Consider the following 115,343-nt stretch of genomic DNA (forward strand, 5'->3'; position numbering starts at 1 on the left):
TTGACGTTATACAGTTCCCATTTCGAATCTTTGAAACCCAGAGAACTGCTTAGCTGCCAAGGTACACCATGGAATGATGCCGCTACCCAGCCATCTTTATAAATCGCACGGTGACCACCTGTTTCAAAATATTGAACATGGCGATTAGATTCCGCCTCAGGATGATTAAACGTGTACATCATACTGGTGCCAGCCATCGGCTTTTGTTTCACACCGTTAACAGAGGTTGGCGCTGGTATGTTTGCGGCTTGCAAAATAGTAGGCGTAATATCCACCACGTGGTGGAACTGACTTTGAATAGTACCCGTATTTTTAATCTTAGCAGGCCATGAAACCACGAGGCCGTTACGTGTTCCACCAAAGTGAGAAGGTACACGCTTCATCCATTGGAAAGGAGTGGTACCCGCCCATGCCCAGCCCACTGGATAATGGTTTTCATGCAATTCGCTACCCAGTTCGTCAATAACTTTCAACTGATCTTCTACGGTATCGGGCACACCGTTTTGCGTCATCATGTTATTGGTAGTACCGGTGACTGAACCCTCTGGACTCGCACCATTATCACCAGCGATATACATGATCATGGTGTTGTCGCTGTCTGGCATAGATTCGATTTTATCCAGCAAACGGCCAACTTCGTAGTCAGTATAAGCAAGGAAGGCGGCGAATACTTCCATATGACGGGCGTATAGTTTCTTCTGATCGGCACTTAGGCTATCCCAAGCTTCTATCTCTTTTGGTCTTGGCGTTAACTTAGTGTTTTTCGGAATGATTCCCATGGCTTTTTGGCGAGCAAATACCTCTTCGCGGTATTTATCCCACCCCATGTCAAACTTGCCTTTGAATTTCTCAATCCACTCTTTAGGCGCGTGAAGTGGCGCGTGTACTGCACCTGGTGAAAAATAGGTGAAATAAGGCTTATCTGGGTTAATCGATTTTTGCTGGTCAATCCAAGCGATGCTCTGGTCTACGAGGTCTTCGTTGAGCTGATAACCGTCCTTCGGTTTTTTAGTCATCTCAACTGGAGTAACATCGTTAAAGAGTTGCGGCTCCCACTGACTGGTTTCACCACCTTGGAAACCATAGAAATGTTGGAAACCTAGTCCTGTTGGCCACTGCTCAAATGGGCCAGCTGACGAAGTTTCCCAGTCAGGGGTATTGTGCCATTTACCAAAAGCACTGGTGCTGTAACCATTGTCTTTCAACACTTCTGCAATACTTGCAACCGACTTAGGCCAAATGGAGTTATAGCCCGGGAAGCCCGTTGACAACTCGGAGATAGTACCAAAACCCACTTGATGGTGGTTACGTCCAGTTAGCAATGCTGCGCGAGTCGGCGAGCTGATACCTGTCGTGTGGAAGTTATTATAAGTCACACCGCGCGCTGCCAATTTGTCGATGTTCGGTGTTGGAATCAAACCACCAAAGGTACCCGCTTGACCAAAACCTAAATCGTCAAGCAAGATAACAACAACGTTTGGCGCCCCTTCTGGAGCTTTAACAGGTTGTGGGTAGTCAGACTTTGATTGATCGAAGGTCGTGCCAATTTTTCCATTAAATTGAGCTTCTGATTGGATTGGCAGTATCGTGCGATCAATTTTCTGTGCTGGTGCTGCATAACTCGCTGAAGCTATCAGTAAGCTAGTCACAGCAACTATCGGTTTTACCTTTGTTTTCATATCGTATCCTTATGAACTGGGACGTCAGAAACTGAGACGTCGTTGAAGAGCAGCCTGATGATTTACCACCTTGCTATAAAACTTTTTAAGACCCGAACACAGATAATTCAGCCCAGGTTCGCCATTGGCAGCTTTGGTAAAACGATTTTTAGGACATTCACCAAAGCACAAAGATAGAAAGAAACATTGACGACAATCGCTCGGAAGATTGGCGGTTTTTGAACGCCCAAACCCTTTTTGCTTATCCGAAAACACTAAGTCTCCGATGTGAGTATCAGCAATGTTACCAAGGCGATATTGCGGATAGACAAAGTGGTCACACGAATAGATATCGCCGTTATGCTCTATAGCCACCGCTTTGCCGCAAAACTCCGCCGACACACATTTTTGCACGCCAAACCCAAACAATTGCGAAATCACGTTCTCAAACTGGTCGATAAACACTTGGCCAAAATCTTGGTTAAACCATTCATCCCAAATCGTGGTTAAAAACTCCCCCCATTGAACTGAACCAACCGACCAATCGGTTAAACCAGCAGGAAGTATGTGAGAAGAACGACTGTTTGTTTCACCCAATTGGATTAACTGCTCACCACGCCAAGTTTGAGGGGCGGTTTTAGTAAAGTCAGAGGGTTCAACACATGGAATGAACTGAATCACGTTCGCCGCAACTTCATCACGTAGAAAGCGGTATACCTCAAGTGGGTGCGCACCATTGTCTTGATTGACGACACAAAGAGCATTAAATGGAATTTGATGGCGCTTTAGTCTCTCAATCGCAGCCATAACTTTGCCAAACGAGGATTTCCCCGCTCGATTAACGCGGTGTTTATCATGCAGAGCCTTCGGCCCATCAATGGAAATGCCTACCAAAAAGTTATGTTTTTTGAGAAATTCGCACCATTCGTCGTTGAGTAAAATGCCATTGGTTTGCAGGTCATTGAGTATGGTTTGATTTGGCTTTTTAAAGCGAGCTTGGTAGGAAACGACTTTTTGATAAAACTCAAGTCCAATAAGAGTCGGTTCTCCACCTTGCCAAGTAAAGACCACTTCTTCACCAGTGTGCGCTTCAACATACTGCTGAATGTAACGTGCTAAAACCTCTTCACTCATATTGGCGTGAACACTTTGTTCGAGCAGAGTTTGTTTGTGCAAGTAAAAGCAATAGCTACAATCAAGATTACAGCGCGAAGCCGCTGGCTTAGATACCGCATGAAAGCGATACATATCATGAGTCAATTTGGGAAGTTGCAATTTTGGAGATTCGACATCAAGTAGATTGAACGTTGTCATATCTGTCTCATACCTTGTTGCTATAAACGAATGCGGAGTATAGAGTATGCAATCTAAGCATGTTAGTAATACAAGGTGTGACAAAATGGAAAGCAACATCAATTTGAATCTACTTAATGTGCTAATTTTATTAAAGAAAAATAAAACCATGCGCTTAGTAGCAAAAATTTTGGGGAAATCAGAGAGTGCGGTCAGCAAAGATCTGTCAAAGCTGAGAAAAGAATTTAATGATGTTCTTTTTGTGAAAACTCAAAATGGTTTTGAACCGTCTCATTATCTCAACGAAATCTACTCCGACCTTGAATCATCTTATTTACAATTGATTAATGTAGTGAGTAAGCCGCTTGAGTTTTCCCCCTACGATTACGATAAGCTCATCACCATTGCTATCACCGATGCAGAATACGATTTGTTACTTGATGAGTTGTATCCAAAGCTTGTCGAGTGTTTTCCTCAAGCTAAATTCAATTTTGTCACTTGGAATAGCCGTAGCTTACAGCAAATGTTAGACGGCAATATTCTGTGTGGCGTTCATCTGTGGAACGAACAGATATCACAAGATATTTATCAAAAAGCCTTAAAAGTCGATCATATTGTTGCTGCGATGCACCAAGATTACGGAGTCAATGATTGGGAAACGTTGAAACACATTCCATTTGTGTTTGTCGATGCACCTGGTTGGAATGAATTTAACTACCGTTTTGAGCAAATACTCCCCGCCGAGCATCGTGGTGAACTGCAGTATAAAATTCGCGTTGATAAAATGAAGTTTGCGCTGCAAGTAGCGACGCATTCAAAGATAGCCTTACAGTCTCCAACCCGCTATTTGGGAAAAGAATTTTCCATTATTTCTTATCCAGATGATGCCCAATTTGAAATCGCCTACACGTTTTATTGCGCACAAACCGAAAGATCGAATCCGCTCATTAAATTGATTTTCAAAATGATTAAGGAGTGCTATCAACACACTGAGATAAAATGATTTCGTCGTACGATAGAAGAAACATTTGGGTGAATGATTTAGCCAAATGGCTTTGAGTTAATGAAAACTCAACCAAAGTACCCGAACAACCGTCGGGAGAGCTTTTTAAGCATTGATACTTGTAAGGGGCTTCTCAATTGATTTAAGAGATGATGGTTAACTTCGTTCGTGTGACATTGAAATACACCAGATTCACAATCTGCCCCCACATGAAAACCTTGTGATGCGGCATAATCCAAAAGCATCGTTTTGCCAAACCACTGGTTTTCAATCGTTGAAGAAGGTTCCCACGTAACAACGATGAAAGGATCATTTTCAATCAACAAATATAAGAACAGATTGAGCAAGTATGAGATTGTAAGCTGTTTTAAGAATGGTTCACTTCTAGGATCGATTCCGCTATGAAGCTGCGTCTCAAATGGAAGTAATTCTTTTGCAAAGATATAGCAGTCTTCGCGAGTCATTTTAAAGAGCCTCAATACAGAATCGGCTTTTCTGTATTTTTCCGCGTTTTCATCAATCGAGATAAACTCTTGATAAACTTCTGAAGAAGTGAGTTTGTAACAGGCGCTAGCATTAGCTTCCAACAGCAATGTGGGCGTCGATTTGCCAGCAACAAGCAAATGCTCATCGGTAAACATGGGAAATATCTTTCTTATTAGTTCATGATTAAACACTTCCCCATCGAACAAATGAGAAAACCTTACATTACTGATAGTAAGCCTTCGCTCAATAAGCATGCGAATATCATTTTCCATATAACCACCTTAATTAAGCAAGGCTAGAGAACGCGAATTCATTGTATTTGCTGGATGACATTTTCAATTACCCTGAAAAATGCAAATAGGCTGCTTATTCTGCACCCTTACCACCAATTTCTTCGTGGGCTGGTAAGCCAAGTAATCACTTCTGGCGTATATTCCTTTTGTAACCAGTCACCAAAATATAATTCGGTAACCGTGCAGGAGGGATCGTCTGATTGAGTGATATAGCCCAGAGTATCTATCACCTCATTTTGGGAAAGAGGACTCTCTATAAACCAGCAATCTTCACTAAATCTAATTGCCTTTGAACCATACATTACCCCTTCGAGGAAAGCTTTAGCTTCCAAGTTTGATAGCTTTCCATAACCAATTGAATATACAGACATAGCTGAACCTATAAGTGTCACCGTCCCAATCATTGAACAATAAATCAGCAAGTCAGTAGAAAAAACCGGTTGGTGACTATTTGGGAAATATCTGACATGGCTATAGAATTAATTGTGAAGTCAGCCCCAAACCATGGCGGCGCATAGATAGTTTTTTACGATTCTATTCTCATCAACCCTACCGTCGTCCTCCAACCCATCTGAAGTTTTGTGATGAAAACCCACAGAGTCATTTAACCTACTTATATCCAGCCAATGAGTATGATGTAGAGTTACCAAGGAAAAGTTTCCGAAGAGAGATGCTGCGTTTTGTATTCAACCCAAAAGCAGTGATTACGACTACTACGGGAAACGTGCCTTAGTTCGTATTTGGGCAGACCTTTGTAAGAAGGCAGGCATCGCTCACCGCAACCAGTATCAACTGCGCCATACCTACGCAAGCTGGGCTATCACCCACGCGAATGTAAACGTTAGCTACCTAGCCCAACAAATGGGTCACTCTGATATCACGATGGTGGCTAAGGTTTATGGGAAATGGTTGAAAGAATCGAATAAGAAAGAATCGGATAGGGTTTGGGAAGGGCTACAAAAAGCTAAGTGATTTGGTAACTTAATTTTGGGCGGAATTTAAGATAGCCATGTTTGAGCCCCCCTAAGTGATTGATGTAGGGTTCAGAATTCGAATTCTTATGCTAGTGTTTAGGATTACAACTTTTGGAAGTACTTGCGATCCTCAGTTAGGATGTGCTGGCTAATCATTTCATACATGATGAAATGAAGAAGTTCACTGTCTCTAACATGACCACTAATAAAACGGTCTGACAATTTTCTGGCTCTCTCTAACAACCTTGCATGGAGTGTAATGTGATCGCTGCAATCTACATATCCTGCATTTTGAAATATCACTTCTTCGTCCTTAAAGTGCTGTTCAATCTCAATTATCAAGGAATCAACTAACTTAGCTATCTCTGAGATCTCTTTATTGTCTAAAATAGACTGCAATATAATGTTCGAATGTTCTAACAGAGATCTGTGCTGCATATCAATCAAACTGTTGCCCGATTCGTAGGCGGGTCGCCATACCAACTGGACAATGTTTCTTTTGGAGGTATCTGATTGAGTTGGAGTACTATCTACTTGAACACGATTTCTACCCTCAGATTTCGCGCGATACAATGCCTGATCTGCACGATTCAACCATGAATCCCAAGAGTCAGAAGGTTGGCAAATAGTCAGCCCAATACTAACAGTAAGCTTGAGGTTATAGGGAAACTTATGCTTTTCCACAGCGACACGGATCCGCTCAGCTAAAGGTGTAGCATTAATATATCCGCTGTTTGGTAACAATATAACAAACTCCTCTCCGCCCCAGCGAGCCAGTATATCTGTTGTTCGTATACAGGATTGAACGACAGAGCAGAATTCCTTAAGCACCAAATCTCCAACCACATGCCCATATTGGTCATTCACTTGTTTAAAATGGTCCAAATCTAAGACGATAAGAGATGCAGGTTGACCATACCGTTTTAACCTTGCGATCTCCTGCGGCACATCTTCTTCTAATCGAAATCTATTCCAAACACCTGTTAATTGGTCTGTCCTTGCCATCTGCATAATATGTTCATCAGCACGTTCCTTCGACATCAGAACAAAGCCATTCGACATGAGAATCAAAGACAAAAATGCAGCAATAAAAGTCATTATCTGCATAGGTGTTTGACTGAACATCTCAGAAACAGCATTTGGATTAATTGCAACGTTGACTATACGTATCAATAGCACGCCTATTGTAAGCATAAGGCCAGCAGTTAACAGGTATTTACCACGGCCAACAATTGCTTCTTTACAGCGCAATAAAATAGTAAGAGCCAAAAAACAATGGCAGCTAAAAATCAAGCCACTAATGATAATTCGTGCATTAAGATCATCCATTAGAAAGTAAAAAACAATGACTAGAGCAACAGTCGGCCCAACCAATAGAACTTTGGAAAGTCGCCGATGCAAAAATTCTCCGATTGCCGCACAAAATGAAGAATAACTAGCAGAAAGAACCCCATTCGCCATGAGCACATAAATAAACGGCGATAGATGTCCCCTCAAGAAAAGCAAAATATAAGCCAAAGTGTGTAGCGCCAAACCTATCGCCCAAAACAATAGTTCTTTCTGTTCTTTTACCCTAGTAACTGAGGCTACAGCTAATGTCAACGTACCCGCGGTTGCAATAATTATTAAGAAAATAGTAGGAATATGAACAATCATCAAAGCACCACAAATACCATCTATGTTGAGTTCTATGTATTTAACAATCGAAGTAAAAACCTATCAATTCAATCGTACTAACAGAGCTTAAACACATAACATAACTAAATAATTTAAATAGGATATATCATGTGATTGAATAATAAAGCAAATGCTAATAATCGATTTATTCACATTTTTATCAACAAAGTATTACATTTAGATGCAAACCAGTGTTGCTACTTACATAGGACATTCTTGGGGCTTTTTGAAACGTTCAGAGGAAGGAGAATGTTAATTTGGGGCTAAACTGGGGCTTTTTTGGGGCTAAATGGGGCTATTTCTTCCATTTTTTGATTTCTAGACACAAACAAAAAGCGCCCCAACCGGAGCGCTTCAGAATCAATATTTGATTATTCCCAATCAAGGATAACTTTACCGGAAGCCCCGCTACGCATAGCGTCGAAGCCTTTTTGGAAATCATCAACCTTGTAGTGGTGAGTGATGATTGGTGACAAATCTAGACCAGATTGGATCAGGCTTGCCATCTTGTACCAAGTTTCGAACATTTCACGGCCATAGATACCTTTGATCACCAAGCCTTTGAAAATCACTTTGGTCCAGTCAATCGCCATATCTGATGGTGGAATACCTAGCAGAGCAATGCGGCCACCGTGGTTCATGGTGTTTAGCATTGAGCTGAATGCACTTGGTACACCAGACATTTCAAGACCTACGTCGAAACCTTCAGTCATGCCCAGTTCAGCCATGACATCTTCTAACTTCTGTTCAGCAACGTTGACTGCGCGAGTCACACCCATCTTACGAGCAAGATCTAAGCGGTATTCGTTTACGTCAGTAATCACCACGTGGCGTGCGCCTACGTGTTTTGCTACTGCCGCAGCCATGATACCGATTGGGCCGGCACCTGTGATCAGAACATCTTCACCGACTAGGTCAAAAGACAATGCTGTGTGCACTGCATTACCAAACGGGTCGAAGATCGATGCTAAATCATCAGAAATACCATCTGGAATCTTAAATGCGTTAAACGCTGGGATCGCAAGATATTCAGAGAAAGAACCCGTACGGTTTACACCCACACCAATGGTGTTACGACATAAGTGAGTACGGCCGCCACGACAGTTACGACAGTGACCACAAGTAATGTGGCCTTCGCCTGATACGCGATCTCCAATTTCAAAGCCACGCACTTCCTGACCAATGGCAACAACTTCACCCACGTATTCGTGACCGACAACCATTGGTACTGGAATGGTTTTTTGCGACCACTCGTCCCAATTGTAGATATGGACATCCGTACCACAAATTGCAGTTTTCTTAATTTTGATCAGAATATCGTTGTGGCCGACCGCAGGTTTTTCCACCTCGGTCATCCAAATGCCTTCTTCAGGCTTAAGCTTAGCTAGTGCTTTAATTTTCATAATGCTCACCAAATGATTCCTCCGAAATTGGAGGAAACAATAATCCTTAGATGATGTTCATCTCTTTACCGACTTCGATAAACGCGTCGATAGCTTTGTCTAGTTGCTCACGAGTATGTGCTGCTGACATCTGTGTACGAATACGCGCTTGGCCTTTTGGTACAACAGGGAACGAGAAACCAACAACATAAATGCCTTTTGCCAGAGAACGCTCAGCAAACTCTGCCGCAACTTTCGCATCACCAAGCATAATTGGAATGATTGCGTGATCAGCACCAGCCATAGTGAAGCCTGCTTCCGTCATACGAGCGCGGAAGTGTGCTGCGTTGTCCCATAGGCGATCACGAAGTTCACCGCTTTCTGCAAGTAGGTCAAGAACACGTAGCGATGCAGAAACGATTGCAGGCGCAACAGAGTTCGAGAATAGGTACGGACGAGAGCGTTGACGTAACCAGTCAATCACTTCTTTCTTACCAGAAGTGTAACCGCCTGAAGCACCGCCCATTGCTTTGCCTAACGTACCTGTGATGATATCGATACGGTCGATAACATTGTGGTATTCATGCGTACCACGGCCGTTTTCGCCCATAAAGCCGACTGCGTGAGAGTCATCAACCATCACCAATGCATTGTATTGATCTGCAAGGTCACAAATCGCTGGCAAGTTAGCGACTACGCCATCCATTGAGAACACACCGTCTGTAACGATCAGTTTATGACGCGCACCTGCTTTATCAGCTTCGATAAGCTGCTCTTCAAGCTCTTGCATGTTGTTGTTCGAGTAACGGAAACGCATCGCTTTACATAGACGAACACCGTCAATGATAGAAGCGTGGTTCAGGGCGTCAGAAATGATCGCATCTTCTTTATCAAGCAGAGTTTCGAACAGACCTGCGTTTGCATCGAAACATGAGGTGTAAAGAATCGTGTCTTCTTTACCTAGGAATGTAGATAGTTTCTCTTCCAAAGCTTTGTGCGAATCTTGAGTACCACAGATAAAGCGCACTGAAGCCATACCAAAACCGTGAGAGTCCATACCCTCTTTCGCAGCTTCAATCAGCGCAGGGTGGTTAGCAAGACCAAGGTAGTTGTTCGCGCAGAAGTTTAAAACATCTTCGCCACTAGAAATGTGTACAGAAGCGCTCTGCTGAGAGGTAATAATACGTTCTGATTTATAGAGACCTTCAGCTTTTACTTCATCAAGCTGGTCACGAATTTGCTGGTAAAAAGCAGTCGACATTGCATTTTCCTTCTTCGTTTTTCGGAGCGTAAATATGTAGGCTATTTACACTGTAAAAATCACTGCCAGTAGCGACAAAATGTGCACGTTTTCCCAAACGTTACTCGCTACAATTTATCCCCTAAGTGTAATCCACTCGTTGAAAAGCGATTATCCTACTTTGCGGAAAAGCATTCGTGAAAATGAGGCACAAATAGAAGCTATTAAACCCACGTTGACGGATACCCAATAAAAAAGCGCCCCGAAGGGCGCTCCAACTGACGTTGTTGTATTTTTTAGAAGAAGCCTAATGGATTGATATCGTAGCTCACTAATAGGTTCTTCGTGTTTTGGTAATGGTTAAGCATCATTTTATGTGTCTCACGACCAATGCCTGATTTTTTATAACCACCGAACGCTGCGTGCGCAGGATAAGCGTGGTAACAGTTAATCCATACACGACCCGCTTCAATGTTACGTCCCATACGGTATGCAAGGTTGGAATCACGAGTCCACACACCAGCACCTAGGCCATATTCGGTGTCGTTTGCGATAGCTAACGCTTCAGCTTCATCTTTGAAGGTTGTGATTGCGATAACTGGCCCGAAGATCTCTTCTTGGAAGACTCGCATTTTGTTGTTGCCCGCCAGCATGGTTGGCTGAATGTAGTAACCGTTGCTGATATCGCCATTCTGGTTTGCCACATCGCCACCGAAAACAACTTGGGCTCCTTCCTGACGACCAATTTCCAAATAGCTTAAGATCTTGTCGAACTGCTCTTGTGAAGCTTGCGCGCCCACTTGTGTATCTGTGTCTAACGGGTCGCCCTGCTTAATAGTTTTGGCACGCTCAGAAAGTTTCGCCACGAAACGGTCATAGATAGATTCATGAACCAGAACGCGGGAAGGACAAGTACACACTTCGCCTTGGTTAAAGAAGCCCAATAACGTCCCTTCAACACATTTTTCTAAATACGCATCTTCATGATCGAAAATATCAGCAAAGTAGATGTTTGGTGACTTACCACCAAGCTCAACGGTAGACGGAATCAAGTTGTCTGCCGCACATTTCAGAATATGGTTACCCACTTCTGTTGAACCAGTAAATGCCAACTTAGCAATTCGGTTGCTGGTTGCCAAAGCCTGACCCGCTTCATTACCAAAACCATTCACCACGTTGACAACACCCGCTGGAATCAAGTCTCCAATGGTTTCCATTAGCACTAAGATTGACGTAGGCGTTTGTTCTGCGGGTTTGAGAACCACACAACACCCTGCCGCCATTGCCGGTGCAATCTTCCAAGCTGCCATCAGCATTGGGAAGTTCCAAGGAATGATTTGCCCCACCACGCCAATTGGTTCAGGGAAATGGTAAGCGGCGGTATTTGCATCAAGTTCAGCTGCACTGCCCTCTTGAGCACGAATACAGCCAGCAAAATAACGGAAATGATCAACCATCAAAGGGATATCAGCCGCTAAGGTTTCACGAATCGGTTTTCCGTTCTCCCACGATTCAACATAAGCCAGTTTTTCGATGTTCTCTTCGATACGATCTGCGATTTTCAGCAATATATTGGAACGCTCGGTCACGCTGGTTTTTGCCCACGTTGCACGGATGTTGTGTGCAGCATCCAATGCAAGGCTGATATCCTCTTCACTGGAGCGCGGAACCTGACAAAATTCTTTGCCGTTAACCGGTGAGGTGTTTGCAAAATACACTTCACGAACCGGTTTTACCCATTCGCCGCCGATAAAGTTATCATATTGATTTTTAAAATTAAAAATCGCGTTTTCAGTTCCTGGTTGCGCATAAATCATAGTTCAGTCCTTGTTACTTTACTTTCACGTTATTGTTAGGGTGTGCAGTGTTGATGTTGACACTTGCTGATAGTGTTAACGCAAATCACAAGCCAAACTTGTCGGCCTTGTTGTTAATAAGTTGTAAAGCTATGATTGACAAAATGATCGCAAGTATTAAGTGGCGACGGAAACGCGGTTTGGGTACTGCCACCCATTGTTCCAGTGTCCCGAAATGACACACTGCTACTGTCACAACATGGAACAGTTATGCAAATTCAAACAGTTAAAGATTGGTTATCAACATCTTGGCATCGAAGTGAAGAAGCAGGGCTAACTCAAAGAAGCCGTCCTGAGCACATTCGTTTGCCGAGTTATGAACTCAAAGAACGCAAATGGTTAGCCACATCATTAATTTCCGCGGTAGAAAAACATGCTGTCCCACTTTTCAATCAGATGTGTGGGCACAGCGACAGTCATTTAGTGTTAACCGATAAAGAAGGGGTGATTCTCTCTACGTGGGGGCATCCTAGATTCAAAGAGCGCCTAACTGAAATTGCGCTGGAATCCGGTGCGTGCTGGCAGGAGAAACTCAAAGGGACAAATGCGATAGGCACAGCGATTGTCGAAGCTCGCCCAGTAACGGTTGTCGGCAATCAGCACTACATTCGGCAGCACCATTTTATCAGTTGTTCTTCTTGTCCTATTTTCACTCATCAAGGTGAACTGCTTGGGATCCTCGACATCACCAGCGAACAACAAAAACACGATTTATCAATACAGGTTCTAGTACAGAATATGGTTCAGCTGATTGAAAACCATCTACTGTGCGAAATCCCTCAAGGCTCGACTCGAATAGACCTTGCTTGCGAACGTTCACTGCTAAACAGTGGCTGGCAGGGTATTGTTATTGCAGATGAAGGTGGAAAAATTCTGGCACACAACCACATTGCCGCTCAGCTATTAGCGCAAAGCTCTGTGGTTGGTCACTCGATTGATGAAGTGTTTAACCAGCGACCAAAACCGTTTGTGTTTGAGAAACATCCGTTAACCCGCACACCTAGACAGTCTCACTACTCTTATACCGCTTCCTGCGAACTGCATTTTGGTGACACCACCATAGAGCAAGCATGGCAGCAGGCCAACAAGCTGATTGATAAAGACATTACCTTGATGATCCTGGGTGAAACTGGCGTAGGTAAAGGCGAATTTGTAAAAGCGCTCCACCAGCGAAATTCACGAAAAACCAAAGCGCTGGTAAGTGTAAACTGTGGGGCTTTACCAAAAGACCTGATTGAATCTGAACTGTTTGGCTATGTCGCTGGTGCCTTTACTGGCGCAAACAGCAAAGGCTACCAAGGAAAAATTCGACAAGCCGATAAAGGCATTCTGTTTTTGGATGAAATTGCAGACATGCCATTAGAAGCGCAGTCTCGTTTGTTGCATGTGATACAGGATAAAGTCGTTATTCCTGTCGGTTCAAACCAAAGTTATCCGGTCGACATTCAGATCATTGCTGCCACCCATAAAGACTTAGAGAAAGCGGTTGAGGAAGGGACTTTCCGCCAAGATCTCTATTACCGTCTCAATGGTTTGATTTTGCATTTACCCGCATTACGCGAGCGACAAGACAAAGCGGCACTGATTGAAAACATTCATAAAACCTATCGTATCGGTGCTCAGTCTTTATCACCCCATCTGATGGAACTTCTCACCAGCTACCATTGGCCGGGCAATATTCGTGAGTTAGACAACATGATGAAAGTGGCTTGTCTACTGGCCAGTGACGAACCTGAATTGGGGCTGGAACATGTTCCGGGGCATATCAGCAAATCTTTGCTCAATCGCGTTGTTGATACCGAATCTGATGATGATGCCGTAGATCTAAAAACCGCTGTCGAAGATAAGTTGCTAAAAGCGTATCAGGCGAATCAGGGCAACATCAGCCAAACATCTAAGATGCTTGGCATCAGTCGTAACACCCTTTATCGCAAGCTAAAAGCCATCGGCATTTTGAAATAGGTAGCGTCAGACATTGTTGTTCCCGATTAAGCTATGCCAGATAATCCGCCACGTTAACTTGGTCTATCTGCTCTGGCAGTAAAAACTGTTTGGCGTATTCCATGTAAATACCTGAGTTAAGGAACAAAGCAAACAGATCGGCATCGATGTGATTGTCTTTGACCATACAATGCATAATATTGAGCGACTCAGACAAGGTCTTAGCTTTTTTGTATGGTCGATCTGAACTAGTCAGTGCTTCAAAGATATCCGCAATCGCCATCGCCTTGCCTGCCAGCGGGATTTCTCTTTGATCAATACCTTGCGGATACCCTTTACCGTCCAGTTTTTCATGGTGACTACCAGCAATGAGCGGAATGTTTTTCATTGTGCTTGGGAACGGCAGTGATTCCAGCATCATCATAGTTTCGATGATATGGTCATTGATAATGAAACGTTCTTCATCGTTTAACGTTCCACGCTGGATGCAGAGGTTATAAAGCTCACTCTGATCGTTTTTGTATTGTTTAGGCTGCAACTGGAAGCGCACATCACGAATTTTGCTCGATTCCCAAGGAATACGATGTGACGGCTTATCCGCCAAAAGTGATTCGGTAACGGGTAGATCATTGGCATCATCACGGTAACGTTTCGCTTCTTCCTGCCCTAATCCCAACCTTGAATCCAAGGTACGTTGCCAAGTTTTACCCGCGATTGCGTGAATGCGCTGTTGATGCTCTTCACTGAGAAACTCATTACCCTCATTCATTTGTGCAATAAACGTGAAATCTTCATCCAACTGACGCCATTTCTCATCTACTTGTGCTTGCTGCTCTATGGGTAAGGAGCCAAATGCCGACTGATAAGCGTCAATTTGAGCGTCTCTTTTCAACACTTCAAAACGGGTTCTGATTTCATGAATGCGATTATAGATGGTTTCCAATTTGGTTGATTTATCGACCACATACTCAGGAGTTGTCACTTTTCCGCAGTCATGCAGCCATGAGGCAATGTGCAACGCTTCCTGTTCATCCGCTGTGAGCGAAAAATCGTTAAATGGCTGCAAATCCGATTCAGCCGCAGCCGTGACTAAACGTTCTGTCAGTACAGGTACACGCTGACAATGGTTCCCCGTATAGGGAGACTTAGTATCGATAGCGCCCGCAATGACACGAATAAAAGCTTCCAAAAGCTCTTTTTGCTCTCTCAAGTGTTTTTTCGTTTCAATAGCGAGTGATGTATAGCCAGTTAATACCAAGGTCAATGGAAGTGTTTCGTCCAATATCGATTGCTTTTGTTCGTTCAGATAAGCAAGGTTTACGCAACCAATGCATTTTTCATCTCGGTTATACAGCGGCACCAATATCCACCAAACCTCTTCTGGTAGACGAAGTTTTTTCGCAAACTCAGGAGTGTTTTCATAAATTAGATACTCATCGCCATTGACTTGCGAGTAGATATCACAAATCTTCTCGCTACTGTCTAAATAGGCAAGAGAGACATCATTTTTGTCTTTGGTTTTTCCATCCCAATAGATATGTGCCTCTAAACGATCTTCCTTTGGATTCCAAATGGACAAAAATGCACTCTGGGCTTGAGTGACCTTTACCAAGCCTTCACTAATGACCGATTGGATTTTTACTGAGTCTTTTTGTTTTGAAATGGTTCTGGTCAGTTCAAAGAAGTTGCGGATGGTAATATTCATCCCCTTTAACGCTTTACTAAGATTTACAATCTCTTTGATTCGACTAGGTTTGTAATTAGGACCATCAAATTTAAAATGACTGATGTCTTGAGCATTTTGGGTTGCCAAACGAATAGGACGGCTAATAAATTGCGCCATAATATACACAATAGGCAATACAAGCAGCGCTAGAATGAACGCGGTTGCTATCGCATGATGTCGTATGGCAGCGGCTTTATCTAACAGTTCTGATTCTTTTATCGCAAATAGTAAGTAGAAGTCCTTATCGCCAATGTTCGCAACAGGAAACACCTCGCCAAACCACTTCTCACCATCAATCATTTCTGTTTTTAAGCCTTGCGCGACATTACTTTCATCGAGAATAAACGATCGGATATTTGGAAAAGGTAACTGGTCAATAGTCTCCAATTCACTTAATGACAGACGGTGGCTGCTACCTTCACTGAAGGCGTAGATATAGCGTTGATTTTTCTCAAACAGCAATCTTGTCGAAGGGTGGCTTTCCGCACTGCCTGCCAGCACATTTGAAACGCTGGACAGCAGTATCTCAGCCGCAATCACGGTTCCAGTTTCGGATCGTTTTTGCACCGTTACGCCAATTTGCTGTTGAACTTTAAAGAACTTTGGCCTCGCCAAGCTCATCTCATTGCTTTTCGCTGCTTGGTACCACGTTTCTTTTCGAGCATCTAAGTCGTTATTGGAGATAATCTGCGAACCAATGACTTTACCGTCAACACTAAAAAAGAACAGTGTCGCATAACCTTTTTCGTAAGAAGACATCACACCAAACAACTCCGCATTTTTAGGCACTGGAATGTCTGTCATCCAACTCGACTGGGTATTTTTAAACGCAGCTAATACATCCCCATTGCTATACCCTATGAAATAAGCATTCACACCAGGCTGGGTATGCAATAGCTTTTGCAAAATAGTGAGATAAGGGATTCTGTCATATTCACGAGTCTGATCATTTAATTCGGTAAGCTCTAAGGTACTGATGGCATCCATTGCAGGCTGAAATACTTTTTCGAAATCGCCTTTAGTTGTGGTGGCTATCTGTTCAAACAGGGTTTGGTTAGCTTCAAAAATAATGTTGTCGATACTTTTGGAAGAGGCCCAGATTTGCAGTAGACACGAGCCCGCTACCACAGTTACAAACATCACAGACAAATGGATGTGTAGTGGCATTACAAATCTCGAATACCACCGTTTTTCAGTTTTCTTCATTCCAGCTTTCCCTAGCACAACATTTTGTAAAGATAGATGATTTCTACTTCTCATAAGTTGGAATTAGCCGAACAGATCCTTTGGTTCTTATGGTACAGTTCGCATCACGACTGCACTTGTACGATCATTGAACGCCTAAACATCATGCTAAACCCCAAGCTTATTACCTTACTTCCTGATTTAGCGACATTTATCTTAATTGTAAATGAAGGCAGTTTTACCGCTGCTGCTCACAAGTTAGGCGTTACTCCGTCCGCGTTAAGTAAACTTATTACTCGTTTAGAGCAAGCTTTGTCTGTAAAGCTGTTCGAACGCACCACAAGGAAGCTGCTCATTACTCAGGCAGGTCAGAAAATTTATGACCAGTGTCTGGTGATGATGAATGCCGCGCAGCAGGCAGTAGAACTTTCAAGCTCTGATCATACCGAGGCAGCAGGCACTCTCACCATTGCCGCACCAGAGGCGTTCCTGAATTCCGTGTTGCAACCATTGGTGGTTCCGTTTTTAAAACAATATCCAGAGATCAAACTCAGACTTCGTGCCGCAGATGGCGAAATAGATCTGTTCAAACACAATGTCGATGTCGCCTTTAAACTGACCGATAAGCCGGATGAAAACTTGGTGCTCAAAGAACTGGCGAAAACCAACTTGGTGTTGTGTGCCAGCCCTGATTACCTCAAGCAGAGAGGCGTACCCAAACATCCTACGGATCTTTCCCAGCACGATTGCCTCTACCTTGCAGAGACAGAACATGACCATGTCTGGAGTTTTCTTAAAGATGACGAGTTTCACACAGTAGCTGTCACAGGACGTTTCGCGGTTAACCAATCACAAATCCGTTTAAACGGTGCGAAAAACGGTTTGGGTATCGGAATATTCCATGATTTCGTCGTCCAAGATGCGATTGCCAACGGCGAAGTGGTGCAACTGCTACAAGAGTGGACGATTAAGAGTAACTATCATGGCGCGATTGCTATGCAGTATGCGCAAACCAAGTACATGCCAGCTCGATTGAGAGTCTTTATTGATTACGCGCTGGAGCATTTGCGTCCAAAGCTCAACCGCTGACACGCTAAGAGGACATCATGTTAAAACGAATTCATCACGCTGCGATTATTTGCTCTGACTATCCCCGCTCAAAAGCCTTCTATGTGGATGTTCTCGGGCTGGAAGTCATTGCTGAGAATTACCGGGAAGCGCGCGACTCTTACAAGCTAGATTTAGCATTGCCAGATGGTTCACAAATCGAGTTGTTCTCATTTCCTGACGCGCCGAAAAGACCAAGCTATCCAGAAGCACAAGGCTTACGTCATCTTGCCTTCTGTGTGGATGATGTCTCAGCCGCCAAGAAGAAGCTTGAACAGCAAGGCGTAGAAGTTGAACCGATAAGAGTGGATGAGTTTACGGGCAAACAGTATACCTTCTTCGCAGATCCTGACGGCATGCCATTGGAACTGTACCAGAGCGAATAACAGCCTCAGTAATAAGTGTTTAAAAAGGCGTTAAGTGTGACCACTCAACGCCTTTTTTATAAGACTCGTTTTGTATCTAAACAAGTTAAGCCGCTTTTACTGAAGGTTTTGACTCTTCTTTCTGAGCAATTAACTTCTGGTGCAAGGCACAAATGGCGCTGTTGTAGTCACTGTCTTCGACCACGAATTGCACGTTAACATTACGCATTGAAGAATACGCTGCCATAGGTGTCACGTCTGCTTTATCCAACGCCTGCATACCTAAACTCAATGCGGTATTGGTATTGATTGATGCGCCAATTGCAGAGATCAGGGCCACCATTTTTCCTGAAATAGATGCGTTCGGATAACGTTTTTCAGCTTTATAAAGCACCTCATTGAGGTTCTCAGAACTGCCGCTGAGGAAATAGGTCATTGAGTTGGCGTTCATCTCTTTTCCAACTAGGTGCACTTTAGCTTCCGCGATGACTTCCATCAGTTCATAACTTACGTTGTCCACATTACCGACCATGCTTTGATCAAACATATGCAGGGCAAACACTTTATTTCGACCCGCAATGATCTCAACCTTGTTATCTTCAGGCTGATGATGGTTAGAAATCAGTGTGCCACCATGTGCCGGTTCGAAAGTATTTTTCACTCGCAGTTCAATACCTTGTTTACGAAGACCCGCAGCAGCGTTCGGGTGAATCGCTTCCATTCCCAAGTTAGCTAATTGGTCTGCAACATCGAAGTTGGTTAACCCCATCGGGCGCACTTTATCTGGGCCAACGACACGAGGGTCTGCCGAACTTAAGTGATACTCTTTATGAATGATCGCTTGATCCGCATTAGTCAGCGCTGCAATACGGCTAAAGGTCATTTCGCTGTAACCGCGATCATAAGTTTTCATTAAGCCTTCGTCACAGTAGGCATAACCAGTCACAATCGGTAGCTCGGTTTGCACATCGATATCTTCAAACGCTTTCTGAATAACCTCATCAAGCGAACCCTGAGCACCGTTGCTCCAGCCAGACAAATCCACAAAACGCGCATTAACGCCTAATGTTTTGAGCTTTAACGCCGTGTTATAGGCACTGTGCGCCTCACCAATTGAGGAAAGAAACTCTCTTACTTGTGGCAAATAATGACGCAAAGAAAACTGACCATACTGGCAGGTTTCCAAAATATTGCTAATGCAGTTTACTGCTTCTGAAATTCGAGAGCGAATGAACTTATCTGCGCGCAATCGACTCATAGGATCGGCGAACAAGTTCTCGTTTATCATCAACATACGTTGCTCAAGTTCGTATATTGCCTCACGCCAAGCGTCATCTCGTTTGGCGATCATTTTGTAGATACCTGACTTACCTGTGCGTTTGCACTCAAGCAGCGCGTCAGTCATCCCTGAATAAGCCGATACAACAAATACTCGACCGTATGGATTGCTCGGTTTTAGCAGAATATTATCAAGAACTGCGTCAAACGCAGACATAGAAGTACCACCGATTTTCTCTACGGTGTAATACATGATGTCTCCTCTTCTCGTTGGGTTAAAAGTCACTTCTTATTTTTTTCGAATTATCTCCTTCCTCCATTGAGGAAGGAGAAGAGGCGCGCTGATTTATTCAACAATCGGGTAAACACCGTCTTTGTCGTGGGTTTCCGCACCGGTTAGCGGTGGATTAAACACACACGCCATCACCATATCTGCACCGTCATAAGCACGTAAGAAGTGCTCATCATGCTTATCGAGAATGTATAAGGTACCTGGCTTGATCGGATAAGTTTCACCACCGACCACTTCTATTTCACCTTCACCCGACATGCAGTACACAGACTCAAGGTGATTCTTGTAATGAATATGCGTTTCAGTGCCTTTGTAAATGTTGGTGATGTGAAACGAAAAGCCCATTTGGTCATCTTTCAGCAGCATGCGTACACTTTCCCAAGTTTCAGCTACAACTCGACGTTCACTCTGACGACATTCATCTAGTGTTCTTACAATCATGACTTTTCCTTATGACGCTTTTTTAATGTATTGAGATGCGATGTTTTCAACTGCTTGGGTGAAAATAGTTAAGCCTTGCTCAAGCTCAGACTCACTGATAGTCAGAGGACAAAAGAATTTCACCACTTCGTCATCAGGACCTGCAGTCTCAATCACCATGCCTAAGCGGAAACATTCGCGAGCAATTTTGTCCGATATTTCTCCACTCTGGCACTCAATACCCTGCATCAGACCGCGCCCTTTCAAGCGGGTAAACAGTGTTGGATACATACGTAGCGCTTTCTGGATGGCTTGCGTTACCTGCTCAGCTCGTTGCTGAATGTGCAGTGAAAACTCATCATCTGCCCAATAAGTTTCAAATGCTTTTGCAGCAGTGACAAACGCATGGTTATTACCACGGAATGTGCCGTTGTGCTCGCCTGGTTTCCATTGGTCTAGTTCTGGTTTAAACAGCACAACCGCCATAGGTAAACCGTAACCACCGATAGATTTCGATAAAGTAACAATATCTGGCTGAATGCCCGAAGGCTCAAAACTAAAGAACGTACCTGTACGACCACAACCTGCCTGAATGTCATCCACGATCAACAGCACATCGTGTGCTTTACAAATCTTCGCCAAACGTTGTAACCACTCATTTGACGCAGCGTTCAAGCCACCTTCACCCTGAACCGTTTCAACCAGAACAGCAGCAGGTTTGTCTAAGCCAGAAGAGTTGTCACATAACATGGTTTCGAACAAGGCCAAGCCATCAATATCCGCATAACCTTCATACGGTAGACGAGTTACACCCGACAGCCCCATGCCAGCGCCGCCACGATGATGCTGGTTACCTGTTGCGGCAAGCGCACCATAAGAACAGCCGTGGAAACCATTGGTGAAAGCCACAATATTGCTACGACCTGTTACTTTACGCGCAAGCTTCATTGCCGCTTCAACGGCGTTGGTACCCGTAGGTCCTGTGAACTGCACTTTGTAGTTCAGTGAGCGAGGCTCAAAAATGTAAGTTTGTAATGCACTTAAGAATTCTGCTTTAGCTTCAGAGTGCATGTCTAGTCCATGAGTAATGCCATCGCGGTCGATATATTCAAGCAGTGCAAGCTTAAAAATGGCATTGTTGTGCCCATAGTTCAGTGAACCGGCACCCGCTAAGAAATCAAGATAAGCGTCACCATCTTTGGTGTAGAGCCAACTGCCTTTGGCAGTGGAGAAAACAACGGGGAAATTTTTTGCGTAAGATTGAACGTTTGATTCTTTTTTCTTAAAGATATCCATAACGTAGAGTTTTAACCTTCTTTATTGATTTTTGAATGAACAACAGCCTTAGCTTTTAGCTACTGCTGCTTTAGAGGAATTCGATACAGATATTCCGTATCGTGTTTACCTTCAAAATGACGGGTTTCATCGAGAAAAGTGGATACTTCGCCGCGCTCTCCATGCGCTCTGTCTAATTTCTTAAACAGGCTCCAAGACCCGAGGTTGTCTTTAGTGATTGTGGTTTCCAACACTTGGATGTCTTGCAGATCATCTCTGGTCAGAATCTCTTTCAGCATATGGAAAGCCAGACCTTTACCTCGCGCACTTTCATGCACAGCGACTTGCCAAATGAATAACTCATTAGGATTATCCGGCTTGCGATAGGCTGAAACGAAACCAACGATCTCACCGTCACACTCAGCGACAACACAGGTGCTTTGAAAGTGCGTTGATTGCAGAAAGTTGCAATAGGCGGAGTTTTCATCGAGCGGTGCGCACTGCGCAATAAGCTCATGTATCTTCGCGCCATCACTTACAGTGGGGATACGAAAAACCCAATCTTCCTCAAGATTTTGCATAATTTCTGGGTATGCGACCCAAGGTGCTGCTGTAATCATTGTTCGCCACATAATCATTTAGAGCTCTAAACAAATTCCATTTATAAACTAACAAGACTAAAGATTATTTCAACCCTAAATATTAAGAGGTGATACAAATAAACCTATAAATCACTGTTTTTATAGTACTTACTTGGTTTAATTAAATTTATAAGACACAAGAATAATAATTAGCACTCTAACTATAATTAAACTTATATTGATTTAATGAAATGCCATTTTAATATCAAGATTATCACTAGCAAATTGACTAAACTTTTGCATTATGCATTTGCATTTTGCGAATAAAATTAACAAAACGTTCATAAATCGCAATTTTTGGTCAATTATTAACCAAAAATCATGCTAAACAAGTTGGCATGCAATATGCTTTATATTAGATGACCCTTATTAAGCCGAGGGTCACCTAGCCAACTGACGTTGTTAGTGAATACATTTGTTCACATGTTATATCAGCCAATCGTATTACTTACGGTTGGCTCTTTTTTTACCTGTCTCGTACTGCAATCTGGCAACAGCCTCATTCTTTCGCCAACTTAAACAATCGCGCCTACGTTCAGACTTCTCTTTTTTCTTAAATATCAGTGAGCTGTTGTTTGACTTTGTCTAGATCTGCGTCAAAACTCTATTCAGAGTAAATTGAATGGCTGAGAGAGTTATGTCTAACGAAACCCCATTGTGGATACCCAGTGAAGATCGAATTCAAACGTCGAATCTTCAGCAGTTTATTCAACACATCAATATGCAAGGTGAAGCCGTTGAAACCTATCAACAGCTCCATCAATGGTCAGTGGCAGACAAAAAAAAGTTCTGGCTGGAGATTTGGCAATTCTGTGATGTGATTGGATTCTGTGGAAATTGTATCTATGGTGAAGGCATTGCTCGTTGGCAAAAATTCCTTCCTGCTCGCGATACGATTTGGTTTCCTCAAGCCCAGCTCAACTACGCCGAGAACTTACTGTCCTATGCCTTCCAAAAACCAGAAGGCGTTGCTATCTGGTTTAAAAATGAAAACGGACAAAGTAAAAAACTGACATGGCAACAGCTCAGTGACCAAGTATCGATTGTGCAGCAATGGCTAACACAGAATGGGGTAACAAAAGGTGATGTGGTTGCGGCTTGCTTACCGCATATGCCTGAAACCGTTGTGGCGATGCTGGCAACCACCAGCTTAGGAGCGATATGGGCATCAACTTCCCCTTCAGACAATATTGACGACATCATTGCTCGCTTTGAACAGATTCAACCAAAGATTTTGTTCTGCTGTAACGGCTATAGTTTTAACGGCACCAACCATGTGATGGAAGAAAGCAATTCTAAAATCGTTCAATCAATTGAAAGTATTGAAAACACCTGCCAGATAGAATATTTGCAGCAACGTGAGTACAGCGTGAATTTCAATGATACGTTTTCCGACTGGCAATCCCTGCTTTCTAGCTACCTTCCTCGGGGGTTAACTTACGAACGAATTGGTTTTAATGACCCGTTGTTCGTACTATTTTCCGAAAGAGATAACGCGCCACCAAGATGTACTGCTCATAGTGTCGGCGGAACCATCCTTAACCACTTAAAAGAACATCAGCTTCAATGTGATATACAGCCCGATGATCGCATTCTGGTCAACACTGAATGCGACTCGATGATGTGGAACTGGCATACCTCTGCACTGGCAAGCGGAGCGACCTTAGTCATCTATGATGGTTGTCCGCTTTATCCTCAAGCAGGGGCTTTATGGGAGTTTATTCAGGAGGCTGAAGTTACTCTACTCGCAACCCCAGCAAGCTACTTACAGTCTCTTGAGAAAAAAGAGTTTTCTCCCGGCAATTTTTACGCTTTAACGTCTCTTAAAACACTCTGCTCAACAGGGAAAATGCTCGAAGAAGAACAATTTTCTTATATTTACGATCAAATAAAACCCGACTTACACCTGTCTGTCATGTCCGGAGATACTGATATCCTAGGCAACTTTGTGATAGGCAACCCTATCTCTCCGGTATACAGCGGAGAGTGCCAAGGTGCGGCTTTAGGATTGGAAATTGATGTTGTTGACCCAAACGGCGAATCTGTATCTCTTATCGAAGGCGAATTGATTTGCAGAAATAGTTTTCCAAATCAGCCTATCGGGTTCTGGCATGATGATGGCGAGCAGTATCACCTGGCTTTTTGGAACAGTGAGGACGGTGCCTGGCATCAGGGGCAGCAAGCAGAAGTGACCAGTAATGGTGGTATGCGATGTTACGGCCTTAAGTCTTAACGCCGCAACACTACAAACTCTATTTTCCCAAATACTATTTCGGAAGCACAACCAAAAACGTATTGCGACTGTCCGCGCGAGGAAGCAGTTCAACGCTTCCGCCGTGCAATTTGGCGACATCTCGGGTAATCGACATACCAAGACCAGCCCCATCACCTTTTTCTGTATTAGCTCGATAGAAGTTATCGAACATTTTTTCCCGCGTTTCATTAGAGATATTTTTACCCGTATCACTAACGTAGACGTTCACTGACTCTTGTTCCTCTTCCAACCGGATGTTGATCAAAGATCCATCGCCCGAATAACGCATTGCATTATCAAGCAGGTTTGTTAGCAACATCCTCAGCAGTGCTTCATCACCCAATATCTCAATATCGTTACCTTCGAACGAAATTTCTTGTTGATGCTTAAGAGCGAGTGGTACGCGCTCTGCAATTACTGACTGGCAAAGCTTAGGCAGATCAACAACCAAGAATTTCATTTCATGAATACTTTCCACTCTCGCCAGTGTCAAAAGCTGCTGGATCATGCGATCAGTTCTATCGATACCTTGAAGAATATTGTTCAAATCTGATTTCAGTTGTTGCTCGTTTTGGCTCATCAACGCGTTTTCTGCGTTCAGCCGCAGTATGGTCAGCGGTGTTTTCAGTTCATGGGCAGCCATACGAGTAAAACGCTTTTCCCTTTGCCATGCTTGCTCCAATTCGCTCAACAAAGTATTAAGAGCGGCAACTAAAGGGGACAATTCATGCGTCGGGTTTGCGACGTATATGCTGTCTAGCTTATTCGCACTGCGTTGAGCAATCGCCCGCTTAAGTTCAGTGATTGGCTTAAAATGTTTATCAATCAAAAGCACCATCATCAGCGCTAAACACGGAATCAAAACAAATTGCGGTAACGCAGCTGATAGAGCCAATTCATACATCATCTCATCACGAATAGACTCTTTTTCAGCAACAAAGATGTATTCATGCTTAACATTCATCGCTTTAGGCAATGGAAGCTGGAAAAATCGCCAAGATTCGTTCTCAATATCCATATAACCAAACCCTGCGTATTTAGGGTCATGGTTGAGGTTATCTATTTCCGGAATCGAGCTCCAAATGAGCTCATCGGCGATATAAAACTGAACTAAAATATGTTGCTCGTAAGGATGGCCAAATGGAGTTGGGTTATCATCACCTTTAGCTTGTCGCTCAATGCGTTTCATCCAGTTATCAAATAACTCACGCGTATGGCCTGACTGCATAGGCTGTTCGGAAATCGGCATACTCAGAAGCAACATCTTGGCTGACTGACCAAGGCGCGCATCGTATACCTCTTCAATTTCATGTTTTGAATAAGAGAAGCTGAAATACAAACAAATCAAAATTAAAACGGATGAAAGTGCGATCACTGATATCGTCAATCGCTTTTTAATAGAAAAAGTTGCTTCTACTTTATTTTTCAATGATGTACCCCACGCCACGGATATTCTTAATCAGGTTATTTGGAACTTTTTTACGCAAGTTGTGAATATGCACTTCGATAGCATTATCACTGGCTCCTTCATCCCAACCGTGCAACGACTGTTGTAGCTGGTCTTTACTGAGCACTCTCCCCGCATGAGTCATTAATGCGGTAAGCAATTTAAATTCATTATTGGTTAACTTTAGTCTGTTTCCCTCATAATCAACGGCTTGTTCCGCTAAAGAGAGAGAAAGTTGTCCAACAACGATGCGTTCATCACAATACCCTGATTGACGACGAATGAGCACCCGCAGCCGAGCCATCAACTCTTCAAGGGCAAATGGCTTCACTAAGTAATCGTCGGCTCCACCATCTAAGCCTTTTACTCTGTCCTCAATATCATCACGCGCAGTAAGAATTAACACAGGTAAGGTATAGCCAGCTCGACGTAGGTTTCGCAACACGACCAACCCATCAATATCTGGCAGGGTAAGATCCAAAATAACGGCAGCGAATTGCTCCGTTTTCATCGCGACTTCAACACCGCCGCCTCTGTCTACCCAATCTACGGTATATCCATGACGACTAAGCGAAGTCACCATGGATTGCCCGAGTAATGCGTCATCTTCAACTAAAAGTAACCGCATGGTTATTGAAGTTCTCCTAATAATTTTGCTATTTCTTGCTGACGCCCCTGATCGGCTAAAGGACGATCAGCACGAGGCGGCGCTTTCTGTGCTTTGGTTAGATACGGGATGGCTTCTTTTTTGCGTCCATCTTGCGCTAAAAAGTCCGCGTAAAAATAATTTGGATCGATGCCATCTGGGTTGATTTCCAATGCTTTACGGAGCATTTTTTCAGCCATTTCATCATCACCGAATCCGATTGGCCACCCCGGTACTTTGTAGTATAGCGAACCTAAGCTGGTAAACGCTGAACCATTTAACGTTTCTGGCGCTTTATCAATAACTTGTTCTAAAAGCGCTTTGGCTTCTTTCACTAACGAAAGTGCGCCTAAACCACCGTCAGCACCCGCAAGTGATGACTTGTTGATTGCCAGCCACAATTTTAACTCTTGGCGGTTTGGGTCTTGTTTCAATGCTTCTTCGTTGCGCTTGATTAAGTTTTCCAAACAGTAAACCTGATTATCCGAATCTTTGGACTCATACTGACAGACTGCCCATTTTTTTTGAATCGTGATTAACGGATCGGCTCCCGCAGCAAAGGCTGATGTTGCAGCGCCAAAACAAATAGTAGCAGCTAAAGTTGATAATAAATATTTCATAATTCGTCCCTCAGTTACTTGCTATGGACTTGGTTAATAAAGTGATGAATGGTGTCTTGTTGTTTGCGGATCGACTTAGACACAACGCCAGGAAGGATCTGATTAATACGAGCAAACAGTTTTTCCGGCCAGCCAATCCAACGCGCAGCTTGCTCTTTTTCCAATATATCTACCACATGCTTCGCAACCACTGTCGGTGAATCGCTTTTATTACCAAGCTGTTGATTCATTTGATTCACCAAGTTGTCATTTAAATCCGTGTCCGTTGCGCGTGGCGCGAGATAAAGCGCGCGAATGCCTGAACCATCTAACTCTCTGTCTAACGCTTCACTAAAACGCTGCAAACCCGATTTTGCCGCACAATAGGTGGTGTAACCGGGAAAACCAATTGAGCCAAACGTTGACCCAACATTCAGAATAATCCCCGGACAGCTAATCCAAGAGAGCGCAGATTGACTCAACAACATCGGAACCAACAAGTTCAAACGCATCTCTAACTCGATCGATGAGCTACTTCTTTGAGCAAGAAAGCTGAACTGATTACTACCAGCATTGTTGATCAGCACATCAATACGTTGCCCTTTCTGCGACAGGTTCAAACACGTTTGTTTCACCTTTTCGAGGCCCTCATCTGTAGACAGGTCCGCAGCCACAACTTCGTGATGATGAGGAAACTCTAAGCTATTTTTCAGCGCTTCAAGCTTATTTCCGTTGCGAGCAACTAAAAGCAGCTTTGCCCCTTTTGCTTCGAGTGCTTTCGCAACCTCTTTGCCAATTCCGCCAGAAGCGCCAGTCAGTAATACACGTTTGTCTTGCAGTTCCATAAGTGTTCCTTAAGCCGCATTTTTCATTGCTGTTGGCGTCAACTCTTGCAGCATTTGGCCGTATAGCTGGAAAACCATGTTGGCTGAATCAATAATGGCCGCTTGATCTTTCTCATCGGTAATTTGATTCATCAAACCCTCAAACAATTGGATATGATCTTGGTCGAGAACGCTATGTGAGGTTAGATAGCTCATTGCGGTATCGGGTAGATTTAATGTCTGTTTGACCAGAGCTGCGACTTGCCCACCAACACCCACACTAGTACCTTCTAGTACCCATACCATGCCAAAGAAAGCGATGGGATTGCCGCGATCGATTTGGTGGTACAAATACGCCACCATCAGTTCAATGGCAGTGCCTACACGACCATTGCCTGAGTTTGCTCGTACAGCTTCAGCATTCGCGCCACAGGCTTCGATGTCATTTAGAATCCATTCGTGGTGACCTTTTTCTTCTTCGATGTATTCACCTATAGCTTGACGTAACCACTCGTATTTCTCCGGCAAGCGGCCACCACAAGCCATTAGCAATGGTACGGTGTGCTTTACGTGGTGGAAAGCCTGAGTAAGAAAGTTTACATACGTATCCAGCTCAATTTCACCACGAGCACAAGCCGCGAAAATCGGTGCTTGTAGCATCTGCTGTTGAGCGTCTTGGGTTTCTTTCTTCAGAATTTCAAAAAATGCAGTCATGGTTGTTGCTCCGTAATTCTTCTGTTCAAAAATAATTGGCGACTTTCATTCATTCGTTAATTGGCGTAATTATCCGTCCGTCGTTTTGCTCCGTTTTACTCAACATCCACTGTTCAAATTTGGAGCGAATCGGGCGGCCGTTACTGGTATAAAACCCTGCCAGCGAACTCAGTCCTTGAGCGGTAATTAAAGTACGGATCCGAGCGTAGTCAGGAAGACGTTGATTAAGCTGTTTCAGCGCCGCTGTAACCTCTTCAACATTTGAGTTTGCTGTAATGGCACTCAGTGACTTCTCGCCATCACCAACCAATACCATTCCGTGTAGCGCCCTAAATGCTTGAGCTTCAGATTCCACCCACTCTGGTGAGATATTGCGACCGAATGCAGTAATGATTTGGTTCTTTTTACGACCGTTAATCACCAAAAATCCATCTTCATCAAGGTGACCTAAATCGCCCGTGGCATACCAACCCTGTTCGAAGGGTTGGTCGATATAACCCAATGCAACACAGCCTGAAACGTAGATTTCGCCGTCATTGGAAACTTTCACATCAATATGCGGCAGTGGTTTTCCACTGGTGCCAGCTTTATAGGCGGATGGGGTATTTAGACTGACAACCGATGCATTTTCAGAAAGACCATATCCTTCAAAAGCAGGAATACCTAAGCTATGAGCCATTTCTAATAGCTGTGGTGAGACGCGAGCCCCTCCTACCGCAACGAACTCTAAGTTTCGCGCTAAGATTGGCATCGCTTTTACCACTTCAATCAAAGCCATCAGCAGAGCCGGAGTTAACACTAAGCTGTTCGGCAGATACTTTGCCAACGCCAATGCAAATTGAGATGGATCGAAATTGCTTGAACCATTCAGCCCCACTTCTGCGCCGTTCAACACCACCGAGGTTGCCCCAAGAATAATTGGAACATAGATACCCGTGATATTTTCTAGCAGCGTGGATAAAGGCAAAAGAACCAGATGCTTTTCACATTTCGCTTCGGTAGCAATCGTATCAGCCAGTGAACGGCTAACCTTTGATAATTGATTCTGACTCAAACACACCCCTTTCGGATGGCCAGTAGAACCCGAGGTAAACGTGATTTTTCCGGTATGTGGTAGAAGTTGCTTTTCAGACTCTACAATTCGTTTCCAGACACTTAAATTCTCAACTTCACCCACCATTTTTGCATCCAGCGAATTTACGTCAGCACTGGCGTTCTGAATCCAAGCATCCCAATTTCCAAGTAACAAATCCGCGCCAGACTCAGTCACAATATGTTCGACTTGTTCTGGGGTAAAAAACAACGGGACGGGTACATTAGGAATATCAGCATATAGCGCAGCAAGATCGGCAATGACCCAGTCAAGGCTGTTTTCGGCACGTAACGCTATACATTTTGGTGAATGCTCAACCAAATACTCAGCCACACCACGCACTCTGATGAGTAGGTTTTGATAAGAAATCTCTTCATTGCCACCAATAAATGCGATTTTGTTTGGTGTTTCAATGGAGTGTCGGATGAGAGACTCAATAATCATGTTCACAGTGCACCTCCACGCGCACGACACACTTTTTCAGCGAACAGAGCCTCTAGATGCGCGAGACCATGCTTCAGGTTGCCAGCGACAATACGCGGTTGATGTTGATAGTAGTTACCCCATGTGTACGTAGCATCGGGAATTCTTGATGGGTCAGCTTCAGCCAAAACTGTGCTTTCCAAACCGAGTCGGGACATCATGGCGTACAGCGGATCTGTGGCAGTAAAAATGCACCATTCATAGCCACTCTCCACCAACTTTTTAGTCATGAGCAGAAAATGAAGCGTAGAAAAGCCTTTCGAAAATGAAGCAAGTTGTCCAAACTCAATAAGATTGCTGCGCTCTATGCGATTGTTAGCCGTGTTTTCTACAGATAAAGGCTGGTGAAACACATGGTTTAAAAGCTTATCTGCTGGTTCATCTAGATACTGTTCAAGAAACAGTGGTTCGTCACTGGCAACTCGGAAACCGCATAAAGAGCGAATTTCCTCGCCTTCCATCAAAGCCATAAACGTAGGCATAAAAGAATTTAAATGTGCATCAAATGCTAAGGAATAACGCTGCGCAATGTAGTGTTCAATATCACTACGTTGCGGATGAAAGCGGTCGATAATCTCAAGCTTAAATGGGTGAGATGGAAAGAAATCTGCCATACAAGAAGCCCTCTCTGCTAGCTATAGGGAGAGCTTAAATAAGTAAACTTAAGGAAAGCTTAAGGAAAATTAAGAATAGGACTTTTTTATCCCACCCTTTGGGGGCGCGAGTTTCTAAGTACAGATGTTGTTGACTTAGAAATGAGTAAAGACAGCATATAGCACAGACAAAAATGCCGCTGTCAAAGCGGCATTTTTTATTGGGTTGATAATCTCACTGATTATTCTTCGTCTGCTTTAGGCGCAACTTTCTTCTTAGGAATGAATACATCGTCACCCACAGCCACGTTTTGGTAGAAGCTCTTGTCGCGTTTGGCTGGTTTTTTAGCTACCTTCTTCGCTTGCGACTTCACATTCTTGTTTGCTTGAGCGTTCGCTTTACGCACTGGTTGTCTTGGTTTAAGTCCCTTAAATTTGCCTTTTAACCCTTCCAACTCATCAAATTGAATGTCTTGTTGCAAGAATGCTTCTACTCGTTTGAAGCTATCCCAGTCTTTAGGACCAACAAAAGAGATAGCATCCCCTTTGTGCCCTGCTCGACCAGTACGTCCCACACGGTGAACGTATTCTTCGGTGTGCTTCGGCATATCAAAGTTGATAACGTGGGTCACGTTAGCAATATCCAGACCTCGGGACGCTACATCCGTCGTCACTAGAATCTTAAATACCGCACGCTCAAACTGGCTCATAATGGTGTTACGCTGCGCTTGGTTCAGGCTTCCGCTTAACGCCACAGCTTTCAGTTTTTGCTCATTCAACTTATCGGTTAAACGTTCAGTATCCGCACGTGTTGCCGTAAAGATAATCACCTGACGATATTCCGCATCGTTCAGCACTCGATCCAGTAACGCTTCTTTGTGGTCAAGGTGATCGCACAGGTAGAAACGTTGGCGAATGTCTTTGTGTTGCTCGTTTGAGACACCCACTGAAATACGACGCGGGTCATTTAACATCTCAGATGCGATATCGTTAACTTCTGCGTGATCCAAAGTGGCAGAAAACATCAGCGTTTGGCGACGACGATGCTTCGCAGCTTTATGGATGTGACGAAGTTGAGGAGCGAAACCCAAATCCAACATGCGGTCTGCTTCATCAAGAATCAGAGTATCCACGCCATCTAAAAATAACGAACGGTGCTCAAGATGATCCGCAAGACGGCCAGGAGTCGCAACGATAAAACGCGGGTAACGGTTCAGAGCTTTCACTTGGTCGTTGAAGTTTTCACCACCAGTAATAAGCGTACCTGTGTAGCTCAAACCGCCCAACATAACGCGCAGTTCACCATACACTTGCTTCGCCAATTCACGCGTTGGCAACAGAATGACTGCACGTGGATCTTTTGCTGAAAAAGCCTTTGTTTTTAAAGCTTTATGCAGAGTAGGAAGTAAAAAGGCTAGTGTTTTACCGGAACCAGTTTTAGAAGATGCCAAGACATCTTTTCCTGCAATAGCAACAGGAATCGCGATCTTCTGGATTTCGGTCGCTTGTTTGAAATCGTAGTGTGCTAAGTTTTTCAATAAGCGATTATCTAAGCCTAAATCTTTAAACTGCAAAGGATTCTCCAAATCAGTGGGGGTAGCCAAACCAATGTGGCTAAATGGTCAAAATGAAAGCGCAGTATAATACCGCGAATAGTGCGCTAATAGATAGAGATCACAGAAAATATTCTCTTCATAACACTTAAATAGTATATGCACTACAGTCAAAATTGGTGCTAAAGTAATTCTTAGCAGTAAGAATTCACACAATCATTTGATTCATTGACATTATTTTGGGTTATTTTGACTTTTTCTAATTAGGCTAAGCGTAAAATAGTGTCTACACTATAACTCGTCACTATATGGAAAAGAATGTATAGGACGTTTTGATATTTACATAAAATCAAGGAGTTCATATGAACAAGATGTTAATCGCAGCAGCAGCGTCATCTGTACTATTACTAGCAGGTTGTGCATCAGGTCCAGACGAAGCAACAACAGCAAAATTGGATGAGCTAAACAGCCAAGTTAGCCAACTAAATGACGAAGTTGCAGCACTTAAGAGTGAGCACGCAATGCTAAGCTCAAAAGCAGCTTCAGCATCGGATTCAGCAATGTCTGCTCAAGAAGAAGCTGCTCGCGCAAATGAGCGTATCGACAACATCGCTCAGTCTTATACTAAATAAGATTTCAACCCAACTGCATACAGCTTGAGTTTCTTAAGCCTCCAATTCCTTCTGTGGGATTTGGAGGCTTACTTTTTCCGTCATTGCTAGCCGCAGACATGAATGATTGACTAGCAACTCTCGGCAAAACTTCAATGGACTACCCGCCTTCCTCTACCGCAATTGATATTTCTGTGCCAACTCGCGTTTCTGCTCGTATTGCTCAATGAGGGCTTGTTGTGATTTGCCTTTATTTGCGTAAAACAACCCTCCTCTTTCTTTCAGGTAATCAAAGTCACTTCTCAGCACATCAAGCACCAGCGATATGCGTTGTAACGTTAATTCAGTACAGGATTGACCGTCGATATCATCCTCAATATCCAGCACATGAGAACGAAAAGATTCGAGCTGGAACAAATGCCTGAGTTCATCATCACAGGCTAACGCTCTCCGCCAGGTTTCAATAAGACTTTCAAAGTGATTAATCACCATAACTTCTGCATGTTGTGCTTTAAGCCACTCGATTTTTTGCTGATAAACCTCCACAGCAATTTGTTTCAATGTCCGGTACAACTCTAGTTGCTCAGTCAAAGAGTGATCTTTTTTTAGCAACCAGCCAAAAAATAAGCGGGTTTCGAAGCGTTCCACCATATGAAACAAAGGATCGGCTATTCCATTGCTGTTGAAGTCAGTTTTGGGGTTAAACGAATACATATAACCAAAATCAAACAACCAAAGTTGCTGATGTTGATCCACCAGCAAGTTGCCACTACAAAGATCCCACTCCATCAAACCGTGTTCTTCACACGCTAATAACGTGGTGAACAACTGTTGAATCAAATCTGGCGTGACTTCACTAATGTGTTCGCCTTCAATCCACGGCGACAAAATAATTCCCAGACGGTAGTTGGCGTAGATCGTGGGCACTATATGGGTAAGTCGTGGGGCTGTATCTGATTGCTGCTTGAGTTTTTGTAGGTCATTACGCCGCTGAACTTCATTGAGAAAAGAGTATTGACCATCTAAGTTAGCCACTTTTGCCACTTGGCGACGCTTTTTCAGATTGTAATCTTTACCGTCAATTCTTAGGTGAAAGACTTCTGCGGTTAGCCCTGAGCGAATCACGCTGACAACCAGAGGTGAATCTTCCGTGATATCAGCAAGAATGGAAGGTTCCACAGGGCAGTGCTGTTCACTACCCACCACCAAGTTTTCTCCGCTCTCATCAAACACTTTTTGCTGTTGTTGTCTCAGGTTCATTGTCTTCTCTTCCCGCTATTGGCTCTGTTATTACTTTGTTGTTATCTGCTCACAACACACTCAACTGGTGGAAAAAGCATCATACCTTGAGCAATAACAAAGGGAGGATAAACAAAGAAGGAAGAGAAAACGAAGAGGCTGAGAAGCTTCGCTTTCCTTGTAGGGCAAGCTTGAGATATGAACAAAAAACTTAAGAACACCGACTATTTACATGTAAGCCAAATCAAGGCTTTGAAAGGCGTTCAAGCATCGTTATATTAACTCCATTGCATTATTACCTGTTCACCTAAAGAACCCAGAGATACCGTATGAAAGTGATCATTCTTCATGGGCTGTACATGCACGGAATTGCGATGTTGCCACTCAGCCAACGTCTTGAAAAACTGGGCTATGATACCGAAGTGGTGAGTTATAACTCGGTTGCTATTGATGAACGCAAGGTGTTTTCAGCGATTGATAAAGCGATCGATCACAAGCAAACCAATATTCTGGTTGGACACAGTTTGGGAGGCGTGGTGATTAAGCGCTACCTTGCTTCACGTAAACCGGATGTAGATACCATTTCACATGTTGTTGCGTTGGGTTCTCCGATTAACGGCGCTTCGATTGTTGGCAAAATTCAACAAATGGGCTTGGGGGTATTGCTGGGAAATTCTGCGAAATTCGGACTGCAAAAGCACGAAGATAAGTGGGCGTTTCCACAAAAGCTGGGCAGCTTAGCGGGTACTGTTCCTCTAGGCGTACGCTCTATTTTGATGGGGAAAGACACACATTCCGATGGCACAGTTACGGTAGATGAAACCAAAATCGTGGGAATGACAGCGCACCACCTCATGCGGAACACTCACACCAGTTTGATTTATAGCTCGAAAGTGGCAGAACAAATTGATCACTTCATTCGTCACGATACGTTCGCACAAAAAAAGCCCGAATAAAAGCGGAATGATTAGGCAAGTTTACTTTTATTCGGGAAAAGTGCAGGTTTGGAACGAAATCGATTTAAACGGTAAAAGCCCCTATGTACTGTTTTAAATGTTCTGTTTGAGCTTGTACCGCATGGTAAGTCTTAGTGGTGTCACTTGCGATATTCTCTATATCTAGCGAAGACTGACTGATCGCTTGAACACTGCTGTTCACATTTACCGATAGCAACTGCTGATCTTGTGAAAGCCTCGCGATCTGGCTGTCCATATTGGCAATTTCTTCAGCAGCACTGACGATGGCATGGTACGACTCACCCGCTTCCGTCACTTGCTGTAAGCTCACACCGATTTGCTCTTGGCATTGACTCATCAGCTGTTGCGCATTAGTAGCTTGAGACTGCAAATTGCCAATAATGCCGCCAATTTGATCGATAGAACTTTGAGTTTGCTGTGCCAGTTCTCGCACCTGATCAGCCACCACCGCAAATCCTCGGCCACTCTCTCCCGCACGAGCCGCTTCAATGGCTGCGTTCAAAGCAAGTAGGTTGGTTTGTTTGGTGATATTACTGATCACATCGGAAATCACACTGATATCAAAGCTACCACGATAAAGCCCTTCAATGACTTCTCCTGTTTGACCAATCAATTGCGACATATTTTCAGTGCGCGAGATTGAATTTACGATGCTCTGCTCTCCAATTTGCGCTTGCTGCTTCGTCATTCCACTCTTTTCTGATGCTTGCTGTGTGACTTGGTCGATAAATTGTGTGTTCTCAGTGAGTTCTTGAGAGGCACCAACAATCTGATCAATCTCGATTTTCTGAGCATCAACACTTTGTTGGGTATGCGCTACTTTCGCCGCCAGCTCTTCTGAGACTAAATCCAGTGAATGAACGCTCTCTTTCACCGTGATAATTAGATTGAGCAGATTCTGTTGCATACTGTTAAATGCCGTTGCAGCTTCGCCAAACTCATCAGAGTGAAAATCATTCTTTGCCAACGTCGCTTGCAATTGACCTTGACCAACCACCGACATGTGCGCTTTTAAACGGTTCAATGGGTTCAAAACTCGTTTCGCTGTGTAGTAGCTAAATGCCACCAGCAAGATAACTACAACACTTGCGGCGATAACCGACCACTGGAGAGCATCATCGATGTCTGCTTGTTTGTTTTGTTTGATCAAGTTCGCTTCTTGTTCTAAATCGTTTTGTAGCTGAGTTAAGCGATCGACGATGGTATTAAACGGCGCAAGCATTGGACCTAACATCTCACGTCTTGCGTCATCAATATGCCCTTGATCAATCAAGCTGATGTAATGTTGTTGCATCGCTCTGTATTCATCAATGCGGCGCTCGAAATCGTACACTGCGGCCTGAATATCACTGGTATCAGCCAGCTCTTTCATGTGCTTAAAAGAATCATCCACTTTCTTATCATTGAGCGCGATGGTTTGAACAATCTTGCTATGTTGTTGTTCATCCGACGTCAAACCGTAGTCCAAAGCAAAACGACGATATGTCACTGTGTAATAACGGAGATCCGAAACTGTCGTCATAAGACTGACATTGCGGTCTACAACGTTACCGAACTGAGACTGCACTCGGGTCAAAGTGAGTAAGAGATATAGGGACAACGCGACAATAGCTGCAACGGCTATGAACGCATTTCCCCGAACTAAATTTGTAATTGAAAATGAACGCATAATAATGCCCTAACGACCTAACGACCTAACGAAGGACAAAATTTAACAGAGATTAGATGTAATGGATGATCGATTAATCCTATTATTTTAATAGATACAACCTATAAAAAAGCCCAAGAGAACACTCCCTCGGGCTTAACATGAACGGCATGTTTTAAGCTGCAATGCCAAAACCGTAAGCATCAAGCGCTAAGATTTCCAGATCGATAGCACGGTGAAGAACCTGACCAATTTCATCGTCATAGCTGGTACCCAGAATACAAGGCAGAGGCAGATAATGATCCGGCGTCGGGTGATTAAACCTTGCGTGTGGCGCTTGGTTTAAGTAATCCAGTAATGCACTAATGTTGCCAGCAGCCAGATGCTCACCCACCCACTCAGTAAACTGATTCACTTTCTCTACCCTTTTCGGAACTGGGACTGGCGCAAATATTTCACGCAAGTTATGGCTGATACCACCAGAACCAACAAACAGCACGCCTTCTTCACGAAGTGGACGTAACCAACGACCAATTTCATAGTGATAAATCGCATCCATAGAACTATTGATCGACACCTGAATAATCGGCACATTTTTCTGTGGATACATATAGAGCATAGGTACCCAGGCGCCATGATCCAACCCTTGATTTGAATCCAGTTGAGCGCTTAGTCCTGCATCTTGCAGTAATTTAGCCGCTTTTTGTGCCAATACTGGCGCACCTTTCACAGAGTAGTCGATATCGTAAAGTGGCTTAGGAAATCCATAAAAATCATGGATTGTGCCCAAACTGTGTCCGCTGGTAATAGAAACTGGGCCACGACGGTCATAATGCGCTGAAAAAATCACTATCGCTTTAGGCTCTGGAAATTTGTCGCTGAGCTGTTTAAAGAATTCGGTTGTTTGCGAATGTTCGAGCGCCATCATTGGAGAACCATGGGATAAAAACAATGCTGGCATACGTTGAGTGGTGGTCATTTTACTTCTCCTGATTCGGCGGCTTTCACTTTAAATCTAAGTTTGGCTTAAATCTCAGCTCGCCTTGACTATGTCAGCAAATATACCTATCAACTCAGGCGTGATAAAATAGCGCCGTGTTGCTTAATTATAAACGTGGCATTTCTAATACAGGCAGAAGTTAATATGGACAAGATTGTTGCTATGAGAGCATTCACGACCGTGGTGTCTGAAGGGAGTTTTGTCAAAGCGGCCGATAAGCTGGAACTGTCACCACAACTGGTCAGCAAATACGTCGCGCAACTTGAAGACGATTTAAAGATCAGGTTGCTCAACCGGACCACGCGACGAGTGAATTTGACCGAAGCTGGTCAAACATATTTTGACCGTTGTCATCAAGTATTGTTGGATATTGATGATATGGAAAGTGCGATTTCTAATTTGCATACCCAAGTTTCAGGCACGTTGAGGATAAGCGCGCCGATGTCTTTTGGGGTTTACCATTTGTCTGCTCCAATCGCTGAGTTCCAGGCTCAGTTCCCAGAGATCAAAGTTGAGCTGTTTTTAACTGACAGGAAAGTCGACATTCTCGAAGAAGGGGTTGATATCGCCCTGCGTATCGGTCATCTCAAAGACTCAGCGCTTGTGGCGAAAAAAATAACGCCGATCAACCTCTTCGTTTGCGCCGCGCCAAGCTATTGGGATAAACATGGCAGACCATCAAACTTTGATGAGTTATGTCAGCTCAACTATCTGCGTTTTTCGTACTCTGATCCAAGAAGTCTTTTTACTCACTGGCCGAAACACTTATCAGTGCACGACTTCCATAGTGATTTCGCCAGCAACAACGGTGATGTCATTGTCAAAACAGCAGTATTGGGGCGTGGCTATGCCATTCAACCTACTTTTCTGACTGGCTCTGCGATTGCGTCTGGAGAGCTGGAGATTCTCGACAACTTCCCGATTGAACCTCTCGGGCTCTATGCGCTATACAGTCACAGAGAATTCCTTGCATCCAAAGTTCGCCACTTTATCGACTTTCTATCTGGCTTCTACGGTGATAAGCCGTATTGGGACAACTACGAATAGACGCACCCAAAGCAACGCAAGATTACTCAGCAGGGCTCATCATCAAGGCTTTGCCATTTAATAAACTGTCCGCCACTTTTTTACGGGCAGCCTTAACTAAATTCGCCAGAGTTTGTCGCGAGACCCCCATCTCCGCAGCCGCATGTTGCTGCTGCATTCCTTGGAAATCCACCAGCCGAATTGCTTCAAACTCATCAGATTCAAGAAACACTTTTTCCAAACTGGCCATCGGTACACCATTGGGTTTAAAGCAGCTTTGTGCCGGAGAACCACAAATCTGACGAGGAATTTTAGGACGTGCCATATTGGCTCCTTCTTTTTATCTTGTTCTTTTTAGTCTTAAGTTTGTGCAGTCACTATTTCGCGACAGTAACCTGCTTTTCTATTTTCGCTGAACTTGGTTTCGCCGAATGTTGAAAACCGGACACCAGCCTATCCTGAAGGGTATCTAGCATAGGATTATCACTCTGCTTTGGGTACAAAAAGTAATAGCTGTGACCAGAAAGTACTGTTTGTTCAAATGGCCGAATTAATCGATGCATAGCAAGATCTTGCTCTGCAAGCGTAATGTCTCCGACAGCAATGCCAAACCCTTGCTGAGCGGCGTTCATAGTTTGGTCAAGTGTAGAGAAGTGCTGATTACTCTTGCTAAACAGCTCTCTCCTGTCCATATGGTTTAACCATAACTTCCAGTCACTTTGTTCCGTGTTCGCATGCAGCCAAGTCAGTCGCGATAAATCATCAAACGATAACGGTTTCCCCAAATCATCCAACAGTTCTGGACGACAGATAGGGGTCAAACACTCTTCAAATAATTGATGGCTCACCACCGAAGGAAGCTTGGGAGCTTTGCTGTACATAATCACTGCATCAAACAAATTAAAGTTCGGTTCAAGATGATGTTTGATGGTTGAGGTCAGCTCCACATCAATATCAGGGTGCGCATCCTGAAATGCCATTAATCTTGGAAGTAACCAAGATGTCACGCAGCTTGGTGCATTGAGCTTAATGGTTGAAGGTGTCGAAGAAACCTCTTCAATCGCCGAGCGTAGACGGTTGAGTACATCTTCAGCATGAGGAACAAACTTCAACCCTTGCTGCGTGAGTGACAACCCCCTTGCATGACGGAAAAACAATTTCACACCCAATAACTCTTCCAGTGAAAGGATTTGCCGACTGATCGCGCCCTGAGTCAGGTTCAAAGCATGCGCAGCCTTAGTAAAGTTCAAATGTTCTGCTGTGGCGAGAAATGCCTGCAATGTTTTTGTTGATGGAAGATGCACTCCACACCCCAAGCTATGATTTTTTATCATGGCTAGTATGTGTTTATTTCGATTCTTTTTACAAATTCTTTTTGATTGAATAATCAAAACAAAAAGCGAATTGCAAATAAAAACAAATTAAATGCAATTTAACGAATAAAAAATCACTTAGTGCGACTAACTAGCACTAGCGAGAGGTCATCCATGTCTTCACTAGCCGCTTCATTGGTACCAGAGGTCATAAAAAAATTAATACCTTATCAGTCGGCAAGACGTATCGGTGGTTCAGGTCGAGTATGGTTAAACGCCAACGAGCTTGAGTTTCCAATCCATTTCGATAATCAGGAACAAGGCTACAACCGTTACCCTGATTTTCTGCCTCATGATGTCGCATCGGCTTATCAAAAATACGCGGAGGTTGATGCGCCAGTGCTTGCGGTGCGTGGAGCAGACGAAGCCATTGATCTGCTGATTCGAACATTCTGTCAACCGGGCAAAGATAAGATCGTGGTTTGTCCGCCAACTTACGCCATGTATGAGTTCTGTGCAGATGCACTTGCGATGGAAACCATCAAAGTTCCATTGATTGGTGATGCTTTCGACTTGGACAGCCAAGGTGTTATTCAGGCAGCGAAAGAGGCGAATTTGGTGTTTTTGTGTTCGCCGAATAACCCAACGGGCAATCTCATCTCTCAAGCAGAGATCAGCAAAGTACTTGAAGGTACAAAAGACGATGCCATCGTCGTCGTTGATGAAGCCTATATCGAATTTGAAATGGAACACAATGCCGCAAGTCTGATTGCTCAATATCCAAACTTAGTAGTAATTCGCACTTTATCGAAAGCCTTTGGTTTAGCGGCAATACGTTGCGGTTTTATTATCGCCGACCAAAGTGTGATGGATTTCGTTGCAAAGCTTATCCCACCTTACCCAATGCCAGATTCTAGTGCGACGGTGGTATTAGCCGCTCTGTCTGAAACGGGTTTGAAACAGGTGGAAGCGAACACTCAAACGCTTATTCGTACCCGTGAATGGTTTATGGGTGAGTTAAACAACTTACCTTGTATTGCTCACGTTTACCCGTCATCAACCAATTTCGTGTTAGTGCGTACACATTCAGGTGAAGACTTGTTTGCGTATCTTCTAAAGCACGGTATTGTGACTCGCAATCAAAGTCACGACCCTGCACTTAGAAACTGCGTACGAATCACTATCGGTAGCCAATCGAGCATGGAAGAAGTGATCAGTGTGCTCCGCAGTTACCCAACGCAATCGTAGATAATTGATAAAAGGAATTAACCAATGAAAAAATTAGCTTTAGGTTTAGCTTGTTGTGCAGCACTGTTTGGTTCAGCAGCATTTGCAAAAGAAGTGCGCCTTGCTTCTGACTTCACTTACCCACCGTTCAACTACAAGAATGCCGATGGCACACCTGTTGGCTTCGATATTGAAATTGCGGACGCGTTATGTGCACAAGCAAAACTTGAGTGTACTTGGGTTTCACAAAGCTGGGATGCGCTTATCCCTAGCCTGCTTGCTCGTAAATCAGACGTGATTATGGCGTCCATGCGCATCACAGATGACCGTAAGAAAAAGGTTCTGTTCACCAACAAGTACTACCAAACACCCGCTCGTTTTGTGGCAGCGAAAAATGCTGATTTCACCATTGATCAAGCTGGTATGAAAGACAAAGTGATTGGTGTTCAGCAAGGTACGATTCATGACCGCTACGTAACAGACAAGTTCGGCGCAGTGGCTGAGATCAAACGCTATACAGGTCAGGACGAAGTTTACATCGACATGCAAAACGGTCGATTAGATGCAACATTTGGTAACGCAGACCAACTGTCTCTCGCTTTCCTAGATAAAGCGGAAGGAAAGAGCTTCGAATTCAAAGGACAAGCGGTAACCGATAAAGCCTACATCGGTGAAGGTACTGCACTTGCGCTACGTAAGCAGGACCAAAAACTAGCAGAGAAATTTAACCAAGCTATCGTCGAAATTCGCCAAAACGGTACTTACGATAAGATCGCAGCGAAATACTTCAGCTTCGATATCTATGGTGAAAATCTGTAATTCAATCTCATCATCTTTAGACACGATTTATTGAGATCAAAGCCGGCAATCAAGCCGGCTTTGTTTTGCATGCAGCTTTGTTTGAGATGCGACTATGGCTTTTGGATATGTTTGCTATACAAATTCGCCAACGGCTGAGCAGAAAAACCGTGAGCGAAAATACTCATCAATACGGTTAAGGTCACAACAGCAAACAACTGTTCATAACCTCTAATAGACCCAAATTCATGGGCAACCAGAAGAGCATACAAAATTGAAGCAATGCCTCTTGGGCCAAACCAAGCAATAAAGCTCATGGTTTTTAAATCGAGTTTGCTTCCCAGTAAACATAGAATCACAGGCAGCATCCGCAACACGGTCAAACTCAGTAAAGCGTAAACAATCACGGGTGCTGAAATGTAGTCCCAAGTCACCGGAACAAAAGCGAAACCAAAGATAAAAAAGCTAATTAGCACCAAAAGTTCGCCTTCGCTCTCGGCAAAATCTTCAATATGCTCGCGAACGCCTTGATTGGTATTCCCAGCATATAAGCCAGCAAAAAACGCAGCTATAAAGCCATTGCCAGAAACGACCTCGGCACTGTAATAAGAGAGAATGGCTAAGGCGATTGGCACCAAGTTGCGATAGGTTTCCACCATCCACCCTTTCTGCAAACACTTCATCTGCGCTTTCGCACCCAAGTATCCAATCGCCGCGCCAGCCAAGCCACCAAACACAATCTGTTTGGCAACGTAAATCATCCAGTTCCCTTGAGGTTCATGGTGAATGCCAGCGCTTATCGCGGCAACCACTGTAATCAAGACAGGGAAAACAATACCGTCATTTAAACCACTTTCGACATTGATGGTGGAGCGTACCGTTTTGGGAACGACGGGATCGGAAACGACCGATTTTCCCAGTGCTGCATCGGTCGGTGTGAGAATCAAAGCCAGCAGTAATAAATCCAAAAATGGCATTTCAGGGAAAATCATTTTCCCTGCTATGGTTCCCGCCACCACGGTCATTGGCAGACCGATAAAAAGCAGTCTCGCCGGAATTTTCCACGACTGCTTTAAAAGAGGGAGATCCAACAATGCCGCGTCACTAAACAACACCAAGACCAAAGCGATTTCGACTAGCACTGTAACCATATTGGCGTCGATATTGAGCTGAGCAAAATTCAGCCCGAGCGGAGAGAACAGCAATCCTAGACCGGTAAATACCATTGGTCCAGAAATATCATAACGAGCCAGAAAATTTGATATGTAACCGTAGCTAAGGATCACTAAAGCGATTACAAGGATAATAATGTGTTCTTCCACAAGCTTATGCCTTTTGGGAGTGATATCCGTTCGGATGATTGCTGATTGAGTTCAAGAATAACGTAACCCTATAAGAATAGACGATAATTTTAGCTCTCCCTGACCATTTTTATTCGAATTACCGCATCAATCTTATTCACGAGATCAATAAATTTTGTGTGATTTAAGTCACAACTATTTACTTAGCATGCTAACTAAACTATATTACTTAGCACGCTAAGTAAATAAGAGTTAATCATGGTACATGACATTGTAAGCCTCAAAGAATTGTCTCTCGCTGAGCAGTTAGCCCGCGTATCACGCCTTTGGAAAATGGTTGCTGATCGCGAATTAGCACCACTTGGTCTTACGCACCCTCGTTGGACAGCGCTATGGAAATTGAGACGTCTGGGTGACAACGTAAGTCAAAAGTGTCTTGCTGAATCGCTTGAAATTGAATTGCCATCATTAATGCGCACCTTAAATCAACTAGAAGAGCAATCTCTCATCACTCGCTACAGCTGTAAAAGTGATAAACGTGCTCGAATCGTACGATTAACCGATGACGGAAAATCTCTGCTCAAACAGATGGAAGAAAAGATCGTCGACGTTCGTAGCCAACTACTGATTAACATCAGCGATGAAGAGATAAAAATGCTTTCATCGATACTCGACAGAGTGTCACATAGCGCGCTTGACGCACTTAGTAAAAAGTCAGAAACCTTATAAAAAAAGAGAAGTTTTAAATCATGACCCCAGATCAAAAATTCGCTCGCTGGATAAAATATTCCTGCTTCGGGTTTGTCTTTGTATTCGCCTATTTTCTCGTTGCGGATCTAGCGATGCCTTTGACACCTCAAGCAATGGCGACCCGCGTTGTTACAAAAATTGCTCCTCAAGTTAGTGGCAAAATTGCCAATGTTTATGTCGAAAACAACCAAGCTGTACACAAAGGCGATGTGCTGTTTGATATCGATCCAACCTCTTACCAATTAGCGGTTGAACAGGCAGAACTAAATCTAAAACAAGTGATGCAAAATAACGAACAACTCGATGCCTCCATCACAGCTGCACAAGCAGACGTGAAAGCCAGCGTTATCGTTGCTGAGCAAAAACGCCGTGAAGCAAACCGTCTTAACACTCTTTTCCTTCGCAACGGTACTTCACAAAAATTAAAAGATGATGCACAAAGTGCAGCGATAGCCGCTCAAGCTAATGTTTCAGCAGCACAAGCTCGACTAAAACAACTACAAGTTAGCCGTGGAGACATGGACAACAACAACGTGAATATTCGCGTTGCACAAAACCAGCTAGATAAAGCAAAACTGAACCTTTCTTATACTCGCGTTGTGGCTGAACACGATGGTGTTGTCGCCAACTTGCAGTTAGAAAATGGTACTTACGCAAACGCTGGCAGCCCCCTCGTAGCGTTAGTGGCAGATGAAGTGGACGTTATTGCCGATTTTCGTGAAAAAAGTCTGCGCCACTTTTCGTCAAGCAGCCGTGCATTAATCGCTTTTGATAGTAAGCCGGGACAGGTATTTGAAGCCCAACTCAGTACGCTGGATGCCGGTGTGAGTGCGGGACAGTTCGCCGCTGATGGTAGCCTAGCGACACCGACCACATCCAACCGTTGGGTTCGCGATGCACAACGCATGCGTGTCCACCTTGCAATTGATAGCCAGTTGGTCGATCACCTTCCTTCCGGCGCACGCGCAACAGTACAGTTAATACCTGAAAACTCACTATTCTCGTGGCTGGCAAAAGCGCAGATTCGCTTCCTTAGTGCTCTTCACTACATCTATTAATTAGGGGGTAGCATGAGATTATGGGATCACCCACTGTCTGCGAATGATCTCAGACAGTGTCTGCGTATTGCCACTGGAGCAACCCTTGGCTTCACCATCAGTAAACTGTTCGGTTGGGACAATGGCGTGTTCTTCACGGTTACACCAATGCTTCTGCTTGGTATGGTTCCGGTTATGAATGCTCACGCAGCTCGTCAGTTGGTTGCAGCCGCCGTGGTATGTGGATTAGAAATAGGCATTCTTGGCGGGCTATTTGGTGGTCATCCGGGCATGATGACACTGATCGCTTTTAGTCTGTTTTTGGTCAAGTTTGCCTGTATGTCAAAAGGCAGTTTATTTCTGTTTGGTGCAAACAGCATCATCAGTTTGAGTATCATGCTGCACTTTGCCAGTTACCCGACAACAGACATCAACAACCTCGTTTTTACTAACCTGCTGGCAAGTGTCATCTCCGTCGTCATCGCCTATTTAATGACATTCTTCATTCCAGATGTTGAACCGAGAGAGCCACTGCCAAAACCACTAGAAGCAAAGAAAGACCACCGCATGCGCCATGAAGCTATCATGGGAGCAACCATAGCGACGCTGTCTTTTATTGTATTTCAGGTATTTAACCTAAGTGACTCCTTGTCCGCTCAAGCCACGACCGTTTTGCTACTTTTCCCTATGAACTGGAATGGCGCAATGGGTTATGCCCGCAAACGTGCGATGGGGACATTGATGGGTGTCACCTTTGGATTACTTGGTCAAATCCTGCTGTATGACTGGTCAGATTTACTGTTATTTGTTGTGCCGATTCTTTGGATTGGTGCAATGATCTTCAGCTATATGCACGTGAAAGAGTCGAGCGGCTCGGGAGCCGGATTTGGTGGCTTGACGACGCTTGGCATCTTGTTCGGGCAATATCTGACTCCGGGCGGCGACTTGGTTTACAGTGCCCTCTACCGTGTTAGCAGCATTTTGTTTGCAATTGTCGTAACACTGCTGGTGACCTACTTTGTTCATCGCCTGCTCAACCGTTTTGAGTCGACACGATTCAGCCACGAGATGGCTTAGTGACATTCTTAAAAGCTGATACTGCTTGAATGATATTGATTGAAGAAAATTGTATCTGAGAGCAGTTATGCGGATGGTTGAGTTGTGCTAAGGTGCGCAAAAACAAATCCAAAGGATAAATCATCAGCCATGTCTCTACTCGCTCATAGCTTTACTGATAGTGGAGTTCTATACACTCCGCACACATTCTCTGTTCCACTTGATTACCAGCATCCTGATCAGCAAACCATTCAAGTGTTTGCTCGCTCAGTCACATCCGCGCGTGGTGATGATCAACACAAACCGTGGCTTGTTTATTTTCAGGGCGGCCCAGGCTTTCCTTCTCCGAGGGCGACGGCCACCAACGGCTGGATGAAACGAGCATTACAGCAATTTCGCATTCTTCTTCTGGATCAACGCGGTACAGGAAATAGCAGTGTCATCAACCATCAAACACTAGCTGGAATGACAGCTACACAACAAGCTCAGTACCTCAGCCATTTCCGAGCAGATAATATTGTTCGTGATGCAGAATATATTCGTAAACAATGGAATATAGATAAGTGGGCGATACTGGGGCAGAGCTTCGGCGGCTTTTGCTCATTAACCTATCTCTCACTTTTTCCAGACAGTTTACTGCGCTCATACATTACCGGTGGTGTGCCGTCGATTTCGCGCCATGCTGACGATGTTTATCGCGCGACTTATCAACGCACTCTGGACAAAAACGCGGCGTTCTTTACTCAATTTCCTACGGCGCAAGCGCTTTGCCAACGTATTGCCGATCACTTGTTAACCCATGAAATTCTACTGCCAACTGGTCAACGCTTTACCGTTGAGCAATTCCAGCAAATCGGCATCAACTTTGGTGTTAGTGACAGCTTCATTCCCACCTACTTCACATTGGAAAATGCCTTTATCACAGTAGAAGGAAAAGAGACGCTACGTTACGAATTTCTGCAAGCAATGATGATGGAGCAAAATTTCCAGACCAACCCTATTTATGCGATTTTGCATGAGTCTATTTACTGTCAGGGCTTTGCCTCTCTTTGGTCTGCTCATCGAGTCAGACAAGAGTTCCCTCAGTTCAACTATCAAACTGGGCAACCTTTCCTCTTTACTGGCGAAATGGTTTTTCCTTGGATGTTTGACAGCTACACCAACTTGAAGCCACTGAAACAAGCTGCTCAGTTACTGGCAGAAAAAGAAGATTGGTCGAACCTATACGATGCATCCGTGCTTGCTAACAACTCAGTGCCCGTGAGCTGCGCTGTGTATGCGGATGATATGTTTGTTGAGATGGATATTAGCCGCGAAACACTCAAGCTCATTCCAAACAGCAAAGCGTGGATCACCAATCAATATGAACACAATGGCCTGCGTGCGGATGGTGAGCATATATTGGATACATTAATAAAAATGGGTGAACATACTGCTGCCAACCTAAACCTCGCGCTTCTTTAGTCTCTATGCCGTCAAGCGGACTTCGGTTCGCTTGACTCTTTACCTGCCCATCCTCTAAAAATTGAATTTGACTCAAGCAGTTAAACAAAATATCTCGTCCGATTTAATAACCAAATAACAAGCTAACGGCCAGATTAATAACGCGGTACAACACAACGTATTGCATGAAACTCACAAAAAATGCATTTTATGCTTATAAAACACACAAAGTTGTTTCAAAACTCTAAATTAATGTTAATTTTTGGTAATTTGAACCACCAACACAGTGATCCTAGTCACACTCGCAAATTTCATACCCCTTTTTGATTTTTGATTTCACGTTTCGGCTGATACCCTGCCGCCCTCTTCGAAATGAATGTCGAAGTGCATAACTATAAGGAGTGTTCACCATGGATACCAAGAAGCCGTTATCCCTAACCAGCCGAGTGATCATCGGTATGGTTGCTGGTATTTTAACCGGATTCATTATTCGAGCCTTGTTTGAAGGCAATACATTCGTCGACGCCTACATCGTCAACGGACTGTTTGAAGTTGGTGGAAAAATCTTTATCGCCAGCTTAAAAATGCTTGTCGTTCCACTAGTGTTTGTATCACTGGTCTGTGGCACAAGCTCTCTAAAAGACATCACCACACTTGGTCGCATGGGTGGTAAAACGCTCGCGTTTTACATCATCACTACCGCAGTTGCGATTACACTTGCCCTGTTCATGGGTACGGTATTCCAGCCAGGTGCTGGAGCTGACCTGACTGCAGCAAGCACCTTTGCAGCAACTGAAGCACCGTCATTGGGTAAAGTGATCATTGATATGTTCCCAACCAACCCAATTAGCTCAATGGCTGAAGGTAAAACCCTTCAAATTATCGTATTTGCAGTATTGTTTGGTATTGCTATTAGTGCCGCCGGCGAAGCCGGTGAACGTGTGGCAGCCATGTTTAATGACCTAAATGAAGTGATCATGAAGCTGGTTGCTTTGCTGATGAACATCGCCCCTTACGGTGTGTTCTTCCTGATGGCTAAGCTGTTTACCGGCCTAGGTTTAGGTGCGATTGTAAACCTAGCTGAGTACTTCCTAGTACTTTCAGCGGCGCTGCTGATCCACGGACTCGTTACTTACAGTGTGATGCTGAAAAGTTTTTCAGGTTTAAGCCCGATTACCTTCCTGAAGAAAATGGAAGATGCAGTGATGTTTGCCTTCTCTACGGCATCATCTAACGCAACCATTCCGGTTACGATGGAAACAGCAAAATACCGACTCGGCGTTGATAACAAAGTGGCATCTTTCACGATTCCGCTTGGTGCAACGGTCAACATGGACGGTACGGCAATCATGCAAGGTGTCGCGACAGCGTTTATCGCTCAAGCGTTCAACATCGACCTGACTATGGGTGATTACCTAACCGTTATCCTGACTGCAACGCTGGCTTCTATTGGTACGGCGGGTGTTCCAGGTGTTGGTCTGGTTATGCTGGCAATGGTTCTGAACCAAGTTGGTCTACCACTGGAAGGTATTGCTCTGATCATGGGTGTTGACCGTCTGCTGGATATGATCCGTACTGCGGTAAACATCACAGGTGACTGTTGCGTTAGCTGTATCGTCGCGAAATCTGAAAACGCGTTAGACGTAGCAAGATTTAACGACCCACACGCTGGCGAAAAAGAAGAAGAAGTTCATCTTCATAAGTAAGCTGGTATGAATGGAAAAGCCCCAAGTTGCTTTAGCTCTTGGGGCTTTTTTATGTTGATAGGTTTGGATACCGATTACCTTTTTATACCAATAGGTCGGCAATAAACCCGTGTCGGCCTGCCCACTTTGCCATGTTCTAAAAACGCAGTGAGTTCGCCACGCTCAACCGCTTTATCAAGATAGCGCCGGGCAGTACTTTTACTGATGTTCATCATTTCCGCCACACTGCTGGCGGTTTGTTCCACATGGGCATGAGCAAACTGAGCAATAACCTGTTTCAGGGTAAATTCGTCCGTGCTGGTGTTTGTATCAGCCGTGGCTGGCGCTTGATAGAAAAGACTATCCAACTCACTCTGATGTAATTTATTGGCTTGTGATAAATGCTGGCGTACTTGAATAAATTTGTTCAGGCTCAGTGATAAACGCTGGTAGTCGACTGGTTTGACTAAGTAATCGAACGCACCATAGCGATGCGCTAAGTTAACCGTTTGAGCATCGTTAGCTGCGGTAATCAGAATACACTCTGGTTTATGGTCCAGTTTGAGCCACTCATAAACCAAATCGACACCTCGCCCATCAGGCAGATAGTTATCCACGATGACCAAATCTGGTTTGGCTATCGCCATCATTTCCCTTGCCATAGTAAATGAAACAGCGATTCCAACTAAATTCAATGACGGCTCTTTAGCGATAAAATGAGCATGTAATGCTGCGATCTCACTGTCATCTTCAACGATCATGACTTTCAGCATTAGGCCTCCTTATTCTTTGGGAAATACAACGTAAATGATGTCGCTTCAGCATCACTGTCCAATTCAATATGTCCGTGGGCGGCTTCTATGATCGACTGTGTCAAATAAAGCCCAATACCGTGTTCTCTTGAATCTGATTTAGTGGTGTAACCCAATGTAGTCAATTCATCCAGAGGTTGTGTAATCTCTTTGCCATTGTTTGTGACGGATAAGCCATACTCTAGCGATGACTGCCACATTTCTAACTCTATTCTGCCTTGTTTTTGCCCTTGCAGCGCGTCCATGCTGTTGTCCAGCAAGTTACCCACCACGGAGCAAAGCTGATCCTGAGTCAATGTATCCGGCATCTGCTGCCAATGTTCTTCTTTGGGTAACAATAACTCTATCTGGAGCTCTTTCGCTTTGATTAATTTGGCCAGCAACAAGGCGGAAAGCTGAGGAAATTGACCAAACGATTTGAGTTGATCGATCCCTTGTTGATCCGCTCTCGACTGGTTTAACACCACATTCAGAGCCTGCTCATACTGTCCAAGTTGCAATAGTCCGGCAAGAATAGAAAGCTTGTTCTGATACTCATGGCGAGTCACTCTTAAGCTCTCAATGTATTGTCCTACCTGACTGAGGGTTTCAGATAGCGCTTGCAACTCTTCTGACGCACGGAGACTAAATACCGCGCCTTGCTCGCCACTGCGAGACATAGGGATGGTTACTCGGGTCATAACGCAGTTTTGACCATTTATCCGCACCAATTTATCGAGAAAGTCTTCACCGGATAAGGAGAACAAGGCGCTGTCATCCACCCAGTCCTCAATGTTAGCCGTCAACATTTGTCGACGAATACCGAGCAGCTTCTTGGCAGAGTCATTGACAACATAGACTTGTCCATCACTATTCACTGCAAGCAAACCTTCGTGAGTCGCTTGCAATACTCCTTGTTGCGTCACCAGCGTCTGTTTTAACTCCCACGGCTCCATATGCTGCATATTCTGCTTCACGTAAGTGGAGAAACGCACCGCTAAACCAATAGAGACCACGATAATAAACAGCCCAAACATCAATAATCCTGCCAGACGTTTGCTGTTCCACATCTCTAGCGTATTCAGCAAGTAGCCGACTTTGATCATGCCGACGACCTGTTGATCAGCATTAAAAATGGGAGAAATATAGCGGACAGAAGGCCCTAATGAACCAGAAGCATAGGAAAGATATGACTTGCCAAGCTGCAGCGCATCATCGATATCGCCACCAGTAACAGGTAAGCCAACGCGTTCAGATACTGGATGAGCCAGTCGAATTCCCTGACGATTACTCACCGTAATAAAGTCCGCATCGCTGACAGAATCAAGCGCCTGAATAAGCGCGCTGACTTGTTGAGAATCGTCGTTTTCAACGGCTGCAATTAAACTCGGCATTTTAGCTAACTGCTGAGATTGAACCTGTGCTCGCAATGAAATTTGACGAGTAAGCACATCTTGCAACTGATAGGCACTGTATATCCACCAACCAGTCGCAACTAGCAACAACGCAGCACTTAACAACCAGAATAAATGCTTAGTAAATGTGTCCGAGATAAAGCGTACTGTCATTGTATTTTCCACTTAGACGCTGAAACAAATGCCAAGCGTGCGCATTAGCCAGAAATAAGAAACGTGAGCAATCTCACCGCAATGAAGTTAATGGTTTTAATGAATTTTAAACGTCTAATTTCAAACAGTTTACAAGGCAAACCAGAACCAACACCCAAGCTGGAAGTTAACCAAAAAACGAATGACTAGAAATTGATTTTACACAGTAAATGCCTCTGTTGAAGCGATATATATAACGAAAACTTAGGAGGTAATTATGATTTCTTCGGCCAACTCAAGATTGCTTTTACTAGCATTACTCGGCGTCATTCTATGGTTCTTTCCCGTACCAGATGGCTTAACAGATAACGCATGGCAAATGATGGTTATTTTCGTCGTAACCGTTCTTAGCCTGATACTCGCACCACTGCCCTTAGGCGCAATGGCTTTGATCGGACTGGTCGCTTGTACCGTTTTAGGTGTGCTGCCGATTAAAACCGCGCTCAGCGGGTTTGCAAACCCAACAATTTGGATGATTGCGGCAGCGTTCTTTATTTCTCGCGGCTTCATCAGTACAGGTTTTGGACGCCGTGTCGGTTACTGGTTTATCTCTAAACTGGGCCATAACTCGCTCGGTCTCGCTTACGGTTTAGTTCTAACTGACCTTCTTTTCGCACCAGCAACACCAAGCACCACAGCTCGCTGCGGCGGCATTATTTCTCCACTTTTCCGTTCTGTCGCATCTGCCTATGACTCCGATCCTGAAAAAGGAACCGAGAACAAAATTGGTGCCTTCCTTGTTCAGTGTATCTTCCAATGTAACGCCATCACCTGTGCTATGTTCCTGACTTCTATGGCAGGTAACCCACTCGCGGCAAACTTTGCTAAAGAACAAGGCGTTGAGATCACATGGGGCGGTTGGGCGTTAGCCGCTATCGTTCCAAGTGCGTTATGTCTGTTCTTGATTCCTCTAGTGATGTACTACGTATTCCCACCAGAACTTAAGAAAACACCAGAAATGCGCGCACTGGCAAAACAGCATCTTGCAGATATGGGCTCAATGAGTCGTGCGGAATGGATGGTCGGTTTTACTTTCCTAGGCATGGTTACTCTGTGGGTTCTTGGGCCTACTCTGGGATTACACGCGACTGTGACGGCTTTGCTAGGTTTAGTGTTCTTGCTTATCACACGCACTATCACCTGGGATGCGGTGCTCGGTGAAAAAGAAGCGTGGCATACCATTACTTGGTTTGCGGTGTTGGTAATGATGGCAGCACAGCTAAACAGCCTTGGTTTTATCAAATGGTTTGGCGACTACGTAAGCAGCTCTTTATCTGGCTTTGGTTGGGTAACGACGATTGCGATTCTGTTACTGGTTTATTACTACAGTCACTATTTGATGGCGAGTGCAATGGCACACATCAGTGCTATGTATTCTGCGTTCCTTGCAATAGCTATTTCAGCAGGCGCACCACCAATGCTGGCGGCTATTGTTCTGGGTATTTTCAGTAACCTTTACATGTCGACAACTCACTACTCTTCAGGCCCTGCTCCAATTCTATTCGGTGCGGGTTATCACTCACTGCAAAACTGGTGGAAGATTGGTTTCGTGTTCTCACTGATCGTTATCCCTATCTTCTTCTTCGTGGGCGGCGCATGGTGGAAAATTTTGGGAATGTGGTAAATCCAGATTGACGAGTTAAACTGACCGCTATTTTCAGCCCATCCACGGATGGGCTGTTTCATTGTCACGTCACTGAATTCCATCAATATTTGCCCGACTTCACACTCCGGTTATTAATTAAGCGTATCTATAAGCAGAATCTACTGAGTTCACATTCTAACCCTAAGATCCTTTCTACACTGAGGCATATCATTTCAACAACGCTGTAAGAAAGTGCGAGGATCCATAATGAAAAGAATGCGTTGCTTGCCCCATTGGCTATTTGCCCTTTTCACCCTTTTATTTTCTGCCTCAAGCATGGCTTCTGGTGGCGCGAATCATGGTTTAAATTTGACCCACTCCTATTTTGGCTATGCGGCTGTCATTATCTTCGTATTTGCTTATGTTCTCGTCACACTTGAAGAGTATTTGAAGCTCAGAAAATCTAAGCCTGTATTGCTTGCCGCGGGTCTGATTTGGGTGATGATTGGTTATGTCTATCAGCAACAAGGGGCAACTGAGATCGCTCGTGAAGCGCTCGAATACAATCTTTTGGAATACGCAGAGCTATTGCTGTTCCTTTTAGTCGCAATGACTTACATCAGTGCAATGGAAGAACGTCGGCTTTTTGATGCGTTGAAAGCTTGGATGGTCAGCAAAGGATTCAACTACCGAACACTATTCTGGATAACAGGCTTGCTGTCCTTTTTTATCTCCCCTATCGCCGATAACTTAACCACAGCCCTTCTTATGTGCGCCGTAGTTTTGAAAGTCGGTGGAAATCATCGCCAATTTGTCAATATCGCCTGTATTAACATTGTTGTCGCTGCAAACGCTGGCGGCGCATTCAGCCCTTTTGGCGATATCACCACATTAATGGTGTGGCAGGCGGGGCACGTCAATTTCTCTCAATTTTTAAATCTGTTTCTGCCTTCAATCGTCAATTACATGGTTCCAGCGTTAATCATGTCTTTCTTCGTCCCTAAAGAGACACCCGATACCGTCAATGAACATGTTGAGTTAAAACGAGGAGCGAGACGCATCATACTGTTGTTTGTTCTTACCATTGCCACAGCGGTCAGCTTCCACAGTTTGTTCCACTTCCCACCAGTAATGGGGATGATGATGGGCTTAGCTTACCTGCAGTTTTTCGGCTATTTCTTGCGTAAGACATTGGCAGGGTCTCTGGCGAAGAAAACCGCTAGAGCTCTCGCAAACAATGACGAAGCAGCACTCAAACGAATTGGTTCGGTAGTACCTTTTGACGTGTTTAGACGAATTTCACAAGCAGAATGGGATACGCTGTTGTTTTTCTACGGGGTCGTCATGTGTGTCGGCGGACTGAGTCTATTAGGCTATCTCACCATGATTTCAGAAGTGATTTACACTCAGTGGGACCCTATGTGGGCCAACATAACTGTGGGTGTTCTCTCTTCCATCATAGATAACATCCCTGTGATGTTCGCGGTGCTTTCAATGGAGCCTTATATGTCTCTGGGGAACTGGTTATTAGTGACGTTAACCGCCGGTGTCGGCGGTAGCCTGCTGTCGATCGGCTCTGCTGCTGGCGTGGCTCTGATGGGAGCCGCCCATGGTCAATATACCTTCTTTGGTCATTTGAAATGGGCACCTGTCATCATCTTAGGTTATGCCGCGAGTATTACTTTGCATCTTATGCTTAATCATTCGCTGTTTAATATTTTCTTCTAAACGAATGAAAGAACTTCGCTGTGGCAGTTAGAACACTGTGTTACTTAGATCGTTCTAGCTGCAACAGTTTTTCTTTGGTTTCAACGCCACCTGCATAGCCCGTTAGTTTACCATTTTTACCAATCACTCTATGGCACGGAACGATGACAGAAATAGGATTTTTGCCATTGGCTAAACCGACTGCCCGAACCGCTTTAGGATTACCGATTTCATCCGCGAGTTGCTGATAACTCCAAGTCTCTCCGTAAGGAATTTTGCATAGTGCTTGCCAAACCGATTGCTGAAAATCGGTGCCTTTTGCTGCCAGTGGTAAATCAAACTGAGTGCGGCGTCCTGAAAAGTATTCTTCCAGCTGGCTCTTAGCTTGATTCAAAATAGCATGATCATCGCTGTATGCCCCTAGCTCCTGCGGTTGTGTGGTCTGTATTTCAAACCAAGCGCCAAGCAAGCCTGTGTCATTGGCTTGTATCGTCATCTGTCCATGTGGGCTTTGATAATAGGTGTAGTAGTTCATGTTATTGGTTCCAACAGTGAAAAGTTGCGTAGCTTCCCCAAGGCGCTACTTGTTGTTTGTTCAGTTGCGGGTATCCAGCGAGCGCCTTCTTAACCACTAAGTCAGTGTCGAGAAAGCAATTGCTGTCCGATAATCCTCGTAGACGTGCATAACTGACTGTCCATGGGCCAATGCCTTTTAATTTCAGCCAATCCTCAACATCTTCATCGAAATGGTCTTGCATGTATTGAGCAAAACGACTCAAGGTATCTTTGCGGCTTTGAGGCATTCGTAAGAATGAGAGATCCGCATTGGCTACCTGTTCAGGTGAGGGAAAGGCAGCACTCTCATTCGGTTGTTTCAAGTGCTCAACCAGCAAGTTAAGCTGTCCAATCGCAGCTTTAATCGAAACCTGCTGACCTAATATCGCCCTGACACCCGCTTCCCACGCATTCCATACTCCCGGAATGCGAATGCCAGAAGTTTTGATCAAACCCGGCGCAGCATTCTCGAGTTGTTTTTCAACCGCGACAATATCAACATCCAAATCAAACAGACGTCTGAGTTTAACCACCAACTGCCGTAGATCAGCCATAGATTCCAGTTCAAACTCAACATCTAAATGAGTATCAGAGTTTTTTGTCGCTTTAAACCAGCCTTTCCCTTGCCCTAACGTCACGTGCCGAGCGTAGCTGTTGTCATCAACCATTTCGAGCCCCTGAATCGCTCTCAAACGATAAAATGAAAGCATATGTGACCAGTCAAAAGGTCCTCTAAAAGCAAGTGAGAGCTGATTTTTGGCCGTAACTGAGGCGTGCTCCTTACGAACCTGAGAAGGTGTAAGCTGCAACACTTTAGTGAAAGCGTCATTAAACCGCCGAGTACTGTTGAATCCACAAGCAAAGCCGATATCGGTTATCGACATTTTGCTGTTGTGCAACAATTGCTTAGCAAACATAAGTTGATGGTATTGCGCATACTGTTTAGGTGACATTCCAAGATGCGTTTGAAATAGCTGACGCAGATAACGATCGGATATCCCTAGCCGGTCTGCCAGTTCACTCAATCTATGACTTTGCAGCTCACCACTGTCAATCATGGACAGGGCGCGAATGAAAGTCGTCTCAACACCTTTCCATGCCCAAGAGCTGGGTGCGCTATCAGGACGGCAACGTAAACAAGGTCGATATCCGGCTTGAAGCGCTTGGGCTTGGTTTAGAAAATACTCTACGTTCTCTTCTTTCGGTAAGTTAGCCGGACAGATCGGTCGACAAAATATGCCTGTCGTTTTTACCGCTACATAAAACTGACCGTCAAAACGCGCGTCTCGGCTTAGTCGCGCTTTTTGGCACTGTTCATGAGTCAGAGTGGCTTCCGCTTCTATCGACATGGTCTATCCTTAATCTTGAAATCAACGTTAGTTTACGATGCTCTCAACATAACACTAGCCATTTTCGGAACTGAATGCCCAACAACCTTCCATTCACGCCTATCGAGTCATTGACGCCCAACGAGACTTAAAGTTCATTCGAATTTTTCAAACAACAATGTCAATCTATACCGATTATCAAATACACCACCGCCAACTAGACTTATTCCAACCGTTACAGACAACATCAGAACTTATTCGAAAGTTTTGAACTTTAAGGAAACTAAATATGTTAGTTTTTAAAAAACTCCTAGCATCAAGTGCAGGATTTGCTCCACTCGCTTTGCGTCTTCCTATTAGTATCATTTTTATGGCGCACGGCTCACAGAAACTTTTCGGTTGGTTTGGTGGCTACGGTCTTCAGGGTACGGGTCAATGGATGGCATCAATTGGTCTAGAACCGGGCGTACTAATGGCATTTCTTGCGGGCAGTGGTGAATTCTTCGGTGGTCTATTCATCCTAATCGGCTTATTAACTCGCCCAGCTGCAGCGGTTCTTGCTTTCACTATGGTTGTAGCAATCCTAAGCACACACATTAGTCATGGTTTGTTCCTTTCAAACGGTGGCTACGAGTTTGGCTTAGCACTACTGGCGGCATCCGTTTCTCTGGTTATCTCAGGTGCCGGTAAATTGAGTGTAGACAGTCTGTTAACTAAGTCATAGAAGTAATTCGACTGACCTGAAGACAGCAAAAAGGCGAGCAGTATAATGCTCGCCTTTTTATTTACTCGCTTGTTTTATGTGCCCACTAGGCCAAAACTGAGTTACAAGCTCGCTTCACCTGCACGCTGAATACTATAGGCGGTAAGAGGATCGATCTTCTTCACCAATTCTTCAACATGACCGATTGCTTCTATAGTAGAGCTATTTTTACGATAACTGAGGTAAACAGGTCGATGCCATTCTTCAACATTAGGTATCAAATAGAGCTCTCCAGAAGCGATAAATGGCTCCACGATCGACGTTGGAAGGTAAGCACTACCTCCTTTCTCCAAAATGAAATCTAAAGCGATACGTGCCGTTGATGTGCGTAAAAACGGAGCTGGTGCCTTAGGGTGCCTGTCTGCATGCTCTGCCGCGAATCGTGAGCCCCAGTCAACGTAAACATAGCGATTCTGAAATACCGACTCTAATGTGTCGCTTTGTGTCGAAACCAGTACTAAAACGAGATCAGCAACTTTCTTGCAGTTCAGCTCTTCCGCTTTAATCGGATCAAACGCAAAAGCCATGTCTAGTGTACGCTCTAGCAACTGTCGGCTTAACTGCTCGCGCCCCATCACTTCAGCCATAAAGGCATATCCGCTAAATGCATCGGTTACGACACTCAAGCAGTTTTGTAAATACGCATCCCATATGTTCGGTGTACCGCCAATCGTCAGTTGCAACGCTTGACCATTTTCTAAAGAGAGTTCAAATTTAGCCTGCTGCAAGGTCGTTACCATAACCTCTGCGTAACTGACCAAACGTTCCCCCGCAGACGTCAACTTTATGTTGTTACGATCACGAGTGAAAAGTTGTGTATCAAAATAGCTTTCTAATTGTTTTATTCGTGCACTTACAGCTGCTTGAGTTAAATATAGGTTTTCAGCAGCACGGCCAAAATGGCGAACTTGCGCCAACTCAAGAAAAGTACGAAAGACTTTTACGTCCATATAGAATCCTCTGAATTTACAGTCGAAGATTAACAAGGAAGTACAATTATGACGATAAAAAATTTTTGTTTTTCTTTTATATAATTTGCGCCTAACTTTCGCGGTGAACCAAAGCTACATAGTAGCAGCTCATATTTACACGAGGTTGATATGTTTGAGACTGCATTTCGTTTAGGAAAAAAACGTTTTTACGACACAAAAAAATTCCCACGCGGATTCGCGAAATCCGGTGATTTCACTCTTGCAGAAGAGGATATTTTAACACTTTACGGTGAAACTTTATCTGGCTTGGAAGCTGGTACTCTGCAACCTGAAAACGCGGAAGAACAACAATTTCTAAAAGTGTTGGATAATCCAGAATTAGCAGCAAGCAAAATCGAAAAAGCATGGTTGAAATACGTGCGTTTGGCTCGCGGTCGGAAACGCTTCCATACATTGAATGGTCGCAACAAACTTGACGCTTCATCAGATGATTACACAGACACTGATGACGAGCCTAGCTTAACCGAAGAAGGTTAATAGAAAGCTTCAGCACATTTTCGTGCTGAAGCTTTCGAAATGAACGCAATTTCAACACCTTAGGTAGTCGGTCATTGCGCTAGATTCAAAATTCTCAATGTTGTGCTTTCAACTTTGATCTGGTTTGAAGCTCAGAAAGCCATCCCCCTTAATTCGTTAGATTCAATCACAACACTGAACTCCACGCTCCTTCTGCTCCAATCAACAATTTTCCTTTGCCTATTTGGCTAACATCGCGACTTTTTTTAAAAAGGTTTCTTTCAAATGTTCTTGGTCATACTCAAGATGATAAGTGTTGTGGAATCCGACTTTGAGCTCCACCCCATTGCCACGTAAATAAATACTGTATCCATCGTAGTCAGAAAAAGCCTCTACCCCCTCATAGATCTTGCCATGCTCGGTTGGCGTACCGTGTTCTATAATTGCCTCATACGCATGAAGTATTTTGGTTGGATCAAGTTCGTTTTTCATAGGTTTACTCCTTAATCTTTCCTTGCAGATTAATTATGGGTAACGAACTTTCTCTTCGCCAACTTGCGATGAGTTATGAATCAAAATTTTACTTAATTTTAAAGGTGAATTTTGTTGTGTAAATGCCTTAGTCACAGCCAAATCGCACTGAGAAATTCGCTTACAAATAGACAAATATTGACTTTTAAAGGGCTAAAATCGGGTCATAGAATGAAAGTTTGATATAAAACAATGGCAGATACGAAAAACTTATTTTATAATGCAAATTAATAAAACAACCCAAGGTGTTTAAAGCTGTGTTGTGATTGAATGGCAACGTTCGCAGACAACCAAAAGTCACTTTAGGCATTGAGGGGGAGAAGACAATTACCAATATTAAGGGCGAAACATGAGACTTATCCCACTGAACAACAAAGCACAAGTCGGCAAATGGGCAGCGGCGCACATTGTTAAGCGTATCAATGCATTCAAACCAACTGCAGAACGTCCGTTTGTTCTAGGTCTACCAACTGGTAGCACTCCTCTTGAAACTTACAAAGCCCTAATCGAGCTTTATAACGCAGGTGAAGTGAGCTTCAAGCATGTTGTAACTTTCAACATGGACGAGTATGTCGGTCTGCCAGCGGATCACCCTGAATCTTACCGTACATTCATGTACACCAATTTCTTTAACCACGTTGATATCCAAGAGCAAAACATTAACTTGCTCGACGGTACGTCTGATGATCACGACGCGGTATGTAAGCGTTACGAAGAGAAGATCAAGTCTTACGGCAAAATTAACCTATTCATGGGTGGCGTAGGTAATGACGGTCACATCGCATTTAACGAACCAGCATCTTCACTATCTTCACGTACACGCATCAAAACACTGACTGAAGATACTCGTATTGCAAACTCTCGCTTCTTTGGTGGTGATGTAAACCAAGTGCCAAAATACGCACTGACTATCGGTGTGGGTACTCTACTGGACGCAGAAGAACTGCTTATCCTAGCGATGGGCCACAACAAAGCATTAGCCGTTGAGGCGGCAGTTGAAGGTTGTGTAAACCACCTATGGACAGTAAGTGCTCTGCAACTTCATGCAAAAGCAATCATCGTATGTGATGATCATGCGACACAAGAATTGAAAGTGAAAACAGTTCGTTACTTTAACGAACTAGAAGCAGAGAACATCAAAGGCTTCTAAGTTTCACACCGTAGTCATTGATAAATGAGTACAGAAAAGGCCCAGAGAACAAGTCTCTGGGCCTTTCATTTTATTAAAAGCGGGGGGCACTGGTTAAGAATGCTTATCCATCGTGGTATTGGTGAAGTCCGGTTTTTTAGGTTGCTCTTGAACTTTAGGCTCTTCGCTTTGTTCTATACCTTGTGGCAACTCGAGTTCCAATTCATCGAACTCATCCATCACCTCTAGTTCTTCCAATAGTGTCTCACTCGCATTCTCAGCGATCTCACTGTCATCTAATACTTCACCTTTCACAGGTACTGGAATTTGACGTTTATACAGCTTGTTTAAAGCACGAATAATAGAGTGCTTGTTGACTTTCCCCGTTGCGATTTTTTTCTGCAATGGTCTTGCTAAGGCTTGCAACCCAACAACAGAGTTAACCCCCATATTGCTACCCACTTTATCGCGTAACGCTCTCGCTGGCTCATAACCAAAGTGGGCAGACAAATACAACCAGATGTAGGCGATAGAATTACCGTTAGCACCTCGGTCTATCCACGCCTCTCCCGCGTGGTACATTGATTCTGCATGACCTTTTTCCGAAGCTCGCTCTAACCAATAACAAGCCTTTTCATGGTTGGCTGGAACCCCTACACCTTTGAGGTAATTGAGCCCCAGTTTCATCATTCCCTCTAGGCTATTCCTTTTTGCTGCTTTCGAGTACCAGTATGTTGAATCACCTGGTGATGGAGTAATGTTGTCTTTAGAAACACACCAGTCACCCATAAAGATGATGGCTTCTATATGCTTTCTTTCCGCTGCTTCCTGAACCATTCCCAAGCCTTTAACGACGTCAACTTCAATCCCGCGCCCAGAGATAAACGCGCAACCAGTCTCATACTTGGCTTGTAAATCGCCATCTAAGCCATCGATGTAAAGCTGCCAAAAGCGGCTTTTTTCTCGCAAAATCATGTCGTCACGCATTCTATTGCAGATACGAACAACGCCATGCATACCATTAATATTGTCGAACTGAGCGGCTTTTTCGTACCAAAACAGCGCTTCTCTCAGGTTCTTTCTTTCCGCTTCTTTTGCTAAATACAATATTGTTGGAATATGACCAGATTCCGCCTGAAACAAACGTTCTTTGCGTTCTTCTTCTCGCGTACGCTCAAGCGCCTTGCGATAGGATTCTTCTCGCTCTCTCTTTTCTTCTTCCAGCCTTTTCCTTCGTACCGAAAGAGAAATCATCCAAATAAAAATCAGGATGAAAGACAGGCCTAATGCGCCGATGGCCATACCAATAATATTCATATGTTCTCTGTTTTATTTATCCTATTGGATTCTATACACCCTATTTCGGCAGAATCGCAACTAATTGAAGCATTTTAATCACATTCGCACACCAAAGGTCATTCCAATGAACAAACTTGGCGGTGTGAAACAACTAATGAACGAATTATTACATTTGCAGTGAATAAAATATCTAACCAGATAAGAAAAGGCGGATAGCCGAAAACATCAGCGAATCGTTCCTGAACTAACATCACACTAACATCCCTCCTAATTGCCTGATTGGATAGGATAAAAAAACCGCAGTGACTGCACTACGGTTCCTAACGATGAATCAATTCAATTAGCTGCGTCTATTTGCGCCCTACGCCCATGATGACAGGTTTCACTCCCTGAGGCGTATTCAATTCAAAAGCAATACCTGTTGTGACTTCAGAGAATCCGGCATTTGACAAAGCGTTTTCAATATCTGATTGGCTTAAACCATATTCTGGGTCTGAATCATCAACCAGCCAATCCCAGTGCACAAATAACCCATCTTTATCAAGTAGCGAGTGGATGATCACAGCAACTTCTTGAAAATCAGAAACAAACCCACAGACAGAAGAAGCAGCGACCAAATCAAATTGTTTGCGAAACGCAGGATGTTGAGCAACCAAACCACGGGTCAAATGATCAACAACAGGCTCCACATTTTTTAATTCTTTTTTATCAAGCTCTTCAATCATGGCTTCAGAGCCATCTAATGCAACAATGTCTTTTGCCAATGGAGAAATCAGTTGAGTCAGCAAACCTGTCCCACAACCGAAATCCAGCACGTGCTTCCCTTCTACGTTTATTAATTTTTGAAGTTGTTCGAATACGTTTTGCGCAAAAACGGTTGTCGTTTCGTCTTTTTCCCAGTCAGGTGCGTATTCGTCCCAATCGTGTGCCATCATGGCCTCCGTATTACTTCGTGTCTTCGGCATTTACGTCAAGATTAAACCAAAATTAGGTTCAGTTCCTAGCGTTAGCGTGCAATCTTATTGAAGAAATTGACATTCTTCCGCAAATCTTAATTCGGCTGACCACTTTTGCCTCAATAATGTAGAAAGTAACAAATCTATCTGACAGCCAAATCTAAGCAGCCGTTGATAGGCAGAGGTAATTTTTTTGTATATGATTCCTTAACTTTCATTCGCTTGAGCACTTTATGAACCTGTCGCAACTCGAAGCTTTTTGTACCATCGCTGATACTGGCTCTGTCTCAGAAGCCGCGCGACAGCTGGAGTGCAACCGAACCAAGTTAAGCATGTCAATTAAAGCGCTGGAAAAGGAACTCGGGGTTGAATTGTTTCAACGCTCAGGTAACAACGTAACGCTTTCTGAAGCTGGTAAAGCAATTTATAAAGACTGCGAAAGTGTTTTGATCACCGCAACGCGAATTCGTCGTACCTGCTCTCAGGTTTCCAGTGAATTTGCCGCCGAAATGTGGATTGCCCGTGATGACTCTCTGCCAGACTCACTATGGCAAGATCTTGCGCACAAACTGAACAATTTGTTTCCCAACACTTCATTTAACTTGTTTTTGGCTTCCAGTGGCGACTTAGCCAACATGGTAGCAACCCAACAAGTAGATTTTGCCTTCGGGGTTGATTACGAGCGACTGGATGACCCAAGAATTACATACCAGCCACTGGGTAAGATACGCATGATGTCTGTATGCAAATCTACACACCCACTTGCCAAACTCAAGCGTGTGGCTGACGAAGAGCTACGTAAGTCAATGCAGGCGGTAATGGTATATCTGAATGAAAAAGATAACCCTAGCCTTGAACCTTTCTCCCGTCGTTATATCGGCTTTTCCAGCTTTGAATACATTCTTAATACTATCTTGACTGAAAACGCTTGGGGCGTATTGCCAGAGCCGTTAATTCGTCATTATCTTCGTGAACAACACCTTTCCGTGATTAAACATACGTATGGTTTGACCCAAGAAGACTATTGTATGTTCAGCACCTCAGGAACCGCAGAAAACCCAGCTATGGTCTGGTTGGCCGATAAGATCAGTGATTATTTGTTTGATTTTTAATCTCCAGACAACTAAACCAGTCAGCGTCAAAATTATTGACACAAAAAATATGACCTAACCCATTGTTAAGTATAAACAAAGTCAAAACAGCTCAATCTTTACCCAACAAAAAAACCAAATAGACATTGTCAAAGCCTATTTAAAAGCCAAAATATCAGCAGATTTTCAACTGGTATTCCCCCCTATGTGTGCTAAAACAAACATCAACGAGAAACGTATCCTGACGCTTTCAGCCCTTATTTCTTCGGGCTTTGCTATGGGTGGTTTAGTTGTTGGCTTATTGGTTAGTTCACTCGTTATTTTGTTTGACGGTATGTACTCACTCGTCAGCTTACTGTTAACTATTTTGTCGCTAATTGCTTCTCGATATATCCAGAAGCCGTCCGATGAAGCATTCCAGTTTGGTCGCGCAGCTCTTGAGCCTGCGGTAATTGCAGTTAAAGGGGCGGTCATTTTAATCGTCGTGTGTTCTTCGTTATATAGTGCAGTTGTTGCTATGTTTACTGGTGGTCGTGAGGTTGACGTTTCGATTGCAACGCTATTCGGTATTGTTAACGTGATTGGCTGCGGTGTTGCATGGTTGTACATGAATAAGCTACACAAACGCTCTGCATCTGACTTAATCGATGCTGAAGTTAAACAATGGAAAATGGATACCCTGCTAAGTGTGGCGGTAACGGTTGGTTTCATCTTAGCTTGGTTACTGACACTATCACCATTGGCTGAATACGCGGTCTATACCGACCCAGTGATGATGCTGGCCATGTCGTTCTACTTCTTAAAAGTACCGTTCGAAATGTTGAAGTCTTCACTACGTGAAATTTTCATGATGGCACCAAGTGAAGAGATTTGTAACAAAGTAGACCAAGGCGTTCTTGCGGCTGGTGAAGAGTCGGATCAACTGGTAGAACTTTCGGCCGTAACCAAAATTGGCCGTGAGTTGTGGGTTGATGTAGACATCAAATCTGAAGACGACGTGATTGCTGTAGAAGATATTGAGCATACACGACGTACACTGCATAAGAAACTGTCAAAGCTGCCGTTTAATCTTCAGCTCAGCGTAAATATCGCCAGCTAATTTGGACATAAAAAAAGAACCCTCGTTATCTGCGAGGGTTCTTTTTTATGTGTCTAAACGTCTATTCTGTATTAGGCTTCATTTTCATGACTAATCTTTTGACTAAGCACTGGTTCGTTCGAATCAATGCCCTTTTTACTGCGAGTCACCCACCAGCAGACTAATGAACCGATAGTGACCATCACTACTCCTTGCCAGAAAGATACTCCTAAAGAGACACCTAATATGGCAGACGAAAATAATGTCGAAAACACTGGCGTAAAATAAGACAACGTAGCCAGAAGCATCATATTTCCACGAAGAATAGCCATGTTCCAAAGCGCGTAACCGCTCCCCATCACAATGCCAGTGAGAGCCAAATTCAGCGTTGACGATACAGTAAACTGCAAAGCACTTTCATCGCTAATCGCGTACTTCACCCACAGTGATATTGCCGTCATGATAAAAAACACTGTGATGGCATTCTGGCCATTCGCTAAGCTCTTGGTTACATTGCAGTAAACAGCCCAAATGATTGCGCCAATAAACGCCATTGAATACGTTACAGGGTTAGTCGCGACATTTGCTGCGATAGTCGATACAGAAAGCCCTTGCTCCCCAGTAATGGTCCAAGCAACACCAACAAATGCGAGAGCAATACTCGGATACACCAGAATATTAATCGATCTTCGGCTTATTAGTACCGCTAACAATACCGTTAACGCTGGCCATAGGTAGTTAACGACCGCCATTTGCAACGCTTGATGTCGGTCATTTGCCATACCAAGTGCTAGCGCTAAGCAAATCTCATAACTGACGAATAACGCCCCGCCAATCACAAGATACTTTGGTGAGAAAGAACGGGGTTTAGGCACGCCCATAACTACCAGCAAAAACAGTGAAGCTGCGGTATAAATAAGTGCAGCGCCCCCAATTGGGCCAAATTGTTCAGCGACTGTACGGGTTAACCCCATTAAGCATGCCCATAATAATATGGCAGCAACACCAAACAGAGTGTGTCTATGACGAGACAAATCCTTTCTCCAAATACGATTGAAGCTCGCACTGTAATTCAAATATTGATGATAGAGAAGATTTGTCTGTTTGACTTACCCCAAATACGGTAAATACCACTGGTTTAAATTTCACTATTCAGCATTCAGCTTGCGTATCACGCGTGCAGGAGTACCACCCACGAGAGTATCAGGAGCAACATCACTATTGACGACGGAATTAGCAGCAATTACAGAACGGGCGCCTATGGTGACACCTTGATTAATCACCACATTACCTCCCACCCAAACATCATCTTCAACCACAATGGGTTTACAAGTGGTTTCCCAGCGTCTTCTCGCCTTGTAATCCATAGGATGGGTCGGGGTATAAAACTGAGCATTCGGGCCAATCAAAACATTATTGCCAATCGAGATAGGAGCGTTATCCAACATGACAACGTTCATATTAATGAAGGTTTCTTCACCAATAGAGATAGTTTTTCCAAATTCACAGTGAAAAGGAGGCTGGACAAGGCTTCTGCCAATTTTGCCAAACAACTTTGACTGCAACACCATACGCTCTTCTTGGTCAATACACTGGTTAATATCCAGTTTAAGTTGCGCAGTGGCTTTACGAAGCTCCACGATTTCAGGGTCAAAGCCATCAAACTCGAGGCCATTCATCATCTTTTCTAATTCTGTCATTACAACACCCTAATGTTTACTACATCTTTGATGACTAGAAACAGGATCTTACTCCTTTTCACTGGGCGAAAAACAGAAAAGTGTAGAAGATACATTTCCTCATTAACTCGTTTAATACACTGAAAATAAACGCATCCATTCGTGAAGTTGGTTGCTGCCCTCTGGCGTGAGTGACCACACTAAGAAAGCGATATGCAGCGACATGACGATGAAAAACAATAGCTGAAAAGTAAAGGATTTGGGTTGTAAATTAAACGAATACTGCCCGATGACAGCACCTGGCCAACCGCCCAATGCGGATAGAAACAATAAGGCAGATTCACCGGTGACTGCTTTGGTTCGTTTTTCATTGCGCTTATCCAACAGATAAACGGCGAGCACAATCGCCGTTGCGCCAAGGTAGTAATAAACAATAATTTTCGGGTACTGCCAGAAATAAACACAACCGGCCAATGTCGCTGCAAACCAGACAACAATTAACGTAGCCCATGGAAAAGTACGGACACCTTCTACATGGGTAGCTCTGCGGTTACCATTTTCATCTTGAGCAATAACGAAGCGAACAGGTTGCTTTATCTCGCCTATATTGACTGAATTCTTTACGTCAGAGAGAAGAAATTTAATCCTCAACGCCCCTGAATCAGGAATGATATAGCCATAACCTCTATCTATATACCACTCTGAAATTGTCCCTTTTAACGCCATACTTATCTTTCAATGATGGTTGGTTATTTAATCATAGCCAAGCAACGCACAACCGTATGGAAACTGTCACAGCCTTTTTTGTAGACACAAAAAAGGCCAAGCACATGGCTCAGCCTCTTGAGAATTAACGCTTAGATTATGCCGCAACGATTTCCCAACTGTGGGTCATATCAACGGCTTCACCTAACATCAAACAAACAGAGCAGTATTTCTCCAACGAATCCGCCGTTACTTGCTCAACAATCTTAGCATCCAGGTTTTCACCGGTTACAACAAAGTGAATATTTACCTTAGTAAAGATGCGTGGTGCCGTATCACGGCGTTCTGCTGAAAGCTTTGCTACACAACCAGTTACTTTCTGTTCCGCTTTTTTCAAACCATCAACAACGTCAACTGAACTGCAACCACCCGCACCCAGCAATACCATTTCCATTGGGCTTGGAGCCGTAGAACCGCCGTTGCCATCCATCACCACAGAATGACCTGAGTTAGATTGGCCTAAAAACTTAAAATCTTCGACCCACTTTACTTTTGCTTCCATTTTAATACTCATTCTTTATTGTTTCAGAACCTGATATTACAACGCTAACATCAATGAATTCCACGCCATTCTCACCATAATATGGCTGATCCACATAGCCATCAGAGCAATCACGCTACCAATCAGTAGACACAAGCCATCGCGCTCAATAATACCCAATGCCAGACAAATAATCGCAAAATTTGGCAGAAAGTTAATAAACGGCAGAGGCAGGATAGCAATGGCAGCGAGCACACAAATAATCACACCAATCACTCGACGGGCGTTCACACTGGATAAAGGTTCCCAGCGTGGCTTTACATACTCTTCAATACGTTCCAGCCAAGGCATCACTTCCTGCGTAAATCTCAGCGTTTTTTCCCGATGAATACGTTGTTTTTGAATGATATGAGGAAGCCGAGGAGCATGGAAACCCAACGCAATCTGTAGCCCCAACAGGAAATCAGCGACCGCAGCAAAAAAAGAAATCCCGGGAATAAGCCCAGCTAGACTCAACATAATCAGCAACGCACCGTATGAACGGCGTCTAAGTAGTTCTAAAAGTTCACCAATAGTCAGATACTGATCAGGATGAGACTTGAGCGTGTTAATAAGAAACTGCGAGGTTTTTTCCAAAGTGTCACCCAGAATATATAGGTAGCGACAAAGCAAGGTAACGAATACCTAGCGCTAAGCGATGTGAATAAACATTATCAAATTTGTAATCAAAAGACGCAACAGACTTAGGGCACTGAGACAAAAATGGACACAATTTTTACTGAAACGGACGTTTAATGCGGGGTAAATTTTAAAGGCACAGAAAAGAAAACCCCACTAAGCTTTCACTTAGCGGGGTTCTATTCTCTTCGCAGCAATCCGGCTACTAATAGGTGCTCCCTGCATCTATTCCTTGATAATCTGCTGTTTCCTTCAGCGCATTCCATTTCATCGCCATCCTAGCGGTGTCCTGAATCTGTCATCCTGACAGACGCTTAATCCTTTAAGTTGGCTATTAACCGTTCTAAAACAACCATCCTAGCTATTTTGAACTTACCGTTAATATCCTTCGCTTTCCGTGCCAGTCACTCTTCCTGAACAACCGAATCTTCATCCTGAAGATACTCTTTCCGTGAGCTTTTCCATTTCCTTGCTAGCATCCTGCCAACACCCTAAGATTACGACATCGGCACTTAGTAACAAGTACGCTGGGCAATAAATATATTCATAATGAGTTTTCATGGGAGAGAAGTTCCCGTATTTACAAACACTTAAAAAGAAAACCAGCCGTTAATCTCAAGCATTTAAATCAAATATCCTACACACCTTGTAAGAGATCTCTCACAAAGCACTTAAGTGATATCTACGCATAATTTGATGGTGGAGCAAGCTGGCTTATTCAAACTGGCTCGGAAGCTTTTAGTTTCTTATCTTTTTATAGACTAAAAGATGCAAAATCAGGGTATTATTACGACCAAACTACTTGTCGCCATGCGCAGAACAAGCGGAGAACACGCTGTTCAACTTCCAGTTTAGCTTCAAGTAACAGATAACTAGTGCAATTAATGAATTAGCAGAGGAAGCCTCACTATGATTTCGAAATGGTCACAACGTTTTTACCAAATGGCAGAACTTGTTGGCTCTTGGAGTAAAGACCCTTCTACGCAAGTAGGGGCCGTTATTACAAAACAAAATCGAATTGTTTCTGTGGGCTTTAATGGATACCCACATGGTATTTCAGACAGTGCAAACACTGACGATAGAGATATGAAATATCTCAAAACTCTGCACGCTGAAGAGAATGCTATTTTATTTGCTAAACGAGACTTGGACGGGTGCGAAGTTTACGTAACACATTTCCCTTGTCCAAATTGCGCGGCTAAGATTATCCAAACAGGTATATCAGCGGTTCACTGCCCTGAACAAACTGAAGATTTCCTCTCTCGCTGGGGAGATAAAATTAAGGTTAGCCAAGATATGTTTTTGCAAGCTGGTGTCAAGGTTAACTGGTTACCACTCAACGAGTTAAAACCAATCAGTGAAATTCATAAAGAATCATAAAAATAGCCCTCCAGATGGAGGGCTATTTTTTTATTTGGCGCTAAAACTTGTCTCAAAAATGCAACCGGTATGCAACTTTGAACCTTCAGTAACATTTTTCCTGCACGCAACGCAATGTTCAGCGTTAACAATGACTACACTGAAGTTCAGGTATCCCGAAATACGTTTATCTAGTGGTTATTAAAAGTAAAAGGATAATTCATGAAGTCCACCACAACCGTGAGCAACAATCCTGATCAAAAACACTTTCTCATTACGATTTTATTTCTAATCGCAGTCAGTGCCGTGAGTTATACCTTACTGACTGAACATCAAGCACTCGCTCGCTACTATTTCATTTATCCACTGTGTATGCTCGCTGCGTACTTTATGAGTAACATTTGGTTTAAACGCGTGCTCTCCGTGACAACTCTAGCATTGCTGCTAACAGGAAGTTATCTCGAACCCCTGAGCATCAGTGTACTTTCCCAATCCTTTATATTGGTTCCGCTCTGTTATATCGCGATTTTCCCCGGCTCGTTATGGCCTATTGCAATTGCAATAGGCATTCTCGGCATTTATAGCCCGCATATTTCTGAGGCCCAAATACCTGAGTTTGTAGAAGCTTCTATTGAGCTATTAGCCATTGCCATATTTGCCACCGGCGGTACTTTCTATAAGCAAAAACTGAGCAAGCAAGTGGCACGCTATCGTAAAGACAGTCTTACCGATTTCATGACGCAAGTATCCAACCGTAAAGCGTTCAAAAAAGATTTAGAATCCATCGCAAAAATTGCGGGTGAAACCAGTAAAACGAAATTCGCGCTGTTGCTGCTCGATCTTGATGACTTCAAACAAATCAATGATGCACTAGGTCATCAACAAGGTGATCTTTTGTTGATTCAGTTTGCCAAGCGCTTAACCAGTTTGGATTTCAACCGTATCAACATATACCGACTGAGTGGTGATGAGTTCGCCGTGTTGTTGCAAGATAAGTACGATGTAAACTTCTACTCTCAACAAGTTGCCACCTACATATTAGAAGCGAGTCAATCGGCATATCATCTTGATAAACGTAGTTACACCATGACCATCAGTATTGGCATCGCTTCTTTGGATGATGCTCTATACGACACAGATATTTGGTGCCGAAACGTCGATATTGCGCTTAAAAAAGCGAAACAAGCTGGCAAAAATAGTATCCAATGGTTTGATGAAAACCTGATTGGTGAAACCGTCCGCAGCTACCAAATAGAGCGAGAATTGAGCGATGCCATCGAGAAAGGCCAGTTGGCGTTGTATTACCAACCTAAAGTCGATATCAAAACCAATTTGGTTCACGGTGCTGAAGCATTAATTCGGTGGAAACATCCTGATTTGGGGATTATTCCTCCTGACGAATTTGTCGGTGTTGCAGAACGCAGCCAACAAATTATTCCTATCGGACGCTGGGTAATTGAAACCGCTTGTCAACAAGCCAAAGCATGGGATCAACTGGGGCACCCTATTTGTGTCGCGGTAAACGTTTCAACCGTTCAATTTCTTTATGATGATATTTTCCATGTTGTAACCAAAGCACTCAGAGACTCTCAGCTCAACCCTCAGTTGTTACAGCTGGAAATCACGGAAACAACATTGATGCAACAGCCACAACGAGTGGTTGATGCTTGCCACGACTTACGTACCTTAGGTATCCGAGTCGCGATTGATGATTTTGGGGTTGCTTATTCTTCATTGAACTACTTAAAACAGCTACCGATCGACGTGTTGAAAATTGATAAATCATTTATTGATGAATGCTGCTCAAACCATAATGACCACATGCTAGTTCGTACCATCATTCAACTTGGTCATAATATGGGTAAAGTGGTTACGGCAGAAGGCGTAGTCAATGACGAACAGCTCTATTTGTTAGCGACCGAAGGTTGTGATGAATACCAAGGCTATTTGTATTCTCGCCCAGTCCCTCCTTATGAATTTATGGCTCTTTTATCGAGCAGAAAAGACGTTGCAATTCCCCGCCCTCAGATCGCTGCTCACGGATAACGGCTATCCAACCATCTCTTCACTGTAAGGGGCTTTATGCCCCTTTAATGTTTACTCTTTCCGTAGATAGCATGATATGCCACCAATTTTTATGTAATGCTAATTTACCTAGTCACAAGAGAAATTGGACTTGAATACAGATAGACGCGAAATAAGTTACCTCAAAAGCATTCTGTCAATACGTACTAACACTTAAAATTACACATTAAAACACTAATAATGATCCAGTTAACAGTTAAAAGTATGGATATTATTTTTTCTAGCAGAATAACCTGTCAGACATTACAATCCTGCCACATAAAAATAACAATACTTATCCCCCAATACCAAACGCAGTAAAAACTGTGGGTATCAGCTCAACCATAACGTGAAAGGTTTATAGCAATGAGTCCAGAAAAACATCTACTCGATTGGCAGACTAGCCAAACTATCGCAGAATCGATGTCACCATTAATCGGCCAGCTTTATCGTTTAAAAGGTGTTGAAGTCATTTTGTACGGTAAGACTCTCATCAACGCCGCCACCATCGACATCATTAAAACCCACCGCATTGCCCGCCGATACACTGGAACCGCACTCTCTCTTGAACAAACCATGCCAATATTACAGCGCATGGCTGAACTGGACTTATCACCATGTCGTATCGATATTGGTCAGCTTGGTCACCAATATTGGCAGCATCATACTGATGAAAATAACTTGGATGATTTTCTGCAAACCGCACTGCTAAACAGCCTAAACGGCACTACGATGACTACACCAAAAGACGTAGTCCTCTATGGTTTTGGCCGTATCGGTCGTTTACTGGCTCGTTTGCTGATTGAAAAAAGTGGTCCGGGTTACCCGCTAAGACTGCGTGCGATTGTTGTTCGCGGCGGTAAACATGGTGATTTGGAAAAACGAGCAAGCTTGCTGAGAAGAGACTCTGTACACGGTCAGTTCAATGGCAGCATCATTGTCGATAACGAGCAGAAAGCACTCATTGTGAACGGCAACTTCATCAAAGTTATCTATGCTAACTCCCCTGAAGAGATTGATTACACCAGTTATGACATTCACAACGCACTCGTTGTTGATAACACGGGTGTATGGCGTGACAGCGAAGGGTTGAGCAAACACTTAAGCTCAAAAGGCGCAAGCAAAGTACTGCTAACCGCTCCGGGCAAAGGTGACATTAAAAACGTGGTATTCGGTGTTAACGAATCGGTTATTCAACCAGAAGATACGATTATTTCAGCGGCAAGCTGCACCACAAACGCTATTACACCGATTCTGAAAGCGATGAATGATAAGTTTGGCGTGGTATCTGGTCACATTGAAACCGTGCACTCTTTCACCAACGATCAGAACCTCATCGACAACTTCCACAATGGAGAACGCCGTGGTCGTTCAGCGTCATTGAATATGGTTCTGACTGAAACTGGTGCTGCAAAAGCCGTTGCAAAAGCGCTGCCTGAATTGGCTGGTAAGCTTACTGGTAACTCAATTCGCGTACCGACACCAAATGTTTCAATGGCGATCGCTAACTTGAACTTAGAAAAGAGCACAGATAAAGAAGCGCTCAATAACTATTTAAGAGAGATGGCACTGAACTCTGATCTTTCAGCACAAATCGACTACACAGAATCAACAGAGATCGTATCGTCTGACCTTGTAGGTTCACGCTATGCTGGCGTTGTCGATGGTGCTGCGACCATCGCTCAAGATAACCGATGCGTTCTGTACGTATGGTATGACAATGAATTTGGTTATAGCTGCCAAGTTGTTCATTGTATGGAACAGATGATGGGCGTGCGCTACAAAACATACCCACAAAAGTAAAGAATTAGACTCCACAACATAATAATAACCGATACTGACGAAGTGGTTTCTGACCCATTTAGCCACTGCTTCTGATGACTTCCCCCCGATTTGCCGCTCTATCCCTGATATGAGCGGCTTTTTTTCATCTTTTTTACAAGTAAATTTGCACCAGTAAGCTTATCTCTTTGGGAAAAATATAGTTAAACTAACGAACTATATTTTTGTGAGAATATTCTTAAGTAAGTAAAGAGGCTAATACTATCTATGAAACAAGCGGTATCTCTGTTTTATGCTCGTTTTAAATCGGCGCCGAAGTGGTTAAGAGCCTCAACATATCTAGCCATTACCTATGCCGCTTATGCTGTCATTATCGGGCTCATTGCTCCAGCGGTGATTCAATCTCAAGCACCCAAACAGCTTAGCCAATTGTTAAGTCGCGGCGTTAAAATCGAAAAAGTCTCAATTAATCCATTCCTGCTTAGAGCCAGAATTGAAAATTTCTCTATTCTTGAGCAAGACCAACAACAAGCGTTCACCCAGTTTGCAATGCTGGAAGTGGAAGTGAACTTTTGGCAAAGCTTACTAAGCTTAACGCCAACGGTAGACCATCTGTTTTTTGTTCAGCCTAAAGTTCAAGTACAACGCTTAAACGAAAATAATACGTTTAACTTCAGTGATATTCTCAAAACGTTAGCCAACAACAATCAACAAAAAACGCCAGAGAACACGCCTGAAGAGCCTGCCAGCAATACTATTCCTTCATTCAAGGTTAACGCTGTTGCTATCACTGATGGCGATGTCCGATTTGCAGATTCCGTTACTGGTTCTGACTTAAATTACCAACAGATTTCCCTAAAGCTCAACAACATTGACAGTCAGGCTTACACTCTGAGCCTACCTGTTAACCATGATGGAAAACTGAATCTGACCGAAAATGCTAACCAATACCAATTTTCGTTAGTGAGTGCTGATCAAAGCCCGCTCTCTCTCAAAGGTCAATTTCAGTTGTCGCCATTTGAAATTAAAGGCGATGTAGCGTTCAAAGATCTGACACTTAAGCCATATTGGCCATTCGCTAAGGAACTAATAACGGCAGGATTAAGCGATGGTTCTATCAGTTTCTCAACCAATTACCATGCGAAGCAAGTTGACGACTCAATCTCATATCAAACTCAGAACGGACAATTCTCACTCTCCAATCTCGTTTTTCGTGATCAACAATCTGAAAAGGTAAAACTGCCTTCATTGGTTGTCAGTGATATCCAAGTGTCCGGCGATAACCAACTGATCAACATCGCTGATATTTCAATGCAAGGCTTATGGTTTGACGCATTGTTGGACAAGAATGGGCTCGATTTAGCCGCACTGTTTACCCCAAGAGCCCAAACAAACGGTGCTGCACCTAATCAGGATGCTTCAGCCAAGCAAGCAGCAAACCAAGAATCAGCAACACCGGAATGGAAGGTGCGCCTTGAGCAATTCTCAATGGCAGATTCGGACTTCAATGTGTTGGAAAAAATTCAGTCACAAGGTGTGCACTGGCGCGTCCACCCTATAACGGTTACCACTAAAGCTATTCAAAGCGACTTAGTTGACCCTATTGAATATGACGTCGCGCTTAATGTGAGCTCAAGTAGCAAGCAGCAGCCAGAAAACACTAGGGGCTCTTTTGCAACCCAAGGTAGTGTTGATGTTAAAGCGCTTAAAGTGGATGGCAATCTGTCCATTGATTCACTGGATCTGACACAGCTACAACCTTATCTCACTCCTTATCTGAATATTCGCTTAAACAAAGGCGCACTGAATACTAAAGGAAACTACAAAGTCAGTGGGACAGACGATATTAATTTCGACGGTTCGCTCAGTGTTAACAATCTTTTGATGCGTGACACCATCGAGCGCGAACCCTTGATGAAATGGAAGAAGATGTCGGTGGACTCACTGCGTTTTAGTTCCAAGCAAAACAAGTTGATCATCAAAACGGTGTTGCTCGATGCACCTTACGCGAAAGTGATGATTGCCGAAGATAAACGCACCAACATTGGCGATATTGTGGTGACTAAACAGAGTGATAGCGCTCAGTCCGCAAAAGACAGTACTACCACAACCAAAGCGACAGTGACCACGAAGGATAATAACAGCAAGCCTATGTCGGTCATGATTCAGCAGATTAAGTTTGCCAATGGTTCCGCGTATTTCGCTGACAACTCGCTAACCCCTAACTTTGCCTCAGGTATCGAGTTACTCGAAGGTTCAATCAAGAACTTGTCTTCGACTCCCGGAACGAAAGCTAGTGTGGATATTGCCGGCAAAATTGATAAATACGCGCCAGTGACACTGAAAGGTGAAATTAACCCACTGATTGAAAATCCTTATCTCGATCTTGCCTTAGTGTTTAGAAGCGTTGAGCTGACCTCCGTCAATCCGTATTCTGGAACCTATGCAGGCTATTACATCGATAAAGGTCAACTTTCACTCGACCTGAACTACCGATTAGATGACAACCAGCTTCAAGGTACAAACCACCTTGTTATCGATCAACTGCAACTGGGTAAACCAAGCGATTCCAGCCTTGCAACCAGCCTACCTATCACTCTGGCGATTGCGATATTGCAAGATCGTCACGGTGTGATTGATTTGGGTGTTAACGTGTCAGGTGAAGTTGATGATCCTGACTTCAGTTTTGGTAGTGTGATTTTGCAAGCGTTCGCCAATATCATCACCAAAGCCGTGACGGCACCCTTCTCGTTGTTAGCCGATCTTGTCGGTACAGATGAAGAGTTGAATCAGGTCACTTTCCAAGCGGGTGTTGCAACATTAGATGACGAAGAAAAACAACTCGTTGGAAAACTAGCACAAGCGCTACAGGAAAGACCGATTCTTAAAGTCAGTATCGAAGGTTCTGTCTCTGCTCCAGACGACAGCTTTGCATTGGCTGAACAGAAGGTGCAGAAGGCACTGCTCGACAAGAGCGGGTTGGAAACACTTCCAGAACCATTCAGTGCCAGCCGTATTACCGAATCTGCCCCGTTAGTCGATGCACTTGAAGGACTCGCAGAGAAGCAGTTGCAGTTAGATATCAGCCAAGAAAGAGATAAAGTTAAACAGCAGTTGGCTGAAAAAGACCAAGGTGCAGAAGTGACCAAAGAACAAATTGAAACCGTTGTTCATATGGGGCTCTATAATCAGTTGGTAAAAGCGACCAACGTCGATAAAAACAGTTTGAGTAATCTCGCAGCAGAACGCGCAAAAGCGGTTAAAGCGTATTTGGTGGAAGAACAACAAATTAGTCCAGATCGAGTGTTCCTGCTCGATAGTAAGACCGATTTGAAAACCGAAAAAAGTGGTGCTGAGTTAACTGTAGGCGCTGAATAACCTTTCCCTCTTCCTCAACTCTAGCCCAATCCTCTGTCATGTCAGGGAGTTGGGCTTCTATCATCTATCTGAATAGCTTGTTCATGTTTAATTCATCTGTACAGGGCTAAGATGAAGACAATCAAAACAGGAGCAGACAATGAATAGATTTCTTATTACCGTGCTGACGCTCATAACTGGATTTTTCGCACTGACATTAAGTTTGTTGCTCGTCATTCCTCTGACTATCGCAGCACTCATCACCGGAAAAAAACTGCAAAATCAACTGCATCGTCGTCCGTTTTATCAGGCTCAGAACAATCAGAGCTACGGCAATACCATCGATGGTGAGTTTGAAGAAGTGAACACCCATTCGAAGTATTAACAAAGAACCCCTCAATCACGAGGGGTTCTTTTATATTCATGTCTGGAAAATGGCTTGAGCGGCATCTACACAGTGAGCAGAACTCGCGCAGCAAGCAGTAGCAAAACAATCCCCGACAAACGATCAATCAATACCGCTCTGGAACGTAGCTTGTCGAGAATGAGTGGGCTTGATAACAAGAAGGTAATAAAGGTATACCACAGACCGTCAACAACAAACGGTGTCACGACAATGATCGCTTTGCTACTTAACTCATGTCCAACGGCAACAAACTGGCTAAACAATGCGATAAAGAACAGTGCAATCTTTGGGCTTAATAATGAAATCAAAAAACCTTCGCGCGCAGATTGCCATGTACTTACGGTTTCGCCAGATTCCAACTTCGCTGCCACACCACCTTTGGAGCGAATAGCGTTGAATCCCAAATAAGCCAAATACCCAGCACCAGCATAACTGATGGTTTTAAATAGCAGTGGCGACTGATGAAGTACCACTGCCAATCCAATCAATGTAATAAACGCATAAATACCTATGCCGAAAGCGTGAGCCCAAGCCGTTGCTAAACCGTTGCGACGTCCGCCAGCAAGGCTGTGCTTTGCAACCATAGCCAAGCTTGGTCCGGGTGACATTGCGCCCAATAGGCAGATAGTAAAAAGTGATAGCCAAACTGTTATTGTCATTGATTATTCCCTATTTGTTGAACGTGAAAGTTGGGGCGTAGAAGTATTAAACAGTTCTTTTAGAACCGTATGCGTAATCAATTGACGCAGTTGGGAGTAGCTTTGTAGCTCGTCTCTAATCGCATTTAACTTCGCCATGCTTTCCACTTCAACGTACAACATCATATCGGTTTCACCACTAATCGCATGGCACCACTTCACACCAGGGATCAGATAGATCTTGTGAGCATATAGCTCACAGGAGTGAAGACTCGCGGAAGTATCAAATTTTAGAGCAAAATAAGCACTCACATTATTGGTGTGCTCTGGGTCTGCGATTTGAGCGTGATAGCCCAAGATAACTTTATCTTGTTCGAGTTTCTTAATGCGCGCCGTAACGGCAGAGCGTGAAAGGTTGACTTCGCGGGCAATGTCACTCACAGATGCTCTCGCATCCCCTTGCAATATCTCTATGATTTGTCTGTCAAATTTATCCATTGTACATTCCCATTCTTTTCGCTTCTCACGCGTTTTTTCTCAAATTAAAAACGTTGAAAAGTAACCAACTTATCCCGTTGATTCATGGCTAATTTGACACAAATTGCATGACTAGACTACTGACAATTAACGGGAAGTCTCTTTATGAGAGGAGTTTCACCACCAAAATGACGGAAATTGGGTAAAAAAATGTCACTTTGACACTAAAGCAGAACGTTTTGTCAGATGCACCACATCTCAGTTTTGAGTAAGCTTTCGGCATAATAAGAATCAGGGAATGAGAACATGAACCAACTCAAACAAGAGATCACTTTGCTTTCTGGTATCGGTCAACTATCGACCACATTAATGGGCACCGGATTGTTTATGATCCCAGCCATTGCTGCAGGCATTGCTGGCCATTTTTCACTGTGGGCTTGGCTCATCTTATTTGTTGCTGTTTGCCCTGTTGCTTTAACTTTCGCAGCGCTTGGGAAAAAATACCCGAGTGCTGGCGGCACCGCGTTCTTTGTGCGTAAAGCGTACAACGCACGACTAGAGCGAGCGGTTGCCTGGCTATTTGTAAGCGTCATTCCTGTAGGCGTACCCGCAGCTGTCGCCTTAGCTGCGGGCTTTTTACAGCAATTGTTACCTGCTCCATTCAATAATGCCGTTTTGGCTCAAGTGCTTACTGTGGCACTTCTTATTGGAGTAAATCTAGCAGGAACAAAATCTTCTGGCCGATTACAAACGGCCATCGCATTGAGCATCTTCGTACTGGTGGCATCTTTTCTCTGGATAGGTGAAGTAAGTAGCGCTGATTTAACGATGCCACCATTGAGCGTAGATTCGATTTGGTCGATCGGTGCTGCGCTAGGAGTGATGTTCTGGTGTTTTGTGGGAATCGAAGCCTTCGCACATATGGGGGAAGAATTCAAAAACCCACAGCGTGATTTCCCAATCGCTATTCTAGTAGGATGTTTTGTGGCTGGTGCAACCTATTGGGCGTGTTCAGTCATAATCTTAAAGTTCGGCGCTTTTGGTACACCTGAGTTTGACAGTGCCTCTATACCTTGGCTTAGTGACAAACTGTTTGGTTCTCGTATGGCAATCATAATCAGCATCATAGGATTCTTTGCCTGCTTTGCCAGTATCAACTTATACACACAAAGTTTATCGCGTATGGTTTGGGCGCAAGCACGAGAATATCGTCCGGAAAGCGCACTGGCGCAACTTTCTCACCGTGGCGTTCCCGCCAACTCTACTTGGCTGATTGGTGGCATATTGCTACTGTCGTGCGTAGCAGGTCAACTGTCGAATTTGGATTTGGAATTTTTCCTAAAACTGGCGAATGGTGTTTTTGTTTTAGTCTACCTGTTAGCCATGTTGGCCGCGTACAAACTGCTGAAGGGGTTTCAGAAGCTACTGGCTGTTGTGGCTTTAATTCTGTGCACTGGCGTATTTATTTGTCTTGGTTGGTCAATGTTGTATGCACTTGTAATCTTTACTGCCTTTGCGCTTCCATGGCAGAAAGAGCTCAAAACACGCCATTCAGTTTAAACAATGAAGGCGGGATAACCCGCCTTTGCTTTGCTTTGCTTTGCTTTTATAAAGTTTTATGACGCTTTGCGAATTTCAAAACGACCAACGAGTTGATCCAGCCGCTGAAGCGAGTTCTGCATTAACGCTGTCCTACGAGATAACTGTGAAGACGCTTCCTGCAATTTCACCACTGTAGATTGCGCTTCATCGGCAGTTTGCCTGTGCTCCTCACTGTTGCGAGCTATGTCTTGAATCAGAGTGAATAAACCAGTGACCGATGTTTGCAGACGCTCACTGCGAGAAGACTCATCCACCACCTGTGTGCTGTTCTCTACATTGGTAATTCCCTCTTGCATATAACTCACCGCTCGCTGTGACTGCGTATGCAGAGCAGTCATCAGCTCTCCGATACTGTTGGCAGCCTGAGAGGTTTTGTTGGCTAACACTCGTACTTCATCGGCTACTACTGAGAATCCTCTTCCATGTTCACCTGCACGAGCAGCCTCAATAGCAGCATTCAGAGCAAGTAAGTTGGTCTGAGCCGTAATTTCTGTAATAACAGAGACAATATTGCCAATTTTCTGCATTTCCTCATTCACGTCATTGACGGTATGTGCCGAAGATTGAACGATATTCTTAATTTCTTGAGCGCTTTCCGCCGCTTTCTGATATTCAAGCTGCGCTGCATGCACCGTTTGCTGCATTAGCTCATGCATTTCAGTCGCAGTGTCATTCGCGCTGTTGATCTCCTGACTCTGAACCCCTGCGAGAGAGAGCATATCCGTAATTGATGTAGCGGTCATATCGCTACTGGTAAGGAGTAACTGGCTGCGACGGAACATTGATTCCGACACATTCTTCACCTCTTTGCTGGCGAACACCAGCTCTTGAATAATCCCTTCAAGGCTATCAATAAAACTGTTGGTCCAACGTCCCAAATCACCCGTTTCGTCAGACTTAAATTTGCTCGCATCTAAGCGACGAGTTAAGTTGCCATCCCCTTCCGCGAGTACCTGCATAACCTGTGTCATTGTCTCTAGATTATTGGCCATTGGCTTGGCACTGAAGATATGAAATAAACCAATAGCCATTAACCCAAGCAACACCGATAGGAACAAAAGCTGAGCGTTTCCTAATGGGTAAAACATCTCAATGACGAAAGGAATCACCAATGGGCCAAATACACTAACAGCGAATTGTTGATTGAGTTTTTGTGCCACAGAACGATGGCGGTAAACCTCTTCTAAATCCGATTCGCACATCATCCCCCAACGGTCTTTCGACCCTGGCATAGTAAACGTCACTCCCTTACCTATCACCGGAATATGGCGGTAATCAGAATACCCCGGATAATCGATGTATAAGTTGTGACCGTTTTTAATGGTTTCTCTTACCCCCGGATGAAGTTTGTTGGTTGCAGGATCATTAAACACAATTTCAAATTCGGTATGACGACTGACTTTTACCACACCCCACTTGGTGTTCACCCCATCCTTCAAATTCTCACCATGGGAGAAATGGTTATCCTCAAAACGAGAGCGTGAAAGCGCAACACCTTGTTTGATAGAGGGATCAAAATGAGAATTAACCATAAACAGATAGTTATCGCCCGACTCACTATAAATATGCCCGGCTTCACGTTGAATAAGATCGCCAATAACATCATTAGGGATTCGCCCACACAAACACCCTCTGGTATCACCATCTAGTTCGATCGGTTGATAGAACATCAAGGTCACTTCGTCATGAAAGTGAGAGCTTGAAGGGCCAATAGCGAGCGTCACTGCATCACGGTAAGGACCATGCAAAAATGGCTGCACTAAGCCCTCATTCAAAGCTTGGGTTGAAATAACCTTTTTGTTTTTCTGTGATGGAAAAGTGGATTCAAGGATCTCTCCTTGTGCAGAGACAATGAATAGCTCGGATAAGTCAGCACTACGGTTCAGTAGTCGACTTAAGGTTTCTCGATATTCATCAGGAGACTTAGTTGATAAATACAGCGAGGCATCATGTAGAAAGGACCATTGGTTTTCAGCCCAAGTCGTAAGAATTTTGACTCGGGTATTCGCTATGTTTTCAAAAGTTTGTTCTAGAGAAGCTTTGCGTTTACGGTTAAACCAACAGGCCTTGCGCATAGCTAATTTACCCGTCTTGCCAAACCAAGGTAGCCACCCTTTTTCCTCAGGCGTTAAGTGCATAAAATTTCCTTATTTTTGTATTGTTATGTGCACTAATGTGCAATTGGCGTTCCAAAAACAAGAAAAAGTACGTTGTTCTGTATTTTAGCAAGAACTCAAACAGCTTAACTATACGAATAAAAATCAAGCAGTTAAAACCACTTAGAGAATTTCACTTACTACTTTACCACCCACTAATTTAGGGAAAATCTCACTAACATTGCACCATATTGGTCATCAGCTCGGTATGTGGAGTGCATAAAAAAGGCTTGCGAACGCAAGCCTTAATAAACTCTAACTATTACTGATCTCTAGGTGATCACTTACTCATTTCAACAAGAGATTTACCAATCAACCACTCAACCAGCCTGTCACTGCCTTCACCTAATTTTTCGTGAGCCAGTTTATATAAACGCCCCACACCTTTATAGGAGAACTCTTCTGCTTTATCAGCAGCTACAATATGGTGGAAAAACAAACGCAAAATAGCAACGAATTCTGAATCATTTAGCGCCTTAATCCATGAGCTTGAGAATGACTCAACGCCATGGTCTAAATCCAAATGTGCTACAAATAGATTAAAAATCTGGCCATCAAGCGCAAGCACAAAGTCTGTTTTTTTCGGGAAGTGGTGGCTGATACCTGTTCTGGAAACACCCGTTTGCTGACTTAGCGTGGTGTATGACATTTTGTCATAGCCTAATCTTAACAGTTGGTCGACAACAGCATTCATGATTGTTTGAATGGTCACTTCTGTATCTTCTTTACTACGCTTCGGCATATTAATAGCTCTTTGTATACAAACTCATCAAAAAATTAAATGAATCAAATGCCACTGAAATACTTCAACAGCCAATCCACCCTTTGTAAGAAAATATTCTTTCATTCAAATTGAATGAACAAAATATCCTTTAAAAATCCATCTCAACATGTGAACAATTCATTCATACCATGAATTCCACGTAGGAATAATCTTACAAACAGTAAGGTATGACAATGCATCAAACGGTGTAATGACAAAAAAATGTCACTAGAACGCCCAATTTTCGACTATTATCACACTCCTAATTTTGTTACCTGCGTCAACAATATAAACCCGTGTTCATACATTGTTGCATTATCATTTATCTGGAACACCCGCTGATACAGAGTTAGAATGACCTTAAATTTTGTAAGAGGATGTTGAGATGAGTAACGAAAGCTGTGAAGTAAACCAAGTTTGTGAAGCTTGCGGTTGTTCTGCAGAAATGGGCTTTTTTATCAAAGAGGGTGATGAAGTTGCAGAAGTGACTATTTTTGCACCTAATCAAGACCAACTAAAAAGCGAATTAGACAAATACGTCGCTCTAGCAAAAGAAGTATGTGCTGCGGTAGAGTTCGAATCAACACCTATCGATGAAAGCACAACGGAGTTGAAAGCACGTTTCAAATTTGAAGTAAGTGCTGAAAAGCTTATCTTCGAACTGAAATCGCGCTCACTGATGCGATAATTCCCCTTAAAAAGCGAGCTCCCAGCTCGCTTTTGTGATCTTCTCCTTGTGATTTTGTTCTCCATTGAAGAGATTGCCACTCCTGCCGATACTATCTTTAATACTGTTACGTGATATAGGAAAAACATGTCTTTCTCGACTTGGCGTTTCTCTGTCTGGGCGCTTTGCTTGGCTTTCTACTCATTACCGCTCAGTGCTGTACCTCTCGACCAGTACCGCATACTCAATCATCTGGATAATTACGGGAACCTTGATTTGCGGAACAAGCCGTATACCAGCTTACCCGACGGATTAAAGGTCAAAGGTAATCTCAACATTGCCAAAACGTCGATCAAATCGCTGCCAAAAGGCTTAAACGTAATGGGAAGTTTAGATGCGTCAAATAGCCAACTTGAACGAATTCAACGCGGCACCAAGATTCGTGGTTATGCGAACTTTCTCGGCTCTAAAATCAAGACCTGGCCTGCGCGAATTCAAGTAGGCGGGTTCCTTAATTTTACAGATACACCACTAGAAAAACTGCCACCAGCGATGACAGTCAAAGGGGATTTAAGCGTAGCCAGAACACCATTAACGGAACTACCCGAAGGCATTGTAATTGAGGGCAACCTCTATATTGGCGGGTCAAAAATCGTCACGTTCCCAGACACAATGACAGTGAAAGGCAATATCTTTTTAGGCGGGAACATCATTACAAAATGGCCAACCAACTTAACTTTAGGTGGTGTGGTTGCACGCTAAGTGAAAAATAAATATATCAACGAGTACAACGTATTCGATAGCTTAAATACCCCTAGCATCTGACTCAGGGTGAATTCTACAAATCATTTCTCCCTCATCCACAGAAAACTGTAGTTAACGGAAGTCGTACTTGCGGCAACGACACCGCTTTTATCCAGTAGGCGGAAAAGCGTCCAAGGCTCCTGAATATTTAGACGACGAGGATAGATGTTTTCTTGGGTTGATACCAAAGTGATTTTCGAAATAGCATTGTCTCGTAATGGATAAATAAACAAAGGCACTGTTTTGAGTAAACAGTGCCTTTGTTTATTTATCCATGCTTATCGCTTTATCTATCGTAAGAGATAAAAGGTTAAACCTTAACGGTATTAGACCCTGAGTATTTGTTACTTGTTACGACTAACTTATGATTGCATTCGCGACAGAACATTTGCTGCTCCATCGGATAGTAATGCTCTCCGCTAAAAAGCTTTGAAAGAAATGCGTTTACCGCCTGCCAACCTGATTCTGATTCCGAAGAGCAACGTCTCATAACAACTTTATGCTGTGTGGTTTTACGGCAACAGTTACAAAACGCTTCTGGCATAACGGGATCCTCTCTGATTAGCTAAAATGAAAACTCGGCTTTTATTTAATCACTTTCGAGCAAACACTCAAATATTTCACTTAAAAATGTGATGTGTATCCAAAACATCCTACATACGACATAAGCAATTTCTGCTAGCAATTGTTTTCAACATAGACAAAAAAACCCCACAAAGTGGGGTTTTCAGAGAAACAGTGGAGTTTTAACCTAGTCTAGGTCAATCAATTGCTTCTTATAAGTTTGATGCTGTGATGCAACAACTTGCTCTGGTTCACCAGTCGTTAGACTTACAACCACAATAGAGATTGAAGACAGAATGATTCCCGGTACGATTTCGTACACATCGAACCAGCCGCCAGAAAGTTGCTTCCACACTACGATAGTTACGCCACCAACAATGATACCTGCTAGAGCGCCATTACGGTTCATGCGAGACCAGTACAAACTTAATACTAGAGCCGGACCAAATGCTGCGCCGAAACCAGCCCAAGCATAAGAAACAAGACCTAGCACTGAACTGTCTGGTGTCATTGCCAAAATAAGTGCAATAACAGATAGAGTAATTACTGCTAGGCGACCAACACGTACAATCTCTTCTGAGCTTGCGTCAGTTTTGAATACTTGTTTGTAGAAATCTTCTGCCAGTGCGGAAGAAGAAACCAGTAACTGAGAGTCTGCAGTACTCATGATTGCTGCAAGAATTGCCGCTAAAAGAATACCAGCGATAACCGGGTGGAACATCGCGTTCACAAGAAGCATGAAGATTTTCTCACCATCTTCAAGCTGCATAGTGCCGTGGTTGGTTACGTATACCAAACCAACGAAGCCCACTAACAATGCACCAAACATTGATAACCCTGTCCACGCCACAGCAATACGACGTGCAGTAGTTAAATCTTTATTTGAACGTGAAGCTTTGAAACGAGCCAAAATATGAGGCTGACCAAAGTAACCTAGACCCCAAGCAACAAGTGAAATGATCGCAATTGCAGACAGTGGTTTGCCGTCGATGCCATTCCAAAGAGTAAGAAGCTCTGGGTTGATAGCGGTTAGCTCTGCATCCAGCTTACCGAAACCACCGTCAAGTGCGGCTAAAGGTACGATAAGTAGAGCTGCTGCCATTAAAAGACCTTGCACTAAGTCAGTCCAAGATACCGCAAGGAAGCCACCAAACAATGTGTATGAAACGACACAAATTGTTCCAATAACAACCGCGATGGTGTAATCAATGCCAAATACGGTTTCAAACAACTTACCACCAGCTACTAAGCCTGAACTGGTATAGAAAAGGAAGAATAGAAGGATAAAGAAAGCTGAAATTGTTTGAATTAGCTTAGATTTGTCATTAAAGCGACGCGAAAAGAATTCAGGCAATGTAAGTGCATCAGTCGTTACGCTGTAAGTACGCAGGCGTTTTGCAACCAATAACCAGTTAGCCCAAGTACCGACTAACAAGCCACCAGCTAACCAGAAAGCTTCAAAACCCGCTGCGTAAGCATAGCCTGGTAGGCCAAGTAACAACCATCCGCTCATGTCAGATGCACCTGCAGAAAGTGCCGCAGGCCATGGACCTAAAGATCGGCCACCGAGGAAATAATCCGATGAACTTTTCGTTCGCTGATATGCGTAAACACCAATCGCCATCATCAAAATGAGGTAGACGATAAAGGTGGTCGTAATAGCAAAGCTATTTTCCATTGTGTTGAGTCCTCTATATATAAATTATCTTCCATGCCCCCCTCAAAGGGAGGGGGGAGAGATAAAAGATCTAAGGTCTGAAGATCTTTTAAGGCCATCAGACCTAGTGAGATTCGCTTCCAAGCTCTAGCAAGGTCGCGTTACCACCCACTGCCGTAATATTAATTGTACGAGTACGTTCGGTAATAAAGCGCAGTGATAAATGTGGATCGTGTGCCACAGGAAGGGCATCCAAATCCGTTTCTGAGACTAAGCTAACGATAGCGCCTGTGCGTTTTGCCAGTTCGCGATTAAGACGACGCTCAACCGACGTTTTACCGACATAGCCCACAGCACGAACATCTGATTCCATCAGCTGTTGATGTGCGTCAAACGTTGCAAATTGCAAAACGTTAGCGGGTAGAGTTGACTGCTCAAAAGCAGACTTTAGTGCTGAAAACAATTCAGCATCATCACTGCAATAAACTGCGCTGTTACCCGCAACTAATGCAGCTGTTAACTGAGCAATCACGGTTTTTTTCGCAGCAGCACTGTTATCATCTTGAATGATCAGTGCTACACCACGTCCCGCCGTATACAGCTCGTTGGTTTCTCCGGTTGGGCCAACAAGTTGATGCGTATGCGCCAACAATGTCGCTGCCTGTTGAAGATGGTAAGAAATCACTTTCGCAAGTTGAGGAGAAGTGCTTTCTAAATTTGATTTCAATGAAAGTAAACACTCACACTTAGAATCAAAACTTGTTAAATTCCAGTTTTCCCAAGCCGAAAAAGCGTCAGAAAAACGAGTTACTTGATGAACCATGTTTGGTCTCCTTCGCTTAGTCGATTAACGGTACTGAACCTGAGAAAAACGGTATAAATAGTGTGGACCACCTGCTTTCGGCCCCGTGCCTGATAGCCCTTGACCACCAAACGGTTGAACACCAACCACAGCACCTACTTGGTCACGGTTGATATAACAGTTACCCACACGCGCATGCTTTTCTATCCAGCGATAGGTTGTTTCGTTACGGCTATGAATACCCATAGTGAGACCAAACCCAGTCTGGTTAATTTGATTCACGACATCTGCCAATTCACTCGCTTTAAAGCGAACAATGTGCAATACCGGACCAAATTTTTCTTCAGTCAGGCATGAAATGTCTGCAATCTCAAACGCTGTTGGCGCAACAAAGTCACCATGTTGACAAGCATCACCTAGGCTAAGCTCAGCGACTTTCTTTTGCGTCTTCGTCATGTGGTCAATATGCTCAAGCAGCGTTTGTTTCGCTTTCGCATCAATCACAGGACCAACATCCGTGGTACGCAAATAAGGAAGACCAACCGACAGCTCTTGCATTGCACCTTGGATAAGCGTGGTAATGCGGTCTGCAACATCTTGTTGAACGAAAAGAACACGCAGTGCTGAACAGCGTTGACCCGCTGAAGCGAAAGCTGAACGAAGAACGTCACGAACCACTTGTTCAGGTAACGCGGTACTGTCTACGATCATTGCATTCTGACCACCGGTTTCCGCGATAAACGGAACAGGTTCTGCATCGCGCTCTGCCAGTGTTTGGTTAATGCGTTGAGCCGTCGCGGTAGAGCCCGTAAACGCCACGCCTGCGATACTTGGGTGAGAAGTCAGCGCACTACCTATTTCTGAACCTTTACCCGGAAGTAGTTGGATAACACCCGTAGGGAAACCCGCTTCTAGCATCAACTCAACTGCACGCGCTGCAATCAAACTGGTTTGCTCTGCTGGTTTTGCAACCACAGTATTACCAGACACTAATGCCGCAGATATTTGACCGAGGAAAATTGCCAGAGGGAAGTTCCAAGGGCTGATACAAACAAATACACCACGACCTTCGCGTCGTAACGTACGCTTCTCGCCATCAAAATCATCCACTGTGAACTCGCCTAAGCAATCCACTTGCTTGGCGTAGTAACGGCAGAAATCTACGGCTTCACGAACTTCATCAATACTATCGTGAATGGTTTTACCCGCTTCGTGGTGACAGATTGCGACTAGCTCAGCCAGATTGGCTTCCAATAACTCAGCAAGCTTCTCTAACTTTTCGCTACGAACCGTTGCTGGCTCTTGATTCCAGCTTGCAAATGCAGCATGTGCAGACTCAATAGCTTCGGAAACATGATCATGGGATGCGAAATAGGCTTGCCCCACTTCCACACGACGATCATACGGTGCCGTCACAAGTTCAGGCTTTACATCTTCCTTGATCATGCTTTCGATCAAAGAGTGTCCGTTGATGATTGGCGCGGCCTTCCACTGATGACCAGCAAATGACTCGACTTGCTTTTCAAATGGAGCCGCTTCGCTTTCTATATCTATGTTCACACCATAAGAATTACGGCGCTCAGAGAAGATTGCTGGCGGCAATGGAATTTGAGTATTGTTGAACGTATCACACTCAAGCAGCATATCGACCGGATGCTGAATCAAAGATGAAATCGGACAGCGCGCATCAACCAGACGGTGGACAAACGAGCTGTTTGCGCCATTCTCAAGAAGACGGCGAACAAGGTAAGGCAACAGATCTTTGTGGCTGCCTACCGGAGCATAAATACGCACCGATTGCTTGTACGCTTTCATGACATGGTTATACAGAGCGTCACCCATGCCATGCAGGCGTTGGAATTCGAAATCTTTGTGCGTTGCCATCACAGCAATAGAAGTAACAGTTTGCGCGTTGTGGCTAGCAAATTGTGGGAACAGGTTGCCACGAACGGATTCGCTGAGTAGAAAACGTGCACACGCCAAATAAGAAACATCTGTCGATTCTTTACGAGTGTATACAGGGTAGCCAGTGTAACCCGCTTGTTGAGACCATTTAATCTCACTATCCCAGTACGCGCCTTTCACAAGACGAACCGGAATCAGGTCGCCCTGCTCTTTTGCAAGCGCAGTCAACCAAACTAGAACTGGCAGAGCACGTTTTGAGTAAGCTTGAATTACAAGGCCAAACTTGCCCCAGCCTTTTACAAGTTCACTGCGGTAAACTTTTTCAAACAGTTCAAGAGAAAGCTCTAAACGGTCTGCTTCTTCCGCATCAATGGTGATAGCAACATCAAGCTCAATGGCTTTCTCTAGCAATTGCATCAACGTTTGATACAACTCACTCATTACACGATCGCGGTTTGCCACTTCGTAACGAGGGTGCAGTGCCGATAGTTTGATAGAAATAGATGGTGCAGGGCTGGTCTCTAAACCATATTTGTCACGACCAACCGCTTCAATCGCAGTGAGGTAGTCTTGGCAATATTTTTTCGCGTCAGCGGTTGTTAAAGCAGCTTCACCTAACATATCAAATGAGTAGGTAAAGCCTTTGTCGCGCATCTTGCGACCATTCTTTTGTGCCTCAGCGATGTTACGACCAAGTACAAACTGGTGACCCATGATCTTCATCGCTTGATGCATTGCTTTACGAATCACAGGTTCAGTCAACTTGTTGACTAAACGGTTAACCGCTTGGATAGGACTGGTGCTTTCTGCATCAGAAAGACCAATGACTTTGCCTGTAAACATTAAGCCCCAAGTTGAAGCATTAACAAATACAGAATCTGAATTCTTAAGGTGCGATTTCCAGTCTGCAACACCAAGACGGTCTTTGATAAAGGCGTCTGCTGTTTCCGAATCAGGAATACGCATTAGAGCCTCGGCAAGACACATCAATAAGATACCTTCTTGAGTATCTAAGCTGTACTCAAGCAAAAGTGCATCGATCATTTGAATCGACTGCTTGTCTTTACGAATAGTCTCAATCAGTTCGGTTGTTTTAACCGCTATCGCTGACTTCTCATCTTCAGTCGGCGTTGCTAGGGGTAAAAGTTCCTTTAGCCATTGGGATTCGTCCACCATGTAAAGTGGCGAGATCTGCGACCACAATTTGTTAAGCGGTTGCTCTACAAATTCGGCTTTCAACACATCAGTTGCTGTAAACACGCGTTTTCCTCAATCTCATACCCGTTTATCCAATTCGGGCTTCCTACAATGGCAGCAGTGTATTTTGAGCGCACGAGGATTACTTGTCAAAAACTCCGAGCTTTTTGCCAAAAACTTGGTTTATTAACAAAGCAAAAACAGAATCACATCATTTCCCACAAGATAATATGCTAATTTTTTACCAGATATCGCAAATAAGTAACCTACAGTAGTCTATATCGCACTTTAAAGAAGAATAATTATCATTATTTAAGGGAAGTCATAGTGAAGAACACTATGAGCGAATGTCATCGAACGTAGGAAAAAACAAAAGTGTGGCGTGATTTCTGAATTTGTAAGCTTATTTACGACAGCTTTTCTTGAATTGCGAAGGTGAAATCCCCTGCAAACGGGAGAAAGTATGGGTAAAGGTACTTTGGTTTGAGAACCCTGTAAGCTCGGCGATTTGGCCTAGATTTAAACGGCCTTGTTCAATAAGAGACTTCGCCATGTCAACACGCTTACCTAATACATATTGATGTGGTGTAATGCCTAGTTGTTCCTTAAACAGACAATGAAACTGACTTTCTCCAAGAAATACGCTTCCCGCTAACTGCGCGACAGAAATTCGACGACTTAAATGCTGTTCGATATAGCGATCGACCGCTACTAAATCAAAACGTGAGTCTTTTCTATGAGTAGAAAAACTGGATATGTGTCTCTGCAATAAAGCGGTAACGGTATCGCTACAAGCTCGGCTTAAAAGTAAATCATCAGGAGAAGATTGCATTTCCAACACCAGAAGTTGAATCAATTTTTGAATTTGTCCATCGAGTTGGAAATACACATCATTGCGAGAAAGATCATTTATCTTCTGTAGAGCTAGAGGGTCATCGTCTGAAGGAAGAGGGAGGTTCAACACCAAGATATCTGACTGACCAACAATGCCACCAAAGGCGTGATCAGTTCCGGAGGTCACAACACAACCCTGCCCCGGCCCAACAACATTCCCGCTGCCGCACACTTCAAACTCAGCTTGACCTTTAAGACCAATAACAATTTGCGTGTAGTTGTGATCATGGCAATCCATATACGCAGGCAATGTAATTAACTGCGCCGGACGAGGCGACAAAACTTTGGCTCTTTGCTCTGTATAGGCAGAAGTTGTCATATTTTGCTCACTCAAGACCATGTCATTTTTTGAAATAGGTTTGCATTTTATACCAAAATTTCCTGCAGTCATATTGCTGTACAATTTTTAACCTCCAATAATCAACCATACGCATATGCAATAATTTATGGTGATGAAATGGGGGTTATTCATCTAGTCGGAACAATGATCAAGTGCACATAAATTACGGTCAATGTGTATTCAATCGAAAAACAACGCAGTGAATCGGAAATCGGTGCTTGCATATTTTATGAATCTGCTCAAAATGGGAAATGCACATTTATAAGATTTACAAAATCAGAGACCTAGTAGCAGGTTTCGGTAAGTTTTAGTGCTTTGAAGCTAAAAAAGCTACAGAGTTTGCATAATGAGTCGGCTTATTTAAAAGCTGTCAAAAGATTGTCTTTCCCACTATTATCAGTGGTTAAATGTTAAATTGTTGCAGGGACCTATGATCAAATATCGCATCCCAGCGCTATTGCTTGCGCTAAGCCCTCTTTGGGTAACTGCATCGGTGAACGCGGAACAAGTAACACAGGCTGATCCTGTGGCGAGCATCGATGAGAAGATAAGTATCAAACAAAGTGAAATTGACACGATTTCTTCAGACTATGAAGCGGAAGGTGCCAAACTTCAACAATTGAAAAATGAAGAAGAACGCCTCCAACGTGAAGCAGATGAATTAGATGCGAAGCGTAATAGAGCAAAATCTGCTCTAGACAAACAATATGCACGTCTGTTGGATGACCCAGAAACTGATCTGGTTACCTTCCAAAAGAAATATCAAGAAACTTGGGCTGCAGTAAAACAGAACCAGTCTGAGAAATTAGCCAATGAACAGGCTGTGACAGAAAGCGAAATGCGTCTGTCTCAGATTAAGCAGAAACAAGCTCGCTTGAAAACTGAATTCGCTAACTTGGAAGAAAGCCGCATTGAAGCGCGCGTTAAGCGTCTTGAAACTGAGCTTCGTGAAAGCAGTGTTTTAGAAACAAACTACAAAACAACCTGTTCTACTACTATGACGCTTGGCGAATGTGCTAACCAAGGTAAATACCTAACGAAGCAGAAAGCAGTCAAAACGTTTCGTGCTAAGTTACTTGATGGTGTCACGGAATCTACGCTTGTTAAACAAAATACCAATGGTGTTGAGCTAAACATTCACGTTCAAGAAAGCCAAATCATCAAGAGCGGTTTCGAAGGCAACAATGACTACACCACGCTAATGCAAGCGCAGCTACAAGCGAAACCAGAAGCAGTAGCAGCCTGTAAATTGCTGAATGTTTCTACTCGCTACTGTCTACAAGGTGCAGCTGACGAGAACACGAACAAAAAGAACGATAAACAGTGGGCAAATGTGACTGTTCGTTCAGACCAATATAACGATTCTGTGACCATCAATGGTATTAACTACGGCAGCACTCCTGTAGAAATCGTTCTACCAGCAGGTCGTCATCAAGTTACTGTGTCTAAAGACGGTTTTGAAACTTATAACCGCGTTATCACTGTGAACGGCAACGATTCTATCTGGGTAAAACTTAGACCAAACAAAAACGGCTAGGCGACGGAATACAGTGGTTTTTCTGTGATGATTCACAAAGCTGATGAATAAGGCTATGTTAAAACGCCATTTTGTTATCAAGTTATTGAAAGATAACTTCTGACAAAATGGCGTTTTCGTTTAGAATAGCCAAAACATTTTTTAAAACTTAACTGAAGTAGACAACAATGCGACAAGGTTTATCCGCTCTTCTAATAGCACTCTCACCTTGCTTAATGGCGACATCGACGTTGGCAGAAGGAACGCCTTCCTCTGTAATGGCCATTGATGACGCGCTGTTCAGTAAACATTCAGAGTTGCAGGATGCAAAAAAGGCGACCCAGTCCGAACAGACTGCTGTCGATAATCAACAACAAGAATTGGATCGTCTCAATCAACTGACAGTCAAACTCGATGCGAAGCTAAAAAAAGCGAAAGCAAATTTGGAGCGTGACTATCTCAAAATGATAGATGAACCGGATCTTGACATAATGCCTTCGCAACAGGCGTATCAAGATGCGTGGTCTGAAGTAAAGCAGAACCAGAAGTCTCGCTTAGAGGCTGAACAAAAGCTGCAAGAACTGCAAACAGCCCTAGCCCAGAAAAAATCTGCGCAAGGCCATATTGAGCAAAACATCGCAGGTTTAGAGCAAGACAAACTTCGCGCACGTGTGGAACGTTTACGTGAAGAACTAAAACGCTCTGGCGAACAGAAAGTCAGCTTTACCAACACCTGTAACGCGAACATGACATTAGCTCAATGTAGCAGCCAAACTAATGAGCTTGGGCTACAAAAAGCGGTTAAACAGTTCCAAAACTGGCTTGTTGATGAAACCAGCGAATCGGCTATCGTCAAACACAACCTATCTGATGTTTCTCTCAATATTCATGTGTTAAAGCACGCTGTTGTCGAATCTGGCTTCTCAGATGGCAGCAAGTTCCGCACTGTGATTTCAGCTCAGCTTGATGCTCGTCCTGCTGAAAACGCACCGTGTAAGCTTCTTAACTTAGAATCCCAATATTGTTTTGCTCCGGGTGAAGGCAATCAAGCTGGCGAGAAGCAAAAAGAAGTGGCTTGGGTAAGTCTTTCTGTTCGTTCAAATCAATATGCGGACAGAGTGACCGTTGACGGCGTTCAATATGGAAGTACACCAGTAGAAGTATTGATGCCCGTTGGTAAGCATCACATCATCATTGAGAAAGAAGGCTATCGCTCTTTCAACAGTGAAATAGAAGTTACAGCAGACCAAACGCTACGTGCGGTTCTGAACGAATATGAAAACGTTTTGAAACCGGGTCATAAGTTTGCGGATTCATTGAAGGGCAGTGCAAAAGCCCCTGAGATGATCACCATGATAAAAGGTGAATATCTACTGGGTGATCAAGCTTCAAGACAAATTCGCCTTGATCATGCTTTCGCATTAAGTGCGACACCAATTACTGTGGGTCAGTTTGAGACGTTCGTGAATCAAACCAGCTACCAAACAGATGCTGAACTTAAAAACATCTGTATTACCGTCGATAATTCTGAAGTGACACCAGTAGCCGAAAGCTATTGGCGTAACCCAGGCTTCAAACAGTCCGCTCAATCACCAGCTGTCTGTATCAGTAAAAATGATGCCGTTGCCTACACTCGTTGGTTGTCTAAACAAACAGGTTTCAAATACCGCTTACCAAGTGAAGATGAGTGGGAAATCGCCGCTCGTTCAGGTAGTCAAAGCGGCTACTGGTGGGGAGATAACTTCGGTTCAGGTAAAGCAAACACTGGTTGGGGTGGTACTCAGTGGTCAAATAAGAGCACGTCACCTGTACGAGCGTTTGAACCAAACCGTTTAGGTTTCTACGACATGGTCGGTAACGTATGGGAATGGACCAACGATGAAAGAGGCATGGCGAAAGGTGGCTCTTGGGTCTTCTCACCAGAGATGGCAAAAGCAGACAAACAGCTATTTATAGGCCCTTCAACTGCGGCCAACTATGTAGGTTTCCGTATTCTGCGTGAGATTGAATAGTGAGTTTTTGAGATGAAAAAAGGAGCAATGATTTGCTCCTTTTTTATTTTCTTTCAAAGCTAAACTTACCAGAATGTCATTGCGATTGTGGACAGAATAGCAATACAGGCGATATTCAGGATGAAACCAACTTTCATCATTTCTCTTTGGTCTATATGTCCTGTTGCAAACACGATAGCGTTTGGTGGGGTGGCAACTGGCAACATGAAAGCACACGATGCTGAAACTGCAATCAGTACTGATAACAGAACAGGTGAGACACCAAACACTTCGGCAACGCTTGCGAATACCGGAACAAGCAATGCAGCGCTTGCCGTGTTACTGGCAAATTCAGTTAGGAACACAACGAATACCGCAATAACGAACACGATGAAGAACAAGCCAAAGTGTGAAATCAACTGGCTCAGTTCATTAGCAAGAAAAACGCTGGTGCCCGTTTGTTTCAACACATTGCTTAAACAAATACCACCACCAAACAGAAGCAGTACACCCCAATCGGCTGTTTTTTCGATGTCTTTCCAGTGCACAACTCGGGCGAAACTCACCATGATGATGGCAGAAAGAGCAATCAATGAGTCAAAGCTTTTAAAACCGCCGAGCATAGCATTCACCGGCTTACTGAATATCCACAAAAAGACCACCAGCGAGAATATTGCTAATGTGACTATTTTACCTTTGTCCCAATCAACGGGATCTGAGTGAGTATCAAACTGACCGCTGAGATCAGGCTTTAGCATGAAGTAAAGAATGGCTAAGCATATTGGCAACATAACTAAAGTAGTTGGAAGACCAAATTTCATCCAACCGACGAAAGTCAAACCCACTTCTGCGGCTGCAATTGCGTTCGGAGGGCTGCCCACCACAGTTGCAATCCCACCAATACTGGCACTGTAAGCAATACCTAGCAGCACAAACACATAGGTAGAGTGACCTCTCTTATCATCCACCTTACTTAAAATACCAAGCACCAGAGGCAACATCATCGCTGTCGTCGCCGTGTTACTGATCCACATAGAAAGAGCGGCTGAAACACCAAACAACATGAAGATAGCAACACTCATTCGACCTTGAGCAAGTACGAGGACTTTATCTGCGATAACTTTATCTAAACCTTGGCGATGCATAGCCGCCGCTAGGGCAAAACCGCCCAAAAATAGGAAGATAATCGAATTCGCAAAGTTATTCAGGGCAGCTTGCGTGTCAAACACACCTGACAATACCGCCATCACAGGGACGAGTATCGCGGTGACAGTGACATGTAATGCTTCCGTCAGCCAGAGGATGGCGATAAACGTCAGCATACTTAAGCCTAAAACAACATTTGACTCAAAAGGAAGGGTAAACAGTAAGATGAAAAACAGAGCCAGATCGGCAATGACAATCAAACTGTTTCGGTGAAAAAACCATTCTCGGGTGTTATTGGGTAAAGGGACACTATCATTTCTATTCATTATTATTTTTCCTTATAAAGGCCTTACGGCAACACAATGATCACACGTAACCAAACAAGGAGATAATAAATTTTTGTCAAGTTGTTAAACTAATCAACATTAAAACCAACAACTTAACATTTTGAAATAAATAGAAATATAAATATCCCTTTTCGTTTGACTGATGATTAATAAAACATCAGTTTTAAACAGTATCCCAAGTAAAAAACGTTATCTTAAGAAACCTGTCTAGCGATTTGATCAAATGCATTCATCACCTCAGGGCTTGTCATCACTCTGCCATGACCTTGGTTTTGAGTGGTGATAAGCGTAACTTTTTCCATCTCTTGAGACGCCTTTTGCGATACCGAATACTTCGCAAATTTATCGCCTTCGTCATGAACAATTATAGTCTGAGACTCACGTTGCTTAAGCTTTTTGTAAGGGTCAATCGATTGAATTGGATAGCGGTATTCATTTTGAACTTCGTTGACGACTTCTTCAAATAGGCGCATGGAATAACCAGAACGAGCCACAGTGCTGAACAGGTTATCTAAATAGTCCAGTACAGGTGCAATCAGCAACATAGGACAGTTTGCTACTTTAACGTGTCGACACTCCAAAGCGGTCGCATTACCCATGCTGTGTCCAATCAAACCAACCACTTCATCTTCACTATCCAGAATGGCTTCCAACCCTCGCACAAACGCGGGGATATGCCCTAGAGCACCTTCACTTTCACCATGCCCTGGATGATCATAAGCAAGCGCAGTAAAGCCTAAGGATGCAATGTGTTCCATCAATGGATAAAACTGATTGGATGAACCAGACCAACCATGCGTCAACACCCAAACAGGTCCTTTACCCAAACGATAAGTAGTTAACTGTCCTTCTGGCGATGAAACATGAGATTTGATTAAACCGTCTGGTGCTTGATTCTTTGCTTTCATACGACTTGGAGTAAGAAGAAGCTTTCTTGCTGTTTTCTTTGCGTGTCTTGGCGCCAATGTATGGTGCAAGCGTGTGGTCACATTGACTAAGCTGCGACGCCAGTTAAAGCGTTGCGCTGTATTGAAGTAAATTTTCTCACTCATAATCATCCTTAAACCAAAAACGTACGGTCGTGCTTTTTATTGGTAAATTTTTTGCTGTTTAACGTTTCCAGCGATCAAACAAATCGCTGACACCTTGCCAAAAATGTCGATGGCTTTGCTCTTGTCCATAAATGGAGTAGAACAAATGCGCACTAAGATACAAGCCATAAAGCTCATAACTCGCTTGCTTGGCGTCCAAATCTGCTCGAAACTGGCAGTTTTCAACGCCTTTATCTATCTGTATTTGTAAATACTGAATCCAGTGAGAAATCACTTTTTTAAGCTCTTGCTGAATCGCGCATTCACTTTTTGCTGATTCTTTCCAAGCATCGAGAAACATACAGCTTCCTTGGAATGAATGGTTCCATCCCATCCAGTTATCTAATAGAGCACGCAGTTTGCTTTCGATATCTTTATCACCCAACTCACGAGCCGGAGCGATAACGCGAGAGATAAAAACTTGGTTAGCAAAATCAACCACAGCTAATTGCAGATTCTCTTTTGAATTGAAATGAGCAAACAGACCACTTTTTGACATACCGCACTGCTTAGCAAGCTCACCTATCGTCAAGCTTTCCAGACCATTCTCACTGGCAAGATCAAATGCCTTAGCCAAAATGTTTTCGCGGGTGATTCTTCCTTTGCTCATAACTCATCAGATTCAGTTAATATGCCAAGAAGTTTAGTACGATCGTTCTTTTTTTACAAACAGTGTTTATGCAAGCAGTCTTATGACAAATAGAGATAGAGGAAAATGTAGGTAGAAACGAATAAAGTATTGACCTTGTACTTAACTACAAAGTTTATACTATTGGAAAATGACAAGAGAATTGAGGTTTGTACATGGCGTCTTTAACCCGAGGTCAACTGGCTAAAAAGCTCGGCATCACCACTGAGGCGATTCGATTTTATGAGCAACAAGGTTTAATCGAACCACTGCGCGCCGACAATGGTTATCGTCAATATGATCAAAACTGCATTGATAGGTTGAAGTTCATCCTTCACGCTAAAGAAGTGGGCTTATCTTTGAGTGATATTCAGGAATTGCTTTCGATTCAAATAGAGCCGGATCAACACACATGCCAAGAAGTGAAAGACATCACTCAAGCAAAACTACATGAGATTGAACTGCGAATCGCCCAGCTTCAGCACATGCATGACGCCTTGAAAGTGATTAATGAACGTTGCTGCGGGGGCGCTCATTCAGCCGAACATTGCACTATCCTGACCGCACTTACTCAAACTCAACCAGAGGAAGCATGATATGGAAGCTATCACGACCTTTTTAGATACCTTACTCGATTTGTGGCTTGATGCTTCTTTCTGGCTGATCATCGGTTTGTTCGTTGCCGGTATTCTTAAAGTAACACTTAGCAACGATAAACTAAGTAAACACCTTACCGGACACGGTATGTGGCCGAGTGTGAAAGCGGCTGTTTTGGGTATGCCTCTACCGCTTTGTTCTTGCGGTGTTATTCCTGCTGCGGTTGGGCTTCGTCGAGGCGGCGCTTCAAAAAGCGCAACAACCGCCTTTTTGATCTCAACCCCAGAGACTGGCGTTGACTCCATAGCTATTTCCTATGCGCTATTAGGGCCATTTATGGCGGTCATTCGACCAATTGCAGCGACAACTTCAGCCATTGCGGCTGCGTTTCTGGTGTTGCTCACAGACAGAGACACACAAACGCCACCACCAGCAACCGAAGCCGTCAAAACGTCTTGTTGTTCGGGTTCTCATAGTTGTAGTAGCTCTGGTTCATCTGCACACGCGTCTGAACCGAAATCATGGTTAAGCAAGTTGTGGCAAGGGCAGAAATACGCATTTACCGATTTAATTGAAGACTTGTCACTGTGGCTCATTGTGGGTCTAATCATTTCCGCGTTGGTTGTAACATTTGTACCATCCGAAGCATTAGTGGAAATCAGCCGTAGCCCTTGGGCGATGGTACTGATGGCACTGATTGGTGTGCCTATGTATATCTGTGCTTCAGCTTCAACGCCAATTGCCGCGGGCCTGATGCTGGCTGGTGTATCGCCAGGTGCAGTATTGGTGTTCTTGCTTGCAGGCCCTGCCACCAACATGGCTACCCTCGGTATTGTGAGAAAAGAATTAGGAACAAAAGCTCTGGTGAGCTACCTAGTCGGTGTTGTGGGTGTGGCAATTCTATTTGGTTATGCCACCAACTTCTTAGTCGATACTTTCGCTATCAATATCGATGCACAGCTAGCAGCCAGTAATGAACTACTACCACCAGTGATCGCTTGGACAAGTGGCATCGCATTAGCGGTGATCATTGCGGCTGACTTGTGGAAAAGATTTAGCCCGAAACAAGAAAAAGCGAGCTGTTGTTCATAGCGTTAACGGTTCGAATGCGTATTCCAATCAATTGCAACACGCTGTAGAGTATAAAGATCTTACAATAAGCACCGTCGGTTGTTAGAACGACGGTGCTTTTTTCTTCAAATCGCTATCTTCACCTGAAGTTCAAGGAATGAACGTGGACAGTCTCTTTCAATTATTGATGTTTTCGGCCTCAATTACAGGCCCTATTTGCTTGATGCTGGTACTCGGAGTTTTTCTCAAACGCATAAATCTGGTTAACGATAACTTTATCGAAGTTGCCTCCAAGATAGTGTTTGAAGTGACGCTGCCAACCATGTTGTTTTTGAGCATCATCAGTTCAAAGCATGATTTCACTTCCAGCGCTTCTCTAATTATTTACGGCCTTATTGCGAACTTCCTGTTCTTTCTCTTCACGACCTTTATCACTAAAAAAACGTTTAATCGCCCACAAGACCAAGGAGTGATCATTCAAGGCGCATTTCGCGCCAATACCGCGATTATCGCTATCGCCTATGTCGCCAATGCTTATGGTAATGATGGAGTGGCACTTGCAGCGATTTATGTAGCGAGCATGACATTGCTATACAACGTACAAGCGGTCATCGCGTTAAGCACGAAGAGCGATACCAAAGGCACTCCACCATCCAAAATCATCTTTCGCACTTTAACTAAAAACCCACTGATTATTGCGATTCTCTTCGGCCTTTTCTGCTACGGATTTTCCATCCCTATTCCTAAAATGGTCACAGATGCCGGACGCTATTTGGGTAACATGACATTACCTCTGGCTCTTCTTTGCACTGGCGGTTCATTAGACCTGAAAGCATTGAGAGAGGACAATGCGCCTGCTTGGTATGCCACGGGATTTAAGCTAATACTCGCTCCACTTCTAATCACCATTGGGGCTCTGATCTTTGGATTCAGGGGAATGGAACTCGGGCTGGTTTTTCTGATGAGTTCATCTCCAACGGCAGCCGCGAGTTATGTGATGGCTAGAGCAATGGGCGGAAGCGCCACCTTAGCAGCCAATATTATTGCACTCACTACCGTCTTTTCCCTGTTCACATGCACCTTGGGTATCTTTCTGCTTTCAGCATTTGGTTTGATGTAACCGCACAGAATCGACTTCACAGATTGGAGTAATGATTAGCACCAAGAACGAATTTATTGACGTACGTCGAAAGGGATTAGTTGCATATCCATTATTGTTCTCTCTTTCCTTTTTTCGTGTAAGTGTTTATGTCTTCAATAAATAAAATCAAGAGCCTAGAGTTGGGTAGAACTGTCTCTATGCTGGCTATTATTGCTCTTCACTGTCAGTTATTTACCACTCATACCTTTTACAATGATGAGCCGTGGCTTGCGTATCTGTTTAATCAAGCCACTCGTTTTGCGGTTCCGCTTTTCTTCTTGATATCGGGTTATCTGATACAGCCTAAGCTAAACGCGATGCCTTTCCACACTCTAAAACAATACTCTCTGCCACTGATTCGTATTTGGTTAGTCTGGAGTATTCTCAGTCTTGTGATGCCTTTTAACTCTGATGAACTTATAAAGAACGGTTATCTCGCAGAGCGCTTTATCTACTGGGATTATCTGCTGCTGAATCCTTTGAACTCTTTGCTTGAGGGAGGGTTAGTACACTTATGGTTTATACCCTCACTGATTATGGCCATCGCAATTCTTGCTACTTTAGTTCGTCGAAACCTGTCAAATTGGATGATTCCAATTGCCACCATGCTATACATCTACGGTGTACTGGCTGGTAGCTACAGTGTTGTGACCGGACTGGATGCGCCATTTTTCACCCGCAATGGCCCTTTCTTTAGTACCTTATTGGTGACGATTGGTTATGTAATACGAGAGCGAAGCATCTCTTGTAACATAAGAATGGCATCGTTATTGGTACTATTGGGGATGGCACTGCATTTTGTTGAAGCCTATGGTTTGCACCAACATGGGCAAGTGTTTAGCTATAACGATTACCTGTTTGGTACGCCATTATGGGGCGTGGGGATTTTCTTTGTGCTGTTAGCAAAACCCGACTGGGGAAATGCAACATGGATACAATCATTCGCCAACAGCGTACTAGGTATCTATGTTAGTCACCTACTGGTTGCGATAGTGGTGATGAACATTTCTGGTATATTGCAACAGAGCGGTTGGGATAGAGATATCACACTGTTTGTAGGAACGACAATTATCACACTACTCTTAGTGAAAGGAATTGAGCGTACTCCCCTCAGAAGGATACTGTTTAGATAGGAGTTATATGTTTACGCGCGGAATCGCTTTATCGCTACTGTTCGCTCAAAGTCTTGTTTGGGCGAACAGTGAACAAACAGATATGCCATGGAAACTCGCGAAAAGCGAAGACGGCATTCGAATTCACATTCGTGAGCATCAAGGTGGCTTGGTAGAAATCCGCGCACAAATGTTTGCTCCAACCACTTATCAAGCGTTCTTAGTGTTACTGGAAGACAGCGATAACCTACCGAACTGGCTTGATAAAGTCAGCAGTAGCAAAGTATTAAAGCAGATGTCGCCCAATGAAAACATCGTCTATACCCAGTTCTCTGCCCCGTGGCCTGCCCGCGACAGAGATATGGTGACGTACTCAAAATACCAAGTTGATAATGGTGCGTTTAAACTGGAAATCAAAGACGCGGCAGATCAATACCCAGAACAAGACGGTTACGTTCGGATAAAATCGGTTCAGGCAGATTGGACCTTAGAAAAGCTCACTAATGGCTTAACTCATATCGATTACACTGCGTACGCAGATCCGGGTGGTCTTCTTCCCGACTGGCTGGCTAATCAGCTTTCCGTTTCGAGCGCTTTTAACACTTTTGAAGCACTAAAAAATCAGTTACCTCAATATCAAAATAGGCAGCATCCTAACATCAATGAGTGATGTTTTAAGCCATAAAAAAGCCCCGATTTATAGTGTAAATCGGGGCTTTATTTTCTAAGTTTTCACTACGATTTTAGCTTGTAGAACAGTGTTGAAAGTGGCGGTAAACGCATCAATAGAGACTGGTCTAAACCTTCACTTTTCACCCTTTCCGTTTCTGCTACTGCGACCGTTTCAAAATCGCTGCCTGAATAGTGGCTGCTATCCGTATTGAGTATGAGTTCATAGCGTCCCTCATTTGGCACCCCTAAACGGAATTGTTCATGCGGTACTGGCGTGAAGTTGGTGATGGCTAAGATTCTCTCGCCTTTATCACTAATACGCTCGTGGGCAATCACGCTAATGTCCGCCGCATCTTGCAGACGCCATTCGAAGCCGGATGGTTCGCAATCTCGTTCATGTAAAGCCGCTTCATTCTTATACAGATGGTTCAGGTCGCGAACTAAACTTTGAATACCACGGTGGCGCTCAAATGAAGTTAGGAACCACTGTAGCTGATCATCATGATCCCACTCTGCCGTTTGACCAAATTCAGCCCCCATAAAGTTGAGCTTCTTACCCGGCTGCGCATACATATAACCAAAGTAGGCACGCATATTCGCCGTCTGTTGCCACTCATCACCCGGCATCTTGTAGATCAAAGACTGTTTACCATAAACCACTTCATCATGGGACAAAGACAACACGTAGTTCTCACTGAATGCGTAAATCAGCGGGAAAGTTAACGTGTTATGGTGATATTTACGATGTACCGGATCTTCTTTAATGTACGAAAGACTATCGTGCATCCACCCCATGTTCCACTTGAAACCAAAGCCTAAGCCGCCCATGAAAGTTGGCGCCGATACACCCGGAAAGGCTGTTGATTCTTCAGCAATGGTCATCGCATTCGGGAAGTACTTATAAACCTCTTCGTTCATCCACTTAAAGGTTGCGATGGCATCATAGTTTTCACGGCCACCATCGACGTTGGGAATCCACTGACCGTGACTGCGTGAGTAATCTAGATAAAGCATCGACGCCACAGCATCAACGCGAATACCGTCGATATGGAACATATCAAACCAATACAGTGCATTGGAGACTAAGAAACGGCGCACATGTTCACGCCCAACATCGTAGATGTATGAGTTCCAGTCTTGATGCCAACCACGACGCGGGTCAGGGTCATGGAACAGCGGCGTACCATCGAAGTTAGCCAAACCATGATCATCTGACGGGAAGTGTGCTGGTACCCAGTCGAGAACTACACCGATACCGGCCTGATGGCACATATCAACAAAGTATTTGAAATCATCCGGTGATCCATAACGACTGGTTGGAGCAAACAAACCAACCGGTTGATAACCCCATGAGCCATAAAACGGATGTTCAGAAACCGGCATAAGTTCAACATGGGTGTATCCCATATCAACCAGATACGGAATCAATTGCTGTGCTAACTCGCGATAATTGAGAAAGTCTCCATTCTCACCACGTTTCCACGAGCCGGCATGGAGTTCATAAAAAGAAAGGGCTTCTTTTCGCTTTTGCGTCACAGGGCGATGTTGCCATTCACTGTCTTGCCATTGATAACGGTTATGGTCATAAGTTACAGAGGCAAAAGAAGGATGTTGCTCCGCATAGAATCCCCAAGGATCGGCTTTATGAGGCAACCCTTCGCCATGAGGTCCTTTCAGTTCAAATTTGTATTGAACACCCTCTTCCAGACCCGGAATGAAAAGACCCCAAATGCCATAATCTAAACGTTGCATTGGATGACGACGGCCGTCCCACTGGTTGAACGAACCAACCAAACTACAAGCAGAAGCGTGAGGGGCGTAAACAAGGAAACGGATGCCTGAGATCTGTTTGCCGTCGCGCTCTAAAGTAATGAACTGCGATCCCATATGGCGATACATCTCTTTCGGAGTGTGCAGCTCATCATACTCGGCATAAATTCCGTGGTACTGGTATGGGTCATCAATAATTTGCTCTGTACCCGCCCAGTCAATTGCAAGGGTGTAATGTGTTAAACGAAGATCTCTGCCTGATTTAAGAATAAAACCAGCATCGGTTTCTCTTTCAAGAGCCACTCTCGGCTCTCCTTCCACCAGAAGCTCTACTTTATCAGCACCCGGCATCCATACACGTAATGCCCCATGGTTAGAAGAAATAAACGGACCTAAAAATGCAAATGGATCAGCAAAACCAGCGTGAGAAAGCTGGTTATAGGCAACTTGTGTTTTCGATGGCTTTTTAGCTTTTTTCAATACTCTTCTCCCAACGCAACAGAGAAATAAAAATGCCCGCTACATTGGCGGGCATACTAGCGAAAGTTCATCTTACCGAACTCAACAAGGCTATAGAGTGACCTAACTTAAACTTCTTAGTGTAAATATAAGAAATCACTAATTTCCCTCTGAGTACATGCTCAACTATTGACTGGCTTTCGCACGCGTTTCCGTTAAACGTGCTGAAATGCGGTTCACATCTTCACGGGCGAAGATTTCATCCAAATTCATCGACAGCTTACGACGCCAGTTTGGGTACTCATCAACGGTTCCCGGAATGTTGACAGGATTATCCATTTCTAACCAGTCTTCAAGCTGAATACTGAGTAGACTTGAAGAACCTGCCGCAACATGCAGTTGTAGTGCTTCACTTAGATATGAATCCATAGGAACCAGACTTGCGTCACGTCCCACACCTTCAGGTAAATAACCATGCCAAGCCACAGAATCCAAAATACCTTGTTTGCATTTCAATCGATCATCAAACAATTCAGCCAACTGCTCTTTATCTGGATACAAACCGATTTCGCTACCCATTTTCAGATCAGCACAGTGCCAGAAACCGCGTAGAGTCGGCATATCGTGCGTACACAAAGCCGCCATTGATTGAGGAGCATAGTGCTTAGGCGAAATAAAGCCGCCATCATCTTTAGAGGTTTCGAAGAAGAAGACTTTGTACGAATGAACGCCCGCATCACGAAGTAGATCAACGATTTCATCCGGCACTGTACCTAAGTCTTCACCGATCACACTGCATTGGTGACGGTGAGATTCCAGCGCAAGAATGGCGAGCATGTCTTTCACTGGGTAGTAAATGTATGCGCCTTTCGTTGCGTTTTCACCTTTTGGGATCCACCACAAACGCAGTAAACCAAGAACGTGGTCAATACGCAGAGAACCACAATGCTTCATGTTGGCACGCAACAGCTTGATGTAAGCATCATAGCCCGTCGCTTGCAGCACTTGTGGGTTTAGTGGTGGTAATCCCCAGTTTTGACCAAGCGGGCCAAGAACATCTGGCGGAGCACCAATGCTGGCATCCAAAATCAGGTTGCCTTCATCCGCCCATGTTTCAGAGCCAGAATCGGCTACGCCCACGGCTAAATCACGGTATAAGCCAACTGCCATGCCTTTTTCTTCGGCCAACGCCTGAGCTTCGTTGATTTGCGTGTCAGCAACCCACTGCAAGTACATATAAAGATGAACAGCATCTTGGTTGTCTTCAATGAAAGTTTGTACCGCAGGGTTTTCAAAGCGGCGGTATTTTTCTGGGAAAACAGGCCAGCCCCAAACATTGCTGTCTTCTGCATGCAACTGTGCATGCAGCGCATCAAAGGTGGCTTGATGCAGAAGGCTATCACCGCCCTCTTCCACAAAGTCCAAAAACGCGCGAGCACGGTCGGTGTTTTTGTCCAAATGACGCGCTTTAAATTCGGCAAACAACAGTGGCAGTACGCTCATTTTCATTTGTGCGACTTCTGTGTAGTTCACCCAATGAGATTCACGTGCTTTTTGCAGGCGCTGTTGGAACTCTGCACTGCCCACTTTTTGCTGTGCTTCGCCACTTAGAGCGAACTCAGGTACAGAACTCACATCAATATAAAGAATGTTCAACCAACGACGAGAAGACGGGCTGTATGGGCTCGCTCCTTCTGGGTTTGCTGGAAACAGTGAATGTATTGGGTTCAAACCGACAAAATCACCACCACGAGATGCGATATCTGCAACCAACTGTTTCAAGTCACCAAAATCACCGATGCCCCAGTTGTGCTGAGTTCGTAACGTGTATAGCTGAACACTTGGCCCCCAAAGCTTTTTGCCTGTTTCCAGAGCTGGTTGTTTGTAACACGCTGTTGGCGTCACAATAACCGTCATCTCATACGGCGCTTTACGACGTTTACGAGAAACAAACAGCTTGTGGTAGCCCAGCGCTAAATCGCTCGGCAGAGAGAATACTAGCGGGCCACCTTCTGCACGCTCATCACGAACAATTTGTGACTGAAGGTAGCCTTCAAATACTTCGCCCTGTTCGGTTTCTAGCCGCCAGTCAAATTCACTTTCACGAGCACTAGAACCTAGATTGAGAGAAACCTCTAACGGCTCTCCTTGAGGAATCACTAATACGGGTTCCAACACATCGGCTTTGTGTTTTTTCTCAGCCGATTTTAATAAGGTTTGATCATTGGTAGTGTCATAACCTAAAGAAGCCAAAAGACGACGAATTGTTTCATCTTCTACCTTTGCTTCATCGCCCCAAGCACTCACATAGCTGTCGGCAATTTTTGCCATCGCAGCGACTTTCTTTAATGCATTTTGTTCTTTCATCGCTCTCTCCGAAGGGACTGCATAATCCTTCAAATGTGTAGGGTGTGTAATTATTAATCTTTGTCGTTTTGACGTTTATTCATTCTGTAACATATGTTCATTAAGCGTTATAAGCCATTCAGCCAAGGCTTTCGCCTTGGCTGTTTGGTTTTGCTATTAACGCTTCACGGCTTCAAGCTGCCAAATGTTATTCACGTAATCGCGAATACTGCGGTCAGAGCTGAACTTGCCCACCAGCGCGGTGTTCAATATGGCTTTCTTCGCCCACCCCGCCAGATCTCGATACTGCTTATCCATGTCTTCATGCGCTTTCACGTACGAAGCAAAATCGGCAAGAACAAGGTATGGGTCGCCACCATCAAGCAAGCTATCGTAAGTAGCGCGAAGCTTCGCTGGCTCACCCGGAGTAAAATCATCCGACATCAACAGATCCAGTGATGCTTTCAGTAATGGGTCCGCGTTGTAGTAGTCGTAAGGGTTGTAACCTTTTGCTTTCATTGACTCTACGCCGTCCACATCCAGACCGAAGATGTAAATGTTGTCATCACCCACTTCTTCACGAATCTCAACGTTTGCACCGTCCATCGTACCGATAGTTAACGCACCGTTTAGCGCCATCTTCATGTTGCCGGTACCTGATGCTTCTTTACCTGCGGTAGAGATTTGCTCAGACACGTCAGCCGCAGGGATGATGATCTCCGCCATACTTACACGGTAGTCAGGAATGAAGACAACTTTCAGTTTGTTACCGATGCGTGGATCATTGTTCACTTTCTCTGCGATCTTGTTGATTGCGTAAATGATCTCTTTCGCTAGGTGGTAACCCGGCGCTGCTTTCGCGGCGAAGAACACCACACGAGGATGCACATCAAAAGATGGATCGTTGATGATGCGATGGTACAGAGAAAGAATGTGCAGCATGTTTAGGTGCTGACGTTTGTACTCATGCAGACGTTTGATTTGAACGTCAAAGATCGCATTGGTATCAAGTTCGATACCCATGTTGTCTTTCACCCAATCAGCTAGACGCTGTTTGTTCTCTTTCTTCACTGCCATGAATTGCTTCTGGAATTTCGCATCACCAGCGTACTGAGAAATCGACTCTAGTTGATCGAGATGTGCTGGCCACTGGTCACCAATTTTCTCAGTAATCAATGCAGACAGAGCTGGGTTACAGAATTTCAGCCAACGGCGAGGTGTAATACCATTAGTAACGTTCTGTAGACGACTCGGGTACAGTTCATTGAACTCAGGGAACAGGTCACGTTTGACTAACTCTGAGTGCAGGGCAGCAACACCGTTTACAGCGTAAGAACCCACTACACAAAGGTTTGCCATGCGCACCATGCGATGGAAGCCTTCTTCAATAATGGACAGCTTCTGCTGTTTAGAAACATCACCCGGCCATTTCGCACGAACTTCCTGCATAAAGCGATGGTTGATTTCGTAAATGATTTCCATGTGACGAGGAAGCAGGCGCTGAATCAAAGACTCGCTCCAAGTTTCCAATGCTTCTGGCAATAAAGTGTGGTTGGTATAAGCAAATGTCTTAGAACAGATGTCCCAAGCCGCTTCCCAAGACAGACCTCGCTCATCAACCAAAATACGCATCAATTCAGGAATCGCGATGGTTGGGTGCGTATCGTTAAGCTGAATTGTCTCTTTCTTCGGTAGATCTTCCAGTGCAAAACCAGCACCTTCATGACGACGAAGAATGTCACGTACCGATGCCGCACTGTGGAAGTACTGTTGCATCAAACGCAGTGTTTTCCCTTTCTCATGGTTGTCGTTCGGGTAAAGCACTTTAGTAATGTTGCCCGCATCAATCAGTGAGTGCTGAGCTTCGAAGTAGTTACCGTTGTTAAAGCTCTCTAGTGAGAATGGTGCAATGGCACGACATTCCCAAAGGCGCAGCGGATAAACAGTATCGCTTTGGTAGCCGACAATTGGTAGATCCCAAGGCATTGCTTGTACCATCATACCCGGAACCCATTTACGTACTTCTTTACCGTTTTCATGGACCACTTCAACGTGGCCATAGAAACCGATTTCTTGTTTCAGCTCAGGACGTGCAATTTCCCAAGGGTAACCTTCGATACCACACCAAGCATCTGGCGCTTCTTTCTGATGACCTTGCTCAAAAGACTGTTTGAATAAACCGTATTCGTAGTGAAGACCATAACCCACGGTTGGGTATTCTTGAGCCGCACATGAGTCCATGAAACACGCAGCAAGACGACCAAGACCACCGTTACCTAATGAAGGGTCACGTTCTTCTTCAAGTAAATCCGTTAAGTTCTGACCTAATTCCGCCATCGCCTCAGTAACCTGTTCATAAAGGCCCATGCTAATCAAGTTGTTACCTGTTAAACGGCCAATCAGGAACTCAAGAGATAGATAGTTCAGGCTTTTTGCATTAACGATGCGCTCGTCTTGTTCTGTTTCAAGCATGTCGAACGTTGTTAATTCTGCTAGAGCATGACCCATAGCCAAGTACCAAGAACGGCTAGAAGCATGTTCCACTGTAGTCGCGTATGTCGCGGTAAGATTACGCTTTACGTTCGCTTGGAACGCTGCTTTATCAAACGTTTTCTGTTGCGTAGGTTTCATCGAGAAATCTCTCTTATCAGTTCTAATTCATCTGTGCATATCCTGCCCGCACTATAAAATGTAAACATCCTCCCAAGTTGTCATGAATTTAGGAGGAGGAGTAAGGGCGTAGAGGGTGTAGCACTTAAGTCGGAGTGATCAATCTCTCATTGATTGTCTAATACGCGGGATTCTGAGTGATTGCGATCACAACGACTGCCTCAATAACCTTAGACGGGGTTTAAATAGCTCGGAGATTCAAGCAGCGATCCTTTTGCTCAGAATGTATACTCCGTCACACTAAAATTATCATTTTTACTCAAATTTCATAAAATCCCGTATACCCCCCCCTCTATTCAAACTTACCAGCTATTAATTTTATTGACGTGCGTCACAAAACAAGGGCGTAGTTATCTTAGGAATGTGAATCCTGCGAAATTCGAGAAAGGGATCAATAAACGTAGTGAAAAACTTCAAGTAACATCGTTGCCACAAAAGTGACAGAGATCTCTGTTTTCGCCGCCTACTATTTGATCGAAGGGAAATCAAGAATGTGGATACCTTCTAAACTGACGCGCCCTGGGCGTCTGCACAACGCAATTGTTCGCCCAAGAGTGCTGGATATGTTGCATAACGCCACTTGCTATAAACTCGTGCTATTTCGCTCCCCAGCAGGCTATGGAAAAACCACCATGGCTGCTCAGTGGCTTGCAGATAAACCTCATGTTGGTTGGTACAGCATTGACGATAGTGATAACGATCCTTTTCGTTTCCTGAACTATTTTCTGCAAGCGGTCAATAAAGCCACCGACCAAAGTTGCCCAAATGCGCAAAAATTGGCGGAAAAACGTCAGTTCTCTTCGATTCACTCACTGTTTAGTGAAGTGTTCACCGAAATGGCGCACTACCACCAAGAATGTTATGTGGTGCTGGACGACTATCATCTGATTTCTGATGACGAAATCCATGAAGCGATGCGCTTTTTCATCAAACACATGCCAGACAACATGACCTTAGTGGTGACCAGCCGAGCGGCACCACCACTGGGCACTGCAAACCTTCGTGTGCGTGATTTAATGATTGAAATTGGCAACGAACTGCTGGCATTCGACACCGAAGAAACCACCCGTTTCTTTAATCAACGAGTTACCGATGGCGTTGATGACACCACAGCAAACAGCTTACGTGACTACGTGGAAGGCTGGCCTTCAGCGTTACAACTCATTGCGCTGCAAGCGCAATATCAAAAGCGCACTCTAGAGCAAAGTGCCGAGTCCGTTTCTCAGTTCAATCATGCGCATTTGTGGGATTACTTGGTTGAAGAGGTCTTTGACCTTCTCGACAACGAAACGCGTCAGTTCCTGATGCAGTGTTCGGTATTGGAACACTTCAACGATTCATTGGTGACTGCACTGACCAAGCGTGATGATGCGTTAAGTATGATTGAATCACTTAACCGTTTTGGCTTGTTTATCTACCCGCTGGAAGGTGAACACAATTGGTATCGCTTCCATAATTTGTTTGGTGAATTCCTTGCCCACCAGCGTCTGGCGCGTATTCCACAGCAAGAGCACGACTTACACCGCGAAGCGTCACTGGCTTGGTTAGAAATGTCCAACCCGCACCAAGCATTACGTCATGCCAAAATCGCTCAGGACACCGATTTGCTGTCTACCATTTTGAGCAAACACGGTTGGAGTATGTTCAACCAAGGCGAGTTGGAGATGTTGGAATCTTCAATCAACCTACTTTCGCCTACTCAGCTGTATAGCGAACCTAAACTTTGCATGCTGCAAGCTTGGTTGGCACAAAGTCAGCATAGATACAACGATGTTGGTGCCCTGCTTTCCAAAGCGGATGAAGAGATGGCAAAACTTAATGTGGAACTGTCGAGCAAAGAGCAAGGTGAATTCAACGCATTACGCGCTCAGGTTGCGATTAACCAAAACGAGCCGGAAAAAGCGTTAGAACTCGCTGAGTTGGCGTTAAGCCAGCTCGATAACACCATCTATCGCAGCCGAATTGTGGCAACCTCCGTTGTGGGTGAAGTCAACCACGTGTTAGGGCAACTCAGCCGCGCACTACCAATGATGCAGCAGACTGAGAAACTGGCTCGCCAGTATCAGGTTTATCATCAGGCACTTTGGGCACTGTTACAGCAGAGCGAGATTCTGATTGCTCAGGGCTATGTTCAAGCCGCTTATGAAGTTCAGGACAATGCGTTCAAATTGATTGAAGAGCATCAGCTTCACCAGCTTCCATTGCACGAGTTTTTGCTACGTGTACGTGCACAAATTCTCTGGTGCTGGAACCGTTTGGACGAAGCCGAAGAATGTGCTTACAAAGGCCTCGATGTACTAGGAAACCATTCACCGAGTAAACATCTGCACAGTTATTCGATGCTGGCACGCATCTCAGTGGGTCGTGGCGAACTGGACAAAGCCAGCCGCTTTATCGAACAAATTCTGCACCTGATGAAACAGTCTAGCTACCATGTCGACTGGACAGCGAATGCGTCGCTTTCATTGCTGCTTTACTGGCAAGCTCGTGGTGATAAGGATTCGATTCAGAATTGGCTGAATACTTCGACTCGCCCAGAAAGAGCCTGTAACCACTTCTCGCAACTGCAATGGCGCAACATTGCCCGGGCTCAAATTAACTTAGACATGATGGAAGAAGCTCAGCAAACGTTGAATTTCATGCAAGAAGAAGCGAAGCAGTATCAGCTCATTACCGATATCAACCGTAACCTGATTGTTGAGTCGATTCTGGCGACGACTCTTGGCAAAGAAGAGGAAGCGCGCGATAAGCTTAAGCAAGCGTTAGCACTCACTAACCAAACCGGTATGATTGGCAACTTCCTCATCGACGGAGCCAAAGTGGGTCATGTGTTGGAAAAACTGCTTCAGCGTGGCGAGTTAGGCGATTTAGAGCGCCACCGCGCGCAACAGTTAATGAAAGAGATTTCAACTACCCAACGCAGTCGTTCAGTGCACTTTGATGAAGAGTTTGTAGAGAAACTGATCAATCACCCGAACATTCCGGAGTTAGTACGTACTAGCCCCCTAACCCAACGTGAATGGCAAGTGTTAGGTTTGATCTATTCCGGTTTCAGCAATGAACAAATTGCACAGGAACTTGATGTGGCAGGCACCACCATCAAAACTCACATTCGCAACCTGTATCAGAAACTCAATATTGCCAACCGAAAAGAAGCGGTTCACACCGCTGAGAATCTGTTGCAGTTGATGGGATATTGATTCGAGTAAAACGCAAAGAGCCAGCAATGCTGGCTCTTTTACTATTCTTTTTTAAGATCAGAAAGATTTTGGCGCGAAACCAGTCATCACTTCAAGGCGCATCGCTTTACCAATTTTCGTCATTGGGTGAACAATCACTAAGCCTTTTACTTTCTTCTTAAGCTTACCTAAATCTGCTTGCTCTTCTTTAGTGATTTCACGAGAGAAAGCCATATCCGATAACTCTTTACGTTCTTTATTCAGATCGTACTCAGCTTTGTGCTTCAAGCTTTTTAGCTGCTTAGTCAGTCTATCGATATCGTCGGTAAATTTAGTGATCATCGCACTATCGCCGCGAGTCTTTGCTGCATCCAACTTGTGATGGCAAGTATCGATGCGATTGTTCAGTTGTTGAATATCGTTCTTCAGACTCATGGTTTAGTCCTTACATAAAATTTGGAGGCGGAGTATAGCATAGCTGTACTAAGAGGCTCTATGGAAATTAATTCAGATTGTTATTCTATAACCCTCTACTTCGATTGTTTCATTGCTAGCCTCTAACAAATGGTAATTAAAGTTCAACGATATTGGCTATATACCTGTTTAGCATTAACAACCGCTCTCCACTCTTTACCCAAAGATGTCCCCTGCTTTACTAGGATATAAGCTCTGAGCTTCAAGCTCCTATCATTGCATGCCTGTGTACTATTTCAGCAAACGTTTGTAGCTTCGAATTTGAAAATTACTTAGAAAAGAAAAGGCACCTAAACAGGTGCCTTTAAGCTTGTGACGGGTTTTCTCAATAGAAAAACTTTAAATTGATAGTGGGATAAGCTCTACACCCAGCACGGTACTGATGCCCATGACAACCAGTAACGATACTTTGAATACCGCTTTCGACCATTCAACATAGTTTTCTTCAGTAACCTTTTTGAAGGTCACTTGTGTCCACATGAAACATACGCCTGCAGCGACAACCAAGTATTCGTAACCACCATTTCCGAGCAGAAACAGCGCTAGCGCCACTAAGTTGAAAGCAACCACATAGGCAATCATGTGTTTACGTGCTTTTTCGATACCAGACACGACCGGTAATACAGGGATTCCGGCATTTTTGTAGTCTTGCATACGAAACATTGCAATCGCGTAAGAATGCGGCATTTGCCATAAACAGAACAAGGCAAACAGCAGTACCGCTTCCAAGCTGATGTAGTTTGTCACCGCTAGGTAGCCAACCAAAGGTGGTACTGCCCCAGAGACGCTGCCGACCAGAGTTCCATACACAGAGTTACG

Annotated in this window: 95 protein-coding genes and 1 pseudogene (2 of these 96 cut by a window edge); 39 read left to right on the forward strand and 57 right to left on the reverse strand. The window is 44.0% G+C overall.

Annotated elements, in window-relative coordinates; all coding sequences use genetic code 11:
* Positions 1–1,679: the 5' portion of an arylsulfatase gene (locus HUO09_RS06190; protein WP_188233369.1), read on the reverse strand. It extends 706 nt beyond the left edge of the window; only the first 1,679 of its 2,385 coding nucleotides appear in the window; its start codon is at positions 1,677–1,679; the stop codon falls past the left edge of the window.
* Positions 1,680–1,703: 24 nt separating this feature from the next.
* Complete coding sequence (locus HUO09_RS06195) at positions 1,704–2,972, reverse strand: anaerobic sulfatase maturase (protein ID WP_188233370.1); 1,269 nt, start codon at positions 2,970–2,972, stop codon at positions 1,704–1,706.
* Positions 2,973–3,057: 85 nt separating this feature from the next.
* Here HUO09_RS06195 and HUO09_RS06200 point away from each other — a divergent pair, with 85 nt between their 5' ends.
* Positions 3,058–3,954 carry a LysR family transcriptional regulator gene (locus tag HUO09_RS06200; protein WP_188233371.1) on the forward strand — a complete coding sequence of 299 codons (897 nt, stop codon included), beginning with the start codon at positions 3,058–3,060 and terminating at the stop codon, positions 3,952–3,954.
* A gap of 68 nt (positions 3,955–4,022) precedes the next feature.
* On the opposite strand, the gene HUO09_RS06205 is transcribed toward HUO09_RS06200, so the two are convergent.
* Together HUO09_RS06205 and HUO09_RS06210 are read right to left on the reverse strand one after the other, a co-directional pair.
* Positions 4,023–4,712: a hypothetical protein gene (locus HUO09_RS06205; RefSeq protein WP_188233372.1), complete on the reverse strand. Its 690-nt coding sequence runs from the start codon at positions 4,710–4,712 to the stop codon at positions 4,023–4,025.
* 107 nt (positions 4,713–4,819) lie between these two features.
* The gene (locus HUO09_RS06210; RefSeq protein ID WP_167411775.1) at positions 4,820–5,104 is read right to left on the reverse strand and encodes a hypothetical protein; all 285 of its coding nucleotides are present in this window, start codon (positions 5,102–5,104) and stop codon (positions 4,820–4,822) included.
* Between the two features lie 313 nt (positions 5,105–5,417).
* Here HUO09_RS06210 and HUO09_RS06215 point away from each other — a divergent pair, with 313 nt between their 5' ends.
* A complete protein-coding gene (locus HUO09_RS06215; protein WP_188233778.1) occupies positions 5,418–5,705 on the forward strand; it encodes a tyrosine-type recombinase/integrase in 288 nt (95 codons plus the stop codon).
* 104 nt (positions 5,706–5,809) lie between these two features.
* Here HUO09_RS06215 and HUO09_RS06220 read toward each other — a convergent pair whose 3' ends face one another.
* From HUO09_RS06220 to HUO09_RS06235, 4 genes are all read right to left on the reverse strand, one after another.
* The gene (locus tag HUO09_RS06220; RefSeq protein ID WP_188233373.1) at positions 5,810–7,363 is read right to left on the reverse strand and encodes a diguanylate cyclase; all 1,554 of its coding nucleotides are present in this window, start codon (positions 7,361–7,363) and stop codon (positions 5,810–5,812) included.
* Positions 7,364–7,755: 392 nt separating this feature from the next.
* A complete protein-coding gene (gene tdh, locus HUO09_RS06225) occupies positions 7,756–8,787 on the reverse strand; it encodes an L-threonine 3-dehydrogenase (RefSeq protein ID WP_223159334.1) in 1,032 nt (343 codons plus the stop codon).
* Between the two features lie 46 nt (positions 8,788–8,833).
* A complete protein-coding gene (locus tag HUO09_RS06230) occupies positions 8,834–10,027 on the reverse strand; it encodes a glycine C-acetyltransferase (RefSeq protein ID WP_188233374.1) in 1,194 nt (397 codons plus the stop codon).
* 275 nt (positions 10,028–10,302) lie between these two features.
* Complete coding sequence (locus tag HUO09_RS06235) at positions 10,303–11,823, reverse strand: aldehyde dehydrogenase family protein (protein ID WP_167411780.1); 1,521 nt, start codon at positions 11,821–11,823, stop codon at positions 10,303–10,305.
* A 249-nt stretch (positions 11,824–12,072) separates the two neighbouring features.
* On the opposite strand from HUO09_RS06235, the gene HUO09_RS06240 reads away from it, so the two are divergent.
* Positions 12,073–13,824, forward strand: a complete 1,752-nt coding sequence (locus HUO09_RS06240; protein ID WP_188233375.1) for a sigma-54-dependent Fis family transcriptional regulator — start codon at positions 12,073–12,075, stop codon at positions 13,822–13,824.
* Between the two features lie 31 nt (positions 13,825–13,855).
* On the opposite strand, the gene HUO09_RS06245 is transcribed toward HUO09_RS06240, so the two are convergent.
* Positions 13,856–16,735: an HD-GYP domain-containing protein gene (locus HUO09_RS06245; protein WP_188233376.1), complete on the reverse strand. Its 2,880-nt coding sequence runs from the start codon at positions 16,733–16,735 to the stop codon at positions 13,856–13,858.
* Between the two features lie 144 nt (positions 16,736–16,879).
* Between HUO09_RS06245 and HUO09_RS06250 the strand changes: the two genes are divergently transcribed.
* Together HUO09_RS06250 and HUO09_RS06255 are read left to right on the forward strand one after the other, a co-directional pair.
* Entirely contained in the window at positions 16,880–17,803 is a 924-nt protein-coding gene (locus HUO09_RS06250; RefSeq protein WP_167411817.1) for a LysR family transcriptional regulator, read from the forward strand.
* 17 nt (positions 17,804–17,820) lie between these two features.
* On the forward strand, positions 17,821–18,207 hold the full coding sequence (locus tag HUO09_RS06255; RefSeq protein ID WP_188233377.1) for a VOC family protein: 387 nt from the start codon (positions 17,821–17,823) through the stop codon (positions 18,205–18,207).
* An 85-nt stretch (positions 18,208–18,292) separates the two neighbouring features.
* Here the strand turns inward: HUO09_RS06255 and HUO09_RS06260 are convergent, their stop codons facing one another.
* The 4 genes from HUO09_RS06260 to ectA all read right to left on the reverse strand — a co-directional run bounded on the left by HUO09_RS06260 (position 18,293) and on the right by ectA (position 22,083).
* Positions 18,293–19,717 carry an aspartate kinase gene (locus tag HUO09_RS06260; protein WP_188233378.1) on the reverse strand — a complete coding sequence of 475 codons (1,425 nt, stop codon included), beginning with the start codon at positions 19,715–19,717 and terminating at the stop codon, positions 18,293–18,295.
* 93 nt (positions 19,718–19,810) lie between these two features.
* Positions 19,811–20,197 carry an ectoine synthase gene (locus HUO09_RS06265; RefSeq protein WP_188233379.1) on the reverse strand — a complete coding sequence of 129 codons (387 nt, stop codon included), beginning with the start codon at positions 20,195–20,197 and terminating at the stop codon, positions 19,811–19,813.
* Positions 20,198–20,206: 9 nt separating this feature from the next.
* Positions 20,207–21,472 carry a diaminobutyrate--2-oxoglutarate transaminase gene (ectB, locus tag HUO09_RS06270; protein WP_188233380.1) on the reverse strand — a complete coding sequence of 422 codons (1,266 nt, stop codon included), beginning with the start codon at positions 21,470–21,472 and terminating at the stop codon, positions 20,207–20,209.
* 59 nt (positions 21,473–21,531) lie between these two features.
* Complete coding sequence (ectA, locus tag HUO09_RS06275) at positions 21,532–22,083, reverse strand: diaminobutyrate acetyltransferase (protein WP_167411818.1); 552 nt, start codon at positions 22,081–22,083, stop codon at positions 21,532–21,534.
* A gap of 646 nt (positions 22,084–22,729) precedes the next feature.
* On the opposite strand from ectA, the pseudogene HUO09_RS06280 reads away from it, so the two are divergent.
* Positions 22,730–24,313, forward strand: a pseudogene (locus HUO09_RS06280) (AMP-binding protein); the annotation flags it as partial.
* A 46-nt stretch (positions 24,314–24,359) separates the two neighbouring features.
* On the opposite strand, the gene HUO09_RS06285 reads toward HUO09_RS06280, so the two are convergent.
* The 8 genes from HUO09_RS06285 to HUO09_RS06320 all read right to left on the reverse strand — a co-directional run bounded on the left by HUO09_RS06285 (position 24,360) and on the right by HUO09_RS06320 (position 32,331).
* Positions 24,360–25,775: an ATP-binding protein gene (locus tag HUO09_RS06285; protein ID WP_188233382.1), complete on the reverse strand. Its 1,416-nt coding sequence runs from the start codon at positions 25,773–25,775 to the stop codon at positions 24,360–24,362.
* Positions 25,765–26,421: a response regulator gene (locus HUO09_RS06290; protein ID WP_167411788.1), complete on the reverse strand. Its 657-nt coding sequence runs from the start codon at positions 26,419–26,421 to the stop codon at positions 25,765–25,767. Before HUO09_RS06290 ends, HUO09_RS06285 begins: the two co-directional genes overlap by 11 nt.
* A 2-nt stretch (positions 26,422–26,423) precedes the next feature.
* On the reverse strand, positions 26,424–27,059 hold the full coding sequence (locus tag HUO09_RS06295) for a hypothetical protein (protein ID WP_167411789.1): 636 nt from the start codon (positions 27,057–27,059) through the stop codon (positions 26,424–26,426).
* Between the two features lie 14 nt (positions 27,060–27,073).
* Positions 27,074–27,883, reverse strand: coding sequence for an SDR family oxidoreductase (locus HUO09_RS06300; protein ID WP_188233383.1), 810 nt, complete (start codon positions 27,881–27,883; stop codon positions 27,074–27,076).
* A gap of 9 nt (positions 27,884–27,892) precedes the next feature.
* Positions 27,893–28,576: a TenA family transcriptional regulator gene (locus HUO09_RS06305; RefSeq protein ID WP_188233384.1), complete on the reverse strand. Its 684-nt coding sequence runs from the start codon at positions 28,574–28,576 to the stop codon at positions 27,893–27,895.
* Positions 28,577–28,625: 49 nt separating this feature from the next.
* Entirely contained in the window at positions 28,626–30,113 is a 1,488-nt protein-coding gene (locus HUO09_RS06310; RefSeq protein WP_223159361.1) for an AMP-binding protein, read from the reverse strand.
* A gap of 2 nt (positions 30,114–30,115) precedes the next feature.
* Positions 30,116–30,766 carry a thermostable hemolysin gene (locus tag HUO09_RS06315; protein WP_188233386.1) on the reverse strand — a complete coding sequence of 217 codons (651 nt, stop codon included), beginning with the start codon at positions 30,764–30,766 and terminating at the stop codon, positions 30,116–30,118.
* Between the two features lie 221 nt (positions 30,767–30,987).
* On the reverse strand, positions 30,988–32,331 hold the full coding sequence (locus HUO09_RS06320) for a DEAD/DEAH box helicase (protein ID WP_167411819.1): 1,344 nt from the start codon (positions 32,329–32,331) through the stop codon (positions 30,988–30,990).
* Between the two features lie 329 nt (positions 32,332–32,660).
* Here HUO09_RS06320 and HUO09_RS06325 point away from each other — a divergent pair, with 329 nt between their 5' ends.
* Positions 32,661–32,930: an Lpp/OprI family alanine-zipper lipoprotein gene (locus HUO09_RS06325; protein ID WP_167411794.1), complete on the forward strand. Its 270-nt coding sequence runs from the start codon at positions 32,661–32,663 to the stop codon at positions 32,928–32,930.
* 153 nt (positions 32,931–33,083) lie between these two features.
* Here HUO09_RS06325 and HUO09_RS06330 read toward each other — a convergent pair whose 3' ends face one another.
* Positions 33,084–34,169 carry an AarF/UbiB family protein gene (locus tag HUO09_RS06330; protein ID WP_188233387.1) on the reverse strand — a complete coding sequence of 362 codons (1,086 nt, stop codon included), beginning with the start codon at positions 34,167–34,169 and terminating at the stop codon, positions 33,084–33,086.
* Positions 34,170–34,477: 308 nt separating this feature from the next.
* Between HUO09_RS06330 and HUO09_RS06335 the strand changes: the two genes are divergently transcribed.
* Complete coding sequence (locus HUO09_RS06335; RefSeq protein WP_188233388.1) at positions 34,478–35,104, forward strand: triacylglycerol lipase; 627 nt, start codon at positions 34,478–34,480, stop codon at positions 35,102–35,104.
* A 64-nt stretch (positions 35,105–35,168) separates the two neighbouring features.
* Here the strand turns inward: HUO09_RS06335 and HUO09_RS06340 are convergent, their stop codons facing one another.
* Positions 35,169–36,794, reverse strand: a complete 1,626-nt coding sequence (locus HUO09_RS06340; protein WP_167411797.1) for a methyl-accepting chemotaxis protein — start codon at positions 36,792–36,794, stop codon at positions 35,169–35,171.
* A gap of 154 nt (positions 36,795–36,948) precedes the next feature.
* On the reverse strand, positions 36,949–37,752 hold the full coding sequence (locus tag HUO09_RS06345; protein ID WP_188233389.1) for a class III extradiol ring-cleavage dioxygenase: 804 nt from the start codon (positions 37,750–37,752) through the stop codon (positions 36,949–36,951).
* 165 nt (positions 37,753–37,917) lie between these two features.
* Here HUO09_RS06345 and HUO09_RS06350 point away from each other — a divergent pair, with 165 nt between their 5' ends.
* The gene (locus tag HUO09_RS06350) at positions 37,918–38,820 is read left to right on the forward strand and encodes a LysR family transcriptional regulator (RefSeq protein ID WP_167411799.1); all 903 of its coding nucleotides are present in this window, start codon (positions 37,918–37,920) and stop codon (positions 38,818–38,820) included.
* 22 nt (positions 38,821–38,842) lie between these two features.
* Here HUO09_RS06350 and HUO09_RS06355 read toward each other — a convergent pair whose 3' ends face one another.
* Positions 38,843–39,124 (reverse strand): DUF134 domain-containing protein, encoded by a 282-nt coding sequence (locus tag HUO09_RS06355; RefSeq protein WP_167411800.1) that lies wholly within the window; start codon positions 39,122–39,124, stop codon positions 38,843–38,845.
* Positions 39,125–39,176: 52 nt separating this feature from the next.
* Positions 39,177–40,103, reverse strand: a complete 927-nt coding sequence (locus HUO09_RS06360; RefSeq protein ID WP_373563685.1) for a LysR substrate-binding domain-containing protein — start codon at positions 40,101–40,103, stop codon at positions 39,177–39,179.
* A 183-nt stretch (positions 40,104–40,286) separates the two neighbouring features.
* On the opposite strand from HUO09_RS06360, the gene hisC reads away from it, so the two are divergent.
* Both hisC and HUO09_RS06370 read left to right on the forward strand, forming a co-directional pair.
* Positions 40,287–41,360, forward strand: coding sequence for a histidinol-phosphate transaminase (gene hisC, locus HUO09_RS06365; RefSeq protein ID WP_188233391.1), 1,074 nt, complete (start codon positions 40,287–40,289; stop codon positions 41,358–41,360).
* 24 nt (positions 41,361–41,384) lie between these two features.
* Positions 41,385–42,158, forward strand: a complete 774-nt coding sequence (locus HUO09_RS06370; RefSeq protein ID WP_167411803.1) for an ABC transporter substrate-binding protein — start codon at positions 41,385–41,387, stop codon at positions 42,156–42,158.
* 92 nt (positions 42,159–42,250) lie between these two features.
* Here HUO09_RS06370 and HUO09_RS06375 read toward each other — a convergent pair whose 3' ends face one another.
* Positions 42,251–43,459, reverse strand: a complete 1,209-nt coding sequence (locus tag HUO09_RS06375; protein ID WP_188233392.1) for a cation:proton antiporter — start codon at positions 43,457–43,459, stop codon at positions 42,251–42,253.
* A 237-nt stretch (positions 43,460–43,696) separates the two neighbouring features.
* Between HUO09_RS06375 and slyA the strand changes: the two genes are divergently transcribed.
* From slyA to HUO09_RS06400, 5 genes are all read left to right on the forward strand, one after another.
* Positions 43,697–44,167, forward strand: coding sequence for a transcriptional regulator SlyA (slyA, locus tag HUO09_RS06380; RefSeq protein ID WP_188233393.1), 471 nt, complete (start codon positions 43,697–43,699; stop codon positions 44,165–44,167).
* A 20-nt stretch (positions 44,168–44,187) separates the two neighbouring features.
* The gene (locus HUO09_RS06385) at positions 44,188–45,246 is read left to right on the forward strand and encodes an HlyD family secretion protein (RefSeq protein ID WP_167411806.1); all 1,059 of its coding nucleotides are present in this window, start codon (positions 44,188–44,190) and stop codon (positions 45,244–45,246) included.
* Positions 45,247–45,258: 12 nt separating this feature from the next.
* Positions 45,259–46,302, forward strand: coding sequence for a DUF2955 domain-containing protein (locus HUO09_RS06390; RefSeq protein WP_188233394.1), 1,044 nt, complete (start codon positions 45,259–45,261; stop codon positions 46,300–46,302).
* 129 nt (positions 46,303–46,431) lie between these two features.
* Positions 46,432–47,745, forward strand: coding sequence for an alpha/beta fold hydrolase (locus HUO09_RS06395; RefSeq protein ID WP_188233395.1), 1,314 nt, complete (start codon positions 46,432–46,434; stop codon positions 47,743–47,745).
* A 389-nt stretch (positions 47,746–48,134) separates the two neighbouring features.
* Positions 48,135–49,430, forward strand: a complete 1,296-nt coding sequence (locus HUO09_RS06400; protein ID WP_167411809.1) for a dicarboxylate/amino acid:cation symporter — start codon at positions 48,135–48,137, stop codon at positions 49,428–49,430.
* 74 nt (positions 49,431–49,504) lie between these two features.
* Here the strand turns inward: HUO09_RS06400 and HUO09_RS06405 are convergent, their stop codons facing one another.
* Positions 49,505–50,182: a response regulator gene (locus HUO09_RS06405; RefSeq protein WP_188233396.1), complete on the reverse strand. Its 678-nt coding sequence runs from the start codon at positions 50,180–50,182 to the stop codon at positions 49,505–49,507.
* Entirely contained in the window at positions 50,182–51,768 is a 1,587-nt protein-coding gene (locus HUO09_RS06410; protein WP_188233397.1) for a sensor histidine kinase, read from the reverse strand. The genes HUO09_RS06405 and HUO09_RS06410 overlap by 1 nt, the downstream gene beginning before the upstream one ends.
* 256 nt (positions 51,769–52,024) lie before the next feature.
* Between HUO09_RS06410 and HUO09_RS06415 the strand changes: the two genes are divergently transcribed.
* Both HUO09_RS06415 and nhaD read left to right on the forward strand, forming a co-directional pair.
* The gene (locus HUO09_RS06415; RefSeq protein ID WP_188233398.1) at positions 52,025–53,431 is read left to right on the forward strand and encodes an anion permease; all 1,407 of its coding nucleotides are present in this window, start codon (positions 52,025–52,027) and stop codon (positions 53,429–53,431) included.
* Between the two features lie 237 nt (positions 53,432–53,668).
* Positions 53,669–55,120: a sodium:proton antiporter NhaD gene (gene nhaD, locus HUO09_RS06420; RefSeq protein WP_167411821.1), complete on the forward strand. Its 1,452-nt coding sequence runs from the start codon at positions 53,669–53,671 to the stop codon at positions 55,118–55,120.
* Between the two features lie 40 nt (positions 55,121–55,160).
* Here the strand turns inward: nhaD and HUO09_RS06425 are convergent, their stop codons facing one another.
* Entirely contained in the window at positions 55,161–55,634 is a 474-nt protein-coding gene (locus HUO09_RS06425; RefSeq protein ID WP_188233399.1) for a methylated-DNA--[protein]-cysteine S-methyltransferase, read from the reverse strand.
* A 1-nt stretch (position 55,635) separates the two neighbouring features.
* A complete protein-coding gene (locus HUO09_RS06430) occupies positions 55,636–57,003 on the reverse strand; it encodes a DNA-3-methyladenine glycosylase 2 family protein (protein ID WP_188233400.1) in 1,368 nt (455 codons plus the stop codon).
* A 268-nt stretch (positions 57,004–57,271) separates the two neighbouring features.
* Between HUO09_RS06430 and HUO09_RS06435 the strand changes: the two genes are divergently transcribed.
* On the forward strand, positions 57,272–57,706 hold the full coding sequence (locus HUO09_RS06435; protein WP_188233401.1) for a DoxX family protein: 435 nt from the start codon (positions 57,272–57,274) through the stop codon (positions 57,704–57,706).
* A gap of 101 nt (positions 57,707–57,807) precedes the next feature.
* Here the strand turns inward: HUO09_RS06435 and HUO09_RS06440 are convergent, their stop codons facing one another.
* Positions 57,808–58,695 carry a LysR family transcriptional regulator gene (locus tag HUO09_RS06440; RefSeq protein WP_167411815.1) on the reverse strand — a complete coding sequence of 296 codons (888 nt, stop codon included), beginning with the start codon at positions 58,693–58,695 and terminating at the stop codon, positions 57,808–57,810.
* A 150-nt stretch (positions 58,696–58,845) separates the two neighbouring features.
* Between HUO09_RS06440 and maoP the strand changes: the two genes are divergently transcribed.
* Positions 58,846–59,214 carry a DUF413 domain-containing protein gene (gene maoP / locus HUO09_RS06445; RefSeq protein ID WP_042479670.1) on the forward strand — a complete coding sequence of 123 codons (369 nt, stop codon included), beginning with the start codon at positions 58,846–58,848 and terminating at the stop codon, positions 59,212–59,214.
* A 219-nt stretch (positions 59,215–59,433) separates the two neighbouring features.
* Here the strand turns inward: maoP and HUO09_RS06450 are convergent, their stop codons facing one another.
* Positions 59,434–59,685 carry a DUF3081 domain-containing protein gene (locus tag HUO09_RS06450; protein ID WP_102939789.1) on the reverse strand — a complete coding sequence of 84 codons (252 nt, stop codon included), beginning with the start codon at positions 59,683–59,685 and terminating at the stop codon, positions 59,434–59,436.
* A 388-nt stretch (positions 59,686–60,073) separates the two neighbouring features.
* Between HUO09_RS06450 and nagB the strand changes: the two genes are divergently transcribed.
* Positions 60,074–60,874 carry a glucosamine-6-phosphate deaminase gene (gene nagB, locus HUO09_RS06455; RefSeq protein WP_167410687.1) on the forward strand — a complete coding sequence of 267 codons (801 nt, stop codon included), beginning with the start codon at positions 60,074–60,076 and terminating at the stop codon, positions 60,872–60,874.
* Positions 60,875–60,967: 93 nt separating this feature from the next.
* On the opposite strand, the gene HUO09_RS06460 is transcribed toward nagB, so the two are convergent.
* On the reverse strand, positions 60,968–62,170 hold the full coding sequence (locus HUO09_RS06460; RefSeq protein WP_188233402.1) for a tetratricopeptide repeat protein: 1,203 nt from the start codon (positions 62,168–62,170) through the stop codon (positions 60,968–60,970).
* Between the two features lie 332 nt (positions 62,171–62,502).
* Positions 62,503–63,084 (reverse strand): class I SAM-dependent methyltransferase, encoded by a 582-nt coding sequence (locus tag HUO09_RS06465; protein WP_188233403.1) that lies wholly within the window; start codon positions 63,082–63,084, stop codon positions 62,503–62,505.
* A 257-nt stretch (positions 63,085–63,341) separates the two neighbouring features.
* Here HUO09_RS06465 and HUO09_RS06470 point away from each other — a divergent pair, with 257 nt between their 5' ends.
* On the forward strand, positions 63,342–64,220 hold the full coding sequence (locus HUO09_RS06470; protein ID WP_167410690.1) for a LysR family transcriptional regulator: 879 nt from the start codon (positions 63,342–63,344) through the stop codon (positions 64,218–64,220).
* 184 nt (positions 64,221–64,404) lie between these two features.
* Complete coding sequence (locus HUO09_RS06475) at positions 64,405–65,298, forward strand: cation diffusion facilitator family transporter (protein WP_188233404.1); 894 nt, start codon at positions 64,405–64,407, stop codon at positions 65,296–65,298.
* Between the two features lie 71 nt (positions 65,299–65,369).
* On the opposite strand, the gene yddG is transcribed toward HUO09_RS06475, so the two are convergent.
* The 5 genes from yddG to HUO09_RS06500 form a co-directional block, all read right to left on the reverse strand.
* Entirely contained in the window at positions 65,370–66,311 is a 942-nt protein-coding gene (yddG, locus tag HUO09_RS06480; RefSeq protein WP_188233405.1) for an aromatic amino acid DMT transporter YddG, read from the reverse strand.
* A gap of 114 nt (positions 66,312–66,425) precedes the next feature.
* Complete coding sequence (locus tag HUO09_RS06485) at positions 66,426–66,977, reverse strand: sugar O-acetyltransferase (protein WP_188233406.1); 552 nt, start codon at positions 66,975–66,977, stop codon at positions 66,426–66,428.
* Between the two features lie 111 nt (positions 66,978–67,088).
* Positions 67,089–67,682 carry a DUF1294 domain-containing protein gene (locus HUO09_RS06490; RefSeq protein WP_188233407.1) on the reverse strand — a complete coding sequence of 198 codons (594 nt, stop codon included), beginning with the start codon at positions 67,680–67,682 and terminating at the stop codon, positions 67,089–67,091.
* Positions 67,683–67,818: 136 nt separating this feature from the next.
* Positions 67,819–68,223, reverse strand: a complete 405-nt coding sequence (locus HUO09_RS06495) for an OsmC family protein (RefSeq protein ID WP_102953324.1) — start codon at positions 68,221–68,223, stop codon at positions 67,819–67,821.
* 36 nt (positions 68,224–68,259) lie between these two features.
* Positions 68,260–68,838: an exopolysaccharide biosynthesis protein gene (locus HUO09_RS06500; RefSeq protein ID WP_223159335.1), complete on the reverse strand. Its 579-nt coding sequence runs from the start codon at positions 68,836–68,838 to the stop codon at positions 68,260–68,262.
* A 951-nt stretch (positions 68,839–69,789) separates the two neighbouring features.
* Here HUO09_RS06500 and HUO09_RS06505 point away from each other — a divergent pair.
* The 5 genes from HUO09_RS06505 to HUO09_RS06525 all read left to right on the forward strand — a co-directional run bounded on the left by HUO09_RS06505 (position 69,790) and on the right by HUO09_RS06525 (position 77,827).
* Positions 69,790–70,260 (forward strand): dCMP deaminase family protein, encoded by a 471-nt coding sequence (locus HUO09_RS06505; protein WP_167410696.1) that lies wholly within the window; start codon positions 69,790–69,792, stop codon positions 70,258–70,260.
* 201 nt (positions 70,261–70,461) lie between these two features.
* Entirely contained in the window at positions 70,462–72,285 is a 1,824-nt protein-coding gene (locus tag HUO09_RS06510) for a bifunctional diguanylate cyclase/phosphodiesterase (RefSeq protein WP_167410697.1), read from the forward strand.
* A gap of 384 nt (positions 72,286–72,669) precedes the next feature.
* A complete protein-coding gene (locus HUO09_RS06515; protein ID WP_188233409.1) occupies positions 72,670–74,106 on the forward strand; it encodes a glyceraldehyde-3-phosphate dehydrogenase in 1,437 nt (478 codons plus the stop codon).
* Between the two features lie 246 nt (positions 74,107–74,352).
* Complete coding sequence (locus tag HUO09_RS06520; protein ID WP_188233410.1) at positions 74,353–77,463, forward strand: DUF748 domain-containing protein; 3,111 nt, start codon at positions 74,353–74,355, stop codon at positions 77,461–77,463.
* A 139-nt stretch (positions 77,464–77,602) separates the two neighbouring features.
* A complete protein-coding gene (locus tag HUO09_RS06525) occupies positions 77,603–77,827 on the forward strand; it encodes a hypothetical protein (RefSeq protein ID WP_167410700.1) in 225 nt (74 codons plus the stop codon).
* A 65-nt stretch (positions 77,828–77,892) separates the two neighbouring features.
* Here the strand turns inward: HUO09_RS06525 and HUO09_RS06530 are convergent, their stop codons facing one another.
* Positions 77,893–78,507: a LysE family translocator gene (locus HUO09_RS06530; protein WP_188233411.1), complete on the reverse strand. Its 615-nt coding sequence runs from the start codon at positions 78,505–78,507 to the stop codon at positions 77,893–77,895.
* 3 nt (positions 78,508–78,510) lie between these two features.
* Positions 78,511–78,984 carry an Lrp/AsnC family transcriptional regulator gene (locus tag HUO09_RS06535; protein ID WP_167410702.1) on the reverse strand — a complete coding sequence of 158 codons (474 nt, stop codon included), beginning with the start codon at positions 78,982–78,984 and terminating at the stop codon, positions 78,511–78,513.
* A 285-nt stretch (positions 78,985–79,269) separates the two neighbouring features.
* Between HUO09_RS06535 and yjeH the strand changes: the two genes are divergently transcribed.
* Positions 79,270–80,523, forward strand: a complete 1,254-nt coding sequence (gene yjeH / locus HUO09_RS06540) for an L-methionine/branched-chain amino acid transporter (protein ID WP_188233412.1) — start codon at positions 79,270–79,272, stop codon at positions 80,521–80,523.
* Between the two features lie 56 nt (positions 80,524–80,579).
* Here yjeH and HUO09_RS06545 read toward each other — a convergent pair whose 3' ends face one another.
* Together HUO09_RS06545 and HUO09_RS06550 are read right to left on the reverse strand one after the other, a co-directional pair.
* On the reverse strand, positions 80,580–82,703 hold the full coding sequence (locus HUO09_RS06545; RefSeq protein ID WP_188233413.1) for a methyl-accepting chemotaxis protein: 2,124 nt from the start codon (positions 82,701–82,703) through the stop codon (positions 80,580–80,582).
* Positions 82,704–83,001: 298 nt separating this feature from the next.
* Positions 83,002–83,463, reverse strand: coding sequence for a TetR family transcriptional regulator (locus HUO09_RS06550; protein ID WP_167410705.1), 462 nt, complete (start codon positions 83,461–83,463; stop codon positions 83,002–83,004).
* A 406-nt stretch (positions 83,464–83,869) separates the two neighbouring features.
* Here HUO09_RS06550 and HUO09_RS06555 point away from each other — a divergent pair, with 406 nt between their 5' ends.
* A complete protein-coding gene (locus HUO09_RS06555; protein WP_167410706.1) occupies positions 83,870–84,172 on the forward strand; it encodes a DUF406 family protein in 303 nt (100 codons plus the stop codon).
* A 126-nt stretch (positions 84,173–84,298) separates the two neighbouring features.
* Positions 84,299–84,913: a hypothetical protein gene (locus tag HUO09_RS06560; protein ID WP_223159336.1), complete on the forward strand. Its 615-nt coding sequence runs from the start codon at positions 84,299–84,301 to the stop codon at positions 84,911–84,913.
* A 352-nt stretch (positions 84,914–85,265) separates the two neighbouring features.
* Here HUO09_RS06560 and HUO09_RS06565 read toward each other — a convergent pair whose 3' ends face one another.
* The 5 genes from HUO09_RS06565 to HUO09_RS06585 all read right to left on the reverse strand — a co-directional run bounded on the left by HUO09_RS06565 (position 85,266) and on the right by HUO09_RS06585 (position 92,293).
* Positions 85,266–85,499: a hypothetical protein gene (locus HUO09_RS06565; RefSeq protein ID WP_167410708.1), complete on the reverse strand. Its 234-nt coding sequence runs from the start codon at positions 85,497–85,499 to the stop codon at positions 85,266–85,268.
* A 207-nt stretch (positions 85,500–85,706) separates the two neighbouring features.
* A complete protein-coding gene (putP, locus tag HUO09_RS06570; RefSeq protein WP_167410709.1) occupies positions 85,707–87,197 on the reverse strand; it encodes a sodium/proline symporter PutP in 1,491 nt (496 codons plus the stop codon).
* Between the two features lie 103 nt (positions 87,198–87,300).
* Positions 87,301–87,999 carry an aldehyde dehydrogenase family protein gene (locus HUO09_RS06575; RefSeq protein ID WP_167410710.1) on the reverse strand — a complete coding sequence of 233 codons (699 nt, stop codon included), beginning with the start codon at positions 87,997–87,999 and terminating at the stop codon, positions 87,301–87,303.
* Between the two features lie 24 nt (positions 88,000–88,023).
* Positions 88,024–91,143 carry a bifunctional proline dehydrogenase/L-glutamate gamma-semialdehyde dehydrogenase PutA gene (gene putA / locus HUO09_RS06580; RefSeq protein WP_188233414.1) on the reverse strand — a complete coding sequence of 1,040 codons (3,120 nt, stop codon included), beginning with the start codon at positions 91,141–91,143 and terminating at the stop codon, positions 88,024–88,026.
* A 340-nt stretch (positions 91,144–91,483) separates the two neighbouring features.
* Complete coding sequence (locus HUO09_RS06585) at positions 91,484–92,293, reverse strand: AraC family transcriptional regulator (RefSeq protein ID WP_167410712.1); 810 nt, start codon at positions 92,291–92,293, stop codon at positions 91,484–91,486.
* A 451-nt stretch (positions 92,294–92,744) separates the two neighbouring features.
* On the opposite strand from HUO09_RS06585, the gene HUO09_RS06590 reads away from it, so the two are divergent.
* Positions 92,745–93,851, forward strand: coding sequence for a PEGA domain-containing protein (locus tag HUO09_RS06590; RefSeq protein WP_167410713.1), 1,107 nt, complete (start codon positions 92,745–92,747; stop codon positions 93,849–93,851).
* Positions 93,852–94,018: 167 nt separating this feature from the next.
* Positions 94,019–95,842: an SUMF1/EgtB/PvdO family nonheme iron enzyme gene (locus HUO09_RS06595; RefSeq protein ID WP_167410714.1), complete on the forward strand. Its 1,824-nt coding sequence runs from the start codon at positions 94,019–94,021 to the stop codon at positions 95,840–95,842.
* Positions 95,843–95,907: 65 nt separating this feature from the next.
* Here the strand turns inward: HUO09_RS06595 and HUO09_RS06600 are convergent, their stop codons facing one another.
* The 3 genes from HUO09_RS06600 to HUO09_RS06610 form a co-directional block, all read right to left on the reverse strand.
* A complete protein-coding gene (locus HUO09_RS06600) occupies positions 95,908–97,293 on the reverse strand; it encodes a DASS family sodium-coupled anion symporter (RefSeq protein WP_167410715.1) in 1,386 nt (461 codons plus the stop codon).
* A gap of 215 nt (positions 97,294–97,508) precedes the next feature.
* The gene (locus HUO09_RS06605) at positions 97,509–98,366 is read right to left on the reverse strand and encodes an alpha/beta fold hydrolase (RefSeq protein ID WP_188233415.1); all 858 of its coding nucleotides are present in this window, start codon (positions 98,364–98,366) and stop codon (positions 97,509–97,511) included.
* A 58-nt stretch (positions 98,367–98,424) separates the two neighbouring features.
* Positions 98,425–99,015, reverse strand: coding sequence for a TetR/AcrR family transcriptional regulator (locus HUO09_RS06610; RefSeq protein ID WP_188233416.1), 591 nt, complete (start codon positions 99,013–99,015; stop codon positions 98,425–98,427).
* 194 nt (positions 99,016–99,209) lie between these two features.
* Here HUO09_RS06610 and zntR point away from each other — a divergent pair, with 194 nt between their 5' ends.
* The 5 genes from zntR to HUO09_RS06635 all read left to right on the forward strand — a co-directional run bounded on the left by zntR (position 99,210) and on the right by HUO09_RS06635 (position 103,624).
* Complete coding sequence (zntR, locus tag HUO09_RS06615) at positions 99,210–99,629, forward strand: Zn(2+)-responsive transcriptional regulator (protein ID WP_167410718.1); 420 nt, start codon at positions 99,210–99,212, stop codon at positions 99,627–99,629.
* 1 nt (position 99,630) lies between these two features.
* Positions 99,631–100,722: an SO_0444 family Cu/Zn efflux transporter gene (locus HUO09_RS06620; protein ID WP_188233417.1), complete on the forward strand. Its 1,092-nt coding sequence runs from the start codon at positions 99,631–99,633 to the stop codon at positions 100,720–100,722.
* A 136-nt stretch (positions 100,723–100,858) separates the two neighbouring features.
* On the forward strand, positions 100,859–101,821 hold the full coding sequence (locus tag HUO09_RS06625) for an AEC family transporter (RefSeq protein WP_167410720.1): 963 nt from the start codon (positions 100,859–100,861) through the stop codon (positions 101,819–101,821).
* 128 nt (positions 101,822–101,949) lie between these two features.
* Positions 101,950–102,975: an acyltransferase gene (locus HUO09_RS06630; RefSeq protein ID WP_188233418.1), complete on the forward strand. Its 1,026-nt coding sequence runs from the start codon at positions 101,950–101,952 to the stop codon at positions 102,973–102,975.
* Between the two features lie 7 nt (positions 102,976–102,982).
* A complete protein-coding gene (locus tag HUO09_RS06635) occupies positions 102,983–103,624 on the forward strand; it encodes an START domain-containing protein (protein WP_188233419.1) in 642 nt (213 codons plus the stop codon).
* 65 nt (positions 103,625–103,689) lie between these two features.
* Here HUO09_RS06635 and glgB read toward each other — a convergent pair whose 3' ends face one another.
* From glgB to HUO09_RS06650, 3 genes are all read right to left on the reverse strand, one after another.
* Entirely contained in the window at positions 103,690–105,876 is a 2,187-nt protein-coding gene (gene glgB, locus HUO09_RS06640) for a 1,4-alpha-glucan branching protein GlgB (RefSeq protein ID WP_188233420.1), read from the reverse strand.
* 165 nt (positions 105,877–106,041) lie between these two features.
* The gene (malQ, locus tag HUO09_RS06645) at positions 106,042–108,222 is read right to left on the reverse strand and encodes a 4-alpha-glucanotransferase (protein WP_167410724.1); all 2,181 of its coding nucleotides are present in this window, start codon (positions 108,220–108,222) and stop codon (positions 106,042–106,044) included.
* A gap of 156 nt (positions 108,223–108,378) precedes the next feature.
* Positions 108,379–110,832: a glycogen/starch/alpha-glucan phosphorylase gene (locus tag HUO09_RS06650; RefSeq protein ID WP_188233421.1), complete on the reverse strand. Its 2,454-nt coding sequence runs from the start codon at positions 110,830–110,832 to the stop codon at positions 108,379–108,381.
* A 530-nt stretch (positions 110,833–111,362) separates the two neighbouring features.
* Between HUO09_RS06650 and malT the strand changes: the two genes are divergently transcribed.
* The gene (gene malT, locus HUO09_RS06655) at positions 111,363–114,071 is read left to right on the forward strand and encodes an HTH-type transcriptional regulator MalT (RefSeq protein WP_188233422.1); all 2,709 of its coding nucleotides are present in this window, start codon (positions 111,363–111,365) and stop codon (positions 114,069–114,071) included.
* A 57-nt stretch (positions 114,072–114,128) separates the two neighbouring features.
* Here the strand turns inward: malT and HUO09_RS06660 are convergent, their stop codons facing one another.
* Both HUO09_RS06660 and cyoE read right to left on the reverse strand, forming a co-directional pair.
* Positions 114,129–114,485, reverse strand: a complete 357-nt coding sequence (locus HUO09_RS06660) for a YibL family ribosome-associated protein (protein WP_188233423.1) — start codon at positions 114,483–114,485, stop codon at positions 114,129–114,131.
* Between the two features lie 378 nt (positions 114,486–114,863).
* On the reverse strand, positions 114,864–115,343 hold the 3' portion of the coding sequence (gene cyoE, locus HUO09_RS06665) for a heme o synthase (RefSeq protein WP_188233424.1). 387 nt of this gene lie beyond the right edge of the window; the window shows 480 of its 867 coding nt (coding positions 388–867); its start codon lies beyond the right edge, outside the window; its stop codon occupies positions 114,864–114,866.

Origin of the sequence: Vibrio sp. Y2-5 (assembly GCF_014596725.1) — a bacterium.
Lineage (GTDB): Bacteria > Pseudomonadota > Gammaproteobacteria > Enterobacterales > Vibrionaceae > Vibrio.

Excerpts from the sequence above, each read along its gene's own strand:
- HUO09_RS06195 (WP_188233370.1), bottom strand. The coding sequence starts at position 2,972 with ATGACAACGTTCAATCTACTTGATGTCGAATCTCCAAAATTGCAACTT.
- HUO09_RS06200 (WP_188233371.1), top strand. The coding sequence starts at position 3,058 with ATGGAAAGCAACATCAATTTGAATCTACTTAATGTGCTAATTTTATTA.
- HUO09_RS06205 (WP_188233372.1), bottom strand. The coding sequence starts at position 4,712 with ATGGAAAATGATATTCGCATGCTTATTGAGCGAAGGCTTACTATCAGT.
- HUO09_RS06210 (WP_167411775.1), bottom strand. The coding sequence starts at position 5,104 with ATGTCTGTATATTCAATTGGTTATGGAAAGCTATCAAACTTGGAAGCT.
- HUO09_RS06220 (WP_188233373.1), bottom strand. The coding sequence starts at position 7,363 with ATGATTGTTCATATTCCTACTATTTTCTTAATAATTATTGCAACCGCG.
- tdh (WP_223159334.1), bottom strand. The coding sequence starts at position 8,787 with ATGAAAATTAAAGCACTAGCTAAGCTTAAGCCTGAAGAAGGCATTTGG.
- HUO09_RS06230 (WP_188233374.1), bottom strand. The coding sequence starts at position 10,027 with ATGTCGACTGCTTTTTACCAGCAAATTCGTGACCAGCTTGATGAAGTA.
- HUO09_RS06235 (WP_167411780.1), bottom strand. The coding sequence starts at position 11,823 with ATGATTTATGCGCAACCAGGAACTGAAAACGCGATTTTTAATTTTAAA.
- HUO09_RS06240 (WP_188233375.1), top strand. The coding sequence starts at position 12,073 with ATGCAAATTCAAACAGTTAAAGATTGGTTATCAACATCTTGGCATCGA.
- HUO09_RS06245 (WP_188233376.1), bottom strand. The coding sequence starts at position 16,735 with ATGAAGAAAACTGAAAAACGGTGGTATTCGAGATTTGTAATGCCACTA.
- HUO09_RS06250 (WP_167411817.1), top strand. The coding sequence starts at position 16,880 with ATGCTAAACCCCAAGCTTATTACCTTACTTCCTGATTTAGCGACATTT.
- HUO09_RS06255 (WP_188233377.1), top strand. The coding sequence starts at position 17,821 with ATGTTAAAACGAATTCATCACGCTGCGATTATTTGCTCTGACTATCCC.
- HUO09_RS06260 (WP_188233378.1), bottom strand. The coding sequence starts at position 19,717 with ATGTATTACACCGTAGAGAAAATCGGTGGTACTTCTATGTCTGCGTTT.
- HUO09_RS06265 (WP_188233379.1), bottom strand. The coding sequence starts at position 20,197 with ATGATTGTAAGAACACTAGATGAATGTCGTCAGAGTGAACGTCGAGTT.
- ectB (WP_188233380.1), bottom strand. The coding sequence starts at position 21,472 with ATGGATATCTTTAAGAAAAAAGAATCAAACGTTCAATCTTACGCAAAA.
- ectA (WP_167411818.1), bottom strand. The coding sequence starts at position 22,083 with ATGTGGCGAACAATGATTACAGCAGCACCTTGGGTCGCATACCCAGAA.
- HUO09_RS06290 (WP_167411788.1), bottom strand. The coding sequence starts at position 26,421 with ATGCGGTTACTTTTAGTTGAAGATGACGCATTACTCGGGCAATCCATG.
- HUO09_RS06295 (WP_167411789.1), bottom strand. The coding sequence starts at position 27,059 with ATGAAATATTTATTATCAACTTTAGCTGCTACTATTTGTTTTGGCGCT.
- HUO09_RS06300 (WP_188233383.1), bottom strand. The coding sequence starts at position 27,883 with ATGGAACTGCAAGACAAACGTGTATTACTGACTGGCGCTTCTGGCGGA.
- HUO09_RS06305 (WP_188233384.1), bottom strand. The coding sequence starts at position 28,576 with ATGACTGCATTTTTTGAAATTCTGAAGAAAGAAACCCAAGACGCTCAA.
- HUO09_RS06310 (WP_223159361.1), bottom strand. The coding sequence starts at position 30,113 with ATGATTATTGAGTCTCTCATCCGACACTCCATTGAAACACCAAACAAA.
- HUO09_RS06315 (WP_188233386.1), bottom strand. The coding sequence starts at position 30,766 with ATGGCAGATTTCTTTCCATCTCACCCATTTAAGCTTGAGATTATCGAC.
- HUO09_RS06325 (WP_167411794.1), top strand. The coding sequence starts at position 32,661 with ATGAACAAGATGTTAATCGCAGCAGCAGCGTCATCTGTACTATTACTA.
- HUO09_RS06330 (WP_188233387.1), bottom strand. The coding sequence starts at position 34,169 with ATGAACCTGAGACAACAACAGCAAAAAGTGTTTGATGAGAGCGGAGAA.
- HUO09_RS06335 (WP_188233388.1), top strand. The coding sequence starts at position 34,478 with ATGAAAGTGATCATTCTTCATGGGCTGTACATGCACGGAATTGCGATG.
- HUO09_RS06340 (WP_167411797.1), bottom strand. The coding sequence starts at position 36,794 with ATGCGTTCATTTTCAATTACAAATTTAGTTCGGGGAAATGCGTTCATA.
- HUO09_RS06345 (WP_188233389.1), bottom strand. The coding sequence starts at position 37,752 with ATGACCACCACTCAACGTATGCCAGCATTGTTTTTATCCCATGGTTCT.
- HUO09_RS06350 (WP_167411799.1), top strand. The coding sequence starts at position 37,918 with ATGGACAAGATTGTTGCTATGAGAGCATTCACGACCGTGGTGTCTGAA.
- HUO09_RS06355 (WP_167411800.1), bottom strand. The coding sequence starts at position 39,124 with ATGGCACGTCCTAAAATTCCTCGTCAGATTTGTGGTTCTCCGGCACAA.
- hisC (WP_188233391.1), top strand. The coding sequence starts at position 40,287 with ATGTCTTCACTAGCCGCTTCATTGGTACCAGAGGTCATAAAAAAATTA.
- HUO09_RS06370 (WP_167411803.1), top strand. The coding sequence starts at position 41,385 with ATGAAAAAATTAGCTTTAGGTTTAGCTTGTTGTGCAGCACTGTTTGGT.
- slyA (WP_188233393.1), top strand. The coding sequence starts at position 43,697 with ATGGTACATGACATTGTAAGCCTCAAAGAATTGTCTCTCGCTGAGCAG.
- HUO09_RS06385 (WP_167411806.1), top strand. The coding sequence starts at position 44,188 with ATGACCCCAGATCAAAAATTCGCTCGCTGGATAAAATATTCCTGCTTC.
- HUO09_RS06390 (WP_188233394.1), top strand. The coding sequence starts at position 45,259 with ATGAGATTATGGGATCACCCACTGTCTGCGAATGATCTCAGACAGTGT.
- HUO09_RS06395 (WP_188233395.1), top strand. The coding sequence starts at position 46,432 with ATGTCTCTACTCGCTCATAGCTTTACTGATAGTGGAGTTCTATACACT.
- HUO09_RS06400 (WP_167411809.1), top strand. The coding sequence starts at position 48,135 with ATGGATACCAAGAAGCCGTTATCCCTAACCAGCCGAGTGATCATCGGT.
- HUO09_RS06405 (WP_188233396.1), bottom strand. The coding sequence starts at position 50,182 with ATGCTGAAAGTCATGATCGTTGAAGATGACAGTGAGATCGCAGCATTA.
- HUO09_RS06410 (WP_188233397.1), bottom strand. The coding sequence starts at position 51,768 with ATGACAGTACGCTTTATCTCGGACACATTTACTAAGCATTTATTCTGG.
- HUO09_RS06415 (WP_188233398.1), top strand. The coding sequence starts at position 52,025 with ATGATTTCTTCGGCCAACTCAAGATTGCTTTTACTAGCATTACTCGGC.
- nhaD (WP_167411821.1), top strand. The coding sequence starts at position 53,669 with ATGCGTTGCTTGCCCCATTGGCTATTTGCCCTTTTCACCCTTTTATTT.
- HUO09_RS06425 (WP_188233399.1), bottom strand. The coding sequence starts at position 55,634 with ATGAACTACTACACCTATTATCAAAGCCCACATGGACAGATGACGATA.
- HUO09_RS06430 (WP_188233400.1), bottom strand. The coding sequence starts at position 57,003 with ATGTCGATAGAAGCGGAAGCCACTCTGACTCATGAACAGTGCCAAAAA.
- HUO09_RS06435 (WP_188233401.1), top strand. The coding sequence starts at position 57,272 with ATGTTAGTTTTTAAAAAACTCCTAGCATCAAGTGCAGGATTTGCTCCA.
- HUO09_RS06440 (WP_167411815.1), bottom strand. The coding sequence starts at position 58,695 with ATGGACGTAAAAGTCTTTCGTACTTTTCTTGAGTTGGCGCAAGTTCGC.
- maoP (WP_042479670.1), top strand. The coding sequence starts at position 58,846 with ATGTTTGAGACTGCATTTCGTTTAGGAAAAAAACGTTTTTACGACACA.
- HUO09_RS06450 (WP_102939789.1), bottom strand. The coding sequence starts at position 59,685 with ATGAAAAACGAACTTGATCCAACCAAAATACTTCATGCGTATGAGGCA.
- nagB (WP_167410687.1), top strand. The coding sequence starts at position 60,074 with ATGAGACTTATCCCACTGAACAACAAAGCACAAGTCGGCAAATGGGCA.
- HUO09_RS06460 (WP_188233402.1), bottom strand. The coding sequence starts at position 62,170 with ATGAATATTATTGGTATGGCCATCGGCGCATTAGGCCTGTCTTTCATC.
- HUO09_RS06465 (WP_188233403.1), bottom strand. The coding sequence starts at position 63,084 with ATGGCACACGATTGGGACGAATACGCACCTGACTGGGAAAAAGACGAA.
- HUO09_RS06470 (WP_167410690.1), top strand. The coding sequence starts at position 63,342 with ATGAACCTGTCGCAACTCGAAGCTTTTTGTACCATCGCTGATACTGGC.
- HUO09_RS06475 (WP_188233404.1), top strand. The coding sequence starts at position 64,405 with ATGTGTGCTAAAACAAACATCAACGAGAAACGTATCCTGACGCTTTCA.
- HUO09_RS06485 (WP_188233406.1), bottom strand. The coding sequence starts at position 66,977 with ATGACAGAATTAGAAAAGATGATGAATGGCCTCGAGTTTGATGGCTTT.
- HUO09_RS06490 (WP_188233407.1), bottom strand. The coding sequence starts at position 67,682 with ATGGCGTTAAAAGGGACAATTTCAGAGTGGTATATAGATAGAGGTTAT.
- HUO09_RS06495 (WP_102953324.1), bottom strand. The coding sequence starts at position 68,223 with ATGGAAGCAAAAGTAAAGTGGGTCGAAGATTTTAAGTTTTTAGGCCAA.
- HUO09_RS06505 (WP_167410696.1), top strand. The coding sequence starts at position 69,790 with ATGATTTCGAAATGGTCACAACGTTTTTACCAAATGGCAGAACTTGTT.
- HUO09_RS06510 (WP_167410697.1), top strand. The coding sequence starts at position 70,462 with ATGAAGTCCACCACAACCGTGAGCAACAATCCTGATCAAAAACACTTT.
- HUO09_RS06515 (WP_188233409.1), top strand. The coding sequence starts at position 72,670 with ATGAGTCCAGAAAAACATCTACTCGATTGGCAGACTAGCCAAACTATC.
- HUO09_RS06520 (WP_188233410.1), top strand. The coding sequence starts at position 74,353 with ATGAAACAAGCGGTATCTCTGTTTTATGCTCGTTTTAAATCGGCGCCG.
- HUO09_RS06525 (WP_167410700.1), top strand. The coding sequence starts at position 77,603 with ATGAATAGATTTCTTATTACCGTGCTGACGCTCATAACTGGATTTTTC.
- HUO09_RS06530 (WP_188233411.1), bottom strand. The coding sequence starts at position 78,507 with ATGACAATAACAGTTTGGCTATCACTTTTTACTATCTGCCTATTGGGC.
- HUO09_RS06535 (WP_167410702.1), bottom strand. The coding sequence starts at position 78,984 with ATGGATAAATTTGACAGACAAATCATAGAGATATTGCAAGGGGATGCG.
- yjeH (WP_188233412.1), top strand. The coding sequence starts at position 79,270 with ATGAACCAACTCAAACAAGAGATCACTTTGCTTTCTGGTATCGGTCAA.
- HUO09_RS06545 (WP_188233413.1), bottom strand. The coding sequence starts at position 82,703 with ATGCACTTAACGCCTGAGGAAAAAGGGTGGCTACCTTGGTTTGGCAAG.
- HUO09_RS06550 (WP_167410705.1), bottom strand. The coding sequence starts at position 83,463 with ATGCCGAAGCGTAGTAAAGAAGATACAGAAGTGACCATTCAAACAATC.
- HUO09_RS06555 (WP_167410706.1), top strand. The coding sequence starts at position 83,870 with ATGAGTAACGAAAGCTGTGAAGTAAACCAAGTTTGTGAAGCTTGCGGT.
- HUO09_RS06560 (WP_223159336.1), top strand. The coding sequence starts at position 84,299 with ATGTCTTTCTCGACTTGGCGTTTCTCTGTCTGGGCGCTTTGCTTGGCT.
- HUO09_RS06565 (WP_167410708.1), bottom strand. The coding sequence starts at position 85,499 with ATGCCAGAAGCGTTTTGTAACTGTTGCCGTAAAACCACACAGCATAAA.
- putP (WP_167410709.1), bottom strand. The coding sequence starts at position 87,197 with ATGGAAAATAGCTTTGCTATTACGACCACCTTTATCGTCTACCTCATT.
- HUO09_RS06575 (WP_167410710.1), bottom strand. The coding sequence starts at position 87,999 with ATGGTTCATCAAGTAACTCGTTTTTCTGACGCTTTTTCGGCTTGGGAA.
- HUO09_RS06585 (WP_167410712.1), bottom strand. The coding sequence starts at position 92,293 with ATGACAACTTCTGCCTATACAGAGCAAAGAGCCAAAGTTTTGTCGCCT.
- HUO09_RS06590 (WP_167410713.1), top strand. The coding sequence starts at position 92,745 with ATGATCAAATATCGCATCCCAGCGCTATTGCTTGCGCTAAGCCCTCTT.
- HUO09_RS06595 (WP_167410714.1), top strand. The coding sequence starts at position 94,019 with ATGCGACAAGGTTTATCCGCTCTTCTAATAGCACTCTCACCTTGCTTA.
- HUO09_RS06600 (WP_167410715.1), bottom strand. The coding sequence starts at position 97,293 with ATGAATAGAAATGATAGTGTCCCTTTACCCAATAACACCCGAGAATGG.
- HUO09_RS06605 (WP_188233415.1), bottom strand. The coding sequence starts at position 98,366 with ATGAGTGAGAAAATTTACTTCAATACAGCGCAACGCTTTAACTGGCGT.
- HUO09_RS06610 (WP_188233416.1), bottom strand. The coding sequence starts at position 99,015 with ATGAGCAAAGGAAGAATCACCCGCGAAAACATTTTGGCTAAGGCATTT.
- zntR (WP_167410718.1), top strand. The coding sequence starts at position 99,210 with ATGGCGTCTTTAACCCGAGGTCAACTGGCTAAAAAGCTCGGCATCACC.
- HUO09_RS06620 (WP_188233417.1), top strand. The coding sequence starts at position 99,631 with ATGGAAGCTATCACGACCTTTTTAGATACCTTACTCGATTTGTGGCTT.
- HUO09_RS06625 (WP_167410720.1), top strand. The coding sequence starts at position 100,859 with ATGAACGTGGACAGTCTCTTTCAATTATTGATGTTTTCGGCCTCAATT.
- HUO09_RS06630 (WP_188233418.1), top strand. The coding sequence starts at position 101,950 with ATGTCTTCAATAAATAAAATCAAGAGCCTAGAGTTGGGTAGAACTGTC.
- HUO09_RS06635 (WP_188233419.1), top strand. The coding sequence starts at position 102,983 with ATGTTTACGCGCGGAATCGCTTTATCGCTACTGTTCGCTCAAAGTCTT.
- malQ (WP_167410724.1), bottom strand. The coding sequence starts at position 108,222 with ATGAAAGAACAAAATGCATTAAAGAAAGTCGCTGCGATGGCAAAAATT.
- HUO09_RS06650 (WP_188233421.1), bottom strand. The coding sequence starts at position 110,832 with ATGAAACCTACGCAACAGAAAACGTTTGATAAAGCAGCGTTCCAAGCG.
- malT (WP_188233422.1), top strand. The coding sequence starts at position 111,363 with ATGTGGATACCTTCTAAACTGACGCGCCCTGGGCGTCTGCACAACGCA.
- HUO09_RS06660 (WP_188233423.1), bottom strand. The coding sequence starts at position 114,485 with ATGAGTCTGAAGAACGATATTCAACAACTGAACAATCGCATCGATACT.